Raw genomic sequence first — 114,340 nt, forward strand, 5'->3', positions numbered from 1 at the left:
TCGAGCGGTTGCCCGGGATCAGGCGGACTTGCGCATACCGGTTCCGGCCAGATCGGTGACGAGTTCGCCGATCATGTCCCGGGTGACGCGGGCGCGGGCGAGGGCCGGATCGAGCGGGTTCTCGTCGAGGATGGCGATCAGATCGTTCACCGAGCCGAAGATGGCGACGAGTTGCCGGACCGCGGCGCTCCGTTCGGCCGGTACCAGAGGTAATGTCATGATGCTCACGTGGGGTGTATCGCCGTGGGAAGCCGTATGTTTCACATTTGTCGTAGGTCACTGCGCGCGTGTGCCGCGCCGGTCCGACCGGCGCGGCACACGGTACCGACCGCTCAGTCCGCTACGTGCACAACGAGTTTGCCCAGGTTGGCGCCGACCAGCAGGCCGCGGAACGCCTCGATGGCGCCGTCGAAGCCCTCGACCACGTCCTCGAGGTAGTGCACCTGATCCCGTGCGATCCACTGCGACATCTGCTCGAGGAAGGCGGGCATCTGCTCCCCGGCGAACTCGCTCTGGATGAAACCGCGCACGGTCAGGCTCTTGCGCAGCACCGCCGACATGAGCAGTCCCAGCCGGTCCGGACCCGCGGGCAGGCCGGTGGCGTTGTAGTCGGCGATCAAGCCGCACACCGGAATTCGCGCGAAGGAATTCAGCCGTGGGAATACGGCGTCGAATACCGCGCCGCCGACATTCTCGAAATACACATCGATACCGTCGGGTGTGGCGGCGGCGAGCTGGTCGGCGAAATCCGGTGCGCGGTGGTCCAATGCGGCGTCGAAACCGAAATGGTCGCGCAGCAGGGCGACCTTTCGAGGGCCGCCCGCGATGCCGATTGCCTTCGCGCCCTTGATCTTCGCGATCTGCCCGACCGCCGAGCCGACCGGGCCGGTGGCCGCCGCGACGACCACGGTCTCACCGGGCTGCGGACGGCCGATGGTGAGCAGGCCGGAATACGCTGTGAATCCAGGCATTCCGAGCACGCCGAGTGCGGTGCTGACCGGTGCGGCGGCCGGATCGAGACGGCGCAGATAACGCACCGGCTCCACCGAATGTGTCTGCCAGCCACCGTAACTCAGCACGATGTCGCCGGATTGCACTGCGGTATCATGGGATTCGAGGACACGGGAGACCGTCGCGCCGACCATGGGCTGTCCGAGCTGTACCGGCGGCGCGTAGGACGGCGCGTCGCTCATCCGTCCGCGCATGTAGGGGTCGAGTGAGAGATAGAGCGTTTCGAGTAGCGCCTGGCCGGTGTCGGGTTCGGGCAGTTCGACGGTTTCGATCCGGAAGTTCTCGGGTTCGGGCATCCCGACCGGGCGCGAGACCAGGACGATCCGGGAGCTCTTCATCGATGCTGCCACCTCCGGTGAGTTGGAATCGGTATGCGCACGAGTCTCCCACGCAGCGCGGTGCCGGTTTCCGGGCAACGCCGTCCCGTTCCGCATGCGACACCGTCTCGTCAGCACGGCATGGGTCGGCGCGGACATGGCTCGCTCACTCTGGACACCCTCGGCGAGGCCATTGCCGGATTCGGTGGCGGCGGCCTGCACGGCTGGGATTTGTGGACACCGGTGCCCGTGATCAACGGAGCGGCCGCATCGCACACGCCGCGAAGTGCACGCGCTGTTCGGTCGGGCGCAGGTTGTGCTGCGGATTACCCAGGGGCTCAACCTGTTCCGGGGTGAGCGTGATCTGCTCGGACACCTTCTCCGCCGCCGAATGCGTTTCTCTTTGCGAACCGGATCGCCTCACGATGGTCTCGTTCGATGCCGGTCACCGAATCGGGTGCCACGGTGGCGAACCGCGATCCGGTATGCGTGTGGGACGCCGCGCAGGCGGCACGTCTGCCAAATTTTGCGGATTCAGCAAATTTGCTTGCCGGAATCGGGCGGGATCCGGAGTGTGGGGGCGAGGAGGTGGTCATGGTGACCGAGCAATTGCAGGACGGATACGACGTGGTCGTCGTGGGTGGCGGTGCGGCCGGGCTGAACGGCGCGTTGATGCTGGGACGGTCGCGGCGGTCGGTGGCGGTGATCGATTCGGGTGCCCCGCGCAACGCGCCCGCCGACGGGGTGCACGGGTTGTTGGCTCGCGAGGGCACCCCGCCCGGTGAGCTGCTGGCCCAGGGGCGTGCCGAGGTCGCCGGATACGGTGGGACGGTGGTGACCGGTGAGGTCATCGAAATTAGCAGGGACACAGCCGGATTCGATGTGCGTCTCGGTGACGGCAGGTCGGTGCGGGCGCGGCGGCTGTTGATCACGACCGGTGTGGTCGACGAACTGCCCGCTGTTCCCGGTCTGGGGGAGCAGTGGGGCCGCGACGTGGTGCACTGCCCGTACTGCCACGGTTGGGAGGTGCGCGAGCGGCCCATCGGGGTGCTCGGCACCGGGCCGATGTCGGTCCATCAGGCGCAGATGTTCCGGCAGCTCAGCGACGACGTCGTCTACTTCCGGCATACCGCGCCCGCGTTGTCCACCGAACAGGCGGTGCAACTCGCCGCGCGCGGTATCCGCGTGGTCGAGGGTGAGGTGGCCGCGGTCGAGGTGGATGGTGAGCACATCACCGGTGTGCGTCTGGCCGACGGCACGCTCATCCCGCGAACCGTCGTCGCCGTCGCGTCCCGGTTGGCCGCGCGGGCCGGATTCCTCGCCGGAATCGGGTTGCACACCGCCGAACATCCCAGTGGCGCAGGCGATTACATCCCGTCCGATCCGGTCGGCCGGGCCGAGGTCGAGGGAGTCTGGCTGGCAGGCAACGTCACCGATCCGTTCGCGCAGGTCGGTGCGGCCGCCGCGGCCGGAGCCATGGCAGGCGCGCAGATCAATGCCGATCTGATCCTCGAGGAGACCGCGCTGGCGGTGGCCGCGTACGAGTCGCCGTTCTCGGCGGCGATGGAATCTGCGGTCGCGACCGTGGTGAGTGGCGAGTCGGGGCGCGGACTCTAGCGCGGTGGGAGCGACGCGGACGCGACTGGGTCGATGTGCGCGGATGGGCATCCCATACGCTTGGTCGGGTGAACGAGTGTGCTGCCGATGCGCTGCGGATCGGATACGTGCCGGGCGTGACCGTCGCCAAGTGGGCCCGGATCTGGGCCGAGCGGTTCACCGAGGATTCGCTCGCCGTGGTCGGCATCCCCCAGGCGCAGCAGGAGGACGCGCTGCGGGAGGGGCGGGTGGACATGTGTTTCGTCCGCCTGCCCATCGATCGTGAAGGGCTGCACGCGATTCCGCTGTATCAGGAGCTACCGGTCGTGGTGGTGCCGAAGGAGCATCCGATCGCCCTGTTCGAGGAGGTCGCCAGCATCGATCTCGCCGACGAGCGCATGCAGGACGCCGACGACCCGGACGCGCTGTCCGGCACCGTGGAACTCGTCGCGGCGGTCGGCGGCGCGGCGATCATGCCGCATTCCCTGGCCCGCCTGCACCACCGCAAGGATCTCGTCTACCGCACGGTCACCGATCTCCCCCCGACCGAGATCGCCCTGGCCTGGCCCGTCGACCTGGAGAAACCGGCGATCGAGGATTTCATCGGCGTCGTCCGCGGCCGCACCGCCCGCAGTACCCGCGGCCAGCAGGACACGTCATCGGGCGACAAGACCAAACCTGCGGCGGAGAAGGCGCGCACCTCCGACGGCAAGGGCGCCCAGTCCGGACGAGCACGTTCCGGTGGCAGCTCCGCAGGCGCCAAGACCGGATCGGGTGCCTCGAAATCCGGTGGCGCGAAAGGGAAGAGCACGCGCTCGGCCGCCGGCAGGACCGGTCAGCGGGACAATCGCGGTCGGCGGGGCAGATAGCGGCCCGCTGGTGAAGCGAGTTCTCGTGTGGCGCAACAGCTTCAACGGGTCGTCCAGATGACGCCGAAGACCGGCTGATGCAACGAAAAGCCGCCCGGTGACGAGTTGTCGTCGTGCCCCGCAGGGCTCCGGGCGGCTGAATACCCAGTTCTTACTTGGGCTTGTTCTTGGTGACCGCGTCGCGGATCAGGATGGCGGCGATGACGGCGGCGAAACCGATCAGGTAGATGTAGCCGATCCAGCCGGTGTCGGCGTGCTGCTGGTTCTCGAACAGCATGGCGAGCAGGATGACGATGACCACGACGCCCGCGACCTTGAAGGTCGTCCGGGATTCACCGCTCCAGCCGAACGCGGCGGAGGGAACCTCGGCGGGGTCGACCTTGGTGACGACGCCGCTTGTCTCGGCGTGCTCCATATCCGTGCCGGCCACTGCTCGCTCCCATCGGTTACAGGTAGAACTGTCGGTCATCATCGTGACATACGACTGCCCGTCGTAGCCAGTGGGGTGAGCAGGTGTCGGCGGCGCTGGTGCGGAACAATGAAGTGGTGTCCGACATCGTGAGAGTCCTGCTCCTGGGCAGCACCGGTTCCATTGGTACGCAAGCGCTCGAGGTGATCGCCGAGAACCCGGACCGGTTCCAGGTGGTGGGCCTGGCCGCGCGCGGCGGTAACACCGAGCTACTCGCGCAGCAGATCCGCGACACCGGCACCACCGAGGTCGCCGTCGCCGATCCGGCCGCGGCCGCGAAACTCGGTGTGTCCCTTGCCGGTCCGGACGCGGTCACCGAGCTCGTGCGTCGCACCGAGGCCGATGTCGTACTCAACGCCCTGGTCGGTTCGCTCGGACTCGAACCGACCCTGGCCACCCTGGAATCGGGCCGTCGCCTGGCATTGGCGAACAAGGAATCGCTGGTCGCGGGTGGGTCGTTGGTGACGCGGGCGGCCAAGCCGGGGCAGATCGTCCCGGTGGATTCCGAGCATTCGGCGATGGCGCAGTGCCTGCGAGGCGGTCGCGCGGACGAGGTGGATCGGTTCGTGCTCACCGCGTCGGGCGGCCCGTTCCGCGGCTGGACCGCCGAGATGCTCGAATCGGTGAATCCGGACGAGGCGAAGGCGCATCCGACCTGGTCGATGGGCCTGATGAATACGTTGAACTCGGCCAGTCTGGTCAACAAGGGGCTCGAGTTGATCGAGGCGCACATGTTGTTCGGCATTCCGTACGACCGCATCGACGTCACCGTGCATCCGCAGTCGATCGTGCATTCCATGGTCACCTTCGCCGACGGTTCGACGATCGCCCAGGCCAGTCCGCCGGATATGAAACTGCCGATCGCGTTGGCCCTGGGCTGGCCCGATCGGGTGCCCGGCACCCTGGCGCCGCTCGATTTCACGCAATCGCACAGGTGGGAGTTCGAACCGGTCGACAACGCGGTGTTCCCGGCCGTCGAACTCGCCCGTCACGCAGGTCAGCAGGGTGGAACCGTGACCGCGACCTACAACGCGGCGAACGAGATCGCGGTGCAGGCGTTCCTCGACGGGCGGATCGGCTTCCCCGGGATCGTGCGCACGGTCGCGGCTGTGGTCGAGTCGGCCGACCAGTGGCGCGCGGAACCCAGTACCTTGGACGAGGTGCTCGCGGCGGACGCGTGGGCGAGGTCGCGTGCGCAGATGTACGTGGGTAATTGACACAGGAGGGTTCGACACCGCATGGGGTTCGTGATCGGGTTCGTGCTGTTCGCCCTCGGAATCACGGCGTCGGTGGCGCTGCACGAATGCGGGCATATGTGGGCCGCGCAGGCCACGGGTATGAAGGTGCGCCGCTATTTCATCGGATTCGGCCCGAAGGTGTTCTCCTTCCGGCGTGGTGAGACCGAGTACGGGCTCAAGGCGCTGCCGCTGGGTGGTTTCTGCGATATCGCCGGCATGACCGCGCTGGACGAGATCGATCCGGAGGATCTGGATCGGGCGATGTACCGGCAGAAGACCTGGAAACGCCTGGTCGTGATGTGCGGCGGCATCGCGATGAACTTCGTGCTGGGATTCATCCTGATCGTGATCCTGGCCGTCGGCTGGGGGTTGCCGCGGCTGGATTCGCCGCCGGCCAATCAGATCGCGGTCGCGTGCGTGGGCGCGGACAAGCCCGACGGCACCCATCAGAGTTGCACCGGCGAGGGCCCGGCCCAGCTGGCGGGTATGCGTCGCGGCGACAAGATCGTGGCCGTGGGCGGTACCGCGGTGTCGAACATCAAGGAGATCGCGAACGCGACCAAGGATCTCACCGGTCCGATCGACTACACGATCGAGCGGGACGGCAAGACACTGCACGTCACGGTCGATCCGGTGCGGGTGCAGACCTACCCGGTCGATCCGAAGACGAACAAGCCCGCCACGACCGCGGTGACGGCCTCCAAAATCGGTGTCCTCCAGGACTATTACGACACCACGCACTACAACGTCCTCACCGCGATCCCGGGCTCGATCGGTTTCACCGGCGAAATGTTCGGCAAGACCTTCGAATCGCTCGCGCAGATGCCGACCAAGGTCGTGAACCTGTGGCATGCGGTGACCGGCGGCGTGCGCGACGCCGACACCCCGGTCAGCGTGTACGGCGCCAGCAAGATCGGCGGTGAGACCGCCGAGCGCGGCCTCTGGAACGTGTTCATCCTGGTGCTGGCCAGCCTGAATTTCTTCCTCGGAGCGTTCAACATCCTGCCCCTGCTGCCGCTGGACGGCGGGCACATCGCGGTGGTGCTCTACGAGAAGGTCCGCAACATGCTCCGCAGCCGACGGGGTCTGGAAGCAGGCGGCCCCGTCGACTACATGAAGCTGCTACCCGCCACCTACGTCGTCGTGGTGATCGGCGGGGCATACATGATCCTGGTGCTGGTCGCGGACATCGTGAACCCGATCAAATTGTTCTGAGCGGCAGGGTACAGAAAACCCCGGAGCGATCCCTACCGGCCATTTCGATGGTCAGGCAAATCGCCGGGGTTTCGTTATTTCTCGGGGGAGTTGATGACGGAGAGTAGGTGATGACGGGCTGGTGGTGGGTGGGGATCTGGGGGACCATGGTGGGGGCGGTGTTCGTGCCGTGCGTTCTGAGTGTGTTGTGTGATCTTGTCCGCTGCGCAGGAGGGATGGCGAATCATGGTGAGTGTCGGGAAGTTTCGGGGTGGGGCTCGGCTGGTGATCGTCGCGGGGGTTGTGGGGGCGGCTGTGATGGTGGGGGCGGGGACGGCGTTTGCGGCCGACGGGATCGATGTGACGGGTGTGGGGCCGAGCAATGTCAAGGTGGTGTACAGCTGTGATGCGTCGGCGGGGGTGGCGGCGATCGGGGTGATGGCCGGGGATCCGCAGGCCGATCGGCCGGCCGCGACCGGTCGGCAGACCGATGTCACCTGTGATGGTGCTCAGCACACGACGGTGGTCGTGTTGCAGGGGACGCCGTTGTCGGGTGGGCGGCAGGTGCAGGTGCGGGCCGCGCTGGTGGATCGCAACGACACGGTTGTCAAGGGGATCGCCAAGCTGTTCACCCTGGGGTGAGCCGAGTAGCTCCTCAGGCGGTGAGTCGGTCGTCCTCGTCGATGAACCAGGTCGCCACGACGCTCACAACAGCGGTTGCGGCGAGATATCCGCAGGCCAGCCACGGTGAACCGGGCGTCGCCGCGATAAGTGCGGTGACGATCATGGGTGTGACGCCCGAGGCGTAGATCCCGGAGAACTGGTAGACGAACGACAGTCCGGTGTATCGCACCTGCGGCGGATACAGCCCGGCGTAGAGCGTGCCCTGCGCGCCGTAGAACAGTGCGTGCACGATGCCGAACACCGCGACGATCCCCACCGCGAACAGCACGATGTTCTTCGCCTCGAACAGCGCGAACACCGGATACACCAGCAGCCCGAACGCCGCGATCCCCACCATGTAGACCCGGCGCGGCCCGAACCGGTCGCTGAGCAGGCCCGACAGCGGGATCAGCGCGGCCATCACCACGGCCGCGATGGTGACCGAGACCAGCACGGGGACCTGCCGCAAGCCCAGATGCCCGGTGGCGAAGCTGATCGCGAACACACCCCAGGTGTTGAACGCCGCGCCCTCACCCCAGCGCGAGAGCAGGCCCAGGAACGTATTGCGGCGGTTGCGCGCGTTGCGGAACAGTTCGACCACGGGCACCTTGGAGATCCGGTTGAGCCGGTCGATCTCCCGGAACGCGGGCGTCTCGTCGATCCGCAACCGCACGATCAGCCCGATCGCGACCAGCACCACACTCGCGCCGAACGCGATCCGCCACCCGTATCCCAGGAACGCGGCCTCACTCAATGTCGACCGCAGCAGCGCGAAAACGCCTGTGCCCAAAGCCAATCCGAGCGCGAGACCGACCTGCGGATAACTGCCGAAGATCCCCACCTTGCGCCGCGGACTGTATTCCACCGCCAGCAGCACCGCCCCGGCCCATTCCCCGCCGAGCGCGAACCCTTGCAGAATTCGCAGGAGCAGCAACAGGATCGGCGCGGCGATCCCGATCGCGCTCGCGGTCGGCAGCACCCCCATCAACGCCGTCGACACCCCCATCAGCGCCATCGTCAACGCCAACGTCCGCTTGCGCCCGATCCGATCCCCGATATGCCCGAACACCAGCCCGCCGACGGGCCGCATCACGAACCCCACCGCGAACGTCGCGAACGACAACATCGTCCCGACGAAACTGCTCGTATGCGGAAAGAACAACTTCCCGAACACGATTCCCGCCGCAGTCGAGTACAGAAAGAAGTCGTACCACTCGACCGTCGTCCCGATCAGGCTGGCCGCGATAGCAGCCCGCGTATCGGTAACCGACAGCCCCGGCTCCTCCCGCACCCCGTCTGCACGCACCGACGCGGATTCCAGTAACGACATGGGCGATCCTCTTCTACTCCAGCGTCGACTCGACGAGTCAGGGTAGGGGGAGGAAGGGGTGCCCAGAAGGGTTGCGATCAGCGAGATTCCAGGCGTGGGGCGTTGGCGTGCGCGGGGTTTGGCAATTCCGGTCGTAGCTGCGGGCAGCGCCGGTGGCCGGTTCGGTTATTCGCTTTCGTCGACGAATGGTGGGCAGATGCGGAATGTGGTGCCGTCCAGTAGGCCCGCGTAGCCGAGTTCGGTGACGAGTTCGTCGCTGAGGTAGATTGCGCCGTGTGGGTCCATGGGGTGGCGGAAGGTGCCGAGGGTGCGGATTTCCCGAGGGTGGTGGGGGCTCAGGTACAGCATTTGTCCTTCGCTGAACTCGTTGAGCTTCTCGTAGTCGGGGTCGCCCCAGCTGATCAGTCCGAAGGGGTGGAAGACGGCGAGATCGGTTCTGCCGGACTCGGTTCGGGCAGGGAGGAATTCTCCGTAGGGTTGCAGGATCGGGGTGGCGGTGGTGATGGCTTCGTCTCCGTCGAACAGCAGGGTGCCCAGGTCCAGGTAGGGCATTTTGGACGGCAGCAGTTGTCTGCCGTTTTCGGCGGTTTCGATGGGGTCGATGGTGATGGGGGTCCAGGTATCGGCGCATGGGTCGAATCCCCAGTTCGCGATTGCCTGGCCGTCGTCGTAGGCGTGTAGCTTGGCCCACCGGTGGTGTGCGGAGTTCGCGTCGCGCACCGGTCGGTAGGCGAAAATCGACTGCACCAGGGATGGAGCTGGCATTGGATTCCTAGTCTCTCGGGTGGCCTTCGGTCTGTTCGATTACTGCGCGATTGCGGCCTTGCGAAATTCGATGCTGTCGAATAACTGGTTCTCGGCCGCCCGGTCGACGAACCATTGTGAGAAAAACAATCCCATGGCGCTCGATGTCAATGAGAATATCCCGAGTTCCTCGGCATCGCGATGGAAAATGATCGGTTCTGAACGTCGGAGTCTTCTGAATATTTCATCCTCTTCTCGAGGTTCGACAGCGACATCGGCATGATGTGTTGCGTGAAACAGTAACAGCGGTTCGCCCTGTGAGACTGCTGGTAGGAACTCACCCCACGGAAGGAGGTATTCCTCCACCTCTTCTCTGTCTTTGGGGTAGATGGCAAGGCATGACAGGGAAGGCCGAAGTACTTTGGCTGGACGCAGCGGTCTCCTCCATTCGTCCAGTGTGCTTATTTCTATTTCTGGCGGTGTCCATCTGGAAGGTGAATCCGGACCCATGTCACGTATGCGTTCCGAGTCGTCCAGTTCCATGAAACCTGAATAGGGGTGTGTCGACTCTGGAGTTGCTTGATAGAAGTCCATGTCTACTCCTGTGGCATTGTTACTAATTGAAAAGCTTTCCCGCGTTGAAGCTGGCTGCGGCATCTCGAAGCGTCTCTATTGCTCCCTGCCTGCTTGTCGCTCGCTCTAACTGCGTGGCTATCGCTGTGAAATTAGCCTTGGTGTGTATACCATCGCCGTGGTGCGCTCTGCGTATATCTCCTATGGCTCTGGTTGTTTTACTATTGGGTAGCCACACGCCATTCTCGGCGTCGTTGATGCTGATCCCCCATTTTTTCAGTACTTTTCTGGCGGCCGGTGCGCCTTCACGCATCGATTCTCCGGGGACGATGTGGTGTGCCTGATCAGTCCCTGTCTTGTGCTTGCCGGCCGCTTCGAGGTTTTTGCCGAGCTTGGAGGAGTCCGCCTTTTCATTGTTGAAGTTCTCCGAGCAGTCGGCGGGCATCAGGCCCAGGGGGTCGCTGATGACGAGCGGGTTGTGGGGGTAGGTGGTGGGGTTGGGGGAGGGGGCCAGGCCGAGGGGGTCCTGGGTGAGGAATCGGCCGGTGGTGGGGTCGTAGACGCGTTGGTAGTTGTAGTGGAGGCCGGTTTCGGGGTCGTGGAGTTGGCCGGGGAAGCGCAGGGGGGTGGTGCGGGGGCCGCGCCAGGTGGTTCGGCCCCAGATGTCGCTGCTGGCGGATGCTACAACAGTGCCGGTGGTGGGGTCGACGAGGTCGGTGGGGGAGCCGACGAGGTCGGTGACTATGGCGAAGAATTCGCGGTCGGTGGCGGCTCGGTCGGTGGTCTGGGTCAGGGGAGTGAAGGTGCCGGGTTCGTAGGTCCAGCGGGTGGTCGAATGGTTGCCGGTCTGTTCGATCAGGTGGGTGTCGTCCCAGACGTAGTCGAGGCGTTCGAGGACATAGCCGTCGTCGCGGACCCGCTGTTTGGTGGTGCGGCGGCCGAAAGCGTCGTATGTGTATGTCCACCAATGGTTTTCGGGTGTGTTCACCGCGGTCAGCTGATCGAACGCGTTGTAGTGGAAATTCCACACGTCGGGTTTGCGCGACAGCCGGGTGGTGACCTTGCGGGTCAGACGACCCGCGGCGTCGTAGTGGTAGCGGGTGCGGCCGTTCCGGACGAGCAGGTTGTCGCGGTATTCCCGCTGGCCTTCGGGTAGCGAATCAGGTTCTGTGACAGGGGTACTGGAGTCGGGCGCCCGGTCGCTCGGGAGCGTCATCGTGGGGGCCGAGGGCGGTACGGTGCCGGTGACATTGGCCAGCGCGTCGTAACGGTAGTACTCGCTCCTGCGGCCACCCGTGGACACCGCCGTGATCCGGCCCGCGAGATCGAGGGTGAAGTCCCGACGCTGCGGAGCCGCACCCGGTCGCGTGATGGTCTGTGCGGTGACGTAACCGTCTGGCCGCCAAGTGTAATCGTCGCGCCGGACGAGTTGTGCGCCGCCGGGCGTGCGAGCGGAGAGTTGCCGGAACCTGACGTTGCCGCCGGGCGAGTGTCCCTGTTCGAAGACGAGATCGTCCATCCGCCAACCGATTCGGCGACCGCGAACATCGTGATCGAAGCCGATCCGCCGACCCTCGATGGTCAAGGCGGTGACCAGGTCGGTCGGATCGTAATCCCAACTGGTGATCGCGCCGGTGGGGCTGCGCCGCGCGTTGCGCCGTCCGTGCGCGTCGTAGGCGAATTGCAACGGCGGACGGTCGTCGACCCGCTGGGTGAGGCACCGACCGGCGGCGTCGTAGGCGAATTCGATGGTGTGCGTACGGTCCCTGCCGACACCCGAGGTCGCGGTCAGCAGGCGGCCGGCGGGATCGTAGGCGAAGTGGAGGAATTCTCCTGTGTGAGCACGGGTTTCGGTGAGTTGTCCGAGGCTGTCGTACCGGTGGTGGTGCACGGCGCCCGTCGCGCTTCTGGCGACATTGACCCGTCCGGTGACGTCGTTGACGAATGTCGTAGTCGTACCGCTGTAATCGGTTTGGGTCGCGAGGTTTCCCGCGTTGTCGTAGCCGAACTGCCAGGTCTGGCCGAGCGGGTTGGTGACCGCGGTGAGCCGTCGTTCGGTATCCCAGGCATACCGGGTGGTCACGTGATCGGGATCGGTCTGCGAGAGCGGGAGATCGAACGGACCGTGTTCGAAGCGGGTCAGGCCGCCCGCGCGATCGACGAAGGTGAGTAGGTTGCCCTCGCCGTCCCAGGTCCAGGTCTCGCCGATACCGTCGGTTCCGGTGCGCGCGAGGAGCTTTCCCTCGGTGGACCAGTGGTAGGCGGTCTGCTCGCCGAGTGGGTCGGTGGCGACTGCGATGCGGCCCAGATGGTCGCGCTCCACGTGGGTTCGCGCGCCTGTGGAATCGGTTTTGGCCACCGGGAGTCCAGCGCCGTCGGTATCGAAAGTGGTTACCGCACCGGTGGATTCGATGATCTCTCGCAGTGCTCCGGATGGTGTGTGCCGATATTCGGTGCGGACTCCGGCGGCGTCGATGTCGGCCGTCGGGTTGCCGTGCGCATCCCACTCGCGACGCAGCACCGAGCCGTCGGCATCGATCACAGTGATCGGCCGATTGTGGGCGGCGTATTCGATCACGATCGAATTTCCGTCCGGCCGAGTTATTTTCGCGAGATCGCCCTCGGGAGTGTAGTCGTAGGTGGTGGTGTTGCCGTGGGGGTCGGTGGTGCGTGCCGGTTGGCGGTCCGGGCGGTACGAGGTGGTGGTGCGGCCGCCGAGGGGGTCGACCAGGCCGGTTAGTCGGAGGTCGGGGTCGAACTCGTAAATTGTTGCGGCGCTGAATGAATCGGTGACCGTGGTGCGGTAGCCGGATCCGTCGGGGTGGGTGAAGTAGTCGAATTCGGCGTTCAGGATGCCGTTGGTCCCGTGCTGGCGGATGACGCGTCCGGCGTGGTCGTAGGTGTTGGTGATGGAGGTGTTGTTGGAGTCGGTCCAGGACGTCATCCGGTGTTCGGTGTCGTAGGTGTAGGTGTAGGTTGCGCCGACGCCGTTGGTGACGGTGGTCAGATCCCCTGCCTGGTAACCGAATTCACGAACCCTCGTGACGATCTCATCGCCATCGCCATCGCCATCGCCATCGCCATCGCCGTCGCCGTCGCCGTCGCCATCGGCACGGCCACCGCCATCGGCATCGCTATCGTCACCAGCACCAGCACGGCCACGGCCACGGCCACGGCCACGGGCATCGCCGTCGCCATTGGCATGGGCATCGCTATCGCCGCTGCTATCGCTGTCGCCATCGGCACCGCTATTGCCATTGCTATCCGCATCGGTACTGGAATGCCCGTCGTCGTCCTCGCCGTCGCCGTCGCCACCGTGATCGCCATCGCGATCGGCACCGGCAGCGCTGTCGCGATCGGCATTGGCATTGCGATCGGCATTGGCATTGCTATCGGCGTTGCTATCGCTGTCAGCATCGGTATTGGAATGCTCGTTGCCGTTGCCGTTGCCGTTGCCGTTGCCGTTGCCGTTGCCGTTGCCGTCGGCGTTGGCGTCGGTACTGCGGTCGGTATCGGTGTTGGTGTGCTGGTCGGTGTCGGTGTCGGTGTCGGTGTCGGTGTCGGTGTTGGGTGGGGTGGTTGGTGGGTGGCCGAGGACCGAGAGGGCGGTGATGCGGCCTTCGGTGGTGTCGATGCGGATGTGGTAGCCGCCGGAGTGGGTGATGTGGGTGGGGGTGCCGTCGGGGGTGTAGTGGAATTGGATCCAGTTGTGGTGGCGGTCGCTGATGCCGCTGATGGCGTAGTTGCCGAGTTGGATGTCCAGGCCGGCCAATACGGGTTCGGGTTCGAAGTGCCAGGTGATTTCGTCGGTGGGGTTGTGGATTCGGTAGCCGCCGGTGTCGGTGCGGGTCAGGGTCCAGTCGAGGCCGGGTTTGGTGGGGGTGACCGGGATTCCGGGTTCGGAGTGCGGGTAGGGCAGCAGGATGCCGTCTTCGCCGATGAGGGTGACGGCGTTGGTTTCGGCGACGATGCGCATGTCGAGGGTGGCGGACCAAGATGGTCCGAACCAGCGGCCGTAGCGGTAGTTGGAGCGGTGTCGTCGTTTCAGGATCAGCGGGAGGATGCCGGGGAGTTCGAGGTCGGTTTCCGGGAGTAGGAATTCGCCGGTTGCGGCGTCGACGGGGTCTTTGCAGCTGGTGGTTTGGTCGTCGGTGCGGTTGTTCTCCGAGGTGGGTTTGGTGGCTTCGTCGTTGACGCCCTGGTCCTTGGTGGCGCGGTCGTGGGCGTTGTTGCTACTGGTGTCGTGATTGCTGGTGTCGGTGTCGGTGTCGTGCGAGGAAGTAGAGGTGTCGGTGTCGTGGGACGACGTGGAGGTGTCGGTGTCATGGGAGGACGTGTGCGTGTCGGTGTCATGCGACGAAGTGTGGGTGTCGTGGCTGGTGGAGGCCGGTTTGGTGGAGGTGTGGGTGTCGTGGGTGGTGGTGTGGCCGCGTTCTTTGAGGGCCTTTTTCAGGTCCTGCCAGATCGTTTTCAGCTTCTTCAACAGCGGGGTCAGCTTCTTGAAACTCGCGGCGAGTTTCGCGAACAACTCCGAGATCGTGGTCACCGTTTTGGCGACGTAGGTGGTGGCTTGGGCGGCGACCAGGGGTGTGGCCGCCCCCAGGGTGAATACTTCTTCCGCGGCCCAGGCCGCGAGGTGGCCGATGGCTTGGGCGATGAGGTCGCGGACGGTTTGGCGGACGAACGAGACGATCGCTCCGGCCAACTCGACTGCGGAGGCGGCGGTGGAGGCGGCGTTGGCGGCGGTGGTGATCAGGCCGGTGGTGGTCGCGGCGTGGGTTTTGTATGCCTCGGCGGTGGCGCCGGTCCAGTCGGTGATGTCTTTCTCGACCGCGGATTTGTGTTGTTCGGCGGCTTGGGTGAGTGCGTTGGAGACGTTGGTCCAGGTGGTGGCGTAGGCGGTGATGGCGTCGGGGTCTCCGGCGACCCAGTTCAGTGCTTTGCGGAGGGGTTCGACGTGTTCGATCAGGAAGCTGACCCCGTAGGAGGCCAGGGTGCCGATGGGGTCGATCACCAGTTGCGCGGTGTCCATCGCGGTACTCGCGACGGTGAGCCCGGCCTCGATCCAGGATCCCGACGAAATCGACTGATGTAGTCCGGCAACGTCTTCGGCGATCGCGATGCCGGTGTACCACTGCGTCGAATCCTGCCTCTGCGCCACCAGGGGATTGGTTTCGGTCGCCATCTTGTTCCCCCGTGCTGCTCATCCAAAACCTGGGCCGTCGCAACCGGTTTCGGTGTCCGACGGTCTCCACAGGCAAATATAGCCAATTCCCGCACCATCTTTCGAGCGCGTATCAGCTGTGGGGTTGGTATGCCGTATCCGCATGTCGCAGTGGTCCCCCGACGGAAATCCGCAGGGACATAAGGCATATCACCCACACCTACGCCCGTGAGGGTGTTCTCGACCGAGATGTGGTTGCTGCGGCAGGATCAGTCGAGGAATGTGACGGTTTCCGACAGCGGGGCTCTATAGGCGTAGGGGTGGGGGATGTCGGGGTGAGGGTGGCCTATAGCCATGCCGCAGAACAGGATTCGTCGCGGTGGGGGCGCGATCGTCTCGGCTACTGTGCGGTGGTATTCGGACCACGAGATCTGCGCGCAGGTGTGTAGGCCCTCCTGGCGGAACAGGAGCATGACCGTTTGCAGGTACATGCCCGCGTCGGCCCATTGCGGGGCGGGCATGTCGCGGTCCAGGTAGCAGAACAGGGCGGTGGAGGCACCGAAGCAGTTCCAATTCTCGGCTCGGACGCGGGCTCGGCCGGCGGTGTCGTCGCGGGCGATGCCGACCGCTTCGTAACGGCGTGCGCCCATGTCGTGCAGGCGTTCTCGATACGGGGTGGCCAGATCGGGTGGGTACCAGGCGAATTCGGGTTCGTCGCCGTGATCGCCCGACGCGATCCGCTCGCCGACGCGTTTCTTCAACTCCGCCAGCGGACCACCGGTGAGCACATAGATGTGCCAGGGTTGCAGATTGCCGCCGGATGGTGCGCGAGTGGCCGCGCCGAGGACCCGTTCCAGGACCTCCCGGGCCACGGGCTCCGCGGTGAAGGCCCGAATCGACTGTCTGGTCCGCACCGCGTCGTAGACGTCCATCCCGTCATCCTACGGACACCCGATGCCGGGCGATTCATCTTGCGAGGCAACGACTTTCGATGTGCTCGGAATTACATCCCGCCGGGCCGATGAATTCGCCCGCGCACCGGAGTCTGCCATTTCGACGCCCCGCACGGGTGGGGCGAGAAGTGGAGCATCCGCGCATCATGCAGAACAGACGGAGGCCGGAATGAGGAATCCGATTCGGCTCTATATGTCGATGTCGCTCGACGGCTACATCGCGGGCCCGGACGATCGGCCGGGTCAGGAGCTCGGGCGCGCCGGTGGACGACTGTTCAACTGGCTCGACGACCGGGAATCCGACGGACCCAGCGGGCAGGTCTACCGCGAGGCCCTGGCGACCGGCGCGTTGATCTCCGGCCGCCGGACCTTCGAACTCGCCGGGCGCTGGCAGGGCGATCACCACGACGGCGTGCCGATTCTCGTCCTCACCCATCACGCGGACGACGGCGATGTACCGCCCGGTCACGCGCGATTCGTCACCGATGTCGAGGAGTGCGTCCGGCAGGCGCGCGCGGCGGCCGGGGACCGTGCTGTGATGGTGCACGGAGCGGGTGCGGCTCAGGCGCTCCTGCGTGCGGGTCATATCGATGAGATGGAGATCCACCTGGTCCCGGTGCTGCTCGGGGACGGTCGGCGGCTGTTCGAGCACCTCGGTGGTGAGCACATCGAACTTGATCTGGTCCGGCGGCTCGAGGACCGGGACGTCACGCATCTGCGTTACCGGGTGCGTCGAGCCGAGGAGGTTGTGTGAAAACGCTGTTCGTTTCCTACCGTGTCACCGATCTGGACCGTTCGCTGCCCTTCTACGCCGCGTTGGGCTACGTCGAACTGGGGCGGGTCGAGCCCGGCGACGGGAGTCGACTCGTGATCCTCTCGTTCCCCGGCGAGCCCGCGGTCTCGCTGGAGCTGGTCCACCGGCCGGGCAGCGAAAGTGTCTATGTGGGAACCGGTTTCGATCACCTTGCGATCCAAGCGGACACCCTCGCCGACACCCTGGAACGACTGACCGACGCCGGTCTGGAACCGGGCCCTGTCCAGTATCCGGGCGGCCCGCACGGTCCGAAGACGTCGTGGCTCACCGACCCGGACGGCTACCGGATCGAGTTGGTGGAATGGCCGCCCGACCGGCCCGACGGGATCACGGCCGCCGATTTCTCCTGAACGGTTCGGCAGGCTCAGCGCTGGCGGTCGTAGCGGCGCTGGGCGGCGACGACCTCGGGCGTGTGCTGCCGCATCCAGTTCAGGAAGTGCTGCATCGACTCGGTGAGGCCCTGGCCGAGTGCGGTCAGCTCGTAGCTGACGCGCGGGGGTGTGGTGGGTTCGACTGTGCGGGAGACGATTCCGTCGCGGACCAGGGTGCGCAGGGTCTGGGAGAGCATCTTCTCGCTGATGCCGCCGATCGTGGCGTGCAGCTCGGAGAAGCGGCGCGGGCCCGCGCCCAGCGCGGCCATGATCAGGATGCCCCAGCGGCCGGTGATGTGCTCGAGCAACTCGCGGGCGGGGCATTGAGTGTTGAATGCGTCACTGATGCCCTGCCACTCGGCACTCGCTGCCTGCGTGCCTACCTCCATATTCGGAGCTTACCTCGAGGTAGGTACTTTCTCTGAGTTAGCTCCGAATCTACGCTTCGGGCATGGTCACAGTCATTTTCGGAGCCAGAGGTAATGTCGGCCGCCATGTTGCGGTGGGCCTGAGCGCGCTCGGCGAGCCGATCCGCCTGACGAGCCGGAACCCAGGTTCGCTCGGTACCACGCACGGGGTGTCGGAGGTCGTCGCGGCCGATCTCGAACGTCCTGAAACCCTGCCCGCCGCGCTCCACGGCGCGCGACGCGTATTCCTCTACACCAAGTCGACGGGTATCGACGGTTTCGTGGCGGCGGCCGAATCCGCCGGTGTGCGGCACGTGGTACTGCTGTCCTCCGGTTCGGTCGTACAGCCCGGAGCCGAGGACAACCCGATCGCGCAGGAACACCTCGCCGTCGAGTCCGCGATCGAAAAGTCCGGTCTCGCTTGGACATTCATCCGTCCCGGCGGTTTCGCCACCAACTCGCTGTGGTGGTGGCGCGACTCGATCCGCGATGAAGGTGTCGTCCGATTGCCGTACCCCGACGCGCAGACCGCCCCCGTACACGAGAAGGACATGGCCGCCCTGGCGGTAACCGCCCTGTCCGAGCCGAGTCACGAGGGCCGCAGCTACCTCATCTACGGCCCCGAATCGCTGACCCTGCGCCGACAGGTCGAACACATCGGCACGGCCATCGATCGTGAGATCGCGATCGAGAAGATCCCGCTCGAGCAGGCCCGCATCGAATTGGCCAGGACCATGCCACTTTTCGGCGTCGACGTGGTCCTGGCGGGATGGCGAGCGGGAACGACCAGCCCGGCGGCGATCTCGACGACCGTCCGCGATGTCACCGGCCGCCCCGCCCACACATTCGCCGAATGGGCCGAGGAACATCGGGCAGACTTCCTCTGAACACTGTTGCGGCCGTGGGGATCTTGCTTACAGACCAGGAAATCCCTGCGTCGACGGAAGCTCTCCGCTGCCGCAATACAGTATCCGGCCCGACCGGCGTGCGATGGGATCCATTGTGGCGCAAGGTCAATCGGGGGATCCTGTCCAGTGCCCATCGCGCCCGTCGGCAGAAGTGTGAGGTCACGTCGTCAGCGATCGGTTCGATCAGATGGCGTACGCCGGTCGCCTTCATCTGCACGAGGGCTTTTATCGCGAATTCGGTGTGGAACCCATCGATATAACTGATGGCCAGTTCGCGCGCCTCGGGAGTCTCGACCTTGCCGAGGTATTCGATCAGCCAGAGGAAGTGCGGTCCCGGTGGGGCTTCTTTCAGGAGTGCGACGATCTGCTGGAAGTTCTTCGTGGTTGCGATCTTTCGCAGGGCTTGGCTGGCCCAGTCGAGGGTGGGTTGAGGCAGTCGCGGTTCGTGACGCAACTGCTGGTCCAGCAGATCGATCGCTTGTTGATTGCCGCGTGCGGCAACGTCGTCGAGACTGCGGATCGTATTGCGCCGCGGCGATGGGTCTCCGGTCCAGGGATTTTGGTTTCCAGGTTGGCCAGCCAATCGTCGCGCAGCGAGCAGGGATGCATCAGCCCGATATCTCACGTTTGGAGTCCGGCGGTGGCACGCCCACCATTGGCATGCTCGAGCGGTTGGCGCATGCGTTGGAGCTGCGGTTCGTTGCGCGGTTCGAGAGGCCTGACACGGCCTGACGTATCGGGCGCCCGGCGTTGGAGCTCGGGAATATATACGCGCGACGGGTTTTCGAGATGGTTGGTGGGTGCGGATTGTCATGTGTTGAGCCAGGTTTCGATGTCGTCGAGGGAGTCGGCGGTGTAGATGGGGGTTTGGTCGAGGGCGTCGAGTAGTTGCCAGGTGTAGGGGGTGGGGGTCAGGCGGACGAGGCGGTAGCCCTGGGTGGTGGCGCGGGCGGCCAGGGCTATTGCTCGGACGAGGTGTGGGGGGAATTCGGGGGTCATGGGCGGTGCCAGGGGCGGTAGGAGTCGGGGGTGATGCGGCCTGCGGCGACGAGGGTGGCGAAGGCGGCGCGTTTGCGGGGCAGGTGTGGTCGCGGTGGAGTTGCATGTCGCGGTGGGCGGTGGTGAGGGAGTACGAGGGTGGGGGAGGGCCGCAGGATGAGAGGGTGGGGTAGTTGTGCGAGCAGGGGGATGCGCAACGGTTCGGTTGTAGTCGGGTACCGCAGCTCTTGGAGTGGGGAGATGTTGGGGGACAGCATGTTCGGGGCGAGGTGTCGTGTGATGGGCGACGGGGTGGGTGGGGTCGGTTCGGGCGGGGTGGCGGCCAGAGGCAGCCGAGGGCGAGCAGGACCACCGCGGAGCCGGTGAGGACGGTGACGATGCTCGACAGTTCGTTCCAGGTGGACATCGGGTTCACGGGGTCTCGTCGGGGTTGTCGAGTTCTCGGGCGAGGCGGGTCAGGCCGTCGAGAATTTCTCGGAAGAGTTGGGGGTCGGGAGGATTCGCGGTGGTGGGGAGGGAGAGGTCGCGGCGGCGGGCGCGGGTTCGGAGGGTGGTCAGGGGCGGGACGATGCGGCCGTGGTGGACGAGGGTGGTGTAGGCGACCCATTTCCAGGCGCAATGATCGAGGCGGCAGTGCCGGTGGAGTTGCATCTGGGTGTGGGCGAGGTCGAGCTCGGCGCGGTCGCACACTTCCGACGGGATGACGATGGTTTCGCCGTTTCGGGTGTAGTACAGCATCTTCCGTTTCTTCTGCTCGGTGATCGGTTGTCGACGCGTGAAAACGCAATGCGGAAAAGTGTTGTGGGATCGGCAAAATGGACGGTTGACCGATGGGATTCGGTGGCCGTCAACGCATGCCAGTAAATCATCGAACGGGTACGGTGGGAGGCCACCGTCGGATTTCGTCCGGAGACGGAATCGCTCCATATGGTTTGGAATACTGGAACGTTCCAATTGGGGTGGAGTGCATTGGAATACGTGCGGAACGGTGGTCCCGTAATTGGAAGGGTGGGTGTTTTCAGTGTCTGATGAACCGCACAACAGCAGTCTGCCGCGTCGGGTGCTCGGGCGTCGGCTGCGGGAGTTCCGGGAGGGGCTCAAGATGAGTCGGATGACCGCGGCTCGGTCGTGCGAGATGGGGTCACAGACGTTGTGGCGGTTGGAGACTGGACGTTCCAGTGAGGTGAAGCGGGTGACCGTGAACCTGCTGTGCAACCTGTATGGGGTCGGCGATGAGGACCGTGAGGTGCTGCTGTGGTTGGCGGGCGAGTCACGCAAGGACGGGTGGTGGCAGTCGTTCGTCGGTGGTCTTGCACCGGACGCCGAGTTGTATGTCGGTCTCGAAGGAACAGCCAGTCAACTCGCAACGTGGCAGATGGCGGTTCTGCCTGGGCTGCTTCAGATTCCGGAATATCGGCGGGCGATCTCGGAAGCGCAGGGCGAACCTGATGATATCGACAGTGAGATCCGGTTGCTTGAGAAGAGGCAAGAGCGACTTGCTGATCCGAACTTCACGCTGGTCGCCCTGCTGAACGAGTCGGTGTTGCACCAGAATATTGGAGGCAAGCACGTAATGGCTCGGCAGATGATTCATCTCCTCAAAGTTGGTGAGCTGCCGAATGTTTCAATTCGGGTCGTTCGATCCGATGCTTCCGTGCATTGGGGGCTGTTTGCCAAGGATTTCGTCTTGATGGAATTTCCGGAGCACCTCAACCCAGTACTCACGGAGCCGCCGGTCGTCTATGTGGAGAGTCTTGCAGGTGTGCTCTACCTGGATAAACCGGCTGAAATCGAACTGTATCGGGCCACTCGCGCCGATATCGAGCGAGTAGCCTTGGGAGAGAACGACACTCGCAGCCTTATCGAGGCGATTGAGAAGGAGTACGGATCATGATCATCGACTTGTCGGGTGCACGGTGGTTCAAGAGCAGTCGCAGCATCGGCGGCAAAGACTGCGTCGAGGTAGCTCATCTGAGCGAGGGCATGGTCGGCGTCCGAGACTCGAAGAACCCAACCGGCCCGGCACTGATCTTCACCCCGTCCGACTGGGACACCTTCACCGACCGCCTCGCAAAGGGCACCTTCGATCAGTAACCCGCCCGATTCCCCTGCCCCACACCATTTTCGACCCACATCCCGCAGCCGAGGCCCGATGGTCGCCACAACCACGGCGACCATCGCTCCCACCCCACCGAGTGCTACGTTGAGCGAGCTTCGTTCCGAATGATTCGCGGGGGTTCTTCCATATGCGCACTCTGATAGCACTGGCTGGCCTGTGTGTAGTCCTGGCCACGGCCGGATGCAACAAGACTCAGTCAGGATCGCCATCCTCGTCCTCAACCACGCTCAGCGACTCGGAGCTGTGGGATCCGTGTGCGTTGCCGGACAGTGCTGTCAAAGCAACTGGAGTGGATCCGAGTTCGAAGGATACGAACCCTTTCAGTGGTCCAAGGAGCGGGTGGAAGGGCTGCGCATGGAATAATGACAGCTATTTTTTGAACGTAAATTCGACGTCGCACACCATGGCTGAGGTTCGCGCAAATGCGAGTCTGAAAAATATTCACGACGTGGAGTTAACCGGCCGTCAGGCTGTGAGTTACACGGAGCAAGGTAATGGTTGCGGTGTAGATTTTCCAACCCCGAAAGGGGTGGTAGAGATTATAATTGTGCTAGCGGGTGTGAGTAATCCGTCAGCTGAGAGTGTTTGCCCGGTCGCATTGAAAACTGCAAACTCGCTGAACTCTTCGATTCCCAAGTGAATTCTATCGGCCACGAGGCGTGGTGCGCGTAGATCGTGGTCGAAGTGATCGGAATGCGCACCAGCCGATCACTTTTCGGTCCCGGATGATCAACGCCGAGTTGGAAGCGGTCATCGTCGAAGGCGGTCCGCGGCGTCATCGACCAGACGGGCGTGTCGGTTGCGCGGGTGTCTTCTGCTGTGCGGCATGGCATCTGGCCCGGGAAGTACTGTCCGGTCCGTACGCTCGCAGGCGGTAAGACGCTGGTAGCGGGCGCTGGTCCCGGCTAGTATGACTGAGCAGTCGAGTTGGGGGAGCTGTGTTGCTAAGGTGAGGCGACTTGTTCTCGATGATCGGGGGTTGTATGCGTGCGCTGGCAATAGCGGCTGGCCTGTTCGTAGTGCTGTCGGTGGCTGGATGCAACAAGACGTCGGGATCGGAGACTGCGGCTCCGACCACGCTGGCTGATGCTCAGTTGTGGGACCCATGCAGTCTCTCGGACAGCGCTGTCAAGGCAGCGGGAGTGAATCCGAGCTCGAAGGATACGAACGCGTTCGGTGCACCCCAGGCTGGCTGGAAGGGCTGTGTCTGGAGAAATGATACTTATGTACTGAGTGTTTATTCTACATCGCATACGATAGATGAAGTTCGTTCGAATACGAATTTCAAGAATATTCACGATGTGGATGTGTCCGGTCGTCAAGCGCTGAGTTATACCGAACAAGGGGAGGACTGTGGTGTAGATTTCCCTACATCGAAAGGTGTAGTGGAAATTATAGCTCGCAAGTTGGGCACCGCTGCCACACCTGTCGATGAATGTGCTGTAGCGCTTAGTTCGGCGAACTCTCTGAATTCATCAATTCCAAAGTGAATTCCGCTGACCAGAACGCATGGATGGGATAGAGCATGGCCGATGATAGTAAGATAGACATGAAGCAGATGTTCACCAACTTGACAAGTGGTGCAGCATCGGGACAGCTCATAATCGAAGACGGTGTAGCGAACAAGTGCATTATGATTTGTCAAGAATTTCTGGTGGATCTAGTGCAATTTCAGTACCGCTGCTCTGGATTGACGCACGTCGATGCGTTTGGTTCGCTAAATTCTGCGAAGGCGCTCGGACAGTCATTCAGTGATCTGGGTGATGGTGGCAGTGGAAAGGTTTCAGGATCGCTCAAGGAAGCCATTCAGGCTCGAATTGACGCGATTCAGGAGCTTGAAAAAATGCTTACCACAGCTCGGGATAAATTCATTGCCTCGGACGAGGCTGCAAAAGATAAAATTCGTCAAGCCATGAAAAACATCAACGGCTGACCAGTTCGAAGGGGGATATAGAGCGATGGGTTTCGGCGATTGGTTCAATACTCTTACCGGCCACCAGTTCGACTCTAGCGTCAAACCTACGCAGAGCGAGAAGGACGCTGCGACGAAAGGTGATGCCGGTCGGTCGGCGGCGAACTCGGTCAGTAATACTCTCGGCCAGAATTATCACGGTGAGTACCTACCTCAAACCGTCGCGCAGTTGATGGAAAATTTCGACGGCATGTCGCATGACGAGATAATAAAATATCAGAACAGTATCAATGTTCAGAGTCTCAATACGAGTGTTGACGGTTGGACCAACATCGCCAAGGACCTGGGTTCGAAGTGCGATCTGTTCAAAAATGCGATCGAAGGCCAGCTGAACAACGGCTGGTCCGGCGCAACCGCCGAAGCCGCGAAAACCACTGTCCGCAACTTCGCCGAAGACATGAGCTCGCTGACGAACGCCGCGAACATGGTCGCCAGCAAGATCAACGACGCCACCGTCACTCTCACCCAGGTCAAGAACCAGATTCCCGGTAAGCAGTCGAGCACCAACTCGTCGCTGCTTGGCATTGTGACCAATGTGCTGTCCCCGGGCAGCGTTGTCGCCCACGTCATGACCGATCACGGTCGGTCGAGCAACGCTCAGAATGCTGCCCGCGACGTCATGAACCACGTCTACAAGCAGTACGTCCCGGAAGCCAATACCCAGGTTCCGAAGATGCCGGGCGTATCCCAAACCGACAAGAACGCTGGCGCCACCGGCCCGAGCGGCCCCTCCCAAAGTTCCACCGGCCCGAACACCTACAACTCCACCGGCCACAGCTACGGTTCGGGAACCAGCACGGGCACGAGTACCAGCAACGGCACGAGCACCAACCCGACCAGCACCGGAACCAGCTACAACTCGTACAACAGCACCGGCACTTCGACCAGCCCGTCGAGCCTGAATCTCCCGGACGCGACCTCCGGCCTGAGTTCCAGCTACTCGCCGACCTCGACCGCGGGCTACAGCCCATCGGGTTCCGGCACCGCGGGGACCACCGGCGGGGGCGGGTACAACTCGTCCGGCGGCGGGTTGGGTTCCAGCATTCCGGGCACGACCGCGGGCACCAACACCGCGACGGCCGCCAATGCCTCTGCCGCCAAGAACAATTCGCTCAATGGTCTGGGTGGTATGCCGCATGGCGGTAAGAAGGACGGCGAGGGTGACAGCGAGCACAAGACGCCCGACTACCTCCGAGGGGTATACGAGGAGTTGACCGGTCCCGACCCGAAGCTGCTGCCGGGCGGCGTGATCGGCGGGGACTACACCGAGTGATCGGACCGATCGGAAGATGTTGTGCGGCAACTTGATACAATCACCCGGCTCGCCGATGGGTTCGGCGGGCCGGTAGGCGCGTGACGGGGCGGACGATGAACACTATGGCGAATGCGTGGAAGCTCACCCAGCTCGAGTTTCTCCTCGCGTGGCAGGCGCTGGGGCGCGATCGGATGCCGTACCCGATCGAATACCGTTCCGATGTCGAGGTCCGTGCGGATCTGGATCCCGACTATGCCGCTGCCGCACGGAAACTCGCGGATCTGTCCCAGGACAACGACGATCTGTACCGCGCCCTCGAGACGCTCGCGCAGCCTCGGGCGCACGTGATGGTGTTCGGTGTGCGGCGGGACGGGCGCGATCGCCTGGTCCGCATGCACGCCGGCATCGCCGACGGCCGCAGCTCGCTGCTGGTGCAGGAGCCGGGCGACGAATTCGACACCGTCGGGGATATCCGGGTCTACTCGCACGCGGGCAACGGCGCGATCGGGCGGCTGGTGTCGCTGATGCCGCCGGTGCGGCCGGGTACGGGGCACGGCGTGTCGATCAACCGGCTGGATCTGGACCCGCCCGAGACGTGGAGTGCCGCCGATCGCAACAGCCCGCGCGAGCAGGTGGTGCGTTTCCTGCGGCGGCCGTATCAGACCCGGGTCGAGATCAAGGTGGATCAGGGTCCGGCGCTGGATGGCTGGCAGGAGTCGGGGACCTATTTGCAGGTCGTGGATTTCGTGGACGACGGTCGTTATCTCCTCACTGTCGGTAACCGGCTCGAGGCGAGCCCGTTGACCGCGGACAAGTTGCAGGCGTCGGTGCAGCAGTTGGTCGACCGAATTCTCCAGGAGCAGCGTTCGGCCATGTGGTGATCCGCCGCACTGTGTGTTCGGTCACAGCAGCGTCGGCCGCCGAATCCCGCGCGGCACTGGTCCCGGGGTGAAACCTGTTGCACAGAACCAAGCGTCGCAGGGCGCCGAATACCTGGGTGTACGGCTCAATTCCCTACCGTGGGTCCGATCGGACCGCACTGCATCGAGGCTCACACAGCGCCCGCCAATCCGGCAGCACTAGACTCGGCAACAGATCCGGTGGAGCAGATATGGAAAGTAGGCAGCCGAACGTGACCAGTGCCATCGCATTGGGTATGCCCGCCGCACCAGCGGCGGTCCTGTCACCGCGACGCAAAACGCGCCAGCTGATGGTCGGCACCGTGGGAGTGGGTAGCGATCACCCCATCTCGGTGCAGTCCATGACCACCACCAAAACCCACGACATCAACGCCACCCTGCAGCAGATCGCGCAGCTCACCGCTTCGGGCTGTGACATCGTGCGCGTGGCATGCCCCCGGCAGGAAGATGCCGACGCGCTGGCCACCATCGCCAGCAAATCCAAGATCCCGGTGATCGCCGACATCCACTTCCAGCCGCGCTACATCTTCGCCGCCATCGACGCGGGATGTGCTGCGGTGCGGGTGAATCCGGGCAACATCAAGGAATTCGACGGGCGCGTCGGGGAGGTCGCCAAGGCCGCCGCCGCCGCCGGAATCCCGATCCGCATCGGCGTCAACGCCGGCTCGCTCGACAAGCGGATGCTCGAGAAGTACGGCAAGGCCACCCCCGAGGCGCTGGTCGAATCGGCGCTGTGGGAAGCCTCGCTGTTCGAGGAACACGGGTTCGGCGATATCAAGATCTCGGTCAAGCACAACGATCCGGTGGTCATGGTCGAGGCGTACCGGCAGCTGGCCGCGCAGAGCGACTATCCGCTGCATCTGGGCGTCACCGAGGCCGGTCCGGCGTTCCAGGGCACGATCAAGTCGGCCGTCGCTTTCGGTGCGCTGCTGAGTCAGGGGATCGGTGACACCATCCGTGTCTCGCTGTCCGCGCCGCCCGCCGAGGAGGTCAAGGTCGGGGATCAGATTCTGCAATCGCTGAATCTGCGTCCGCGCAAACTCGAGATCGTGTCCTGCCCGTCGTGCGGGCGCGCGCAGGTCGACGTCTACACCCTCGCCAACGAGGTCAGCGCCGGGCTCGACGGGCTCGAGGTGCCGCTGCGGGTGGCCGTGATGGGTTGCGTCGTCAACGGTCCCGGCGAGGCGCGCGAAGCCGATCTGGGCGTCGCCTCGGGTAACGGCAAGGGCCAGATCTTCGTGAAGGGGCAGGTCATCAAGACCGTTCCGGAACATCAGATCGTGGAAACCCTGATCGAGGAGGCCATGCGGATCGCCGAGGAGATGGGCGAGGATGCCGGTGCGGGTGATCCGGTCGTCACCGTCAGCTGACGGTGACCCGGGCCCACACGCGGTAACGACCTGGGACAAATCTCCGCATCGTCCGGCTGTTCATGGCAGGCTGTGATCGTGCGGAGCGTGCTGGAACCCACTCGACGGAATCGGTTGTCCGGTGCGCGTCAACTTGCCAATCGGGATCTTTCGCGGGTGTTGCAGGTGCTCGATGCCGATCCGGTGGCCTCGTGCATGGTCGTGGCGCGGTTGCAGGAGTACGGCATCGAGACCCGGACCGGGCTCGGCGAGGTCTGGAGTCGGGGTGGGCCCGGTAAGTCGCTGTGCTTCTCCGGGGCGAATCTGATTCCGTTGTGCGGTGGTCGCGGTGATCTGGAGGCGTTCGCCGAACGGGCCGTGCGCTGGCCCCGGGTGTGCTCGTCGCTGGTGGGGCGGCAGGAACTGGCGTTGCCGATGTGGGAGCTGCTGAGCCGGCACTGGGGGCCGCCGCGCGAGGTGCGGTCCGAACAGCCGCTGCTGGCGTTGGACGGGCCGTCGGCGGTGGTCGCGGACGCGAAGGTGCGACGGGTGCGGACCGATGAGCTCGATCGCTATCTGGTCGCGGCGGTCGCGATGTTCACTGAGGAGATCGGCGTGGATCCGCGGGCCGGGGACGGTGGGCGCAGTTATCGGCGGCGGGTGGCGAGTCTGATCCAGTCCGGCCGGGCCTGGGCGCGTTTCGAGGACGGGCAGGTCGTGTACAAGGCCGAGGTCGGGGCGATGTCGCGGCGCACCGGGCAGATCCAGGGGGTGTGGGTGCATCCCGATCGGCGCGGGCAGGGATTCGGCACGCTGGGGACTGCCGCGGTGGCCAATTCGGTGGTGGCGTCGGGGCGGACCGCGAGTCTGTACGTGAACAGCTACAACGAGGTCGCCCGGCGCGCGTACGCGACCATCGGATTCCGGCAGATCGGCACATTCGCCACAATTCTGGTGGACTGACCGGCTCGGAGCGTTCCGGGCTGCCGTGTGTCGCCCCATGGGCGGGGTGCGGGCTGGATACCATTTCACGCGATGGTGACACTGCGAATTCCGCTGTCTCAGGGCAACTGTCGGCTTCCGCGTCGTCGGGCGGCGGCGGTGTTGGCCGCCGTGCTGGTCGCGGCGTCGGCGACCGCGTGCGGGGCCGGATCGCAGGGACCGGTGGCCGCGGCGGCCGATTTCGTCGGCGACTTCGCCCGGCACGATGTGCACGCCGCGGCGGGGCTCACCAATCAGCCGGACAGGGCGGCCACCGCGCTCGCCTCGGCGTGGGACAACCTTGGCGCACAGACGATGTCGGCGCACACCGGTTCCGCGCGGGTCGACGGTGACACCGCCACCGTCGACTACACCTACGAATGGCATCTGGCGAAGAACCGGGTCTGGAGTTATACCGGGCAGTTGCAGATGGGGCGGGTCGACGGGGGTTGGCAGGTGCGGTGGACCGCGTCGGATATCCATCCGCAGCTCGGGGACACCCAGACGATGGCGTTGCGGGAGACGCCCGCGCCGCGCGCCCGGGTCAACGAACGTTCGGGTAGCGATGTGCTGATTCCCGGTGTGGTGCACCGGATTACGTTCACGCTCGCGCAGGCCACCGACGCGGGATACACCACCAATACGCTCGGTTCGGCGCTGCACCGGTTCGACGACACCATCACCGCGAACAGCATCATGGCCGCCGCGCGCGGTGCCGGGGGCGCGTACACCGTCGCGTTGCTGAGCGATGCGGAGTTCACCCAGGTCAGCGGGGATCTGCTCGGACTTCCCGGGGTCACCACCAGCCGGGAGTGGGATATGGTGCCCACCGATCGCGGCTTCGCGCCCGATCTGATCACCCAGGTGCGCAAGACCGTCATCGACGAGGTGGACGGTAAGGACGGCTGGGACGTGGTCACCGTGAACGCCAACGGGGTGGATACCGATGTGTTGAAAGAGGTTGCGCCGCAGCCTGTTCCGTCGTTCGCGTTGAGTCTGGACCGGACCGTGCAGAATGCGGCGCAGCGGGCGGTGGACGGGCGGACCGACAAGACGGTGATGGTGGTCGTGCAGCCGTCCACGGGCGCGATTCTCGCTGTGGCACAGAACGAGTCGGCCGATGCGGACGGTCCGGTCGCGATGTCGGGGTTGTATCCGCCGGGATCGACGTTCAAGACGGTGACCGCGGCGGCGGCGATGGGAGCGGGGGTGGTCACTCCCGATACGGTGCTGCCGTGTCCGGGGCAGATTGTCATCGGGGAGCGGACGATTCCGAACTACGACGGGTTCAGTCTCGGTGATGTGCCGATGTCACAGGCGTACGCGCGGTCCTGCAACACCTCGTTCGCGAAGCTCGGAAGTTCGCTCGCCAGTGACGCGCTCACCACGGCGGCCGCGAAATTCGGTGTGGGACCGGATTATTCGATACCCGGGTTGACCACGGTCTCGGGTTCGGTGCCGCCGACCAACGACCTGACCCAGCGCACCGAGAACAGCATCGGGCAGGGGCGGGTGCTGGTGAGTCCGTTCGGGATGGCGTTGGTCGCCGCCACGGTGGCGCACGGGTCGGCACCCGTGCCGTATCTGTTGTCCGGCCATCCGACCAAGGTGTCCGCCGCTCGTCCCGCCCCCTCGCCGAAGATCATCGCGGGTCTGCGGTTGATGATGCGTCAGGTGGTTCTCGATGGCACCGCCACCCGCATTGCCGATCAGGGGGAGGTCTACGGCAAGACCGGTGAGGCCGAAGTCGACGGTGGTTCGCACTCCTGGTTCATCGGCTACCGGGGCGATATGGCGTGGGCGACGTTGATCGTCAAGGGCGGCAGCTCCGACAACGCGGTCGCCGTCACGCGGGACATGCTCGCCGCGCTGCCCGCCGGCGCGGCCTGAGTTCGTCGCGGTCGGGCTGATCGCCGTGACGTGAACGCGTTGCCGCGAAGGGATCGTCTTGCGGATGGGGCGGGGTGAATTACCTCGAGGGGATTCGGGGGAATTCAGCGTTGGGTCAAGGGTTTCAGGTCGGCGTGGGCTACGGCGGGGGCGGTGTTCTGGTCGGGGGTGGTGGAGCTGACCGAATAGTCGCCGAGGAGTTCGACCGCGCCGGTGCCTGCCAGGATCATGCCCGCCGTGATGACGGCTAGAGTCGACCGCTTCATGGGCCTCTCCCTTATCGATGAGGGGTTCTCCCGTGTGGGCGAAATAAGAGTGAAAGGTTCGAAATTCGTGATCGCCGGTTGTTAGCTGGTCACGAAACGGTAGAACGGGACACTCGGTGCCGACAACCCCCGAATCGGGGACAGAACTGCCGGATTACGCCTCTTTCGCAGGTCAGCGGGCGGGTCTCGATTCGGTCTCGCTTCGGTACTACTCCGCGCGTCGCAGGCTGGCCGCGAGGTGATGCTGTTCCGGCTGGCCGACCGCGGCCATGCGCAGCGTGTAGTCGATGGTGTCGCCGGACACCCGGAACGTGCGGCCCAGGGCGGTGACCAGCTTCGCCGTACTGGTGCGGCCGATCGAGGTGGAACCCATGTCCAGGTGCAGGCCGTCGTCGTCGACCGCGAGGGTGCCCTCGCAGATCTCGGTGATGCCGGTCGGGTGCGCGAGAATCAGCTCGATCCGGTCGCGGCCCGCGCATCGCAGATAGCCGGTCTCGGCGTGCAGCGAGCGGCCGTCGGCGGCGTGCCGGGTGCGCTGGCGGTAGGTGAGGAACGGTCGGCCCACATGCCCGAACTGAATCTCCTCGTCGTAGTCGAAGGAGTCGATGGTCGGGTATTCGCCGTGGCCGGAGCCCCGCCAGACGCCCAGCAGGGGCGCGAGGTGAGCGATGTCCGGGTGCGGCGCGACGGGGGCGTTGGGTTCGAGCACGGCGGTCAGCATAGTGGGCGGCCGAGTGCCAGGCGCGCAGTCACCGTGCTGATTCGTCACAAGGGCCGTACGGGGGCTTGACAGCGGCACGGGGTTGCACGTGTGCAGCGGCAAGCGCTTGCGAGTCGGTTGCCAGCGCATTGATCAGCGGGCTGCGAGTAGGTGCGAGACGGTGTTGGTCGATGGTCGGGCGCGAGATGGCGTTGGTCGATGGTCGGGCGTGGGTGCGAGATGGTGTTGGTCGATGGTCGGGCGCGAGATGGCGTTGGTCGATGGTCGGGCGTGGGTGCGAGATGGTGTTGGTCGATGGTCGGGCGCGAGATGGCGTTGGTCGACGGTCGGGCGCGGGCGCAGAACTGCGGTGGGCAGTGGTCGTCGCGGGCTGCCCTCGGTGAGGATGTGGAGGTGCGGTGAGGGAGATCGGCGAGCGCGGAGGCAGCGATTGCCGGTGGTTCGTCAGCCTGCGGGGGAATGAGTATGGATGTGGCGGTGTCGGTGCGCAACCGGCTGGTGTGGGGGCGTGATTGTCGATCGGGTGGGGCCGCACGCGGGCGGCGATGGGGACGGTCGGACGCAGGCGCGGATGCGGCCGGTTGGGGCGGGTACGAATGCGGCTGGGCGGGGGGTGACGTGCCGGATCGGAACACTCGGTTCGTGGCGGCGCTCGGTGCCGGTGAGCAGTGCTTTCGAAGCCCCTCGGATCAAGGGCAGGGGCGTCCGGAGCCGAGTGATGTGCTCGCGGGCGTTGGCTGGTGGCGGTGGGCTGGCGCGGGTCAGTGGGGCCGGGCTGTGGTGGCGCGTTCGGTGGGGGTGAGGGGTGCGTCCGAGCCGGTGAGGTAGCGGACCAGGGTGGCGCGGTCGTCGAGTACGAGCCAGGTGATGTCCGGGGAGAGGGTGGGGCGGGCGGCTTTCGTGGTGACGCCGAGGTGGGCGCGGCCGCGGGTGTCGGTGCAGACCGCGGGGGTCGCGGTCGCGCCGACCTTGGCGATGGCCCAGCGGGTGACCGCGCGTTCGAGGGAGGGGAGACCGGCCGTGACGATCCAGCTGCCCGGGCCCGCACCCTCCTCGACGAGCATCCGGGCCAGGCGGTTGGACCAGCGGTCCAGCTCACGCGGGTCGGGCGCGTCGGGGCCCGTGACGGCCGGGCGGCGACGTGGCGCGGTGGGGTGGGTGTGCTGGGCCCGGGCGGGAACACGGGTATCGCAGGACGGCATGATCGGCTTCGACATCGTCATCTCCTTCAGGGCTGAGCACCCCCGCATTCGCGGTACCTCAACTCTGTCCTCCCACAACACAATTCGGCAGCGACCCCAGTGCTGCGTGTGCGCCCCGCAGGGTGCGGGGATCTCCACCCTGGGTGAGGGCGTCGAGGCGGTGTGAGACCGACATGTCGTGATCCGGGGTGTGGGAGTTCGCAGGATCGGGGCTGGCGAGCGGGTGGTTGTGGGAGTTCGCGGGATCGGGGCGGGCGAGCGGGTGGTTGTGGGAGTTCGCGGGATCGGGGCGGGTGAGCGGGTCGTTGTGGCTGCTCTGGTGATTGCGGTGGATGGGGGCCGATGGTGGTGTGGGGTGAGTCGCGTCGGTGGGGCCTGACGTGGGAATGCGTGCGTGTCGTCGTGGATGTCGGGCGGGGGTGAACCGGCGGTGGGGTGAGGACGTGGTTCGGGGGTGGTGCGGTGGCGGGAATGCGGGGTCGGCGGGGTGTTCGGCGCGAAAGTGGCTGGTACGGGGGTTTTCTCTGGTGTGATGGGGGGATCGTCCGGGTGGTTCGAGTCGGAACGAGGTGCGGTGTGATGCAGGCTTATGTCGCGGTTGTGGGGGGCGGCGAGGTGGTGGTTGCGCCGTCCACGGTTCGGCAGTGGTGGGTGCTGACGCTGCGGATGGTGCGTGCCTCGGTGCGTAACGGGGAGTTGGTGACGGCGTTGCTGGCGCCGAGCGTGTTCACGCTGGGGTTCTATGTGCCGCTGAATCGGGTGATGTCGCTGGGGCACGGGGTCGGGAGTTACTCGCAGTTCCTGCTGCCGATGATCGTGATGCAGGCGGTGTCGTTCTGCGCGGGGGCGGCGGCGTTGCGGGCGGCGACCGACGCGCGGGACGGGCTGGACGAGCGGTTCGCCTCGATGCCGATGTCCGTGGTCACGCCGCTGGTCGCGCGGACGACGGCCACGCTGTACCGCATCCTCGTCGCGGTATCGGCGGCGATCGTGTGCGGATATGTGATCGGCGCTCGGTTCCGCGGAACCGTCTGGCACACAATCGGATTCGTGATATTCGCGGCGCTGGTCGGACTGCTGCTGGGCCTGCTGGGCGATCTGCTGGGCGCGCTGTCGCGCAGTCCGGAGGCGACCACGCAGGCGCTGGTGCTGCCGCAGCTGATCCTGGGCATGGTGTCCACCGGATTCGCCCCGGCCGAACAGTTTCCGGACTGGATCCGGGGATTCGCGCGGGATCAACCGGTGTCCGGATTCGTGAATGTGATGCGGGCGTTGAGCGGGGATCCGGGGCCGGTGAGCTGGGCGATACTCGGGCCCGGATTGCTGTGGCTGCTGGCGGGGCTGGTGCTGTTCGGCGTCGCCTCGGCCGTGGTCGCGGGACGGCGGCACCGATGACGACCGCCGCCGAACTACCCCTGGTCACCGGCCATACCGAGCGCTGGGCGAATCTCCTGCCGCAGACGCTGGTGCAAACGCGTCGGCTGCTGGTGCGATGGCGTCGGGATCCGGTGACGATGGTGCAGTCGCTGGGCTTCCCGGCGCTGCTGCTGATCATGCTCAATACCGTGCTGGGACACCAGATCACGGCGTTCTCCAACGCGAACGCACTCTACGGTTCGGTGCCGATGGTGACGTTGGTGGGCGTGATGTCCGGTTCGCTCGCGGGTGCGATCACGCTGGGCCGGGAGCGTGATGTGGGTCTGCTGGCCCGGTTGTGGGTGTTGCCGGTGCATCGCGCCTCGGGTCTGCTGGCGCGCATCCTGGCCGAGGCGGTGCGGATCGTGGTCTGCACGCTCGTGCTGTTCGCGGTGGGTGTCGCGCTGGGATTCCGTTTCCACCAAGGGATTCCGGCGGCGATCGCACTGGTCGGCGTGCCCGTGCTGTACGGGCTGGGGTTCGCGACGCTGGTCACCACCGCGGCCGTGTTCACCGTCAGATCCGGTCTGGTGGAGGCGATTTCGCTCGGCTCCTCGCTGCTGATGTTCTTCTCCACCGGATTCGTGCCACTGGCGGCCTATCCGGCGTGGGCCGCACCCGTGGTGGCACATCAGCCGATGTCGTACGCCATCGAGGCGATGCGCGGGTTGTCACTGGGAGGTCCGGTCCGGGGGCCGCTACTGGCGACCGTGGCGTGGTCGGTGGGCGCGATCGTGGTGTTCGCGATACCGGCCGTCATCGGTTACAACCGGGCCAGCAGGAACTGAAACTCGATGCCGCTCAACGTAATTGAGCGGCAGCCTCGGCAACCAGCGCGGCCGAGTCCCGCGGGCTCAACGCCATCGCGCGCAACTGGTCGAACATCACCCCGAAGCGGCGAATCTCGTTGTGCCCCTCCACGATATCGTCACCGGCGATCCCCTCGACATAGACCAGTTCCGGATCGCCGGGCTCGGGGAAGTCCAGCACCACGAACGAGCCGACCATGGCCGGATGCGCACCGGCGTCGAAGGGCAGCACCTGCAGGATCACATTGCGCTTACTGGTGTATTCGCTGAGCCGTTCCAGCTGTTCGCGCATCACGTCCCGCCCGCCGACGACGCGCCGGATCGCGGCCTCGTCCAGCACCACCCACAGCTCGAGCGGATTGCCCTCCCGCGCAAGCACCTTGCCGCGTTCGACCCGGGCGCGCAGCCGCTGTTCGATCACCGACGCCTCGACCTTGGGCATCGCGGTGTCCAGGATCGCCCAGGCGTATCGCTCGGTCTGCAACAGGCCCGGAATGAACGAGGTCTGGAACAGTCGCGCCGAGAGCGCCTCGGTCTCGAAGTTGATGTAGGCGGCGTACACCTCGGACACCGCCGCCTCGAACGGGCGCGACATGCCGGGTTTGAGGGCCTCCGACAGCAGTTGCAGCGCGTCGTCGTGACGTTCCTCCGCGACGCCGTACAGCTTCAGCATCGTCATCAGCGTGCGTTTCTGCGGCCTGGCCTGCGCGGTTTCGATCCGGTACAGCGTGGTGACGTTGATGCCGGTCTCCTTGCTGACCTCCTCCTTGCTGATCCCGGCTTCCTCCCGCATCTGTTGCAGCAGTACCGCCAGCCGCCTGAGCTGGACCGTCAGCACAGTGCGCTTACCTGCCATCGCGCCCTCTCCCGTGTGCGCTCGACGGAATGCGGTCGTGCGTTCCGTGCGTGGATGTGTTTGTGCCAGAGCCTATTCGCCCGGTGTGCGGTTCGGGGCCGAACCCCGTGCATCGGCGGGTTCGCGCGGCTGGGCGACGCCGCGGACACGCCGACCGTGACCGGGAATTCGGCCGTCCGACCGCAGTGATCGTCCGGCAATTTCCGACGTCTTTTCAGCATACTTTCGGCGAATCCGGGGCGGGGTGCGGATTATTTCGGGCGGAATCGAGTCCGGACGGTGATCGGATACCGGCGTCGCGTGATCCGTACCGGACGGTCTCGGGATGACGTGTCCAGTAAACGATCGGAAACCGGGCGGCCGGTGTGCTTCCGTGCCGGAAAGCCGGTGTGGCTCAGTGGATCCTTGCCCAGGTAGAAGGTAACGGAGGTTGACCGAACCGATGCGGATGCAATCTTGCGTTCTTGCATTTGTGCGTGCATGATTCGGGTTAGCCTAGAGCTGTTCCACCGATCCGATGACGGGTACAACTCAATCCGGAGACCAATTATGTTGGTGCAAATATTGGTGCAGTCCCGAGCTTTCGGGGTGTGGCAATGACAATGTCGATAGCTGGTGTGCTGCCGACCGCGCCGCAATTGTTATGCGCGTTCCAGGGGCGACGGTACGACGACCAGGTGCTCCTGCGTTCGGCGCGGGCGCTGGCCGAGATGCACGCGCGTCGCGCCCGGTTGCACGACCCCGTCGTGGCGGCCGAGATCGACTGTCGGCGCGGCGAACTCGTGGGGGATATCAACGGCTGGGTCGAGCGCGCGATGCCGCAGCACCGCAACGGCGCCTCCCTGCACACCGAGAGCCTGGGCGCGGTGATCGACCGCATGGCCCGCAGCTGGGTCGACGCCAATCAGGCCATCGACCGCGAGGGCGCCCGCAGCGATACGACCCACAAACACTGGTATCACCTGGCCGAACTCGTGGACGGGTACACCGATCTGGTCGTCGATGTCGCGGGTGGGCGTCGCCGGTTACCTGAGCAGTAGCCCTCGCTCGACGCGGTGACGAGAGCAGTTCAACGCAACGCCGCGCGACCGCGCACCCGCCCCAGAATCAGCAGGACCACGAGCGTCACCGCCACCAGCAGTGTGGTTCCCGCCGCCGCGTCGAACACGTGGCCGCGATCCGTATCGGCGAAGATGCTGATCGGCAACGTCTTCCAGGTGGCCGGATACACCATCACGGTCGCCCCCAGCTCGCCCATGGACAGTGCGATCGCCAGACCGGCGGCCGCGCCCAGCGCGGGCAGCAGCAGTGGCAGGGTGATCCGGGTCAGCACGCGCACCGGACTCGCGCCGAGCGATTCGGCGGCCTGCCGGAAACTCGGATCCAGCCGATCCAGCGCCGCGGACACCGCGCTGAACGCGTAGGCCAGCACGAGTACCGAATGTGCCACGATCACAATCCATTTCGTACCGCCCAGCAGGATCGGCCGCTGGTTGAACGCGATCAGCACGCCGAGCCCGATCGCCACCGAGGGCACCGCGACCGGCAGATGGAACACCGCGTCGGTCAGCCGCCGCCACCAGGCCGGCGACTCGCGCGCGGCCAGCGCGGCCCAGGTGCCCAGCACCAGCGAGATCGCGCCCGCCAGCAGGGCGGTCTGCAAACTCACCGACAGGCTCGCGGCCTGCTCGCCGGACAGTTCGTGCCGGAAATTGCCGAATCCGAGCTCCGAGGGCAGCGCGCCGGTCCAGCGTCCCGCCAGCGCCGCGGCCACCACCGTGGCGATGGGTGCGGCGAACACGATCAGCACCACCACCGCGAAGGCCGTGAGCACCAGCGCGCGGCCGCGTCGGGTCCACACCAGCATGATCAGCCCTCCTGGGTCGTGCGGGAGACGGTGAACCGCGCGAAGATCAGGCGGTAGGCGATGTACAGCGCCAGGGACAGGGCTACCTGCACCGTGGCCAGCACCGCCGCGCCGGGCAGGTCGAAGGTGACGATGCCGCGGGTGTAGATCAGCGCGGGCAGGGTGATCACGCCCTTGGCCCCGGTGAACAGCACGATGCCGAATTCGTTGAGCGTCAACAGGAGTACGAGACTGCCGCCCGCGGCCAGCGCGGGCCACGCCTCGGGGAGGACGACGCGGCGCAGCACCCGCCACGGTGAGGCGCCCAGGCTCGCGGCCACGTCCAACTGCTCGCGCGGGAGTTGCGCGAACGCGGCCAGCAGCGGCCGGACCACGAACGGCGTGAAGTAGGTGATCTCGGCCAGTACGACGCCGGTCGGCGTGGCCAGGAAATTCAGTGCGGGGGAGTGGTTTCCGGTGAACCGGGCGATCAGCGCGTCGAGCGCGCCCGCGGTGCCGTACAGGAACGTGAACGCCAGCGTGATCAGGAACGACGGCAACGTCAGCACCGTATCGATGAGCCGCCCCACCGCCCCCGACCCGGGAAACGGCACGAACGCGAGCACCACCGCGACGAACGAGCCCAGCACCAGACACCCGGCCGTCGAACAGACCGCGATGGACACCGTGCGCCACAACGCATTCCGGAACGACTCGGACCCCAGCACCTGGGACCACGCCCCGGATTTCGCGGTCGACTCGGTCAACACCCGCACCACCGGATACACCGCGAACAACAACACCACCAGCAACGGCGGCGCGGACCACGCGATCGGCCGCCAGTTCCGCTGCGTCGCAGCCGATCCGGAAGCCTCCGGCGCGACCGCGGGCTCCACCACCAACGAGGAACTCATCCCCTCCACTCCCTTCCGTCGCATGTCGTACGGCTGTGTGCCCGGTCCCCCTCACGGACCGGGCACACGACCGCCGCCCCTGCCGATGAATGTCTTTGCATCCGGACACTCCAGTGGCGTGAGTGTGGCCCGTACCGGCGCTCGAATCTCGATCCGGGCGTAGCCGAAAGATGCTGTCGTGTCACCGCCACTCTCGTAAGCGCAGCCGATGGTCCGGTCGAGTTATGCTGTGTTGCAATAACTTCAGGAATGATGGTCCGCACCTGCGGCGACCGTGTCCCGAGCGCTCGCTCAGGGGGACATGGGGGCATGCTGAGCGACTGTGTCGCAGGTCGTCCGGTGGCGTGTCCGATCGCATTCGAGTGCAGGTCGTGCGGTGCGCTGTGATTCGCGCCGGTTTCGTTGCGGCGGAGGGGCTCCCGGCGGCTCATGCGGGTGTGCCCGGGGTGGAGCCGACGGCGGTGGGGATGAGGACGCCGGAGGGGTCGGGGAGGCGGACGCCGATGATTGCGCCGTCGGCGATGTCCAGGGGGCCGGGGACGTCGGCGGTGAGGTCGAGGGGGAGGCCGTTGACGTCGAGTTGGAGTCTGGTGGTCGCGCCGCGCCAGACTCTGGAGACGATGGTGGCCAGGACGGCGTCGCGCTCGTTGGTGGAGCAGGTCTGGACGGTGTGCGGGCGCACGCACAGCAGGCCCTCGTCGTCCGGTTTCCAATCCAGTTGGCCGACACCGGGTTTCGGGGCCTGGGCGCGCAGGGTGCGGTCGCCGCACTGGACCAGGGCGGTGTCGCCCGCGATATGTTTCACGGTGCAGGGCAACAGATTCGCGCCGCCCAGGAAGGCCGCGGTGAAACTGCTCGGCGGGCGGCGCCAGAGATTCTCGGCGGTGTCCACGTCGACCAGCCGGGCCTCGCGCATCACCGCGATCCGGTCGGCGAGCGCCAGCGCCTCGGACTGATCGTGCGTGACATACAGCATCGCGGTGTCCGGCAGGGCTTTTCGCAACTGCTGGAGTTCGGCGAGCATGGTCTGGCGCAACTGCGCGTCCAGGGCCGCGAGCGGCTCGTCCAGCAGCAGCACCGCGGGGCGGATCGCGAGGGCGCGGGCGATCGCGACCCGCTGCTGCTGCCCGCCGGACAGCTCGCGCGGCAGCCGCTGGGCGTAGTCGGCCATGCCGACCATCTCCAGCGCCTCCCGGACCCGATCGCCGATCTCCTTGCGCGGCACGCGATGTGAGCGCAGCCCGAAGGCGACGTTCTCGAAGACCCTCATGTGCGGGAACAGCGCGTAGGACTGGACGACGACGCCGATACCGCGTTTGGCGGGCGACAGATCGGTCACATCGCGCCCGGCCAGCCGGACCGAGCCCGAGGTGGGCCGCACGAATCCGGCCAGCGCCTTGAGCGCGGTGGATTTGCCGGACCCGCTGGGCCCCAGGAGCGCGACCGTCTCACCGGCGGCCACCCGCAGGGTGAATTCGGCCAGGGCGGTCGTGGCCCGGCGGCCGCGACCGTAACTGACCCCGACCCGATCGAAGACGATCGCGGGCTCGGTGGAGATTCCGGTGGCGGCGTCGGTGCCGGTGGTCGCCGGTGCGAACATGCTGCGCTCCTGGGGGTTTCGGGCTAGCTGCCGGTGGCCTTCTGATACGCGGCGACATCACTGTCGAGATCGTCCAGGACCTTGTTCCAGTCCGGCGTCACCACGGTGACATCCTTCAGATACGAAGCGGGAGAAGGCGTTCCCGAGGGGGCGTCCTTCAGGTCGGTGCGCGCCGAGACGGCCATCGCGTCGGGGCCGAGGGTCTTCTGCACGTCGGCCGAGAGCAGGAAGGTCATCAGCTTCGCGGCCGCGTCGTGATGCGGTGCGCTCTTGGCCATGCCCATGACGTACGGCAGGGCGACCGTGCTGCGCTTACCGTCGGCGGTGGCGGGATAGAACAGGTTGAACTTGGCGCCGCTGTTCTTGATCTCGGCGAGGTTCATCTGGATATCGCCGTTGGCGACCAGCAGTTCGCCCTTGTCGACCTTGGTCTGCAACTTGCCGGTCGAGGAGGACGGACCCACGTTGTTGGCCTGCAACTTGCCCAGGTAGTCCAGTGCGCCCTGTTTGCCGTAGAGCTGTTGCAGCAGAACGAGAACCGCGGTGCCGTCACCGGCCTGGCCCGGCGTCGAGTACTGCAATTTGCCCTTGTATTCGGGCTTGCGCAGATCGTCCCAGGTGAGGCCGTCGGTGTGCACGGACGGGTTGGCGATGAAGGTCAGGTAGTTGCCCGCCAGGGTGACGTACTTACCGCCGGGATCCTTGTCGGCGGCGGCGATCGCGCTGGTGTCGACGCCGCTGGCCTGCAACAGATTCTGCTTGGCGGCCTTCTGGATGAACGGCGGCAGCGTCACCACGAGATCGGCCTGCGGGTTGGACTGCTCCTTGTCGACGCGGTTCACCACCTCACCGGATCCGGCCTCCACGTAGTTCACCGAAATGCCGGTCTGCTTGGTGAATTCGGCGAATTCGGGCTTGTACCAATCGGCCATGCCGTCGGCGGAGTACACGGTGACGGTCTTGCCGTCGGTCGTACTCGTACCGGTGCCGCCGCAGGCCGCGACGGACAGGACCAGGGTCGCGGCGGATCCCGCGATCAACGCGGCGCGTGCGAGGCGGGAGATCGAAATACGCACGGTGACTGCAACTTTCGTTCAGAGCGGAAGGTCGGTTAGAGGGTCAGGAGTGTTCGGCCAACAGCAGGTCGGTGAATTCGACCACCGAGGGCACGATGTGGGTGGCTCCGGCTTCGCGCAGCCGGTCTTCGGGGTGCGCGCCGGTGAGGGCGCCCGCCACGACGCGGGCGCCCGCGGCCAGGCCGGTCTCGATATCGCTGGCCGTATCACCCAGTACCGCAACGCGATCCACCGCGTCCGCGCCCAGGCGCAACAGGGCGGTGAGCACCATGTCCGGGTAGGGGCGGCCGCGTCCGGCCTCGGCCGGGCACAGGGTCAGGTCGGCGATCTCGTGCCAGCCCAGCGCGTCGAGCAGGCGATCCTGGGTGCCGCGACTGAAACCGGTGGTCAGCGCGACCTTGATCCCGGCCGCACGCAGTCGCGTGATCGCCTGTGCCGCACCGGGAATCGGCGTCGCCTCGGCGGCGAACTCGTCATAGGCGGCCTCGAAGGCGCGATTGGCCCGCTGGGCGCGGTCCTCGTCGTGCAGGAGTGCGCGGAACACGGTGATCTTGGACTGGCCCATGGTGCGCACCACGTAATCTGTGGCCGCGTCGCGTTCGGGGCCCTGCGCGGGGATGCCCGCGGCGCTGGCCGCGACGTCGAAGGCGCGCAGCACCAGGCCGCCGTCGGCGACGGTGGTGCCGGCCATGTCCAGGACGGCCAGTTCGATTCGTTTGTCGGACAAGGTATTTCCTTTCCTGTATGCGAGACCGTGGTGACCGTCAGAGGTTCAGCAGGTCGGCGGTTTCCTCGCCGATGGCCGGGCCCAGGGTCATGCCGCGCCCGCCCGGACCGGTGACGACCCAGACGTTGTCGGCGGCCTGGGCGCGGGTGACGATGGCGTTCGGGTCGATGCTCTGGCTGTAGACACCGGCCCAGCGCCGCACGATCGGGGGCAGGCGGCGGCCGAGTAGTTCCTCGGTCACCGCGGTGAGGTGTTCGTAGGGGGCCTCGTCGACGTCGAAGCCGAACGGCTCGTCGTATTCGTGGGTGTCGCCGATGGTCAGGCCGCCGTGCAGGCGCTGCACGCACAGCAGTTGCATGCGGTGCTGCGCGGCCGTGAAGGTCTGGGCCTCTTCGAGTTTCAGCCGTTCCAGGGCGTCGCCCGCGAAACCGGGGTAGTAGCGGAAGCTGTCGCCGTCGGCGATGGCGGTGGTGAGCGGTTCGCCCAGCGGCGCGGTCTGCATCATCTGGAGGCGGACGCGTCGAACGGGTATGTCGCCCACCAGTTCTCGGGTCAGGCCCGCATGCGCCGCACCTGGGCAGACCAGGACGAGATCGGCCTCGAAGCGGCGACCGTGATCGTCCACCACGACGCCGCCGCCGATCGCGCGGGCCTCGGCGCCGGCGTGGAAGGCGTAGCGGTCGGTGCGCTGCATGAACGCGCGCAGGGCGGGCATGGCCTGGCGCGACTCCACCGCCGCGTCGGTCGAACAGTGCAGTCCGGCAAGGAATTTGCCGCGCAGCGCCGGATTGACCTCGCGCACGCGGCCCGGATCGAGCAGTTCGAATCCGCGCTCGTCGGCGCTCGGCCCGGCCGCGGCGGCCTCGGCGACGGCCAGTTCGGCGGCGGTGCGCACCAGCGTGATCGAGCCCGCGGGGCGGAAGCCGACCCCGGCCACCCGGCCGCCGATCTCCTCCCAGAGCTGGCGCGAACGCAGCGTCAACGCCAATTCGCCTGCGCTGCGGCCCGATACCCAGACCAGGCCGAAGTTGCGGACCGTCGCGCCGCGCGCCTCGGCCTCGCGTTCGAGCTGGACGACCGTATGTCCGCGCCCGATCGCGGTCAGGGCATGCGCGGTGCCGAGGATGCCGCCGCCGATGATGACCAATCGCATGCTCAAATGATGCGCAATGGTCTAGACCGTAGGGTGTTTCCTGTGCCAACACTGGGTTAACAATTGGTATAGACCAATTGCGGTATGCTGTAGGGGTGAATGCGAGTGATTGCGCCGCACGCAGGGGCGGTGTGCGCGGTGAGAACCGGATTACCGAGAATTGTGCCGTGACCGATCTCGCGAGTGACGCACGGGCGCTGCCCGTCGCGCGGACCGCAGCATCGACGACCCCGGAAATCCCCGGCGCCCGCGCCGATTTCGTGCCCATGTCCAAGGCGTACCGGGTGCGGACCGAAATCGAGGCGATCCTGGACCGGCTGGGCGAGGGGGATCCGGTTCCGCCCGAACGGGAACTGGCCGCGCGGTTCGAGGTCGCGCGCGAGACCGTCCGGCAGGCGCTGCGAGAACTACTGGTGCAGGGCAGGATTCGCCGTCAGGGGCGCGGGACGGTAGTGTCCCGCCCGAAGATGGTGCAGCCCCTGTCGCTGCGCTCGTACACCGAGGGCGCGATCGGCCTGGGGCGTCGCCCCGGCCGCCTGCTGGTCGGCTGGGACGATGTGCCCGCCGACCCGGAAACCGCTGCCGCACTGGACATCCCACCTGGCGACACGGTCATGCACCTCGAACGCGTACTGCTGGCCGACGACGAGAAGGTCGGGCTGGAGAGCACCTACCTCACCCCCGCCCGCTTCGGCGGCCTCCGCGCCACCTACGACCCCACCACCTCGCTCTACGCGGCCATCCGAGCTTCGGGTGTCACCTTCGGCTCGGCCGTCGAACGCATCGAGACCGTGCTGGCCTCCCCCCGCGAAGCGGCCCTGCTCGAATGCACCACCGCCCTGCCGATGATCCTGCTGCACCGCCGCACGGTCGACGCCGACGGTGCTCCTATCGAACGCGTCCGCTCGCTCTATCGCGGTGATCGCATGGCCTTCGAAACGCATCTGCGGGAATGACATTCGCTCAGCGGACCTGTGGGGCCACCTTCTCGCCGAGTAGGTCGATGGTGTGCAGGACCTTGTCGTGGGGCAGGGTGCCGACGCTCGGGTGCAGCATGAAGCGGCTCAGGCCGAGGGTGTCTCGAACTTCGGCGATCTTCTCCGCGACGCGGTCGGGGGTGCCGACGAAGAGTGATCCGGCGGGGGAGCGCAGGGCTTCGAACTGGTCGGGAGTCATTGCGCCCCAGCCCCGTTCGCGGCCCAGTCCGCTTATCGCCGCGGCGTAGGGGGCGTAGAAGTCGGCCACGGCCTGTTCGTCGGTGTCGGCGAGGTAGCCGTGGGCGTGCACCGCGATCGGTTGGGGATCGTGGCCGCCCTGTTCGAGGGCACGGTGGTACAGGTCGACCAGGGGGCGGAAGCGGGCGGGCTGGCCGCCGATGATGGCGATGGCCAGGGGGAGGCCGAGCAGACCGGCGCGCGCCACCGATTCGGGGCTGCCGCCGACCGCGATCCAGACCGGGAGCGGGCGGTCGGTGCGGGGGTGGACCACGGTGTCGTGCAGCGCCGGGCGGAAACGTCCGGACCAGGTCACCGGGTCGTCGGCGCGCAGGCGCAGCAGCAGGCCGAGCTTCTCGTCGAAGAGGTCGTCGTAGTCGGAGAGGTCCAAGCCGAAGAGTGGGAAGGACTCGGTGAAGGAGCCGCGCCCGGCCATCAGTTCGGCGCGGCCGTCCGAGAGCAGGTCGAGGGTGGCGAATTCCTGGTACAGGCGTACCGGATCGGCCGAGCTCAGCACGCTCACCGCGCTGGTCAGCTGGATCCGTTCGGTGCGTCCGGCGATGGTCGCCAGCACGACCGCGGGTGCGGACGCCGCGAAGTCCGCGCGGTGGTGTTCGCCGACGCCGTACACGTCCAGACCGGCGCGTTCGGCGGCGACGGCCTCCTCGACGACGTGGCGCAACCGTTCGCCCGCGCTCGGTGCGGGGCGATCGCCGACCGCGTGCCGTTCGGCGAAGGTCGTCAGTCCCAGTTCCATTGTTCTTCCTCCCGTACTGCCGATGTCGACAGCCTAAACGGACCGTGGTCCGGATAAATTCCGCCGGGGTCGGGGTGGTGGAGTAGCGAGATTCCTGTCGGTGGGTGCGGATACTCTTGTCGCATGGCAGTCCGCACTCGCAAGCCGCTCGTTCCCGGCGTTCAGTCCCCGATCCGTGAGGTCCCGAAGTCGATCGCGCGTCCGGAGTACGCGTGGAAGAAGACGGTCAACGAGGGCAGCGAGCCCTGGGTGCAGACGCCCGAGACGATCGAGAAGATGCGTCTCGCCAGCAAGATCGCCGCGCAGGCGTTGCAGGAGGCGGGCAAGGCCGTCGCCCCCGGCGTGCTCACCGACGATCTGGACCGCATCGCGCACGAGTACATGTGCGATCACGGCGCGTACCCGTCCACGCTGGGCTACAAGGGATTTCCGAAATCCTGCTGCACCTCGCTGAACGAGGTGATCTGCCACGGCATTCCGGACTCCACGCTCATCGAGGACGGCGACATCGTCAACATCGATGTCACGGCCTACATCGACGGCGTGCACGGCGACACCAACGCGACCTTCCTCGCCGGTGACGTCGACGAGGAGGTGCGGCTGCTGGTCGAGCGCACCCACGAGGCGACCATGCGGGCGATCAAGGCGGTGCGGCCGGGCCGGGCGCTGAACGTCATCGGGCGCGTCATCGAGTCCTACGCCAACCGTTTCGGCTACGGCGTCGTGCGCGATTTCACCGGCCACGGCGTCGGCCCCACCTTCCACAGCGGCCTGGTCATCCTGCACTACGACCAGCCCGCCATCGAATCGGTCATCGAACCCGGCATGACCTTCACCATCGAGCCCATGATCAACCTCGGCGGCATCGACTACGAGATCTGGAACGACGGCTGGACCGTCGTCACCAAGGACCGCAAGTGGACCGCCCAGTTCGAACACACCCTCGTCGTCACCGACACCGGCGCGGAAATCCTCACCCTCCCGTGAACGCGAGTGCCTCTCGCGGCTCGCTGTGCTGGGGCGACGGATGAGCGCGGTGTGCTGCGACTCTTCGGCCGTTCACGAGTGTGACTGTGCCATACGGATGTTCAGCGCGGGGCAGATGCGGGTTGCCGCAGCGATCGGCCGCGGGTGGCAGTGTTGCGTGGGTGCGGGCGGATGGCCGACTGAAGTGGCGGTCTCGGGGCATGTGAGTGTGCGTTTGCGGGAGATACCCGCGGTTCGCGGTGCGATACCACGGTTGGCGGTCGGTCAGAGCATGCGGTCGGCGGATGTGCCGGGACGCTCTCGTCGAGGTTCGGTGGTGGGGTGAACGGGGCGTTGCTGGTCGCCGGGACAACCTCGGACGCAGGGAAAAGTGTTGTGGTGGCAGGGATGTGTCGGATGTTGGCGCGGCGGGGGGTGCGGGTGGCGCCGTTCAAGGCGCAGAACATGTCGAACAATTCGGTGGTGGCGCTCGATGGCGGGGAGATCGGGCGGGCGCAGGCGTTGCAGGCGCGGGCGTGCGGGTTGGAGCCGAGTGTGCGGTTCAATCCGGTGCTGCTGAAGCCGGGGAGTGACCGGCGGTCGCAACTGGTGGTGCGGGGGCGGGCGGTGGACACCGTGGGGGCGCGGGACTATTTCCGGCGCCGGCGCGAACTGCGCGCGGTGGTGGCCGACGAATTGGCCGCGCTGCGGGCCGAATTCGATGTGGTGATCTGCGAGGGGGCCGGATCGCCCGCCGAAATCAATCTGCGGGCAACGGATCTGGCGAATATGGGGTTGGCGCGGGCGGCGGAACTGCCGGTCGTCCTGGTCGGCGATATCGATCGCGGGGGTGTGCTCGCGCATCTGTTCGGGACCGTCGCGATTCTGGAACCCGAAGATCAGCAACTGATCTGCGGATTCATCGTCAACAAGTTCCGCGGCGATGTCCAGTTGCTGCGGCCGGGCCTGGACACGCTCACCGAACTCACCGGACGTCCCACGCTCGGCGTGCTGCCCTTCGCCGAAGATCTCTGGATCGATGCGGAGGATTCCCTCGGCACCGTCGCCGACGCCCCGGTCGGCCGCCCGCGCCCACCGCTCGGGACCGAATGGCTCACCGTCGCGGCGATCCGGCTGCCGCGCATCTCCAACTCCACCGACGTCGAGGCGCTGGCCTGCGAACCCGGCGTCTCGGTGCGCTGGGCGGGCGACCCGTCCCGGCTGGCCGACGCCGACCTGGTGGTGCTGCCGGGCAGCAAATCCACCGTGAGCGATCTGGAATGGTTGCGCCGCACCGGAATCGCCGACGCCCTGTGCGCGCGGGCCGCCGCCGGACGGCCGATCCTGGGCATCTGCGGCGGCTATCAGATGCTGGCCCGCCGCATCCTGGACGATGTCGAATCGAGCGCGGGCGAGGTCGCCGGGCTGGGCCTGCTGGATCTGGACATCGAATTCACCGAGCCGAAGGTGTTGCGCCACACCACCGGTCGCGCCGCCGACACCCGAATCCCGTTGCGCGGTTACGAAATCCACTACGGCCGCGCCCGCCGCACCGGCGACCCGGCCTGGCTCGAACTCGACGACGGCCGTACCGAAGGCAGCGCGCGCGGCGCGATCCGCGGCACCCACCTGCACGGCCTGATGGAATCCGACGAGTTCCGCCGATCGTGGTTGCGCGAGGTCGCCGCACAGGCCGGACGATCAGGATTCGTTGTCGCCGAAGATGTTTCGGCCGTCGCCGAACGCGAAGCCCAACTCGACCTGCTCGCCGACCTGATCGAAGAACATCTCGACACCGGTGAGTTGGAACGTCTGATGACAACCGGCGCCCCCACCGGTCTGCCCATACTCACCGCTACGCGAAGTCGGGATAGCTGACCGCGCCGTGTGAGAACCGCCTCCTGACCGGCCGGGAGTGGTCCACGCAACGTTCGGGTGACAGTGCGTGGCCGAGCTCGCGACGGCCTCGGTGACGTGGCCAGTGACACCGGGTTTCCCGGTGTTCGGCCGTGTAGCGTGGGGCGGCATGGAAACACGGCGGATCGCGGTCGGTGACCGTGCCTGGACCGTTCGAATCGATGGCTCACAGTTCCGGCACGCGGTTGTGCTGCTGCCCGACGCGGGCGCACCGGCCGACGTCTACGACGCGGTGTGCGCCAGGCTGAACACCTCGGATCTGCGCACGATCGTGCTGGAATCGATCGAGGGACTCGACACCGCGACGATCTACGCGATCCTGGACGACCTCGGCGTCCCGTGGGCCAACCTCGCCGGATACGGCGCGGGCGCGGATCTGGCCTGGCAGCTCGCCGCGCGCGGTTTCGGCCGGTTCATGGGTCTGGTCGCCGCGGGGCGTGGACATCCGGCCGCCCCCGGCGCGGACGATACCGTCGCCGACGCCGGATGCCCGGCCGTGGAGATTCCCACCACCGTCGTCGCGACCAAGGAACTGCCGCGTGCGATCGCCGAATCCGCGGCCCGCCACGTCTACGGGGAATTCCGCGTCACCCAGGTCGACGTGACCGATCCGCCCGTCGAAGCCGCTCAGGAATTCGCGACCGAGATCGTGCTGCGCAGCGGCCAGTGGTGAGTGACAGACCGTAACTACTCAGGCGCGCTGGTCCGCCAGCCAGCGCAGCCAGGAATCCAATTCGATGAACGCCCGCTGCCGCACCGCCTCGGCGGACAGGAAAACGTCGTGGCGGGCACCCTCGATCGGCACGATATTGGTGCGTTCGCCCAGGCAGCCGGACCAGCGCTGGATCTGGCGCACATCCAGCACGGTGTCCGCGACATCGGCCGCGGGTCCGTACTCGCGCATGAACTTGGTCATCTTCGACCGCAGAATCAATGCCGGAACGCCGACGTCCAGACCGCGCTGCAACTGGGCATGCCCCCGCCGGATCGCCCGCAACCAGCCGAAATGCACCGGATATCCGCTCAGCGGCTTCCAGTCCAGGTCGTAATCCCATTCCCCGGCCGCGCTGTGATGCAGGCTGTCGCCGTAGGTGGTGACCTTCTGCCCGGGCAGTGTGGCCATCGCGCGCAGGCGGCCCAGCCCGCCGATCACGGTGTCGCCGATGATGGTCCGGTAGTAGGCCGGACCCTGGAGGTCGAACCAGGGGCTGTTCAACACCAGCCCGCTGATCCCTTGTGCGGCAACACCTTCCGAGCGCTGGAGACGATCCAGCCACAGCGGCGTCACCAGCCCGCCGGTGGAGTGACCCATCACCAGCACCGGCAGATCCGTCTCGGTGCGCACGATGCGCAGCGACTCGTTCAACTCCGCGTCGTACAGCGCCAGATCGGTCACGTAGTGCGGCGTCTGCCCCGGACGTTGCGACCGCCCGCACTTGCGCAGATCCAGCGCGAAGAACCGATATCCCTGCGCGGCCATGTGCTCGGCCAGATGCCGCTGGAAGAAATAGTCCGTGAAGCCGTGCACGTACAGCACCGCGGCGGTGGTCTCGACCGCCGCGGTCGTCGGCAGATAACGGACCAGGGTCGCCTCGACGGTGCCCTCGCCGTCCGGGTCGGTGCCCAGCGGGATCCGGTGCTGTTCGTATCCCTCGCCCAGGATGTCGGGCTGCCAGGAGTCCGTCAGCGGCCGGGTCAGCGGCGTTTCGTTCGTCACAGCCCCTACGATATTCGACCCGCTCAGCGACGTCGCGGCGCAGGTGCGCCGCTCGCGGCGGGTGTGGCGGTTTCGGAAACGGGCATGCCGAGGGGCAGAATCAGGTTGAAGTGAACGACGGGTAACCTCGAACCCGCCGTATTCGCCGGAATTCCGGTGACGCACAACACAATGCCCAGGTTGGTCCGCCCGGGGCGCGACCGCGCACAAGGACAAGGAAGTCGAAGTACCCGTGCCGAACGCAGCGATGACTGAAAAGACCGATGTAGTCCTCATCGGTGCCGGCATCATGAGTGCCACCCTGGGCGCACTGCTCCGCCAGTTGCAGCCCGACTGGTCGATCACGATGTTCGAGCGCCTGGATGCCGCAGCCCCCGAGAGCAGCGATCCCTGGAACAACGCCGGTACCGGGCATTCCGCGTTGTGCGAGCTCAACTACACCCCCCGCACCGCCGACGGCGTCGACGTGTCCAAGGCCGTCGACATCAACGAGCGGTTCCAGGTCTCGCGGCAGTTCTGGTCCTACGCGGTGGAGAACGGTGTGCTGGACACGCCGTCCGAATTCATCAACCCGATTCCGCACGTCAGCTTCACGCACGGCGCGGACGGCGTGGAGTACCTGCGCAAGCGTTACGAGGCGCTGGCCCGGCACCCGCTGTTCGAGGGGATGGAGTTCATCGACTCGTCCGACGAGTTCGCGCGGCGGCTGCCGCTGATGGCCAAGGGCCGCGATTTCTCCGATTCGGTGGCATTGAACTGGAGTGCCAAGGGCACCGACATCAACTTCGGCGCACTCACCAAGCAGCTGCTGGCCTACCTGGGGCGTTCGGGTGTGGACACCGCGTTCGGCACCGAGGTGCGGAACCTGTCCAAGCAGTCCGACGGCAGCTGGGATGTCAAGGTGCGCAACACCCGTACCGGTTCGACCCGGACGGTGAACGCGAAATTCGTCTTCGTCGGCGCGGGCGGTTACGCGCTGCCGCTGTTGCAGAAGGCCGGTATCCGCGAGATCGCGGGCTTCGCCGGATTCCCGGTCAGCGGTCAGTTCCTGCGCTGCACCGATCCCGAGCTGGTGACCCGGCACGAGGCCAAGGTATACGGCATGGCCGCGGTCGGTGCGCCGCCGATGTCGGTGCCGCACTTGGACACTCGCGTCATCGACGGTAAGCGCGGACTGCTGTTCGGCCCGTACGCGGGCTGGACGCCGAAGTTCCTGAAGGACGGCAAGTACGTCGACCTGTTCAAGTCGATCCGCCCCGGCAACCTGACGCCGATGCTGGGCGTCGGCGTGACCGAGCTGGGTCTGGTGAAGTACCTGGTCAGCGAGCTGCTCAAGTCGCCCGCGGGCAAGGTCAACGCGATGGAGGAGTTCATCCCGCGCGCCGACGGGCACGACTGGGAGTTGATCACCGCCGGTCAGCGTGTGCAGATCATTCGCCGCAAGGGTGTGGGCGGGGTGCTCGAGCTGGGTACCGCGGTCATCAACGCCGAGGACGGGTCCATCGCGGGTCTGCTCGGCGCCTCGCCGGGTGCGTCGACCTGTGTGAGCGCGATGCTGGACGTGTTGCAGCGCTGCTTCCCGCGCGAGTACGCGGACTGGACGCCGCAGCTCAAGGCCATGGTTCCGTCGCTGGGCGTGAAGCTCTCGGAGAACCAGGCGCTGTACCATGAGGTGTGGGACTGGTCGAACAAGGCGCTCGGCCTGACCGCGAACACTCCGGAGGTAGAACTCGCGCAGCGCTGAGCGATGTGATAGCAAGGCGCGATGATGTCAACGGTTTCTCTCAAAAGGTCATGGGCCGCGGATCTGGACACCGCGACCCTGTACAAGCTGTTGAAGCTCCGCGTCCAAGTCTTCGTCGTCGAACAGAAATGCGCCTATCCGGAACTGGACGGATTGGATCTGCTGCCCGAGACCCGGCACCTGTGGCTCGACGACGAGGGTGAGGCGATCAGCACGCTGCGTCTGCTCGAGGAGCACGAGAACGGGGTGAAGTCGTTCCGCATCGGTCGGCTGTGCACCACGCCGGCGGCTCGTGGGCACGGGTACACCACCCGGTTGTTGCAAGCCGCGCTCGCCGAAACCGGTTCGGCCACAGTGCGTCTCAACGCGCAGACCTATCTGATCGATATGTACACCAAGCACGGTTTCGTCACCGACGGCGAGGAGTGCATCGAGGACGGTATTCCGCACATTCCGATGCGGCGCGGTTAGGTCGCGGGTCCCGCAGCCCGGAAGTGGTTGCGGGACCGCCTGTTTCGGATGTGCTAGGCGATCGGCTCGTGGCGCACCGCGCGGGTGAGCAGGGTCGCTCCCGCCACCGCGCCCGGCATCAGCAGGATCGCGACGAACGGCACCAGGAACACCACCGCGAGCGGAATTCCGAAGCCCCACACCAGCATTCGGCGTGAGCGCAGCAACTTCAACTGCTCGCGCAGGGCGATACCGCGACGTTGCATGGCGACACCGGTGAGTTCCTGGACCAGGAAGAATCCGGTGACGCCGATACCCACCACGGGCACCACCGTCTGCCCCACGACGGGGATGAATCCGGCCGCGAACAGCACCACCGCCCACACCAGGGCCCGCAGCACCAACGCGATGCCGTCCTTGATCGACTGCCACGTCGACAACTCCGGCCCCGGCGGCATCTCACCCGGGGACTGATCGCGATCCACGTGTTCGGCCAGCGCCTCGTAGAACGGCTGGCCCAGCGCCAATGTCAGCGCGGTGAACGTGATCACGGCCAGGAACAGGCACAGGACCAGCAGCAACACGTCCAGGAAGCCGCGCAGCACCCCAGGCCACGGCGAGGCCCAATGGTCCGCGAACGGCGTCGCCCATGCGACCACGTCCCCCACGAACCACGCCACCACGACGATCGCGACCACATACAACACCAACGCGATCACCCCCGGCACCAGCGCATACCCGAACCGCCGCCGATGCGTGGCCACCCACCGCTGCCCACGCAACAAATACCCGAACCCCACCGCCAGATCCCGCACGCGCGCAGTCTATTCGGTCGGGTGTGAAAACGCTTGCGGGGTGAGTGGTTTCGTGGCCGGTGGGACTGTCGCGCCGCACCTGAGCCTGCAGGATCGGCGGCCGTACCGAGACCACCGAACGTGCCCCGGAGCCGAAATCGCGCTCACTCAGGCACGCTGCCACCCCGCACCCGAGAACTACTCGCACGACGCAAAGCCCCCGGCAACCGCCGCATGGAGGCATTACGAGTACTCGAGCGCCGAATCTCGGACGCCGTCTTCCACGCCATGGCCAACGACCACCTGGCCTCGACAGCTCGACAGAGGAGCGAGCGACCCTCCCGAGTACTCGTTTTCGTGGCCGGTCCGGACGTTCGGGCGGCGATCGACGTGCGGTGTCGCCGTGTTCCGGAGGTGTGGGGCGGGGGCGTCCTGGTCGGTGATCTCGTCGGCGGTGCGGTTGTCGGCGATCGGCAGACCTGTGCGCCGCCGGTCTGTGCGAGCAGGCGTTCGTGCAGGGCGAGCAGGACGGCGTCGGACGGGGTTTCGCCGGTTGTGGCTGCGAGTTGGTGTGCGAGGCGGTCCGTTACTCGGGAACCGATCGTGAGCGCGATGTCTGGAGCGAAGCGGGAGAGTTCGTGCCTGGATGCGGTGGTTGCGAAGAGTTGTGTGGGTGGGGGTGGTCACAGCGAGGGCGGGGGTCGGCGGGTTGGGGGTGCGCAATAGAGTTGGGGCGTGTCCGAGTCCGTTGTCGATGTCGCCGTCAGTTCCGTGTCCGCCTCGGGGGAGGCCGGGTTTCCGTTTTCGGCGGTGGTGGGGCAGGAGCGGTTGCAGCTGGCGTTGATTCTCTGTGCGGTGCATCCCGGGATCGGGGGTGTGCTGGTGCGCGGGGAGAAGGGGACGGCGAAGTCGACCGTGGTGCGGGCGTTGGCGCAGCTGTTGCCGCCGGTGGCCGACGAGCGGGGCGGGGAGCGGGCGGCGCGGCTGGTGGAGTTGCCGGTGGGGGCGACCGAGGACCGGGTGGTCGGGTCGCTGGATCTGCAACGGGTGCTGCGGGACGGGGAGCAGGCGTTTCGGCCCGGGTTGCTGGCGGCGGCGCATCACGGCGTGCTCTATGTGGACGAGGTCAATCTGCTGCACGACCATCTGGTCGATGTGCTGCTGGACGCGGCGGCCATGGGGCGGGTGCATATCGAGCGGGACGGGGTGTCGCATTCGCATCCGGCACGGTTCGTGCTGGTCGGGACGATGAATCCGGAGGAGGGGGAGTTGCGGCCGCAGTTGCTGGACCGGTTCGGGTTGACCGTCGACGTGGCCGCCTCCCGCGATGTGGATGTGCGGATGGCCGTCGTGCGTCGCCGGTTGGATTACGAGGCCGATCCGAACGCGTTCGCCGACCGGTACGCCGAGGCGGATCGTGAGATCGCCGACCGGATTCTCATCGCTCGCGAACTGGTCGGCGAGGTCGAGTTGGACGATGTGGAGCTGCGGCGGATCGCCGCGCTGTGCGCCAGTTTCGATGTGGACGGTATGCGGGCGGATCTGGTCGTCGCGCGCACCGCGACGGCGCATGCGGCGTGGCGTGGAAGTCGTTGCGTGACAGCTGATGACGTGCGGATCGCCGCGGAACTCGCACTGCCGCACCGGCGTCGGCGCGATCCGTTCGACGAGCCCGGTATCAGCGAGGAGCAGCTCGAGGAGGCGATGCGGCAGGCTGCCGAGGAGGCCGGGCGGGCCGAATCGAACTCGGACGAATCCTCCGGTCCCGCAGGCGAATCGGAGGACTCGCAACCCGATGATCCGACACCCGGGCAGGACGGTTCGGAGCATCCCGACGACGATCCGGACGGCGGACCCGGCGGCGGCGCCCCCGAGGGACGGACCGGTACTCCGGCGAATTCTGTTGCGCGACCGCCTCGTTGGGAGGTGCAGGGGGTCGGTGAGGGTGCGCCGGGACGACGTTCCCGGGCCAGCACCCGGCACGGGCGCGTCGTGCGGGCCGTGCCCGATGCCGCCGCCGGACTGCATCTGCTCGGTACGGTCTTCGCCGCCGCGCCACACCAGCGGGCTCGCGGCCGGTTCACCGGACCGCTCGCGCTCGCGGCGGAGGATCTGCGCGGCGCGTATCGCGAAGGGCGCGAAGGCAATCTGGTGATCTTCGTGGTCGACACCTCGGGTTCGATGGCCGCGCGCGATCGGCTCTCGGCGGTGACCGGCGCGATCGTGGCGCTGCTGCGCGATGCCTATCAGCGGCGGGACAAGGTCGCGGTGATCACCATGCGCGGTAGCGAGGCCGAGTTGGTGCTGCCGCCGACGTCCTCGGTGGATATCGCGGTGCGGCGGCTGGCGGGGTTGCGCACCGGGGGTAAGACGCCGCTGGCGCACGGTCTGGTCGAGGCGCGTGCGGTGATTCGGCGTGAGCGCGTTCGGGATCCACAGCGGCGTGCGATGGTCGTGCTGCTCACCGACGGCCGTGCCACCGGCGGCACGGATCCGGTCCCGCGTGCGCGCGCTGCCGCCCGTGTGCTGGCCGGTGACGGCGTGACCGGTGTCGTGGTCGATTGCGAGCACGGCAAGATCCGCTTGGGCCTGGCCGCCGAACTCGCCCGTGACCTGCGTGCCACCTACATTCGCCTGGCCGAGATCACCGGCGATTCCGTTGCGGGCGTTGTGCGTTCGCAGGTTTCGGGCGTTCGCGCGGCGTAGATCGGGACACGGCTACCGCCTTCACTCCGGCATGCGCCGGATATCGCGGAGAAGGCCCGGGGATAACGCGGAGAAGACTCGGGCGTCGTGGAGTAGGCCTGGGCGTCGCGAGAAGGTCCGGGCGTCGTGGAGTAGGCCTGGGCGTCGTGGAGTAGGCCCGGGCGTCGTGGAGAAGGCCCGGGCGTCGTGGAGAAGGCCCGGGCGTCGTGGAGAAGGCTTGGATGTCGCGGACAAGACGGGTGATACCGGGGGCTTACTGTGTGGCGGTGAAGTGGTCCGCCAGCGCGGTGAGGAGTTCCGAGCAGCCCGCGTCGACGGTGAGATCGGCGAGGTCGTCGCCTCGGGTGCGGCCGCGGTTCACGATGACGACCGGGTGCGAGGTCTTGGCCGCGTGCCGCACGAAGCGCAGGCCCGACATGACGGTGAGCGAGGAACCCGCGGCCAGTAACACCTCGGAGTCGTCGACCAGTGCGTACGCCTCTGCCACGCGGTCCTTGGGCACGTTCTCGCCGAAGTAGACGATGTCGGGTTTGAGCATTCCGCCGCAGTGGGCGCAGTCGATCATGCGGAAGTGCGCGGTATCGGTGACGACCGCGTCGGCGTCGGGCGCGACCTCGAGTCCGTCGGTGAGCGATTCGGCGAAGCCGGGATTGGCGTCCTCGAGCCGCTCGGCCAGTGTCATCCGGGAGATCAGGGACTCGCAGTTCAGGCAGCGGACCCGCGCGTAGGTGCCGTGCAGGTCGATCACGCGGCGACTGCCCGCCTTGGTGTGCAGCAGATCCACGTTCTGGGTGATCACGCCGTTGACGATGCCTGCTCGCTCGAGCCTGGCCAGCGCGCGATGTCCGGGATTGGGCCGCGCGGCATCCATCCGCCGCCACCCGACGTGATTACGAGCCCAATACCGCTGCCGGAACACCGGATCCCCGACGAACTGCTGATATGTCATCGGATTGCGCGGCGGCGAACTCGGCCCCCGATAATCCGGAATCCCACTGTCGGTCGACAACCCCGCCCCGGTCAACACCGTCAACCGCCGCCCCGCCACCACCTCGAGCACCCGATCGACAGGACTCACGGTCAGAACCTCCGGCATGAATCCAGGGTACGACCCGATCGCGGACACAGCGGTTACAGGCCGGTCGTGGTGTTAGGCGGAAAGCCCGGCCCAGCAGCATCGGACTGATTCGCCGCCCTGCCGGTGCACCCGTTCGTCGGGCAGGCCTCGAGGCAGGCCGGTGGTGCCGAGGAAGTTTCTGGGGAGATGCCGGTCGTCCGAGACAAGTCCGGTGCGATCGTACGAGTACCTGGTACGCCCGATGCGGCGGAGAAGCTCTTGCTGGTCGGGCCGTCGTCGTGCGGGCCGGGGTGGGGTTCGGGGCGCGGATGGGGTGTGGCAACGTGGGCGGCAGTTGATGTGTGGAAGGAGCGGTGTCGATGCCCAAGGGTGTTCCCGAGACGGTGCCCGAGGACGGGTTGACCACTCGGCAGCGGCGGAACCAGCCGGTGTTGGCAGTGCACACCGGGGCCGGGAAGGGGAAGTCGACCGCGGCGTTCGGGATGGCGTTGCGGGCCTGGAATCAGGGGTTCGACATCGCGGTGTTCCAGTTCGTGAAGAGTGCGAAGTGGAAGGTGGGGGAGGAGGCCGCGTTCCGGACGCTCGGACGGCTGCACGAGGAGACGGGGACCGGCGGTCCGGTCGAGTGGCACAAGATGGGTGAGGGCTGGTCCTGGACGCGTAAGCAGGGCAGCGAGGAGGATCACGCGGCCGCCGCGCTGGCCGGTTGGCAGGAGATCGCGCGTCGCCTGGCCGCCGAACAGCATCGGTTCTACGTGCTCGACGAGTTCACCTACCCGCTCAAATGGGGGTGGGTCGACGTGGACGAGGTCGTCGAGACGCTGCGCACCCGCCCCGGCAATCAGCACGTGGTGATCACCGGACGCGATGCCCCGCAGGCCCTGATCGAGGCCGCCGACCTGGTCACCGAGATGACCAAGACCAAACACCCCATGGATGCGGGCCGCAAGGGCCAGCGCGGTATCGAATGGTGAGCACGCCCGCGGTGGTCATCGCCGCACCGGCCTCCGGCAGCGGGAAGACCACTCTCGCAACGGGTTTGATCGGTGCGCTGCGTCGCGCGGGGCATACCGTCGCACCCTTCAAGGTCGGCCCGGACTACATCGATCCGGGATATCACGGACTCGCCGCCGGACGTCCCGGCCGGAACCTGGACCCGGTCCTGGTCGGTGCGGAACGGGTGCGGCCGCTGTATCGGCACGGCACGCGCGGCTGCGATATCGCGGTCGTCGAGGGCGTGATGGGGCTGTTCGACGGCCGCATCGACGAAAACCAGGCACAGTCCGTCGCGGAAGGATCCACCGCCCAGATCGCCGCGCTGCTGGGCGCACCGGTGGTGCTGGTCGTGGACGCGCGCGGACACAGCCAGAGCCTCGCCGCGCTGCTGCACGGATTCGCCACCTACGACAGCGAAATCCGGCTCGGCGGAGTGATTCTCAACCGCGTCGGCAGTGAGCGTCACGAACAGGTGTTGCGCGCCGCCTGCGAGCGGGTCGGTCTGCCGGTGCTCGGGGCGTTGCCGCGGATGGCCGAATTAGCTGTTCCCTCACGGCATCTCGGGCTCATTCCGGCCATCGAGCACGGCGGCGCGGCGCGGTCGGCTGTCGATGCGATGACCGAACTCGTTGCGGCGCATGTGGATCTGGGTGCGATCGCTCGGCTGGCCGCGTCGCGGGTGTCGGGGCCGAGCTGGGATCCGACTGCGGAATTGCATGCGTTGAGAGATGATGTGCCGGGCGCGACGGATTCGGCTGGCGGAATGTCGGAATCGGTAGTGTGGCTGAGGGATTCGGGTTCCGCGACGTATTCGGACACCGATACGCCGGATGCTCCCGGACGGCGAGATGGCCTGCCGACAGCAACCCGATCGGAGGTCGGTACGCGGGACGAAGTCGACGACGTGCGGCTCGCTCCCGGTCGGCTCGTTTCGGACGACGGTCCGGTGATCGCGATCGCGGGCGGGGCGGCGTTCACCTTCGGTTACGCGGAACATCGTGAGCTGCTCGCGGCGGCGGGTGCGCGGGTGGCGGTCTTCGATCCGCTGCGCGACGACTTGCCTACCGGGACAGCGGGTGTCGTTCTTCCGGGGGGATTTCCGGAGGAACACGCGGCGGAGTTGTCGGCGAACGAGCCGCTGCTCGACGGGTTGCGTGCCGCGGCCGACGCGGGCATTCCGGTACACGCCGAATGTGCCGGACTGCTCTATCTGACGCGCAGCCTGGACGGGCATCGGATGGCCGGGGTCGTGGACGCGGTGGCCGAATTCGGGCCTCGGCTGACGCTGGGGTATCGGGATGCGGTGGCGCTGACCGACTCCTTCCTCTGGACGGCCGGACAACGGGTGCGCGGTCACGAATTCCACCGCACGCGACTGGTTTCCGCAGCAGCTGCCGATTCCGCGTGGGCCTGGCGTGCACCCGACGGTGAAACGGTGCGCGAAGGTGCGGTTATTCGTCGGGTGCACGCGTCCTATCTGCACACCCACCCCGCCGGAAATCCCGCGACGATTACCGGATTCGTCGCTGCCGCAGCTGATTACACCGCCACACGTGTCGATGTGTGAATCTCATCCGGACGGCTACGGAGTCGTCGGCGTGGGATGTCGACCGGCGACTACTGCGGCAGAAATTCTGTCGGCGGTGCGGGAAGTGTTGGGGGACAATAAGATACGTTGCATTGCGACGATCGACCGTCGAGCCAGCGAACCGGGAATGTGCACCGCCGCAGCCGAATTGGATGTTCCCGTCGTAACCTTTACCGCAGCAGAGCTGGCCGAGGTGCGTGTCCCGAACCCTGTGGACCGAACCCTGGCCGCCCTCGCCACTCCCAGCGTTGCCGAGGCCGCCGCACTACTTGCCTGTGAGAAGTGTTGTGGTACATCATATCTCGTAATATCCAAAACCGTTCGAGGTCCGGTGACGGTTGCGATGGCCGAATCCCGTTAGTGGCCGGAACTCACCCCCGCCAGCTCTCGAGCACCCGATCCAGCGTCGGACGGATCGTCGCACGAGCCTGCTTACGCGGCACGCCCTCCATCAACAACCGGTCGTAATCGGTATCCAGATGCCGAATCGAGGCGATTACGGCCAACGTAACAGCCTCGGCGGCAAGAACTTTCGCGGCAGCACTGCGCCCGACCCGCCCACTCCCGCGCACCGCCGCGTGATCGGCGATCTCGGTGGCACGCTCGGGCGGACAGTGCGGAAACAACCGCTGGATCTCCACCGCCATCTTCGCCTGGAACTCGACATCCTGTGCCGCGCGCCGCACGGTATCGCGCTCGCGGCGGCGGGCCCGCGCGTCCTCGTCGGCCAGGCACTGTTCCTCCGCGCGGGCCAGCGCCCGCTCCTCGACCAGAATGCCCACGCGCTCATGACGTTTGCGCCGGGCATTGAACCGCACCACGATCGCCGACAGGGTGCTCTCCTTCTTGGCGCGGCGGCTCAGCGCGGCGTCCCCGGCGGGCAGGAACTCCAGGTGATCCAGGTCCGCGCAGGTCAGGCAGAGCGACCCGGCATCGGACATGATCCGGTACGGCCCGGTGTCCGCGCACTCCGCGCAGGTCCAGTCCCCGGTCGCGGCCACGACCTGCAGATCGGGAGCCTTGTTCTGCCGCTGCACCATCTGCTCGCGGCGGGCCGGGCTCAGGTCGGGGGAGAGCCAGTGCGTGCGGAAAATCGTCTCGTCACCGTTGCCGACGAACAGCAGCGGCGTGCGGTCGCGGCTGCCGGACAGGTACGCGGTGTCGCTCGGGGTGAGTCCGCCCGCGCGGGCCCACTCGCCCAGCAGATCCGCGGCATCGCGCAGCCGCGCCCCGTCCACCGCGGCCAGCCGCACCAGTGTGGCCGATCGTCCCTGCCGCCACTGCTCGACATGCGCCGAGGTCAACCAGCCCAAACCCACCAGCACATCGACCACGGAGACGTACTTGTGCTGGGCCAGTGCGGCTTCCGCGGCCGCGACCACCCGACGCTGGAGCTTGGACATGAAATGAACCATAGAACACGGCTACGACACCTCCCGCGCCCGATTCGGCGTCTCAGGGTGCCACGGACGTCCAATCGGCGAATCCGGTCGGATCGTGCCGCCCCAGACTCGCGTGCTCGAACAACCCCCACCCCTCGGCATCCCCGCAGCGGGCCCGCGCGACATGATCGATCACGCCCCACGGAATACGCCCTGCCACAGCGGGATCGGTCAGATCGTAGGTGACCGAGGAGGACCAGTCCGGCCCCTTCCACATCCCGTGCTGCCACTCCGGATCGCCGCCGTAACCGCAGCCGATGTGCAAGGCCATGAAAGTCTGCGGCTCGACGTGCACCTCCACCGGCTTACCGTCCGACGCCGTCATCTCCAACCGCGCGCCGACGGGAATCCTTGTGCCGGAACGATACTCGATGTGCACGCGCGGCCAGCCCAGCTGCTCGACCCGCCCGTCGGCCCAGATCCGGGTGGCGTCGTTGAGGGTGCGATATCCGTCCGGGTTCTCCTGCACGATGACCACGATCGCGAAGTCGTCGAACCGCAGCGGCACGTACAGCCACCAGAAACCGCCTGGTCCGGAGGCCGCGGCGCGTCCGGCGGGTTCGGTCTCCCCGACCGGGCGGATACCCCACGACCGGTCCCGGCTGCCGCTCCATACCTCCGGATCCACGGCGATATCGGTCCCGTCCAGATGTAGTGTGCCTTCCCACGAACCGAGCTGCGCGAACCGGGACGCATCGATGATCGGGCGATTACCGGCCAGGATGAGATGCGGCTGTTCCAGCACCGCCCGGAAGGTCCCGGTCCAGGTCAGGTCGAAGCCGAGATCCTCGTGTTCGCAGATCACGCGGATCCGGTTCAGTGGCTCGAGGACCTCCACGCGGTAGCCGCCGACCCGCTGCTCCAGGCCGCGATCGGTGAGTTCGGTCGAAAAGCGCACGGCCCGTTGGGTTTCGCCCCTCCGCACGGCAGCATACGCATCGATGACGCCCAGATTCGGATAGACGCCCAGACCGGTCACCAGGAAGGTGCCGCCGTCCCGGTCGTGACCGTTGAAGTAGCTGCGGTCGTAGAAGTTTCGATCGCTGGTGCCGACCCGAGCCAGCGACAGCGGGGTCTGGTGGATCGGGTATTCGTCCAGCGGTGCGGGCACCGGGCCCAGGCCACGGCCGTCGGATTCGGTCATCGGTGTCAGTCCCATTCGTAGGTGCCGTCGAGCAGGGCCTCGAGGCTCTTGCGGTGCATGACGTAGTCGTCGCGGTCGGGAGTGTCGGTGTCTTCGCCGAAATGGATCATCCGGCGTTTGATCCGGGCCATCACCACCCCGTGCCGCAGCGCGGAGTAGACCAGGTAGAAGTCCAGGTCACGCAGTTGATGTCCGGCCGCTTGCTGGTAGCGGTCGACCACATCCGCGCGGCGCAGGAAGTCCGGCAGTCCCGGTTGGCCGAACTGCGTGGCCAGATCCTGGAAGAACCGGTGGATGAAGATCACCCACGCCACGTCGAGTTCGCGCGGGCCCAGCGCGGCCATCTCCCAGTCCAGCACCGCGACCGGATCGAATTCGCGGTAGATGATGTTGCCCGGCCGGGAATCGCCCCAGCTGAGCACGTCGGGCCCGGGATCCTGCGGCCAGTGCTGTTCGAGCCAGTCGAATGCGCGCTCCAGCAAGGGAATCGGGTATCCGTCGTCCGCCAGCGCCCAGCGGTACCAGGCTCGGGTGGCATCGACGTGCGCCCGCAGCGAGTCACCGGATACGGCCAGCGCCGGGAACTTCGCCGTCGGATCGGGGATGGCGTGGATCGCGGCCATGACGTCGATGGTGTTGCGGGTCAACAGCATTCGCTGTTCGGCGGTGGAGTCGAACAGCCAGCCGATGAATACGTACGGCGGATTGTCCTCGGGGATACGGCCGTCCACCCGGCGCATCACGAAAAATGGTGCGCCGAGCACGGATTCGTCGTCCTCGAACCAGCACAGCGGCGGGACGGGCACCGAACTGTGCTCGGCCACACCGGCCATCACCGCGTATTGCCTTGCCAGATCATAGGTTTCGAAGACGGGGAAGGAATCGTCCTCGGGCGCCATCCGGGCGACGTAGGAGTCGCTGATCGTCCGGCCGTCCACCTGCCAGGACGCGTCGAACAGCACCGACGAACTGGACATCCCACCGGCCTGCGGGCGGCGCAGGTCGGTGAGCACCGGCGTGCCGTCGCAGCCGACCCGATCGCCGAGCCATCGGGTCAGGCGTTCGGCGAGGTCGTCGAGATCCCGGGCACTGGTGGTGAGCTGTCGCCGCTGTTCGGGATCTGGATCTTCCGACATGATCGGGTCCTCCTGGCTACTGGAAATGCCTGCGTGCCGTGCTGCGGATCCGGTTCGGTCACGTGCGGCGGCACGATGGAGGGAATGTAACGCGTTCCAGTCGTCGTCCGTGGTGAAATTCGGCAGAGCTGCTCGCCGGTTCCGGTGATCGGGATGGGCGGTTGCGCACGTGCGGAATCCGGCGAGCGTATTTGTCGGTGGCGCGGTGTATGAAGGAACGCAGGGAGATCACGGGGCGGATTCGGTAGCCATCTGTTCCGGATCGTGGGCACGAGTGGGAGGGGTAGCGATGAGCACGGTCGTCACGGAGCAGGATCCGCCGGAGGTGCGGCCGCAGGAGCCGGGCGCGAATGCGTGGAATCCGTTCACCCGCATAGCTTTCCGGTTCTTCTTCGTCTATCTGGGATTGTTCTGCCTGTCGGTTTCGCAGCTCACGCTCGTATTCACCGGCTGGTTCATGATCTCCGTACCGCGCGGTGTGCAGGGGTGGCTCGAACGGCTGCTCGAGCCGGTGCTGAGCTGGGTCGGGCGCACCGTCTTCGGCGTGCACGATGTGCGGCTGTCTCTGAGCGGCAGCGGTGATCAGCGGATCGACTGGGTGCTGGCGTGCTGCGTTCTGGTCGTCGCGCTGGTCGCGACGCTGGTGTGGTCGCTGCTGGATCGGCGTCGTCGCGACTATCGCCGGCTCGCGGGCTGGTCGCTGGTGGTGCTGCGGCTGGTACTGGGTGCGCAGTTGCTGTTCTACGGATCGGTCAAACTGATTCCGACGCAGATGCCCACGCCGTCACTGTCCACGTTGCTCGAGCCCTACGGGAACTTCAGGCCGATGGGAGTGCTGTGGAGTCAGGTGGGGTCGTCCCACCCGTACGAGATGCTGCTCGGACTGGCCGAGATACTGGCCGGGCTGCTGCTGTTCGTCCCGCGTACCGCGCTCCTGGGCGCGATGCTGGCCCTGATTGATATGGCCCTGGTCTTCCTGCTGAACATGACCTTCGACGTGCCGGTGAAGATCCTGTCCGGTCATCTGCTGCTGATGAGTCTGGTGCTGCTCGCCCCGGAGGCCCGGCGGCTGGTCACCGTCTTGCTGCTCGACCGCACCGCCGGTCCCTCGACCAGCCCGTATCCGTTCCACACGCCCCGGGCCCGGCGGATCACGGCACTGGTTCAGGTGCTGTTGGCGATCTGGGTGTTGCTCGGCTTCGGCCATATGCAGTGGCGGGTCTGGCACGAGTCCGGCGGTGGCCGACCCAAGCCCGCGCTGTACGGGATCTGGACCGTCACCCGGTTCGTTCGGGACGGCCAGGATGTGCCGCCGCTGGTCACCGATCGGGAGCGCTGGTACCGGGTGGTGTTCGACTACGTCGGCGCGCTCGAATTCCAGCACATGGACGGCACTTTGGACGGCGTGCTCGCAACAACCGATCCGGCGACGCACCGAATCACGTTGCAACCGAAGTCGAAGACCTCCAGCCTCACCGGCGTGCTCACGTATCGACAACCCGCACCCGGCCGGGCGGTACTGGTCGGTGAGTTGAACGGCCATCAGGTGAGCATCGACCTGCAACACTTCGACGCGGATCGATTACCGTTGCGCAGCACTGGATTTCACTGGGTTCAGAACCTACCGGAGCCCGGATGAGTCGACAGGTCCGGAACCGCCTGCGCGCTCGGTGGTCTGCTGCGGGAATTCCGTTGCCGTGCGGCAGGTTCGCACTCGGTATGACAGCCGAGTTCTCCGAAAATCTGAAGAAGCTCCTGGACGACACCGCGGTCTTCGCCACCCTGGCGACCGTCGGGCGTGACGGGCAGCCGCATCTGACCGTGATCTGGCTCGAACGCGACGGCGAGGAGTTGGTGTACTCCACCACCGTCGATCGGCAGCAGTACAAGAACATCGTGCGGGACCCGCGAGTGACGGTGATGATCGTGCCGCCGGGCGATCCGTACGTATACGCCGAGGTCCGCGGCACGGTCGCGGTGACCCCCGACACCGCGCGGGAGCTGCCGGATCGGTTGTCGCACAAGTACACCGGCAAGCCCTACGCGGAGTTCAACCCGTCCTCGGTGAACGACGGTGAGCGGGTGATCGTGCGGGTCACCCCGACGGCGGTGCGCGGGCGTCTCTGACACACCCGCCGCGCGGGTCGTGGGTGGTTGCCGGGGTCGCGGGCGCGGGCCGTAGGCTCGAAACTTGTGCCGAACACGCAGGACGATCAGCAAACAGGTGACCCGAACTATGTCGTCGGGCTGGATCTCGCGGGCCGCCGCGTCGTCGTCGTGGGCGGCGGCTCGGTGGCGCAGCGGCGGCTGGGGCTGCTGATCGCCTCCGGCGCCGATGTGCGGGTGATCAGCCGGACCGTGACCCCGGCCGTCGAGGGGATGGCCACCTCGGGGCAGATCAGCGTCGAATTGCGCGATTACGCCGCCGGTGACCTCGAGGGCGCGTGGTACGCGGTGGCCTGCACCGACGAGCCCGAAACCAATGCCGCGATCGTCGCCGAGGCGACCGAGCGACGCATCTTCTGCGTCCGCGCCGACAACGCGCGGCTGGGTACCGCCGTGACGCCGGCGACCGCCCGCTACGACGGTATGACTCTCGGCGTGCTGGCCGGGGGACGTCATCGTCGCTCGGCCGCGGTGCGCAACGCACTGCTCGAGGCGCTGCAATCCGGTGTGGTGACCGGTGATTCGGAACCGGCCGCACCCGGGGTCGCCCTCGTCGGCGGCGGGCCCGGCGATCCGGACCTGATCACCGTGCGTGGCCGCAGGCTGCTGGCGCGAGCGAATCTCGTTGTCGCGGACCGGCTCGCGCCCCCGGAACTGCTCGCCGAACTCGCCCCCGACGTCGAGGTGATCGACGCGGCGAAGATCCCGTACGGCCGGGCCATGGCGCAGGAGGCCATCAACGCCGCGCTCATCGAGGGCGCCAAGGCCGGGAAATTCGTCGTGCGGCTCAAGGGCGGCGACCCGTACGTGTTCGGGCGCGGCTACGAGGAACTCGAAGCCTGCGTGGACGCGGGTGTGCCGGTGACGGTCGTGCCTGGCGTCACCAGCGCCATCTCGGTGCCCGCACTGGCCGGGATCCCGGTCACCCATCGCGGCGTCACCCATGAATTCGTCGTGGTCAGCGGGCATATCGCGCCCGATCATCCGGACTCGCTGGTGGATTGGTCCGCGCTGGCCCGGCTGCGCGGAACGCTGGTGCTGTTGATGGCGGTCGAGCGGATCGAGAAGTTCGCTGCGGTATTGCTGGAGGGGGGGCGTCCGGGCGATACGCCCGCCACCGTCGTCCAGGAGGGCAGTCTGCGCACCGAGCGGGTGTTGCGCGCGGAGCTGTCGACCGTCGCCGAACGTGTTCGCGCCGAAGGTATTCGGCCGCCCGCGATCATCGTCATCGGCCCGACGGCCGGTTTCGAAGCCGCGCCGTCGGAGTCCGCCGAGTCCCGGTAGGTTCGCGCGGCGCTTCGTGCGAAATCCGCTGCCGCCGTACATTTGTGGCCGTATCGACGCGGTGCCGCGAGGTCGGTGACCGGGTGCTGCGGGGTGCGATGCGTCGGTTCGGGTCGTGCGGGCGGCGGTGCGCGGACCGTCACCGCGCAGCGCCGGTAGCTGCGGCGCCGATGCGTCGCGAGTCGATCGCCGAGTCTTGCGGCAGGCCAGCGGATTTCACGTGTCACCAGCGGTTTTGCTCGTATCGCCGGGAGTCTCGATGAGTGGTTCCCGGTGATTGCGCAACCGTAATTTTGTGTGACATGGATCACAATGTTGAGTTCACCAGACTCCCCACAATTCCAGGTAACCGAGTTACTGTGTGTTCGGTAGTTTTCCCCGTAGGGCGATGCGGCGCTACGGTCACCAGCCCTGACCTGCCGCACGTTCTCCGGTGCGATCCCGGCGTAGCGAGTGGCCGTCACCCTCGGGTGGAGGCGAATCGAGCCCGCCGGTCGTCGTGACGGCGGGGCGTGCCCCGTAGTGGCCCGGCCGTAGGACCTGCCGCGATCTTCACGTTCGAGAAGCGGGATGGAAATATGGCTGTACGATCTGTCGATCCCATTGACCGAGGTGTCTGGGAGGTTGCCCGCTGGCGGGCTCATGTACGTAAGCATCCGCTGCGCTATCACCTGGTCGTCATCGCGCCGACCGCCGCGGAGGTGGTCCGGTGCGCGGGCGGGTGGGTGTTCGACCGCACGTGCGCGGGGTGGCAGGTGACCGCCCTGATCGCCGAATGCTCGAACGTCCGTCCGCTCGGAATTCTCGGCGCGACGGTGCTGGATCTGGAACAGGCGCTGACCGTTCTCGAGCGCGACATGCACCCGAACGCGATCGCGGTGGCCTCGCAGACGTATCTGTCCGACGATCGGGTGCGCGCCGGCGTGCACGAATACCTCGACAGCCGGCCCGTCGAGGTCGCGCTCTGGGGTGACGGACTGCCCAGCGAACTGGACGACCGGGTCGAGCCGGTGAGTCATCGGATGAGCAATGCCGCGCGGGTGTTCAAGAACTGCGCGTTGGCCGCGGCGGGTTTCCCGGAGGAATCGGCCGCGGAGATCGAGGCGTTCCGCACGCGCGAGCTGCCGCCGCCGAGCTGTCGATACGACGGAGATCTCGTCTCCGCCAGGTGAATTCGCGGTTCGATCCCGCAAAAACGTTGTGCCCGTTCATGGATGACGTTCACATTCCTGGAGAGCGGGCTCGGGATCGGTCGCGTGACCGTGCGCCCCGGCACTGTTGTGCCGGGGCTGTCGGCATATGTAATCCATTGGCGCCGAAAGGCATTCGCGTACACATCTGAGTCCGTCGGGCCGTCTTCCCGGATGCGGTGAGAGCATCGGCGAGCGGTCGGGCACGCTGACACATGTCACTGAGAAATGATATTCTCGCGTCCGAGAATCAAACTTCCATTCTGCAAGAGTGAGGTACTGCGATGGCGTTGCAGTCGGTATTGGACGATCTACGCAAGCTGCCCGGCACGGGTGAGGTCATCCCGGTCATCGATCCGGTGACCGAGGAGCCGATCACCGAATTCACCGACTGCGGGCCCGAGGCCGTCGACGCGGCGGTGGCTCGGGCGCGCGCGTCGTTCGAATCGGGCGTCTGGCACGGCATACCCGGACGCGAACGCGCGAAGGTCATGTGGCGCATTGCCGACCTGATGGACCACTACGCCGAGGATCTGGCTCAGCTGGATTCACTCAACACCGGCATGCCGCTGGCCCAGGCGCAGATGATCGTGCCCACCTGCGCGGAATTCTTCCGCTACTACGCGGGCTGGTGCACCAAGGTCAACGGCACCGCGCACGAGGTGCAGATGACCGGCGGCATTTCCGGCGCGTACGCCGATATGCACGCCTACACGCTCAAGGAGCCCTACGGCGTGGTCGGGCTGATCTTCCCGTGGAACGGCCCGGTGTTCAACGCGTGCGCCAAGATCGCCCCGGCGCTGGCCGCGGGATGCAGCAGCATCGTCAAACCTGCCGAGGAGACGCCGCTGTCGGCGCTGCTGCTGGACCGCATCATCGCCGAGGCCGGGGTGCCCGAGGGCGTGGTCAACCTGCTCAACGGTTACGGCGCCACCGCGGGCGCGGCGCTGACCGCGCACCCGGACGTAGAGAAGATCGCCTTCACCGGGTCGACCGAGGTCGGCAAGGAGATCGTGCGCGCGTCGGCCGGCAACCTCAAGAAGGTCATGCTCGAACTCGGCGGCAAATCGCCCGTGCTGATCTACGACGACGCCGATCTGGACATGGCGATCATGATGGCCTCGATGGGCATCTTCATCCACTCCGGTCAGGGGTGCGTGTGCGGCTCCCGGATCTTCGTGCAGCGCGGGGTCTACGAGCGTGTCGTCGAAGGCGTCGCGACGGTCGCGAAGAACCTCAAGCTGGGCGGGCCCAAGGAGGAGGGGGCCATGATCAGCCCGCTCATCAGCGCCAAACAGCTCACCCGTGTGCTGGGCTACCTCGAGGAGGGCAAGCGGGACGGTGTCGAGATCGTCACCGGCGGCGAGCGGCTCGATCGGCGCGGATACTTCGTGCAGCCGACCGTGCTGACCAACGTCGACCCCGCCACCAGCCGCCTCTACAAGGAGGAGATCTTCGGACCGGTGGTGACGATCCTGCCGTTCGACGACGATGACGAGGCCGTCGCCCTGGCCAACGACACCACCTACGGCCTGGCCGCGACCGCCTGGACGACCAACCTGGCCCGCGCCCACCGCATCGCCAAGCGGCTCCAGGCGGGCACGGTCACGCTGAACTGTCAGCTGGTCTTCGACCACGCCGTGCCGTTCGGCGGATACAAGCAGTCCGGTTGGGGTCACGAATTCGGTCGCGAGGGTATCGAGGCGTACATGCAGACCAAGTCGGTCTGGGCGCAGCTGTAGTGAATCGTTCCGGCGGCCCGTCCCCGAGTGGTGCTTCGGGGCGGGCCGTCGGTGCGCTCGGGAGTTGCGGTGCGGGTGCGACCGGTGCGATGGTGCCGGGATGCTGGAGGAACGTGGTCCGTACGGCCCGAACTGGTTCGTTTTTGACCCGGCCGGTATCGGTTACAGTGGCTCACTGTGCCAGATAACCCCGCTGCGACGATGGACCATCCGATGACCCAGCGGGCCTTCGGGTTGCCGATTCTGGTGCTCAGCGGGTTGAACCTGATGGTGATCCTGGACGGGACCATCGTGATCCTGGCCCTGCCGCGCCTGCAGGAGCAGATGGGGCTGTCGAGTTCGGGCAGTGCCTGGACGGTGACCGCCTACGGATTGACCTTCGCCGGGTTGATGCTGCTGGGCGGCCGGATCGGCGACCTGTTCGGGCGCAAGCGCGTGCTGATGGTCGGCGTCGCGGTGTTCACCCTGTCCTCGCTGGTGTGCGGTCTGGCGCAGGACGAGATCATGCTCATCCTCGCGCGCGGTGTGCAGGGGATCGGCGGCGCGATCGCGGCGCCGTCGGCGATGGCGCTGGTGGTCAGCACGTATTCGGCCGGTCCGGTGCGCACGCGGGCCATCGCGATCTTCGGTTCCATGCAGGCCATCGGTTCGGTCGGTGGATTGGTGATCGGCGGTGCGCTCACCCAGTTGAACTGGCGGCTCGTCTTCCTGATCAACGTGCCGATCGGCATCGTGATCGTGCTCGGCGCGATCTTCGTGTTGCGTGATACCGCCCATCATCGGGCGGCGCTGGATGTGCCCGGTTCCGTGCTCGGCACGGCGGCCTGTGCTGCGGTCGTGCTCGGCGCCACCGAGGGACCCAACTGGGGATGGACGAGTCCGGTGATCCTCGGATCGTTGATCGCCGGGGCGATACTGCTGGTGGCGTTCATCATCGTGGAGCGGTCCGCGCAGAATCCGGTGTTGCCGCTGTCGCTGTTCAAGAACCGCGACCGGTCGGTGACTTTCGTTGCGCTGCTGCTCGGTTCGGGCGTGCTGGGCGGGATGACCTACTTCGTCGCGCAGTTCCTGCAGAATGTGGTGGGCTACAGCCCGCTGATCGCGGGTGTGGCCTCGATTCCGTTCACCCTCGGGGCGGGAGTCGGCACGGCTGCGGCGTCCCGGGCCGTGGTCATGGTCAAGCCGCGCTGGTTGCTGGTGCTGGCGGGAGTCTTCCTCGCCGCGGCGGGCGTCTACGGATCCACGCTGGACGGCGGTGTGCAGTACTGGCCGACGCTGCTGATCCTGTTGTTGGCGGCCGGTTTCGGCGTCGGGTTGGTGATCGTCACCGGACCGCTGTGCCTGCTGGTCGGTGTGCCGGTGGCCGAGGTCGGTCCGCTCTCGGCGATCGGTCAGATGATCTTCGCGCTGGGTACGCCGCTCTCGGTGGGTGTCCTGACCCCCATCGCCGCCTCGCGCACCCTGTCCATGGGGGGACGTACCGGGCGTGCGGCGTTGATGACCCCCGCCGAGATCGACGCGCTCAGCAGCGGTTACACCCTGGTCTTGCTGATCTGCGGCGTCTGCGCGTTCGTCGTCGGCCTGATCGGTTTCACACTGCGCTACACACCGCAGCAGCTCGCGCTGGCCCAGGATGCCGAGAAGGAATCGCAGCAGTCCGACGTCTGATCCGTGGTGGTCACACCCGTCGGGCATTGTTCCGGTGGCGTGGGTTGGGGTGGATGTCGCACCCTTTGTCGGTAGGCGCACCCGATACGTGGCGGTGGATCGGGGAAGTTGTCGGGTAAGGGGTGCGGCTGTGGATTGGTGCTGGTCGGGGGCGGTTTGGGATGGTTAGGGTGGGGCTTGTCGGGGGAATCGCCCTCGCGTTGGGGATGGAGGGGAAATGGCTGCGGAGGCTGTGGGCGGGGAGTTTCGGACGGGGTGGTCTTGTGCGCAGGTGAGTGCGGTGGATCCGGCGTACGACTGGGAGTTGGTCGAGGGGGAGGTGGTGGTGCGCGGGCGGATCGGGTATCGGCACCGGCTGGTTCGGGATGCGTTGATGCGGGCGTTGGGTGTCGCGCGGCGTGGGCGGTATGCGGTGCATGCGGATCAGCGCGTGGTGCTCGGTGAGTTCAGTGCGGTGCGGCCGGATGTGGTGGTGGTCGACGAGTCGGCGGTGGAAATGTATGCCGCCGAAGGGATTCCGGCGGCTGCGGCGGTGCTGGTGGTGGAGATCGTCTCGGATGATTCGCGCGGGCACGACTGGTATCGGATGCCGCGGTTGTACGCGGCGGCGGGGATCGCCAATTTCTGGCGGGTCGAGCGCGGGGTGGATGATCGTCCGATCGTCTATCAGTACTGGCTCGATCAGGAGTCGCGCGAATACATTCCGGCGCCGACGCCGATCCACACGGGCACGTTGTCCACCGCGGTGCCGTTCCCGGTGCGGGTCGACCTGTCGGCGATCTACACGCCCAGGCCCGGCGGCCGGGATGCGCGCAGGTCGGGCGGGCGCGGGATGTCGCTGGGGTTCGGGGCCGGATGCGTTGGCGGACAACGGCATTCGGTCGGGTCGGTACCGAGCGGGCGGTGAGCGCGGATGTGGGAGCGATCAGGGAGCGAGCCGGACCACGGCGATCGCGGATTCGGCGAGGCTGCCCAGATACAGGGCGCCGTCGCGTTCGGCCACACCGGTGACCATCGCGTAGGTATCGGCCTCGCGTTGCAGGTCGTGGACGAGTGCGCCGTCGAAGCCGTAACCCTGCACCCAGGTGGTGCGCACGGGTTTGGGTTGCAGCGCGGGCGGTATCGCCCAGACGAGTCGGCGCAGGATGCCGGGCAGCGGAAGGAGCATGTCCAGCAACGGATTTCGCGGCGTGACCAGGGCCACCCAGATCAGTCCGTCGCTGCCCAGCCCCATGTTGTCGGGCATACCGGGCAGATTCTCGACCAGGTGGTCCGAGGTCCCGGCCTTCGAGCCGGACAGGTGACAGCGCGTGATGCGGTAGGCCGCGGTCTCGGCGACCAGGATGTGCGAGCGATCCGGGGCAAGCACGATGCCGTTGGCGAATTGCAGTCCGTCCAGGAGGGTTTCGACCCGGCCATCGGGCGTGCGGCGGAACAGTCGCCCGGTGCCGGAATGCTCGAAGATGTCACCCAGGTAGTCGTCGAACGAGTACCGGCGGGTGGATGCGGAGAAGTAGATCGTCCCGTCCTCGTCGGCGACGACATTGCTGGCGAAGTTGAGCCGCTCCCCGTCCACCTCGTCGACCAGCACCTCCAACTCCCCGTGCGGTGCGGCGAGCCGCAGCAGTCCGCGCTCGGAGTCGCAGATCAGCAGGGAGCCATCGGGATCGGCGTGCAGGCCCAGCGGGCGGCCACCCGTATCGCCGATCTGCTCCACCGCTCCGCTCGCGGGATCGACCGCGAGGATCGCGCCGCCACTGATTCCGGTCACGACGCGGCCGTCCGGGGCGAGCACGACATCCTCGGGGATCGCGCCGGGCAGCGTGAGCAGTCGAGGTTCGGGCATCGGCGGCACGCTGTGGCTTTCGCGAGCGCGTGCCGGTGCCTTCGGCGGCGTCCAGCGTTCGGGGTGAAGCGGCATTGCCGAACCGTACCGCTTCGTGCGGTACGCATCGGCAGGGTATGGGCTCACCGACGATGCGGCAGCGGTCTCGACGGTGTCCGCCGTTCGGTCCTGCGATCCTCGGTGAATCCTGGTCACGAGATGTCAGCGCGGCTCTGCGGCGAGCCCGGACTGGGACGACAGTCAGGCGGTGTGTGCGTCGGCGAGGGTGAGCGCGTCGTCCAGGATCGCCAGTCCCTCCTTCGCCTCGGCCTCGCTGATCGTGCACGGCGGGACGATGTGCAGGCGGTTGGCGTTGACGGCCAGCAGGAGTCCGGCCGATCGGCAGGCGGTGTCCAACTCGCGCAGCACGGTGCCGCCGGAAGGTACGAGCGGTTCGCGGGTCTGCCTGTCGCGGACCAGTTCCAGGGCCCAGAACACGCCGAGGCCGCGAACCTCACCGATGCAGCGGTGTCGTTCGGCCAGTGCGTGCAGGCCGGGGCCGAGTACCTGCTCGCCGATTCGGGCGGCGTTCTCGACGATGCGTTCCTCGGCCATCGCGGTGATGGTGGCGACGGCGGCCGCGGTGGCCAGCGGATGCCCGGAATAGGTCAGCCCGCCGGGGTAGACCCGGTCGTCGAAGGTCGCCGCGATGTGCGGGGCGATCGCGACACCGCCGAGGGGTACGTACCCGGAGTTGACGCCCTTGGCGAAGGTGAGCAGATCGGGGACGACCGCGCGGAATTCCCCAGCGGAGGAAGCGGATTCACTGACCGCGCTCGATCCGGCCGGCGCGGCGGCGTGTTCGATGGCGAACCAGCGCCCGGTGCGCCCGAAGCCGGACATCACCTCGTCGGCGATGTACACGATGCCGAAGCGATCGCACAGCGCGCGGACCCCGGCCAGATACCCGGGCGGCGGCACCATGATCCCCGCCGTGCCCGGGATCGACTCCAGGATGATCGCGGCGATCGTGTCGGATCCCTCCAGCAGGATCGTCTGCTCGAGATGTTCGAGCGCGCGCTCGCATTCCTGCGCCTCGGATTCCGCGTGGAACTGCGAGCGGTACCGGAACGGCCCGTGGAAGTGCACCACCCCGGCCGCGCCGCGATCGTTCGGCCAGCGGCGCGGATCCCCGGTCAGATTCACCGCCAGATCCGTGCCGCCGTGATACGAGCGATAACGGGCCAGCACCTTGGTGCGGCCGGTGTGCAACCGCGCCATCCGCACCGCGTGTTCGACCGCGTCGGCCCCACCGTTGGTGAAGAAGATGCGATCCAGCTCGCCCGGGGTCCGCTCGGCGACCAGCCGGGCCGCCTCCGATCGCGCCGCGTTGACGTGCTGCGGCGCGACCGTGCACAGCTTGGCGGCCTGTTCCTGAACGGCCGCAACCACTTTCGGATGTTGATGGCCGATATTGGTATTCACCAGTTGCGAGGAGAAATCCAGCAGGCGATGGCCCGCACCGTCCCAGACGCAGCAGCCCTGCGCGGCGCTGATCGTCATCGGATCGAGCTGCCGCTGCGCCGACCAGGAGTGGAAGACGTGCCTGCGATCCAGTTCGTAGGCCCGCTGGGCCTCGGCGCGGGCGGCGTCGATGCGCAGGCCGTTGGGCAGCGTGTCGGGGAGCGGTGTGGGGTGCGATGTCATCGTGCGGGATTCTCCTCTCGATGGTCAGTTGTTCTGCGGGAAGCCGAGATTCAGGCCGCCGTGGCTGGGATCGAGCCAGCGGGAGGTGATGGCCTTGGTGCGGGTGTAGAAGTGCACCCCGTCGGTCCCGTGTGCGTGCGAGTCGCCGAACAGCGATGCCTTCCAGCCGCCGAAGCTGTAGTACGCCATCGGCACCGGGATCGGCACGTTGATGCCGACCATGCCGACCTCGACCTCGTTGTGGAAACGCCGCGCCGCGCCGCCGTCGTTGGTGAAGATGGCGGTGCCGTTGCCGTACGGGTTCGCGTTGATCAGCGTCAGCGCCTCCTCGTAGGTCGCGACGCGGACCACCGAGAGCACGGGCCCGAAGATCTCGTCGGTGTAGACGCTCATCCCGGGGGTGACGTTGTCCAGCAGAGTCGGGCCCAGCCAGAATCCGTCCGCATCGCCGTCGGGGCGGACGTCCCGTCCGTCGAGGGCCACCGTCGCGCCCTCGGATTCCCCGGCCGTGATGTAGGCGGCGACCTTGTCCCGGTGTGCACCGGTCACCAGCGGGCCCATATCGCTGTCGCGGGTGCCGTCACCGGTTCGGATCGTCTTGGCGCGCTCGGTGATTCGTCCGATCAGGTCGTCGGCGACCTCGCCGACCGCCACCAGCACGCTGATCGCCATGCAGCGCTCACCGGCCGAACCGAATCCGGCGTTGACCGCGGCGTCGGCGGCCAGATCCAGATCGGCGTCCGGGAGTACCACCATGTGGTTCTTGGCTCCGCCCAGGGCCTGGACGCGCTTGCCCGCGGCGGTGCCGCGCTCGTAGACGTAGCGGGCGATCGGGGTGGAACCGACGAAGGACACCGCCTTGATCGCCGGGTGGTCCAGCAGTTCGTCGACGGCGACCTTGTCGCCCTGGACCACGTTGAACACGCCGTCGGGCAGCCCCGCCTCGGTCCAGAGCCGGGCCAGCCACAGGGAAGCCGAGGGATCCTTCTCGCTCGGCTTGAGCACCACGGTGTTGCCCGCGGCGATGGCGACGGGGAAGAACCACATCGGCACCATGGCCGGGAAGTTGAACGGCGAGATGATCGCCACTGGGCCCAGCGGCTGCTGGATGGAGAAGATGTCGACCTTGGTGGATGCGTTCTCGGTGAAGCCGCCCTTGAGCAGATGCGGTATGCCGCAGGCGAATTCGACCACCTCCAGGCCGCGGCTCACTTCGCCCAGCGCATCGGAGAGCACCTTGCCGTGTTCGGCGGTGATGATCGCGGCCAGATCCTGCTTGCGCTCGTTGAGCAGTTCGCGGAAGCGGAACAGCACCTGCACCCGCCGGGTGAGCGAGGTGGCGCGCCACGCGGGGAATGCCGCCGCGGCCGCCTCGATCGCCACTCGGACATCGGCGGTATCCGCGAGCGCGACCTGCCCGCTGACCTGACCGGTGGCGGGATTGGTCACCGGCGCGGTCGCCTCGCTGGTTCCGGCGAACGGTTTGCCGTCGACCCAATGCGCGATGGTCTGCATATCTCTCCTCGAATCCGGACCGGACTGATGCTTCCACTGTGTCGCGATGCGGCCGGATCGTGGCCCGACGAAATGTCGGCTTCGTGTCCGGATGTATTACGATTCGTCGGTGTTGCCCACTGTCGCGGAAATTCTCGACATGCCCGTGGTGCAGGCCGGGGAGCCGCGGGTGATCGGCGGTGCGCAGGGCCTGGACCGGCCGGTGCGCTGGGTCCATGTGAGCGAGACCGTCGATCTGGCCACGCTGATCTCCGGCGGGGAACTGATCCTGACCACCGGCCAACCGCTCGCCTATGGTGCTCCGGCGACGGGTGCCTACCTGGAATCGCTGGCCGCGGCGGGGGTGGCGGGACTGGTCGTGGAACTGGGCCGGTACGTCGCCGAACTGCCGACCTTCGTCGCGACCGTGGCCGATCGGCTCGGATTGCCGGTGATCGCGCTGCGCCGGATCACCCGATTCGTGGAGGTCACCGAGGCGGTGCATCGGATGATCGTGGCCGATCAGTATGCCGAACTGGAGTTCGCGCATTCGGTGCACGAGACCTTCAGCACCCTCAGCGTGCGTCGCGCCTCCCTCGAAGAGATCGTGAAAACCGCTGCGGCCCTGCTGGATTCGTCGGTGGTGCTGGAGGATCTGGCGCATCGGGTGCTGGCGGTTTCCGCGCGGCACACCTCGGCGGCGGCACTGCTGGAGAACTGGGAGGCCACCTCGCGCATGCTGCCCGACGACGTCGGCAGTGCCGTCCCGGTGGGTCCGCACACCCAGCGCTGGGGGCGGGTGCTGCTGCGCTCGGAGCGCATCCCCTCGGCCCGGGCCCGGATGGTGCTCGAACGCGCCGCGCAGACGCTCACCCTGCACCGCATGATCGAGAAGGACCGGTTCGGGCTGCATCGACAGGCCCAGACCGGGCTCATCGAGGATATGGTCGCCGGCCGGGTGATCGACGAGCAGGAAGCCGTCGCGCGGGCCGCGACGCTGGGGTTGGCCCGCCGGGCCCGCTACGTACCGATCGCGGTCCGGGTGAGCGCGGTGAGCGAGCCGGATCCGGTGGCTCGGCAGCGGCGCGCGGCCACGCTGCTGGACGCGGCCGGTCACGGTGTGGCGCTGAGTCGCGCGACTGCCCTGAGCGCGGCGGACGAACAACAGCTCACGCTCATTCTGGGCCTCGGCCGGGACGGCGAGTTGGACCCGCGCCTGGAACAGGTGTGCACGGCATTGGCGGCGGAGCTGCGCCGCACCGATGGTGTGCAGCGGATCGCGGTCGGGGTGGGCGCGGATTCGGAATCGCTGCTGGACGCCGCGCGCGAACTCGCCCACGCCGCGCACGTGGCGGAAATCGCGCTAGCGCTGGAATCGACTGTGCCACGGTCGTTCTACCGCAGCGGCGATGTCCGGCTGCGCGGCCTGCTCTCGCTGATCCGCAACGAACCTGGCGTCCAGCGTTTCGCCGAGACGGAGTTGAGCGCGCTGCTGCGCCACGACATCCGCCACCACGGCGACCTCACCCCCACACTGCGCCGCTTCCTGGATCTGGCGGGCAACAAGACCGACGTGGCCCGCCGCATGAACATCTCCCGCCCCGCCCTCTACGACCGTCTCTCCCGCATCGAACGCATCCTCGGAGTCGACCTGGACGACGGCGAAATCCGCACCTCCCTACACACCGCCCTGCTGATCCGCGACCTGACGGCGGGCCCCGACGGTCCGTGACGCCCGTTGACTGCCTACCGGTGTCAGGCGCGTCCCCGGCGTCGATTCAGGCGACCGCGGGATCGCCGCCAACCGGCGTGCTCGGTTCGTCGAGCACATCCTTGTTCGCATCGAGCGCATCGTCGGAGCCGATCCGCATGACAGCGAGAGCCATGGGTCCGGCTGCGGCTCTGCCGAGGTCGGTGAATTCCGTTGCCGCCCTGCTGATGTGCGACCGGATCGACTCCGCTGGGGTGTTATAGCGTGGACCGTTGGATCGTAGGAGGCGACATATGAGGCAGCATGGGGTTCATGATCACCGCCGAACGCATGCTGGATGTGGCCGTTGAACAAGCTCGGGTCGGGTTGGCGGAGGGTGGTATCCCGATCGGGGCAGCGCTGTTCGATGCGGAGGGGAATGTGCTCGGGCGTGGGCACAATCGGCGGGTTCAGGATGGAGATCCGAGTGTGCATGCGGAGACCGCCGCGTTTCGGGATGCCGGGCGGCGGCGGGACTATCGCGACACGATCATGGTGACCACGCTCTCGCCGTGCTGGTATTGCAGCGGGCTGGTGCGGCAGTTCGGCATCGGCGCGGTGATCGTCGGGGAGTCGCGGACCTTCACCGGCGGGCACGACTGGCTCGCCGAACACGGGGTATCGATCACGGTGCTCGATGATTCGGGATGCGTCGACATGATGACGCGCTTCATCGACGAGCAGCCGCAGCTGTGGTTCGAGGACATCGGCGTCACGGGGTAGAACTCACCGACCGGAAACGCGAGAACTCCCGGCGGAATTGTCTCCACCGGGAGTTGTTTCGTGCCTGGTCGGGTCAGTTGTAGGCTCGCGCCACGCCGTCGAGCAGATGTTGCAGGGTGTCGTAGCTGGGGGCGTCGACCACGTCGACCACCTGGGGGTTGACCGGGACCTGGTGTTGGCTCGTGACCGAGGTGAACTGGGCCGGATCGTTGGTGCGGAAGCCGTGTTCGGCGGCCAACTGCTGGAGTTCGGGATCGGTGGTCAGCAGCTTGCCCAGGCGGTCGCCGTTGCTGTTCATCGGCACCAGGGTGTGCCGGGACAGGACCGTCGGAGAGGGGTACATCAGCACCATGTCCGGGGTGATCTTGCCCGCCAGTGCCGCCTCCACGTATTGCGCCTCGTAGATCAGCACCATGGGGGTCGGACCCATCCCGCCGGACAGGTACTCGTCGAACGGACCCTTACTCGAGTTGTCCGAATAACCTTGGCCGACAAAGAGTTTGGACACCTTCTGCACCGCGTTGTCCTCGGCGGTGGTGCCGCGCACGATGGTGTTGTCGTTGACCACGTAGCTGGCGATCGACAGGTACATGGCCGCGGAGTTGGAGCTGCGCGGATCGGTGGTGGAGACCAGGATGTTCTTCGGCACCGAGTAGGTGGTGTTGCCGGGCAACTGATTCCACTGTGTGCCGGTGCCGACGAGATCCAGATAGCGCTGCATGTCCAGGGTCGGCACCGGACCGGGCCGCACCACACCGGCCGCGGTGAGCAGATCCACGATGGGCTTGAAGGTCGCGATCGCCATCGGCGAGGAGAACGGCGTGTACTGCGTGGTGATGTTCCGCGCGCGCAGAATCGCTTCCGCCGCAGGGGTACTCGACGGGAAGGCGAAGTCGAACTTGTTCAGGTCCACCGAGGTGTAGATCTGGCGCGACCCGGCCGCTTCGACCTGCACCCGCAGCCCGTGCTCGGCGAGTGCGGCGACGACCTTCGGATCGTTGAAGTAGGAGAGCTTCTCCGAGCCGATCACACCGTGCACGGTCGTCACCGAAGGTGCTGCGGCAGTGGGGGATTGGGGCGATCCACCGCCACCGGTCCCGAAGGTCAGCGCCAGCACGACCACGAGGACGATCGCCGCGGCGACCGGGCCGATCAAGTTGCGGCCACTCCACGGCGGCGGAAGCAGATCCTTTGCCGCGAAACGCGATCGGTTGGCAGCGCCAGGGGGTGGGGTGCTCGACGCACTCGATTCCGTTGCAGCAGTGGCAGATTCGGTTGCCGGACCGGTCGCGGTCTCGGCAGTGGAACCGCTCGCGGATTCGACCGCCGAAACGCTTGCGGCCTCGGCCACGGGAACACTCGCGGGCGCAGCGGTGGAACCGCTCGCAGCCTCGACGGTGGAACCACTCGTCGCCTCGGTGGCAGAACCACTCGCAGCCTCGGCGCTCGTGTTCTCAACGTTCGCGGTCTCGGCGGCGGAACCGCTCGCGGTCTCAGTAGCGGAACCTTCTACCGGCGTGGCCACAGAACCACTCGTGACCTCGGCGGAAGAACCGTTCGCAGCCTCCGCCGCGGAACCGGTCGCAACTGCGGCTTCGGAACCAGTCGCGCCCTCGGCCGCAGTACTACCCGTCGACACTGTGGGCGCGGTAGCGGACCCGACTGTAGCCGCGGAACCGGTGACGGCCGCAACTCTGGCCGTGGGGGTGGTCGCGGCGTTGATCGCAGCCGCCGCAGTGACCTCGGCTTCGGCAGCGGAACCAGTCGAGGGCGCAGCCGTCGAACCGACCGTCGCCGCAGCAGCAGAACCTACCGTGACCGCAGCAGCAGAACCGACCACAGGCGCGCTGACCGACCCGGTCGTAGCCTCGGCCGCCGCACCGACCATGGGCGCGGCACTGGCAACAGCAGCAGACTCACCGATGGGCCCGTGCTCCCCGTCCAACGTCCGCCGGACGACCCGCTCGACCAGGATCGGAATGAAATCGCGAATTGCATGTCCCGCGAAGCGGTTTCGCGCCTCGCCGACCACGGTGCGGACATCCTGCTCGGCATGGGTGGCGGTATAGTCCGCGACCAGCTGATCGGTCAACAACCGCAGGGCTTTGTCTTCGCGTTCGCGTGCGGCCTTGTCTTCACGTAGGGAATGCGTACCCACGCCGAGCTCCTCGACATCACAGGGAATGAATGCGCGGCATTATCCGGTGCGTCCCGGAGACATTACGGCACAAACGCCGTCCTTCCCAAGCGAGACAATGAGTTACGCGGTAGTTGCCGCGAAAATGCCTGCACACCCGGATATTTCGCGAAAATAGTTGCACTTTCCGATATGCGTCGTTCAATTACGCGATACCGGAAATTCATCTCAGGTGAGCACGAGAAGTTCGGAGGAGGAGGCGATTTCGATACGCAGCCCGGCTTTTTCGGCGATCCGGGCCAACCCCGCGATATCGGTGGGCTCGGCGCGGCTCAGTACCAGCGCGCGGGCCAACAGTCCCTTGTGATGCTTGTTGAAGTGACTCACCACGGTGCGACTGCCGTCCGGACGTTCGGTGAGCACGGTCGCGGTGACCGCACCGGGGACGCGGCCCAACTGCTGATAGGTGCCCGAGCGCAGATCCACGACCAGCTCCCCGGCGGCCTCCTCGCGCAGCGCGGGCGTCAACACCGGTTTCCACAGCGAGGCCAACGTCGCCATCCCGGGCAGTTTGGATCCGCCCGAAAGCCGGTAGGCCGGAATCGGATCGCCCGCCCGCACCACGCCGAACAGGGCCGAGCCGATGGCCAGCCGGGCGTGCGCCTTGGCGCGCTGTGCGGGTGTGAACGCCTTGGCGTCGAGCGCGTCGTAGAGCACGCCGGTGTAGCGCTCGAGCGCGGGTCGGGTGGGTGAGGTGCGCAGCGCGGCATTGCGCTCGATCTCGGTGTCGGCGGCCTTGCCCAGCCCCAGCGCGTTGCGGGAAGCGGTGGGATCGGCGGCGAGTTCGACCAGTTCGGTGACCAGTTTGTCGCGCACGGCGGTCAGCTGCGGCAGGGACAGCTCGTCGAGGTCGAGCGGACCGAGTTTTCCACCGTCGGACTTGGTTTCGGAGGGAGGCAGCAGCACCAGCACGAGCCGATACGGTACCGGCGCGAAGTGTGCGGGTGGGGACGCGGTGGCTCGCCGATTCGCGTGGCCGGGGCACGGTCTACTCTGTGCATCCGTGATCACCCGTCTCTCACACCTGTTCCTGCGCACCCTGCGTGACGATCCCGCCGACGCCGAGGTGCCCAGCCACAAGCTTCTCGTCCGCGCCGGATACGTCCGCCGGATCGCGCCGGGCGTCTACTCGTGGCTGCCGCTGGGCCTGCGAGTGCTGCGCAAGGTGGAGCAGGTGGTGCGCGAGGAGATGAACAGCTTCGGCGCGCAGGAGATCTCGCTGCCCGCGCTGTTGCCGCGCGAACCCTACGAGGCCACCAACCGCTGGACCGAATACGGTGACGCGCTGTTCCGGTTGCAGGATCGCAAGAACGCCGATTACCTGCTCGGCCCCACGCACGAGGAATTGTTCGCCCTCACCGTGAAGGGTGAGTACAACTCCTACAAGGATCTGCCCGTCACGCTGTATCAGATCCAGACCAAGTACCGCGACGAGGAACGCCCGCGCGCCGGAATTCTGCGCGGCCGCGAATTCATCATGAAGGATTCGTACTCGTTCGATCTGGACGAGGCGGGTTTGCAGGCCAGCTACGACGCGCACCGTCGGGCATATCAGCGCATCTTCGATCGGCTCGGCGTCAGCTATGTGATCGTCGCGGCGACCTCGGGTGCGATGGGCGGTAGTGCGTCGGAGGAATTCCTGGCCGACAGTCCGGTCGGCGAGGACACCTATGTGGTGTGCCGCGAATCAGGATATGCCGCGAATGTCGAAGCGGTGATCACGCCCGCGCCCGCGGAGATTCCGCTCGACGGCCAGGCTCCCGCACAGGAACACGACACCCCGAGCACGCCCACCATCGCCTCGCTGGTCGAGTGGGCCAACGGGGTCGGGATTGCCGAGCAGTTCGGCCGGCCCGTCACCGCGGCGGACACGTTGAAGAACGTCATGGTCAAGCTGCATCACCCGGACGGTAAGACCGAGGTCCTGGGCATCGGCGTCCCGGGTGACCGCGAGGTGGACGACAAGCGCCTGGGCGCGTCGCTGGAACCCGCCGAGGTCGAACTGCTCACCGAGGAGGACTTCAAGGCCAATCCCTTCCTGGTGAAGGGGTACATCGGCCCGAAGTCGTTGCAGGCCAACGGTGTTCGCTACCTGGTCGACCCGCGCGTGGTCACCGGAACGTCCTGGATCACCGGCGCGGATTCCCCCGGACGCCATGTCGTCGGCCTGGTCGCCGGTCGCGATTTCACCCCTGACGGCACCATCGAGGCCGCCGAGGTCCGCGACGGCGATCCGTCACCGGACGGCAAGGGCGCGCTGGTCGCCGCGCGCGGTATCGAGATCGGGCACATCTTCCAGCTCGGCTACAAGTACACCGACACCTTCGAGGTCGACGTCCTGGGCGAGAACGGCAAGCCGGTCCGCCTGATCATGGGTTCGTACGGCATCGGCGTCTCGCGCATGGTCGCGGTGCTGGCCGAGCAGATGCACGACGAGAAGGGCCTGCGCTGGCCGCGCGAGGTCGCCCCCTTCGACGTGCACGTGGTCATCGCGAACAAGGACGAGGGCGCCCGCGCGGGCGCGGAACAGGTTGTCGTCCAACTGGATTCGGCCGGTCTCGAGGTCCTGTTCGACGACCGCACCGCCTCGCCCGGCGTGAAGTTCAAGGACGCCGAACTCCTCGGCATGCCCCTGGTCCTGGTCGTCGGCCGCGGCTGGGCCGACGGCAAGGTCGAACTCCGCGACCGCTTCGCCGGCACCGGCGACGAAATCCCCGCCGAGAACGCGGTCCAGGCCATCCTGGACAAGGTCCGCGGCTGACCGCAACCCGATCTGTTCCCGGCCTCGCCCAGTGATCGGGCAGGCCGGGACATCCTCGGATCGTGCGGATTCGGGGTGAGTCGTGCGGTCGCAGCGGCGTTGTTCGGTGTGGTGCGCTTGGGCGATCCTATTCCGGCGCACCGCTTTTCGGACGGATTCGAGCTGCCCGAATGCGGTCGTCGTGCGGCGTCAGGCGCGTAATCGAGGCGTGCTGCTCCGTCGTGTCGGCTATCGCCCCGGACTAGCTCTGTGCGGGCCGCCCCGGGAACGCCACCGTCGCCGGGCTCGTGCCCAGGATCTTCTGCCAGGTGGCCAGGCGTATCGAGCAATCGGCCAGGGCCTGTGCGCCGGTGCGGCGGATGGTTGCGGAGTCGGCGCGTTCGACGGCCGAGCGCCAGGCGATCGCGGTGTCGGTTTCGACCGTGACGGCGAATTTAGCGGCCGGGATCGGGTCGTTCACCGGGGAGGGCGGCGGGTAGGCGGCTGCCGGACCAGGGACGGGTGCGCCGAGGGCCTTCAGGGCGTCGATGGTGGCGTCGCGCTGGGCGCGGTGGGCCGCGGTGAAGTCGACGACGATCTTGTTGCGGTCTGCGGCCGCGTAGGCCGAGATGACGCCGTAGGCGTAGACGGCGGCGTATTCGGCGTTGAGCGCATCGGTCAACGCCTGCTGATCGGCGGTGCTCATGCCAGCAGAACCTCCACGTGGGCGGCGCAGGACGCGCTGATCGAGGCCAGCAGTCCGGCGCGGTAGGCGGAATTCACCGGTGCGGCGTCGGCGGCGGACTTCTGCGACGCGGCCAGCCGGGTGCGCAGCGCGTCGACGGTCGGCGGCGGTGCGGGGGCGGCCGGGGGTGTCACCGGCGGGCTCGCCGACTTCGGTTTGGTGCCGTCGCCGTACAGGCCGATGGCCCGATCGATCTCCGCGCGCAGGGCCTCGGCGTGGGCGGTGCGCTGGGTCGCGATGACGTTCAGCGCGGCGGCCCTGTCAGGCGTGGTGGCCGCGGCGGCCTTCGCCCACACCGCGTCGGTGCGCGCCGAAACCTCGTGCGGCAGTAGCGCGTCCGGCTCCAGCGGCTTGTCCTTCGCACAGGCCGCCGCACTCAGGGACATGATCGCGAACGCCCCGCCACCCGCGACGCGCAACAGCGCCCGGCGATCGAGCGCGGCGGTGGGCACCCCCGCGCCGGTGGTGGGCGGCGTGGGGCCGCCCGGTGGATGAACGCGATGACTGATCGGCACGCGTCCATCGTGCCAGTCATCGTCCCGACCGGGGACGGCGGGCGTATCGGGTTCGACCCGGAGACGTTCGCTGCGCGGATTCGCGCCCACCGCACCCCCGAGCGGGCGAACTCCGCCGACCGGAGCCTGCGGCGGCGGCTGTGAGCACGGGAAACCTGTGAATGGCTGCTGGTCCTTTACACTCTTGCAGCGCGTTACGCTAGACCTCCGGTGGAGTATTCCGCCGCCCACGCGCGCCGACCATGTTCGACCAGGACCGATACCGACAACTCCACCCCGTCACAACTGAACCAGGAGCCGCCCCACATGCCGATGCCGACCGAGGAAAGGGTGAGCCAGCTCGTTGCTGAGCTCGTCGAGAGTCGAGGGTTCGATCTCGAGGGCGTTGCCGTGTCGGGCGCGGGCAAGGACCAGGCGCGGGTCGTGGTCACCATCGACAGTGACGCCACCGTCGATCTGGACGCGGTGGCCGAGCTGAGCACCGACGTCTCCGAAATCCTGGACGAGGCGGGTGATTTCGGGGAAACCCCGTACCTGCTCGAAGTCACCACACCGGGGGTGGAACGTCCGCTGACCCTGCCGCGGCACTGGCGTCGCGCCCGCGGCCGCAAGGCGCGGATCACCCTGCGAGCCGACGCGCCCACGCCCGAGGGCGACGGCAGGTTCGAGGCCAGAGTCGGCGAAACCACCGAGACCGAGGTGGCGCTGGTCCTCGGTGGACGACGCAAACCCCACCGCGTGCACGTCCCGCTCGCCGATGTCGAGCGGGCCGTGGTGCAGGTGGAATTCTCCGCGCCGGGCGCGGCGGAGATGGAACTCGCCGGGGGAGTAGCCCCCGGCCGCCCGGCACCCGGGGCGCAGGACGACCAGGGAGCAATCCGATCAGCGGCAGCTTCGACCGAAGGGACCATGGCATGAACATCGAAATCGAAGCCCTGCGCGCGATAGTCGCGGACAAGGGCATCGCGATGGAGACCGTGATCTCCGCGATCGAGTCCGCGCTGCTGACCGCGTACCGGCACACCGACGGCCACGAGCCGAACGCGCGCATCGACATCAACCAGAAGTCCGGTGTGGTGCGGGTGATGGCGCGGGAACTCGACGCGGACGGCAACGTGGTCTCCGAATGGGACGACACCCCCGAGGGCTTCGGCCGCATCGCCGCGACCACCGCGCGCCAGGTCGTGCTGCAACGGCTGCGCGACGCGGAGAACGAGAAGTCCTTCGGCGAATTCTCCACGCACGAGGGCGATATCGTCGGCGGCGTCGTGCAGCGCGACGCCCGGATGAACGCCCGCGGCACCATCGTGGTGCGGATCGGCAGCGAGGCGAACGGCGCCGAGGGCGTCATCCCGCCCGCCGAGCAGGTGCCGGGGGAGAAGTACGAGCACGGCGACCGGATCAAGTGCTACGTGGTGGGCGTCTCGCGCGGTCCACGCGGTCCGCAGATCACGCTCTCGCGCACGCATCCGAATCTGGTGCGGCGGCTGTTCGCGCTGGAGGTGCCCGAGATCGCCGACGGGTCCGTCGAGATCGTCGCGGTCGCCCGCGAGGCCGGGCATCGCTCCAAGATCGCCGTGCGGACCACCGTGTCGGGCGTGAACGCCAAGGGCGCGTGTATCGGCCCGATGGGGCAGCGCGTGCGCAACGTGATGAGCGAACTCGCGGGCGAGAAGATCGACATCATCGACTACGCCGACGATCCCGCCACGTTCGTCGGGAATGCGCTGTCCCCGTCGAAGGTTGTCTCGGTCACGGTCGTCGACGCGGACGGCCGCGCCGCACGTGTCGTCGTCCCGGACTTCCAGCTGTCGCTGGCGATCGGCAAGGAGGGGCAGAACGCCCGTCTGGCCGCGCGTCTGACGGGTTGGCGGATCGATATCCGCAGCGATGCCGCACCGGATCCGGCCGGTCCGGTGCGTTCGGAGGCCCAGCGCGGGTGAGAGATTTCTCGCACGGGATGGCGGGTCGGTGAGTAACCAGAGGGCTGGATGCGAGGTTCCGGACATGGCAGCGGTACAGTGGACGTTGGCTCAGCGCGAGTCTTCGGCTCCATTGCGCACCGGACCCGTCCGGACGTGCATCGGATGTCGAGAACGCGAGCTGGCCGCCGATCTGTTGCGGATCGTGGCGCAATCATCCGGCACGGAGATTGCGATCGTTCCCGATTCGCGGCACAGACTTCCCGGTAGGGGTGCCTGGTTGCACCCCTCATCGGTTTGTCTGAGCACTGCGGAGCGGCGCCGATCGTTCGGCAGAGCACTACGAGTGTCCGGAAAACTGGATATCTCAGCCCTGGAGCACTACGTCGAGAACAGGCACGAGCACTCATGAGCACACCGTGAAGTACCAGCGATGAACGTCCATCGGAGATAACCCGAGGTCGTGCGGGCCACCCGTCCACAGGTGACGGGCCGCCACGCTCGACCTCTCAGTGAGGAGAGCAGTGGCAGGCAAGGCCCGCGTGCACGAGTTGGCCAAAGAACTCGGTGTCACGAGCAAGGAACTACTCGCAACGCTCAAGGAGCAGGGCGAGTTCGTGAAATCGGCGTCGTCGACGGTGGAGGCACCCGTCGCGCGTCGTCTGCGGGAATCGTTCGCATCCAAGTCCGCGCCCGCGAACGGGAGCGCCAAGTCCGGCGGCCCCCGTCCCGGTCCGGGCCAGTCGGCGCGTCCGGGTCCCAAACCGTCGTCCGGCGCGACGCCCGGTCCCCGTCCGGGACCGCGTCCCGCTCCGGCTCCGGCTCCCGCCCCGGCGCAGCAGCCCGCGGCTCCGGCCGCCAAGGCTCCCGCTCCGGCCCCCCGCGCGGAGAGCGCCCCTCGGTCGGAGAGCGCTCCGGCCGTCAAGCCCGGTCCCGCTGTGAAGCCGGGTCCCGCGGCCAAGCCCGCGCCGCAGGAGCACGCGCCGCGTCCGAACAACGACCGCTCCGGTGGTCCGCGTCCGACGCCCGGTGGTCCGCGTCCGGGGCAGCAGCAACAGCAGCGTCCGGCCGCCGCGCAGGGCGGTGGCCCGCGTCCCGGCGGCCCCAAGCCCGGCCCGAAAACCCCTCGGGTGGGCAACAATCCGTTCTCCTCGGCGCCTGAGCGTCCCGCGCCGCGTCCGGCTCCCGGTCCGGGTGGCCCGCGTCCGGGTCCGGCGCAGGGTGGTCCGCGTCCGACGCCCGGTCAGCGTCCCGGCCCCGGTCAGGGTGGCGGTCAGCGTCCGGCCGCGGCGCAGGGCGGTGGCCCGCGTCCGGGTGGTCCGCGTCCCAGCCCCGGCTCGATGCCGCCGCGTCCGAATCCGGGTGCGATGCCGCAGCGTGCGGCCCGTCCGGGTCCGAGCGGCGCCGGTCGTCCGGGTCGTCCGGGCGGTGGTCCCGGTGGCGGTGGCGGTCGTCCCGGTGGCGGCGGTGGCGGTTACCGCGGTGGCGGTGGCGGCGCCGGCACGGGTGGTCCCGGTGGCGGCGCCGGTGCGGGTGCTCCCGCGGCCGGTGGTTTCCGGGGACGTCCCGGTGGCGGCGGCGGTCGTCCCGGTGGTCCGGGTGGTCGTGGCGGTGCCGCGGGTGCGTTCGGACGCCCGGGTGGCGCTCCGCGTCGCGGCCGCAAGTCCAAGCGTCAGAAGCGCCAGGAATACGACTCGATGCAGGCGCCCGCCGTCGGCGGCGTGCGGCTGCCGCGCGGTAACGGCGAGATCATCCGGCTCGCCCGTGGCGCGTCGCTGTCCGACTTCGCCGAGAAGATCAACGCCAACCCGGCCTCGCTGGTCCAGGCGCTGTTCAACCTCGGTGAGATGGTGACCGCGACCCAGTCGGTGAACGACGAGACGCTCGAGCTGCTCGGCGGCGAGATGAACTACGTCGTGCACGTGGTCTCCCCGGAGGACGAGGACCGCGAGCTGCTGGAGAGCTTCGACCTCACCTACGGCGAGGACGAGGGCGGCGAGGACGACCTGCAGGTCCGTCCGCCGGTGGTCACCGTCATGGGCCACGTCGACCACGGTAAGACCCGACTGCTGGACACCATCCGCAAGACCAACGTCCGCGAGGGCGAGGCCGGCGGTATCACCCAGCACATCGGCGCCTACCAGGTGCTGACGAACGTCAACGACGAGGATCGCCTGATCACCTTCATCGACACCCCGGGTCACGAGGCGTTCACCGCCATGCGTGCCCGTGGTGCGAAGTCCACGGACATCGCGGTGCTGGTGGTCGCGGCCGACGACGGCGTCATGCCGCAGACGGTGGAGGCCATCAACCACGCGCAGGCCGCGGACGTGCCGATCGTGGTGGCGGTCAACAAGATCGACAAGGAGGGTGCGAACCCTCAGAAGATCCGTCAGCAGCTGACCGAGTACAACCTGGTGGCCGAGGAATTCGGTGGCGACACCATGTTCGTCGACATCTCCGCCCGGCAGAACATCAACATCCAGGGTCTGCTGGAAGCGGTCGTGCTGACCGCCGACGCGGCGCTGGACCTGCGGGCCAACCCGGACATGGACGCCCAGGGTGTCGCCATCGAGGCGCACCTGGACCGCGGCCGTGGCCCGGTGGCGACCGTGCTCATCCAGCGCGGCACCCTGCACGTCGGCGACTCGATCGTCGCGGGCGATGCCTACGGTCGCGTGCGACGCATGGTCGACGAGCACGGTGAGGACGTCGAGGCGGCGCTGCCGTCGCGGCCGGTCCAGGTCATCGGTTTCACCTCGGTGCCCGGTGCGGGTGACAACCTGCTGGTCGTCGAGGAGGACCGCATCGCGCGGCAGATCGCGGACCGTCGCAATGCGCGCAAGCGCAACGCGCTGGCCGCCCGCAGCCGCAAGCGGATCAGCCTGGAAGATCTGGATGCCGCTCTGAAGGAGACCTCGGAGCTGAACCTGATCCTCAAGGGCGACAACTCGGGTACCGTCGAGGCGCTCGAGGAGGCCCTGCTGGGCATCGAGATCAGCGACGAGGTGCGGTTGCGGGTCATCGACCGCGGTGTCGGTGGCGTCACCGAGACCAACGTCAACCTGGCGTCGGCCTCGAACGCGATCATCATCGGGTTCAACGTGCGCGCGGAGGGCAAGGCCACCGAGCTGGCCAACCGCGAGGGCGTGGACATCCGGTACTACTCGGTGATCTACCAGGCCATCGACGAGATCGAGAAGGCCCTCAAGGGCATGCTCAAGCCGATCTACGAAGAGGTCGAGCTGGGGCGGGCGGAGATCCGGGCGATCTTCCGCTCCTCGAAGATCGGCAACATCGCCGGTTGTATGGTCACCGCAGGGGCGGTCAAGCGCAACGCGAAGGTGCGCCTGCTCCGCGACAATGTCGTGGTCGCCGAGACCACGTTGCAGTCGTTGCGCCGGGAGAAGGACGATGTCATGGAGGCTCGCGAGGGCTTCGAATGTGGTATCACCCTGGGCTACAACGACATCAAGGAAGGCGACGTCATCGAGGCCTTCGAGCTTCGTGAGAAGCCGCGGGACTGAGCGGATCTCGTTCCTGTCACATCATCGCCGTTCGCGTCCGGCCGGTTCTTCCGGCCGGACGCGGCGGGCGGTGGTGTGGCCGGGTCCGGTGCCGCTGAAAAATGAAGAGGTGAGCCTTTGTTCATCGGAGCGCTCGAGTTCGACATTCTGCTCGGCGATGTTCATTCGCTGAAGCAGAAGCGCTCGGTGATCCGTCCGGTCGTGGCCGAGTTACAGCGCTTCGGCGTGAGCGCGGCCGAGGGCGGAGAGCACGACAAACATCGCCGCACACTGCTGGGCGTCGCCCTGGTCAGCTCCGAGATGAGTCATCTCACACAGGTGCTGGACAAATGTGAGCGCCACGTTGCGGCCCGTCCGGAGTTAGAGTTGCTGGCAGTACGCCGCAGAATCTTCGGGCCGGAAGACTGATCGGCGGCATCGTGTCCGCCGCTAGTGGATACTTCAGGAGGAAGCCATGGTGGATCAGGCCAGGGCACGCCGACTCGCGAAGCGGATCGTCACGATCGTGGGTACGGCGATCGAATACGAGATCAAGGATCCGAGACTGAGTTTCGTCACGATCACCGACGCCAAGGTGACCGGTGATCTGCGCGAGGCGACCGTCTACTACACCGTGTTGGGCGAGAATTTGCAGTCCGAACCCGATTACGCGGCCGCGGCCGCGGGTCTGGACAAGGCCAAGGGTGTGCTGCGCTCCAAGGTCGGTGCGGCGACGGGGATCAAGTTCACGCCCTCGCTGGCGTTCGTGCTGGACACCGTGCCGGATGCGGCGCGGGAGATGGAGGAACTGCTGGCTCGGGCCCGCGCGGTCGACGAGCGGGTGGCGCAGGTCGCCGCGAACGCGACCCATGCCGGTGACGCCGACCCCTACAAGACCGAACCGGACGAGGAAGACTGACCGCGTTTTCGTGGTCATCGCGATGGGAAAGCTTCTCGAGTAGGTCGCCCCATCGCCAGAGGAAACGTGGTCGAGACCATGACAGCAGTAACACCGGCGGCCGATCTCGCTGCGGCCGTGCAGGTTCTGGATACGGCGCGGTCGGTGACCGTGCTGTGTCACGTACAGCCCGACGCCGACACCATCGGTAGCGGGCTGGCGCTCGCGCAGGTGCTGCACCGGCGGGGCGTTCCGGTGCGGGTCTCCTTCGCCGCGCCGGCGGATTTGCCGGTCTCGATGCGTTCGCTGCCCGGCACCGAACATCTGGTGCGGCCGGAGCAGGTGCCCACCGAGGTGGACGTGCTGGTCGCGGTGGATTGCGGCAGTGCGGGGCGGCTCGGCGCGTTGGCGGACCGGATCGACGGCGCGACAACGACTCTGGTGCTCGACCATCATCGGTCCAACACCTGTTTCGGCTCGGTGAACGTGGTGGATCCGACCGCGGAGTCGACCACCGCACTGCTCGCGCGGATCCTCGACGCCTGGGGTGAGCCGATCGATTACGACATCGCGTTCTGCCTGTTCGCGGGTCTGGTGACCGATACCGGATCGTTCAAATGGGCTGGGCCCGGGACACATCGGCTCGCGGAGCGGCTGCTCGCGACGGGGATCGACGGCGCGGGGATCACGCGCACGCTGATGGACACCCATCCGTTCGGCTGGCTCGGCATGCTCTCGCGGGTGCTGGACACCGCGCGGATCGAACCGTCGGCGGCCGGTGGTGAGGGGTTGGTCTACGTTTTCGTGCGCCGCGAGGATATGGACGGGGTGCGTTCGGAGGAGGTCGAGAGCGTCATCGACGTCATCCGGACCACGGCTGAGGCGGCGATCGCGGTGGTGTTCAAGGAATCTCGCACGACGGCCGAGCTGTGGACCGTTTCGCTGCGTTCGCGGGCGTCGGGGATCGGTGCGGACGACGGCGTCGACGTGGCGCGCGTCGCGACGGTGCTGGGTGGTGGCGGACATCGCTACGCGGCGGGCTACACGACGACCGGAACGCCCGCGCAGCTCGTCACGTCGCTGCTGGCAGCTCTCGACAGCGCCGCTTAGTTCGGCGTTTTCTGGGCGTGCTGTCCCGGTCGTGCCCGGCGGCGGAAATTGTCGTACCCCTGTGCCATTGTGGTGTCGAATTATCGGGCGATCGGGAAGGGCTGTGGTGGACTCGGTCGGAGGGGTGCGCTCGGGCAGGACACCGCGGCGCGATGATGACGTGAGGGGTGGGTTCGGTGTCGGGTGACGCGGTGCGGGAACAGGCGACGGACGAGGTCGTCGAGACGGTTGCGGCCGGGCCCGGGCGGATTCTGCGGATCGCGATTCCGACGTTGGGGGTGTTGGTGGCCGAGCCGATCTATCTGCTGTTCGATATGGCGGTGGTCGGGCGGCTGGGGGCGTTGGCGTTGGCGGGGCTCGCGGTCGGTGGGTTGATTCTGGGGCTGGTCAGTACGCAGTTGACGTTCCTGAGTTACGGAACGACCGCACGCGCTGCCCGGCGGCACGGTGCCGGGGACACCGCCGGAGCCATCGGGGAGGGGGTGCAGGCGAGTTGGCTGGCGGTCGGGATCGGGGTGGCGATCATCGCGGTGTTGCAGGTGCTCGCGGGCCCGATCACCCATGCGGTCGCCGGGCGGGCCGATATCGCGGACGAGGCCGTGCGGTGGGTGCGCATCGCGTGCTGCGGGGTGCCGTTGATTCTGCTGGCCAATGCCGGGAACGGGTGGATGCGCGGGGTGCAGCGGATTCGTCGGCCGCTGGTGTATGTGATTGCGGGACTGGTGATTTCGGCCGTCCTGTGTCCGACGCTGGTGCACGGTCTGCTGGGTGCGCCGCGGCTGGGGCTGGCCGGGTCGGCGACCGCGAATCTGGCCGGGCAGCTGGTATCGGGCGGGTTCTTCCTGAGTTCGCTGGTGCGGCAACGGGTTCCGCTGGCTCCGCAGCCGGAGATCATGCGTGATCAGTTGCGGCTGGGGCGCGATCTGATCATGCGCAGCTTCGCCTTTCAGGCGTGTTTCGTCTCGGCGGGCGCGGTGGCTTCGAGATTCGGCGCTGCCTCGGTGGCGGCGCATCAGCTGGTGTTGCAGTTGTGGAATTTCCTGAGCCTGACGTTGGATTCGCTCGCGATCGCCGCGCAGACGCTGGTCGGCGCGGCGCTCGGTGCGGGCCAGGCGGCCGGTGCGCAGCGGCTGGCGCGGCGGATCACGGCCTGGTCGACGCTGTTCGCGATCGTGCTCGCGGTGCTCTTCGGCGCGGGCAGTGTGCTGGTGCCGGAACTGTTCACCGGTGACGCCCAGGTGCTGGATCGGGTGCACGTCATCTGGTGGTTCTTCGTGCCGTTGATTCCGGTCGCGGGCGTGGTGTTCGCGCTGGACGGGGTGCTGCTCGGCGCGGGCGACGCGGCCTATCTACGCAACACCACGATGCTCGCCGGGCTGCTCGGATTCCTGCCGATGATCTGGCTGTCGCTGGTCTTCCACTGGGGGATCGCCGGGATCTGGGCGGGGCTGAGCGGATTCATCGTCGCACGCCTGGTCGCGGTCGGTATTCGGGCGGTGTCGGGGCGCTGGGCGCGGGTGGGTGCGGAACTGCCGTCCTAGCGCGGTTGGCTCCCGAACCCGGGAGCATGGGAATGTGGAGACAGTGGCCGCGGTTACGCAGGGGACGCGGGCGAGCAGAGAGGTTGTGCCGGGTGGTTGCGAAGCTGATGGCGGTGAGCGATATCCATGTCGGGCATCAGGGCAACAAGCCCGTGGTGGAGGCGATCCGCGCCGACTCGCCCGAGGACTGGCTGATCGTCGCCGGGGACGTCGGGGAGCGCAGTGACGATATTCGCTGGGCGCTGAGCATTCTGCGCGAGCGGTTCGCCAAGGTGATCTGGGTGCCGGGGAATCACGAGTTGTGGACCACGGCCAAGGATCCGGTGCAGATGCGGGGTGCGGCGCGCTACGACTATCTGGTGTCGCTGTGCCGGGATCTGGATGTCGTCACGCCCGAGGATCCGTTCCCGGTGTGGGAGGGCGAGGGGTCGCAGGAGTTCGGCGGTCCGGTGACGCTCGCGCCGATGTTCGTGCTGTACGACTACTCCTGGATGCCCGAGGGCACCTACACCGCGACCGACGCGTTGCGCGTCGCGCGGGATCGCAATGTGGTGGCCACCGACGAATTCCTGCTGTCGCCGGATCCGTACATCACCCGCGACGCCTGGTGCGAGGCCCGGGTGAAGTACACCCGCCGCCGCCTCGATGATCTCGCGCCCGACACCCCGATCGTGCTGATCAATCATTTCCCGCTGAATCGCGAGCCCACCCGGATGCTGTTCTATCCGGAATTCGCGCTGTGGTGCGGCACCGAACTCACCGCCGATTGGCACACCCGCTACAACGTGGTCTGTTCGGTCTACGGCCACTTGCACATTCCGCGCACCACGTATTACGACGGTGTGCGTTTCGAGGAGGTCTCGCTCGGTTATCCGCGCGAATGGAAGCGTCGCGGTCTGCCCGACAAGCTGCTGCGGCAGATCCTGCCCGCGCCGCACTATGGTCCCGATGATCTGAACCAGTGGGGTGGCCACTTCAAGGTCACACCCGAGATGGCCGAGGCCGCGGAGAAGATGCGACAGATGGCGGAACGTCGTCGCGGAATGGCCTGAGTCGTCCGCCCGGCCGATCCCGGACCGAGAGGTTCGGGCTCTGCGGTGTGCGAAATGGTCGCGCTCGGGGTCTGCGCCCGCTGGTATATGCCGGGACAGCACGTCCCGGGCGCTCGGCTAGGCTCGTGGAGCAGGTAGACAGCGATTCAGGAGGCGGTCATCGAGGAGTCGGCGAGCGAGATGCGCGAGGTGAAGAGCGTGTCCGATCACGGTGGGGCCGGTGAACGTACCGAATCAGGCGGAGCCGCACGGATACTCGGCAGGATTCTGCCCGGCGGTGTGGCGGCGGCCGAGTTGGTGCACTATCCCGAGGGCTTGCGGGTGCATCCGGGGGAGGAGCATCTGATCGCCAAATCGGTGGAGAAGCGGCGGCGGGATTTCATCGGGGCCCGGCACTGTGCGCGGCAGGCGCTGGCGCAGTTGGGTGAGCCGCAGGTGGCGATCGGTAAGGGGGAGCGCGGGATGCCGCTGTTCCCGCGCGGTGTGGTCGGCAGTCTGACCCATTGCGACGGGTATCGGGCCGCGGCGTTGGCGCACCGGCTGCGTTGGCGATCGGTCGGGATCGATGCCGAGCCGCACGGGCCGCTGCCCGAAGGCGTGCTGGAGTCGGTGAGCCTGCCCCCGGAACGCACCTGGCTGGCCGGTGCGCTGCCCGCGACGGGCCTGCATCTGGACCGGCTGCTGTTCTGCGCCAAGGAGGCCACCTACAAGGCGTGGTTCCCATTGACGTTGCGCTGGTTGGGTTTCGAGGACGCGCACATCACCTTCACCATCGATGAGGAAGGTTCGTCGGGTGGTTTCCACAGCGAGCTGCTGATCCCCGGGCAGACCACCGACGGCGGCGCACCGCTGCTGAGTTTCGACGGACGCTGGCTGATCGCCGAGGGGCTGATCCTGACCGCGATCGCGGTCGGCTGATGGGCCGCGAACCCGCGCTGGTGGATGCGCTCGGCGGCCTGCTGGTGGTGGACAAGGCGGGCGGTATGACCAGTCACGATGTGGTGTCCCGCTGTCGAAAGATCCTGCGCACCCGCAAGATCGGTCACGCCGGAACGTTGGATCCGATGGCGACCGGCGTGCTGGTGCTGGGTGTCGAACGCGCCACGAAGATGCTCGGCCTGCTCAGCCTGACCACCAAGTCGTACGCCGCGACGATCCGGCTCGGGCAGTCCACGGTCACCGACGACGCCGAGGGCGAAATCCTCGCCACGACCCCGGCCGCGCACCTAGTCGACGCCGATATCGCTTCCGGCACAGCACAATTGACCGGCGATATTCAGCAGATCCCGGCAACGGTCAGCGCGATCAAAGTGGACGGCGAACGCGCCTACGCCCGCGCCCGCGCCGGGGAGGACGTGCAGCTCGCCGCCCGCCCGGTCACGGTCTCCCGCTTCGATATCCTCGCCCGCCGCGATATCGACACCGGCACAACCACTTTCGTGGAACTGGACGTCGAGGTCGAATGCTCCTCGGGCACCTACATCCGCGCGCTGGCTCGCGATCTGGGCGAAAGTCTCGGCGTCGGAGGCCATCTCACCGCCCTGCGCCGCACCCGGGTGGGCCCCTTCACCCTCGCTCACGCCCGCACCCTGGAATCCCTGGCTGACGACCCGACCCTGAACCTCGACATCGATTCCGCCGCCCGCCTTGCCTTCCCACACCGCACCATCACCGCCGAGCAGTCCGAATCCCTGCGCGACGGCCGCTGGCTCGACCCGATCGGCCAGCCCGGTGTCCACGCCGCCCTCACCGAAGACGGCCGAGCGATAGCCCTCCTGGAAGAAAAGGGCAGACGCTCCTCGCCCGTCCTGGTCGTTCGCCCCCGCGGCCTGTTCGACTGAGCCGCAACCGGTTTCGTACGTGTTGTTCGCCGCACCGCATCGTCACGATGCGGCGAACCACGAGCCGTGGATCAGGGGTCGGCCGTCGCGCTATCGGTTTCGGTTGCCCGTGGTCAGCAAGAACGGTCGAGATAATCTGAGCCGCAAGGATATTCACGCGGAGTCTGATCCATGGTGGCATCCTGATCGGCCCGGAACGCCTCGGGATCCACAGCCGGTGTGGTAGGTGACGTGGCTCCGCAAGGGTCGTGTCTGGCGCCACCACAATGCCGGTCCGCACTCGAGCTCCGCTGAGATGGGCACTGTGACCCGGGTGGTTCACTCGTGCCGCCGCGACTCCGTCGACAACCGAACGGGTGTCAGTAGCCCGATGCATATCGGAGTATGATTCACGATATGAGTGCGACGACACGGATTACCGTGACCTTGCCGGAAGAGCAGGTTACGGAATTGCGAAAGCTGACCGGCAATGTGTCCGCGTATATAGCCGCTGCGGTCGATCGGCGGATTCGGCATGATCTGCTGGCTCAGGATCTGGCCCGCTACGAGCAGGAGCACGGCGAGTTCACCGCCGATGAAATCGCCGCTGCCCAGGCCGAACTGGACAGCGATGGTGCCGGAAGTAATGCTGCGTGAGCACACCTGTCGCGACTGTTGTGCTGGATTGCGAAGGAATTTCACGGTGGATTCGTGAGGACAGGGCGATGCTCGCTCGGCTCCGCGTGTACAACGACATCGATGCCGAACTGGTGATTTCGGCGAACACGATCGTGGAAGTCACGTCGGCGAAGACCAACCTTCCCCGGCTGCGATGGGTGTTGTCCCGGGTGAGGATCGAGCCGGTGACCAAGGCTGCGGCGCAGGCTGCCGCCGAACTGCTGAAGCAAGCGGCATTGCATGGCCACAAGTACGCCATCGACGCGACGGTCGCCGAAGCGGCCCTGCGTCAGCCTGGGCCTGTCGCCATCGTGACCTCGGACTACGACGATATGAGAAAGCTCTGCCGTGACCGCGTTCGAATTGTTGCGATCTAGCCTTGTGCCGCAATGAATTTCAGCTCACGTCCGGCTCGGCATCGGGCTGTTGCAGGGGCCGCAGGCGTTCGACCGCATCGTGCATGTGGTCGATGAGCAGCGTGCGGGCGTGATCGGCCGGCCCGTTGCCGATGGCTTCGCGCAGGTCGATGTGTTCGCGGGCCTGGTCGCGCAGGTCCGGATAGGCCGATTGCAGGGCTCCCAGGCACATGCGGGTCTCGATCAGCAGGGTGCGGGCGGCGCGGGTGAGGCGGGTGCTGGCGGCACTGTCGACGAGGGCCTCGTGGAATGCCTGGTCGGCGGCGGAGACTCCGGCGGCGTCGCCGCGTTCGGCGCAGGCCAGCATCTCGGTGACGCTCGGTTCCAGGGCCTGGTAGGCGATGTCGCGGCGGCCGTCCAGGATCAACTCCAGCGCGCCACCCTCGATGGCGGTGCGGGCCCGGTAGACGTCGACCACGTCCTCGGGGGTGAGTTCGATGACGAAGATGCCGCGATGCCGGATGCTGCGCAGCAGGCCCTCGGATACCAAGCGCTGCATGGCTTCTCGGACCGGTCCGCGCGACACGTCGAACTGGGCGGCGAGATCGGCCTCGACCAGTTGCGCGCCGGGCAGCAGGCTGCCGTGCATGATGGCGTCGCGGAGCCGGTCGGCGATCATCTCGGCGGTGGACTGCCGGTTCACCGGCTCGAATTCAATCACCGACATGAATCAGCCTTTCCGACAATAGCTTCCCCAGCCCCGACGGTTCGAGGACCGAGGCCGGTGCGGCGGCACCGGGCGGCGCTGCGGTGTCGGGAGCATATCCGGCCAGTCGCAGCCCCTCCCAGATGGTCACCTGATTGGCCGTGAGCACCGGTTTACCGAGGGTCGCCTCCAGCTTCGGCAGCACCTCCAGGGTGTGCATGGCGGTGTCGGGAATCAGCAGCGCCTCGGCGTCGGGATGGTCGTTCGCCACGGCCAGTTCCAGGACCTGGTCGGGGGTCAGCGTGCCGACTTCGGCGGCGGTGTCGATCCCCGCGCTGGACATCGACAGTACCCGAATCCCTTCGGCGGCAAGGAAATCCACGAACAGTCGGGCCACCTCGTCGGGATAGCTCGCGCACACCGCGACCCGGGTGACGCCGATCGCTCGCGCCGCGTTCACGAACGCGAAGCTGGTGCTCGACGCGGGCACTCCGGCGGCCTCGGCCAGCCCGCGGACCTGTTCACGTGCCCCGTCGGGCCCGTAGACGAAACTGCCCGAGGTGCACGCCCACACCACTGCGCTAGGTTCGGCCCCGGCCAGCAGCGCCGCACCCTCGCGCAACCGGGCCGGACTGCCCAGATCGAGCAGTTCGGGCACGGCGTGCAGGTCGGTGCCGTAGATGTGCGCGACGCGCAGATCCACACCAAGCATCGTCGCCGCGCGCGGGTAGTCGTCCTCGGCGGCGTGGTCCGGGTAGATGAAACCGATCGTCGGTGGCATGAATCTCCTTGTCTCAGAACACATTTGTCTCAGAAAACGTTCTGGAGCCATTTGCCGGGCCCCATCATCGGCAGTTTCATCCGGCCCAGACACGCCCACATGGTGAGCTGGTTCGCGGTCAGCACGGGTTTGCCCAGGGCCTGTTCGAGCGGTTCGATCAGGTCGTAGGTGGGCAGATTGGTGCAGCTGACGAAGATCGCCTGTGCCTGCGGATCGTCCGCGTTGATGATGCGTTCGGCGATGGTGCGGTAGCTGACCTTCCAGATGCCGCCGCCCAGGCCCAGATGATCCGAGCGGATGACCTCGCATCCGGCCTCGTTGAGGAAATCGTGCAGTTTGTGGGTGAGGATCTCGTCGTACGGGGTGATCACGGAGACACGCCCGATCTCGAGTTGGGTGATCGCCTCGACCAGCGCCCCCGACGTGGTCACCGCGTCGGCGGCCCCGGCGCGGCAGATGGTCTCGACCAGCGACCGCTCGTACTCCAGCCCCTTGATGAAACTGCCCGAGGTGCACAGATAGGCGATCACCTCGGGATCCACGTGCAGCACGTTGCGCGTGGCGGCGGTGAGATGTGTTGCGTCGGAAACCAATTCGGCCATCTCGACCGATACCGGCACAGGTTCGTACGGGGTGCGCGCGAGGTGCAGGCTCACCTCGAGCGGCGCCCAGCGCCATAGTTCCCGCTCGAGCGCGAGATCGAACGGCGCGATGATGCCGATGCCCCGCTGGGCCACGGGCCCGTCGAATTCGGGCAAATTCAGTTCCACGAGGGCCCCTCTCGCGTCCAGCCTGGTAGTCCTCCGCACACGATCGGATTGTTGACAATCATACGATGCGTTTTTAGTCTGTCAATGTGAAAGAGGGCCCCATAGTCACCGTTCTGCACGATGGCACTCGGCCCGATGCGCAGCTGATGCGTCCGGTGCGGGAGCGGGCCGAGGTTCGCTACACGGCTGCGGATGGGTTCGCCGAGGCGTTGCGCGGTGCCGACGCACTGTTCGTCTACGACTTCCAGACCACCGCGCTGCCGGGCGCGTGGCCCGCCGCGGACCGGCTGTCATGGTTGCACGTCGGCGCGACCGGCGTCGACACCGTGCTGTTCGACGAGCTGGTCGCCAGTGATGTCACTGTCACCAATACCCGTGGGGTGTTCGACACGCCCATCGCCGAATACGTTCTCGCGCAGATCCTTTCCTTCGCCAAGGATCTGCCGGAATCGCAGCGGCTGCAACGCGACCATCGCTGGTGTCATCGCGAATCCGAACGCATCGCCGGCGCCTCGGTACTGATCGTCGGCACCGGATCGATCGGCCGGGCGATCGCGCGGCTGCTGCGCGCGGTGGGTATGCGGGTGCGTGGGCTGGGACGTCGCCCGCGCACCGACGATCCCGATTTCGGCACCGTCGGCACCGATCTGCACGCCGAATTGCCCGATGCGGACTATGTGGTCGCGGTCACACCGCTGACCGCGCACACCCGGAACATGTTCGACGCCCGAGCTTTTACGGCTTTCAAACCACATGCTCGTTTCATCAACGTCGGTCGTGGGGAATCAGTAGTGACAGACGATCTCGTCGCGGCATTGCGGGCTGGTGCGCTGGCCGGTGCGGCGCTCGATGTCGTCGATCCCGAGCCGCTGCCACCCGGCCATGCGCTGTGGGATCTGCCGAATGTTCACCTCACGCCCCACAATTCCGGTGATTTCGTCGGATGGCGTCGCGAGATCGTCGCGGCGTTCGCCGACAACTTCCGGAAGTGGATCGATGGCCGACCGCTGGACAACGTGGTCGACAAGAGGCTGGGTTACGTGCCCGCCTGAAGGGAGTCAGCTATGGCCCACCCCGATATCGATATCCCCACCGAGCCCGCCGCGATGACCGCGGTCGAGCTGGTCACGGCATATTCGGCGGGCGCGTTGTCGCCGGTGGAAGCCACCCGCGCGGTGCTGGACGCGATCGCCGCGCGCAACGACTCGGTCAACGCCTACTGCCTGGTCGATCCGGATCGAGCGTTGGTGCAGGCCAAGGAGTCCGAGGCGCGCTGGCATTCCGGACATGTGCAGGGCCTGCTGGACGGGGTGCCGATCTCGATCAAGGACATCTTCCTGACCGAGGGCTGGCCGACGCGGCGGGGTTCGACCTCGATCCAGGCCGATGTGCCGTGGCCGGTGGACAGTCCGGTGGCGGCGCGGCTGCGTGCGGACGGGCTGGTGTTCGTGGGTAAGACCACGACGCCCGAGCTGGCCTGGAAGGCCGTCACCGACAGCCCGTTGACCGGGATCACCCGGAATCCGGTGGATCCGTCCAAGACCTCGGGCGGTTCGTCGGGCGGTAGCGCCGCGGCGGTCGCGGGCGGGATGGGGCCGATCTCGGTGGGTACCGATGGTGGTGGGAGCGTGCGGATTCCGGCGTCGTTCTGCGGCATCGTCGGATTCAAGCCGACGCACGGGCGGATTCCGCTGTATCCGGCGAGCCCGTTCGGGCCGCTCGCACACGCGGGTCCGATGACGCGCACGGTCGAGGATGCCGCGCTGCTGATGGACATCCTGTCGCTGCCCGATCCGCGCGATCCGACCTCGCTCGCGCCGACGGTGACGACGTTCCGGAGTCAGCTGGCTCGCGATGTGCGCGGCTGCACGGTCGCCTATTCGGGCACGCTGGGGTACGTCGACGTCGATTCGGAGGTCGCCGCGGTCGTGGACGCCGCCGTGCGCCGCTTGGACGAGGCGGGGTTGCGAGTGGTGACGGCGGACCCCGGATTCACCGATCCGCTGGAGGCTTTCGAGCTGTTGTGGGCGGCGGGCGCGGCGACGATGCTGTCGAGATTTCCCGAAGGCACGCGCGAACGTGTCGATCCGGGGTTGGGCGAGGTCTGGGATCAGGGGACGACCTACAGTGCCGTCGATTACCTGGACGCTCGCGCCATCGCCGCCGAGATCGGCATCGTGATGGGTGCGTTCCACACCGCCCACGATGTTCTGATCACCCCGACCATGCCGATTCCCGCCTTCGAGGCCGGACACGACGTGCCGCCGGGGAGCGATCTACGGAGTTGGCCGCAGTGGACGGGATTCACCTACCCGTTCAACATGACTCAGCAGCCCGCCATCTCGATCCCCGTCGGCACGACGGCCGAGGGGCTGCCGGTGGGCATGCAGATCATCGGTCCCCGTCACTCCGACGACCTGGTCCTGGCCGTGGCGCGTTTCGCCGAAACGGTCCTGGCCTCCTGACCCGACATCGTGCCTGCCGAATATCGCATTCGGCGGGCGGGCTGTTCGTTCGTCCCGCCCAGGTTTCACGGAACTTGTTGCTGCCCAAGCATTCCGGATCGGGAAAACCCGGCCCGCCGAGATGATCGGCCGGACCGGGCTTCCGGGATTCGCTATTGCGCGCGGGTGAAGGACAGGGTTTCACCCTCGACGCCACGCAGCCACAGGTTGTTGCAGGCGGTGGCAAGATCGGACAGACCCGTCTCGATCGTGGCGAAGACATTGCCGGGGACCCAGCCCTGATCGCCGTTGATCAACAGGTTGTTGCGGCCGTAGAAGAGTGCGAGATCCGTTGCGCCCTGGGCGTGGTGGGCTTCGGAGCCGGGTTCGTAGCCGTAGGCGGGGTTGCCGATTTCCCAGGGTTCGAAGTCGAAGAGGCAGACGTCGCCGGGAATCGGTGTGACGGTGGGGTTTTCGCGGTGCGGGGCGGCGGTGATGCGGGGGACGAGGGTGTAGACCTCGTTGCGGGCGTACTTGGCGTGGAAGGCGTCGCCCTCCTGCGGGAGAGCGTCCCAGACCGCGGCGCAGGTGAGGGGCGCTTCGTCGTCGAGAAGTCGTGCGCGGCAGGAGATTCCGGCCTTGGTCAGGGTGATGGTGAGGTAGCGGGGCATGGGGTCTCCTAGATTTCGTCGAGGACGTCGGACCACAGGGACAGCGCGTCGTCGATCTGGCTTTCGGACACCACCAGCGGCGGAATCATCCGCACGACATTGCTGTACGCGCCGCAGGTCAGTAGCAGTAGCCCCTTCTCGGCGGCGAGGCGCTGGGCGGCGGACGCGGTGGCGGTATCGGGTTCGCCTGCGGCCGTGGTGAATTCGGATCCGACCAGCAGACCCAGGCCGCGCACGTCGCCGACCGCGGCGGTGGCCGTCTTGCGGACGCCCTCGATCAGTTGACGCCCCCGCACCGCCGCGTTGTCCACCAGCCCTTCGGATTCGATGACCTCGAGCGTCGCGACGGCGGCGGCGCAGGCCACGGCGTTGCCGCCGTAGGTGCCGCCCTGCGAACCCGGCCACGCCTTGGTCATCAACTCCTCCGACGCGGCGATACCCGAGAGTGGGAACCCGCTGGCCAGCCCCTTGGCGATGGTGATCACATCGGGGCGCACGCCGAAGTGCTGATGCCCGAAGAACTTTCCGGTGCGCCCGAATCCGGTCTGGATCTCGTCGAACACCAGCAGGATGCCGTGCCGGTCCGCGCGCTCGCGCAAACCCTGGAAGAACGCGGTGTTCCCCGGGATGTAGCCGCCCTCGCCGAGTACCGGCTCCACGAAGAACGCCGCGGTCTCGGCCGGGGCACTCAGCGTCTGGAACAGGTAATCCAGTTCGCGCAGTGCGAATTCCGTGGCCTGTTCCTCGGACCAGCCATATCGATACGCGGTCGGGAACGGTGCGACGTGCACCCCGCCCATCAGCGGGCTGAACCCGCCCGAGAACCGGGTGCCCGAGGTCGTCATGGTGGCCGCGGCGACGGTCCGGCCGTGGAAACCACCATGGAACACAATGACATTCGGCCGCCCCGTGGCTTGCCGGACCAGTCGCAGCGCGGCCTCGATCGCCTCACTGCCTGAGTTTGCGAAGAACAGCGAATTCAATCCCTCGGGTAGCACCGCGCCCAGTTTCGCGGTGAGTTCGAGCAGCGGCCGGTGCATGACCGTCGTGTACTGGCCGTGAATCAGGCTACCGATCTGCGCACGGGCGGCCTCGACCACGCGCGGATGGCAGTGGCCGGTGCTGGTGACCCCGATGCCCGCGGTGAAGTCGAGATAGCGGCGGCCGTCGGTGCCGTAGAGATAGCACCCTTCCCCGTGATCGACCGTGACGGGAGTGGCTTGTTTGAGGACGGGCGAGAGTTCGGACATGGTGAACCGCCTCAGGAAGTCGCGATTGTCTATTGTCGGATTGTTGACAATATGAATATCATGGCGGGCAGGGCCGCAGCAATGGTCTGCGGGGATCGAGGAGTGGGGCAGTGACGCACACCAGCGAGAGCGTGAACGAGACCGAACGCCTGGCCATCGACAGCGTCCCGACGGGGCTGTTCATCGGCGGCGTCTGGCGCGAGACCGCCGCCCGCCTGCCCGTCGAGGACCCCGCGACGGGCAGGGTGCTCTGCGAGGTCGCCGACGCGTCCCCCGCCGACGGTCTCGACGCCCTCACCGCCGCCGCCGACGCGCAGGCCGGTTGGGCGAGCGCCGCGCCGCGCGAACGCAGCGATCTGCTCATGCGCGCCTACCGCCTGCTGCTCGCGGAGACCGAGCGTCTCGCGCTGATCATGACCCTCGAGATGGGCAAGCCGCTGAGCGAGGCGCGCGGCGAAATCGCTTATGCCGCAGAGTTCTTCCGCTGGTTCGCCGAGGAGGCCGTGCGCCTGGACGGCGGCTACATGCCCGCGCCCGCCGGCGGTTCGCGCTTCCTGATCACCCGGCAGCCGGTCGGCCCGAGCCTGCTCATCACCCCGTGGAACTTCCCGCTCGCCATGGGCACCCGCAAGATCGGCCCGGCGCTGGCCGCGGGCTGCACCTGCGTGGTCAAACCCGCCGAGCAGACCCCGCTGTCCATGCTGGCCCTGGCCGAGATCCTGGTCCGCGCCGGACTGCCCGCGGGCGTGGTCAACGTCGTGACCACCTCGGATCCCGCCGCGCTGATGACGCCGATGATCCTGGACGAGCGTTCGCGCAAACTCTCCTTCACCGGCTCCACCGCCGTCGGCAAGATCCTGCTCGAACAGTGCGCCCGCACCGTCATGCGCACCTCGATGGAACTCGGCGGCAACGCGCCGTTCGTCGTGTTCGAGGACGCCGATCTGGACGAGGCGGTGGAGGGGCTGCTCGCGGCGAAGATGCGCAACATCGGCCAGACCTGTACCGCCGCGAATCGAATCCTGGTGCAGCGCAGTGTGATCGACGACTTCGCCCGCCGCCTGACCGAGCGCATGGCCGCGCTGCCGATGGGGCGCGGCACCGAACCGGACGCGGTGGTCGGCCCGCTCATCGATACCGACGCGGTGACGAAGGTGACCGAGTTGGTGGCCGATGCGAAACAGCGCGGCGCGACGGTACTGCTCGGCGGCGAGTCCGCGGATCGGCCCGGAAACTTCTATCCCGCAACGGTTCTCACCGGCGTCCCGGACGAGGCGGCGATGTGTCACACCGAAATCTTCGGTCCGGTGGCCGCGCTGACCGCGTTCGACACCGAGGCCGAGGCCGTCGAACGCGCCAATGACACCCCCTACGGCCTGATCGGTTACGTCTACACCGAGAGCCTGCGGCGCGGACTGCGGGTGAGTGAGGCGCTGGAAACCGGTCTGGTAGGACTGAATCAGGGCGTGATCTCCAACCCCGCGGCGCCGTTCGGCGGGGTGAAGGAGTCCGGCCTGGGCCGCGAGGGCGGCTTCACCGGGATCGACGAATTCCTGGAGACCAAGTACATCGGCGTGAAGATCTGAGCATCGCGTTCGAGACGACGAAGCACACTGTGAGGGAGATCCGTTGAGCACCTACCGAATCGCGACCATCCCTGGTGACGGCATCGGGGTCGACGTGACCACCGAGGCCGTGCGGGTGGTGGACGCGGTCCTGCCCGGTATCGAATGGACCGAATTCGACTGGTCGTGCGAGAACTATCTGCGTACCGGGTCGATGATGCCGCCGGATGGTCCGGTCCGGCTCGCCGGATTCAACGCGATCCTGTTGGGCGCGGTGGGTTTTCCGGGGGTGCCGGACCATATTTCCCTGTGGGGCTTGCTGATTCCGCTGCGCCGCGCGTTCGGTCAGTACGTGAATCTGCGTCCGGTGCGACTGCTGCCCGGCACCGAATCGGCGTTGCGTGATCGCAGCGCCGAGGATCTGGACATTCTGATCGTCCGGGAGAACTCCGAGGGCGAGTACTCCGAGATCGGCGGTATTCACAATCCGGGCCGCCCGGAGGAGTTCGTGCTCCAGGAATCGGTGTTCACCCGCGCGGGCTGCGAGCGCATCATCCGGTACGCCTTCGAGCAGGCCGCCGCGCGGGGTGGACGGCTGTGCTCGGCCACCAAATCCAACGGGCTGATCCACTCGATGCCGTACTGGGACAGCGTCTTCGAGCGTATCTCCACCGAATTCCCGGCCGTGCGGACCCGGCAGATGCACGTCGACGCGCTGGCCGCGGAGATCGTGTTGCATCCCGACCGGCTGGACGTCATCGTCGGCTCGAATCTGTTCGGCGACATCCTGTCCGACCTGGCCGCCGCGGTCACCGGCGGTCTCGGGCTGGCCCCCTCGGGCAATATCAACCCGCAGCGCGACACACCCTCGATGTTCGAGGCCGTGCACGGCAGCGCACCCGATATCGCCGGGCAGGGCATCGCCAACCCGGTCGCCCAGATCCTCGCTGCCGCAATGATGCTCGATCATCTGGGCGAACGCGAGGCCGCGGCCGCGATCGACCGCGCGGTGTGCGAGGTGCTGGCCGAGGGTGTCATCCGCACCCCGGATCTGGGCGGCACCAGCACAACCACCGAAGTCGGCTCCGCGATCGCGGAACGCGCGGTCAGCTTGATTCCCTGAGCTGGTCGCTGATTCGGGCCGCCGAGATCGCCGCGCCCGGACGGTGCGTCCGGGACCAGCGGGAGGGACAGCGCGGAGCAGCTTGTCGGCGGGAGTCGGTGCCGCCGCTCCGACGACCCGCTCAGTCGGTCGCGAAATCGGCCACGAACAGCTTGACCCGGCCACCGACCACGCGCGCGGCCAACGGCAGTCCGGGACCGGCCTCCTCGCGGTCGACGATGCGGGGATTCACGATTCGCCGCCGACGCCCGAGTATCCGCACCTCGGCGGTTCCGGCGGCGAGGACGTTCTTCGCCCAGTCGGTGCGGCCGTGTCCCAGCGCGACGCACAGTTTGCCGTCGAAACGGAACGCGTTGACCGGCGTCGAATACTCCCGGCCGGACTTGCGGCCGCGATGTTCGACGACGGCGAACCCCGGCAGATACGGGGCGAGCGGCCGCACCGCCGGATTCATGTACCGGGTCTGGATGCGGGACAACCATGCGGGAAACACGCTGACTTCACGGTCGGGTGTGGACATGGGGCCAAAATACGGCAGATCCATCCCATCCGCTGCACCGAATACCTGATGGTGTTCGGTGGCTGCCTACGGGCCTGCCGGACACTGTCTCGGATACGACCACCGCCGGTCACCCGAATATGGTTCGGGTGACCGGCGGTGGCGAGCGATACCGCCGATTCACCGGCGGCGCAGCGGATTTCCCGCCTTCGACCGGGTCCCCGCATCCTCGCGGCAAATATTGAGATCGTGAGAACACCACCGTCGCAACACAACTGTCTCGTTATGGTGGGTGAACCGAACCCAACTTCGCGGCGGACTCGGGGTGGACCGAGGGGGGATATGACCATCGGCACGGCGCATCATTCGGGCTTCCGCTCGGTCACCGGATGGCTGCTCGAACAGTTGCTCGCCCGGCCGGATCGTCGCAGCCGGTCCCTGCCGATCGTGGTGGCGCTGGGCCCGCGCGGCACCGGTAAGACCGCGCTGCTGCGCGAGGTGCAGCGCCGGTGTGAACGGATTCCGCACGTCTACCTGGATTTCGAACGAGACGATATCGGCACGCGGGAAGCCCTGGGCCAGTTGGCCTTCGGGCTCAGCAAGGCGGTGCCGCAGTTCGGCCGGATCGCCTTCCCCGACTTGTGGCTGTGCCTGCTGGTGGTCGGCAGTTCGGTGCACATCAACGCCGGTGACCGCCGCCAGGCGCTGGCGCAGTTGCGCGGTATCCTCGCGCGCAATCAGCCGATCGAGCAGAACCGGCAGGCGGTCATCGAACTGGTGGAATTCGCCGGCGAGGTGGCCAGCGGTCAGAGCCTGCCCGGGTGGGCGGCCCCGGCCACGGATTGGCTGCTGCGCGGTATGGGCCGGATCGATCGCTGGCGCATGCTGCGGCCCATCGACAAACTCTCCACCACAAGGGGTAAACCCGAGGACGCGCTGATCGATATCGCGAAGTGGGCGCACGACGGCGACGCGAACGAGCAGGCCGATGCGGACGCCATCTTCTGCGAGGCGTTCCTGGCCGATCTGCGCCGCGCGTACTCGGGGTTCAATCGCAGTCGTCGGACGCTGGATTGCGCTGTGCTGCTGGACAATGTGCACACGCCGGGCGGGCAGCGTTTCCTGTACACGCTGCAACAGATGCGGGCGCGCGCGGCCGATCCCGATCCGCTGCTGGTGTTCGCGACCAGTCGCAGCTGGATCCGGTACTGGGGCGTGAGCTGGCATCGGCCGGGCGGATCCATCGATGACGAGAGCCGTCGGCCCGATACGCATCGCACCGGCGGACTGGACTGGCCGCCGCCGCGTCCGCCGGGTGCGGTCGACGAGGATTGGCGGCACGGCAATTTCGACGAATCCCCGTGGAGCCCTTGGTATCTGCTGGACATCAGCCATCTGCCCACGCCGGACGTGGTCGATCTGGCCGGAGACTTCGGTATCCATCGCCGGACCAAACTGACCGAGTTCGTCAGCAGACTGACCGGCGGACATCCCGGCGCGGTGGTGGACGTACTGGCCGCGGCCGCGCGGGTGGAACCGCCGGACACGCTGCGGCGGATCTTCGATTACCCGGTGCCGCAACAGGTCTGGACGGATCCGAATTCGCTGCCCGACACCGTCGGAATGCACAGCGAGGAACAGGTACTCCAGGACTTCACCGAGCCCACCGATCTGCGGGATCTGATCACCGCCAGCGCGGCCCGCAACATGGATGTGCTCTACCATCCCGAGATCCTCGATTCGGCCGCGCCCAACGGCGAGGCCGTGCTCGAGGCGTTGCGGAACGATCTGTGGATCCGGGAACGTCCCGGCGACGATCCCGACTTCGAACTGCATCCGTGGCTGCGTCGAATCCTGTTGCGCGCCTTGGCTGCCCGCGAGCTGTCCGATCCACGCAACTGGACCCGCACACATACGCTGTGCCGCGAGGTGTATCAGCGCGACGGTCAGGACGCCGCGGCGCTGTATCACGATCTGGCCCTGGGCAATATCGCCGCCACGGTCGCCTACCTGCGGCAGGCGTTCGACACCGACGGGGCCGAATTCGATGTGCTGCTGGCGCGGGAATGGCTCGCGGAACTGGATCTGATCACCTCCGCGCCGAACCGCCTGCCGCCCGACGACGCCCCCATCGATCAGGTGCGCGAACTGGTCGGCGAGCAGGCGGACGAACTGGATGCGAGCCTGGCCTGGCTGGTCGCGGCCCTGTGGGTGACGAACGATCCGCTGGGCGATCCCGAACAGAGCCTGTACGCGTCCATCGACGGCGAGTTCCGGCAGCTGGCCAAGGGACGTGGCCGCGGCGCGATGCTGCTGTACGAGCGGGCGGAGCGATACCGATGAGTACTGTGACACAACCGATTTCGCCGCCACCACCGGCGTGGCGGCGATGGGTGTGGACGAGTGCCGGGGTCGTGGTGGTGGTGCTGGCGTTGGTGGCGGCGTTCGTGCTGGTGCCCGCGGTGGTATCCGCCGCGAAGCGATGTGCCGACGGGGTGCGTCAGGAACCTCCGCGCGGGGAATGCGTTGGCGTGACCGATGGTTCGTTCCTCTTCGATCCGGCGCTGGCCACGGTGGAGACGTTGATCCGGGACGAGAACCGCTCGGTGCTCGCCTCGAACGACGCGTATGTCAGCTTGGTCGTGATGCTGCCGATGACGTTGTCCGCCGACGACGAGGTCACCGTCGCATGGGTGCAACACCAACTCGAGGGCGCGGTGGTCGCGCAGCGCGAGGCGAATCGCGGTTTCTGGCTCGGCAACACTCCGAAAATCCGTGTGCTGCTGGCCAATCCGGGTAGTGGACTGCAACAGTGGCGTCCGGCGGTCCAGGAGATCGAACGCGAGCGGACCGATCAGCGCATCGTCGCGGTGACCGGGATCGGCCTGAGTCTGAACACGGCCGTGGACGCCATCCACGGGCTGATCGACGCGGGTATCCCGGTCTTCGGCTCCACCCTCACCGCCGACGACATCGGCAGTATCCGCGGTTTCGCGCGGGTATCGCCCACGAATTCCGAGCAGGCCCAGGCCGCGGCGCAATATCTGGACCGCCAGGGTAAGCAGCGCGCGGTGCTGGTGGAGGATCAGGAACCCAGCGACCACTATCCGAGCACGCTTGCGAACGCGTTCCGGGATCAGTTCACCGAACTCGGCCACACGGTGATCGGGCCCGAGACCTACCTGTCCCGGACCGCCGGGGCGGACAATCTCCTGTCCCAGATGGGTGCGCAGATCTGCGGGTTCCACCCCGACGTCATCTATTTCGCCGGGCGCGCGAGGGAGGCCAGGGTGCTGATCCAAGCACTGGCCGGGCGACCGTGTCCGGAGCAGAAGTACACGGTGATGACCGGCGACGATCTGTCGTTGCGCGGTGTCGGCGACGATACGATCAAAGGTGCGCTCGGTAACGGGGTCGAGGTCCTGTTCACCGGATTGGCGCACCCGGCGGCCTGGACCGCGATCCCGCAGGCCTTCGATGGGACTGTCGTCGCGGACTTCACCGATCGCGGACCGGATCCCGTGCATCCGTGCGACCGGTGTTTCAAGGATCTGTTCCCGACCGAGAGCCTGGACGACGGCGTGGCGATCATCGGTCACGACGCGGTGGCAGCGGCGGCGGCGGTCGTCCGTAAAGCGTTGGGGCAGAACAGTCTTACGGTGAGTGCCGAGGAGGTCGCGCAATTCCTCAAGCTGATGAACAATCGGTACGCCATCGGCGGAGCGAGCGGCAAGATCTCCTTCGATCCGGAGAACGGCAACCCGAAAGACAAACCGATTCCGATCCTGCGACTACTGCCCGGGCAGTCGCCGAAATTCGTCGAATTGATCTGTCCGTCGGGCACTACGAGTTGTATGAAACTCGACTGATCCCGTGGATCAACTCGGCCCGTAGCGACCGGCTCAGCGCGTGACCCAGATGGCCTCGGCCGCGGGACTACCCAGATCCACCGTCTGATCCCCGATCCGCACCGCGATGGTGCCCGCGAAATCGCGGCGCTCCACCACCTCGATCGGGGTGTCCAGCGCGATGCCGACCGAATCGAAATACCGCAGCATCGCCGGATCGAAGTCGGAAATCCTTGCCACCCGGCCGTTTTCACCTGCTTGGAAGTCGCTGAGCTGCCGCGCGGGTGGGGTCGGGACCGCGCCGTCCACCGACGGGATCGGGTCGCCGTGCGGATCACGGTCGGGGTGGCCGAGTTTGGTGTCGATACGTTCCATCAGCGTTTCGGAGACCGCGTGTTCGAGCACCTCGGCCTCGTCGTGCACCTCGTCCCAGCCGTAACCGAGCTCGTTCACCAGGAACGTCTCGATGAGGCGGTGGCGGCGCACCATGGTGATCGCGGCGCGGCGGCCCGCCTCGGTCAACGTGATCGCCCCGTAGCGGGCATGTTCGACCAGGCCCTGATCGGCGAGTTTGCGTACCGCCTCGGACACCGTGGACGCGGAGACGCCGATGCGTTCGGCGAGCAGTTTGGTCGTCACCTTCTCCTGCGGAGACCATTCCTGCGCGGTCCAGATGACCTTGAGATAGTCCTGTGCGACCGAGGACAGCACCGGCGCGATACTGCCGCCCGCGCCCGCCCCGGAGGTGTGCGCGGAATCGGGGGACACCGGCGTCGCGGCGGGGTCGACGAGCTCACGTCGGGTGGCGATATCTCGTTTTCCGGGCACATATCGAGCTTAGCCGGGCAGGTCGCAACGACCGAGCCGGAGAGCTCCGGGGCGGTGCGGGTGCGTTTGCGGGCGGAGGCGATCCCCGGGCAGATGACGTGAGCGTGACGCCCGCCGGAGCTACGCCCTGCGCGGCTGTGAACATCCACACCGCGGAATGCCCGTCCCGACCGGGCGTGACTAGGCTGCGGTGTGTGCAGAGATGGCGAAGTCTCGAGGAGATGCCCGCTGACTGGGGCCGTTGTGTCCTGACCATCGGGGTGTTCGACGGTGTGCACCGCGGTCATGCCCAGTTGATCGGCCGCGCCGTGAAATCCGCGGCCGTGCGCGGTGTTCCGTCGGTGCTCATGACTTTCGATCCGCACCCGATGGAGGTGGTCCGGCCGGGCTCGCACCCCGCGCAGCTGACCACGCTGACCCGGCGCGCGGATCTGGTCGAGGAACTCGGCGTCGACGTGTTCTGCGTGATGCCCTTCACCCACGAGTTCATGAAGCTCACCCCGTCGCGCTACGTGCACGATCTGCTGGTCGAGAAGTTGCACGTGCGCGAGGTCGTGGTGGGTGACAACTTCACCTTCGGCAAGAAGGCCGCGGGCACCGTGGCGACCATGCAGGAACTCGGCGGGCGTTTCGGTTTCGAGGTCGACGGGGTCAAACTCGTCGGCGAGCACGCGGTCACGTTCTCCTCCACCTACATTCGCGCCTGCGTCGACGCCGGTGACATGGCCGCGGCGGCCGACGCGCTGGGCCGGCCACATCGACTCGAGGGCGTCATCGTGCACGGCGACGGTCGCGGGCGGGACCTCGGTTACCCGACCGCCAACGTGGCCCCGCCCATGCACGCGGCCATCCCCGCCGACGGCGTGTACGCCGGATGGTTCACCGTCCTGACCCCCGGCGCGGTCGTCGGCACCAACCAGCCCGGTAAACGCATGATGGCGGCGATCTCGGTCGGCACCAATCCGACCTTCTCCGGACGCACCCGCACGGTCGAGGCGTTCGTGCTGGACACCGACGCCGATCTGTACGGACAGCACGTCGCGGTCGATTTCGTCGAGCACCTGCGTCCGATGCAGGCGTTCGCCTCGATCGACGAACTCACCGCCGAGATCGCCCGCGACGTCGACCGCACCCGCGAACTGCTCGCCGAACCCGAACGGTAGTCACCGAGCAGGAGCGGTGCCGGATTCACCCGCGTCGACGCCGACGACCGCCGATTTCGGATCGTCGCAGGTGATCCGGTAGGCTGGCTCGTCGGGTTTGCTGTGGTTCGCGGCGGCGCCCGCCCGGGATTCGTCCCGGTCCTTCGAGCGCGGACTGAAACATCAGGAGTGATTCGTGGCTCTGACCACCGAGCAGAAGTCGGCCATCCTCAAGGAGTACGGCCTGCACGAGACGGACACCGGTTCGCCGGAGGCCCAGATCGCGCTGCTGTCCAAGCGGATCTCCGACCTCACCGAGCACCTGAAGGTGCACAAGCACGACCACCACACCCGGCACGGCCTGCTGGCCCTGATCGGTCGTCGTCGTCGCCTGTCGAAGTACTTGCAGGCCAAGGACATCCAGCGTTACCGTTCGCTGATCGAGCGCCTGGGTCTGCGTCGCTGACACCGGATTCCGGTGGCGGGAATCGTCCGGTTTCCGCAGCGACACCGTGAGGCAGTTGACAAGGCAGCCGACGGGGAGGCTTACAATCTCCCCGTCGGCTGGTCGTGTATGCGGACCTTCGGGTTCTCGGCACGGTCGTTGCCACATGCCGTATGCGCCCGTCCGCGTGGCGTCGGTCCTCGGTAGTGGCCTTTCGGCAGGAGACGACTCCGCCGTGGGGCTTCGATCGATGGCCGCCGCGTCGCCGCTTCCAAGGGGGAACCGGTCGGGTGTGCGCGCAGCAACCAGGAGGGTTGCCGCGCGCCCAAACCTGGGTACGGCCGATCCCGCAGCCGGGGATATGGCTGCGGGACCACACAGCCGGATCGCGCTCACGTGCGCTGGATCCGGCGAAGACGAGAGGTTGAGAAGAGAACATGACAGACACAGTGAGCTCGGCCGTCGAGGTCGAACCGGGTGTGTTCGAATCGGTCGCGCTGATCGATAACGGGGCCTTCGGGACCCGCACCGTCCGGTTCGAGACCGGACGCCTCGCCAAGCAGGCCGCCGGTTCGGTCGTGGCCTACCTGGACGACGAGACCATGCTGCTGTCGGCCACCACGGCCGGTAAGCACCCCAAGGACCAGTTCGATTTCTTCCCGCTGACGGTGGACGTCGAGGAGCGCATGTACGCCGCGGGTCGCATCCCCGGCTCGTTCTTCCGTCGCGAGGGCCGCCCCTCCACCGACGCGATCCTGACCTGCCGCCTGATCGACCGGCCGCTGCGTCCGTCCTTCGTGGACGGTCTGCGCAACGAGATCCAGGTCGTGGTGACGGTCATGTCGCTGGATCCCAAGGACCTGTACGACGTGGTCGCGATCAACGCGGCCTCGGCGTCGACGCAGATCTCCGGTCTGCCGTTCTCCGGTCCGGTCGGCGGCGTGCGCGTCGCGCTGATCGAGGGCCAGTGGGTCGCGTTCCCGACCGTCGAGCAGCTCGAGGACGCCGTGTTCGACATGGTCGTCGCGGGCCGGGTCGTCGAGGGTGACGTCGCGATCATGATGGTCGAGGCCGAGGCCACCGAGAAGGTCATCGCGCTGGTCGAGGAGGGGGCGCAGGCTCCCACGGAAACCGTTGTGGCGGAAGGGCTCGAGGCGGCCAAGCCGTTCATCGCCCGGCTGTGCCGCGCGCAGCAGGACCTGGCGACGTTGGCCGCCAAGCCCACCGAGGAGTTCCCGCTGTTCCCGCCGTACGGCGAGGACGTCTACACCGTCGTCGAGAACACCGCCAAGCGTGAG

The 114,340-nt window shown here is 67.0% G+C and carries 110 protein-coding genes (1 of these 110 cut by a window edge); 65 read left to right on the forward strand and 45 right to left on the reverse strand.

The window, feature by feature from the left end; all coding sequences use genetic code 11:
- Positions 1-18 precede the first annotated feature (18 nt).
- From NRB20_RS07965 to NRB20_RS38845, 3 genes are all read right to left on the reverse strand, one after another.
- Positions 19-219 carry a hypothetical protein gene (locus NRB20_RS07965; protein WP_153409086.1) on the reverse strand — a complete coding sequence of 67 codons (201 nt, stop codon included), beginning with the start codon at positions 217-219 and terminating at the stop codon, positions 19-21.
- Between the two features lie 113 nt (positions 220-332).
- A complete protein-coding gene (locus NRB20_RS07970) occupies positions 333-1,349 on the reverse strand; it encodes an NADP-dependent oxidoreductase (protein ID WP_153409088.1) in 1,017 nt (338 codons plus the stop codon).
- Positions 1,350-1,581: 232 nt separating this feature from the next.
- Positions 1,582-1,704, reverse strand: coding sequence for a hypothetical protein (locus NRB20_RS38845; RefSeq protein WP_264766333.1), 123 nt, complete (start codon positions 1,702-1,704; stop codon positions 1,582-1,584).
- Between the two features lie 218 nt (positions 1,705-1,922).
- On the opposite strand from NRB20_RS38845, the gene NRB20_RS07975 reads away from it, so the two are divergent.
- Entirely contained in the window at positions 1,923-2,945 is a 1,023-nt protein-coding gene (locus tag NRB20_RS07975; protein WP_153409090.1) for an NAD(P)/FAD-dependent oxidoreductase, read from the forward strand.
- Positions 2,946-3,013: 68 nt separating this feature from the next.
- The gene (locus tag NRB20_RS07980; RefSeq protein ID WP_319944611.1) at positions 3,014-3,793 is read left to right on the forward strand and encodes a LysR family substrate-binding domain-containing protein; all 780 of its coding nucleotides are present in this window, start codon (positions 3,014-3,016) and stop codon (positions 3,791-3,793) included.
- 151 nt (positions 3,794-3,944) lie between these two features.
- On the opposite strand, the gene NRB20_RS07985 is transcribed toward NRB20_RS07980, so the two are convergent.
- Complete coding sequence (locus NRB20_RS07985) at positions 3,945-4,223, reverse strand: DUF2631 domain-containing protein (RefSeq protein ID WP_319944612.1); 279 nt, start codon at positions 4,221-4,223, stop codon at positions 3,945-3,947.
- 116 nt (positions 4,224-4,339) lie between these two features.
- On the opposite strand from NRB20_RS07985, the gene dxr reads away from it, so the two are divergent.
- The 3 genes from dxr (at position 4,340) to NRB20_RS08000 (ending at position 7,336) form a co-directional block, all read left to right on the forward strand.
- Positions 4,340-5,479, forward strand: a complete 1,140-nt coding sequence (gene dxr / locus NRB20_RS07990; protein WP_319944613.1) for a 1-deoxy-D-xylulose-5-phosphate reductoisomerase — start codon at positions 4,340-4,342, stop codon at positions 5,477-5,479.
- Between the two features lie 21 nt (positions 5,480-5,500).
- Positions 5,501-6,715 carry a M50 family metallopeptidase gene (locus NRB20_RS07995; protein WP_153409094.1) on the forward strand — a complete coding sequence of 405 codons (1,215 nt, stop codon included), beginning with the start codon at positions 5,501-5,503 and terminating at the stop codon, positions 6,713-6,715.
- A 225-nt stretch (positions 6,716-6,940) separates the two neighbouring features.
- Entirely contained in the window at positions 6,941-7,336 is a 396-nt protein-coding gene (locus NRB20_RS08000; protein WP_153409096.1) for a hypothetical protein, read from the forward strand.
- Positions 7,337-7,349: 13 nt separating this feature from the next.
- On the opposite strand, the gene NRB20_RS08005 is transcribed toward NRB20_RS08000, so the two are convergent.
- The 5 genes from NRB20_RS08005 to NRB20_RS08025 form a co-directional block, all read right to left on the reverse strand.
- Positions 7,350-8,687 (reverse strand): MFS transporter, encoded by a 1,338-nt coding sequence (locus NRB20_RS08005; protein WP_153409098.1) that lies wholly within the window; start codon positions 8,685-8,687, stop codon positions 7,350-7,352.
- Between the two features lie 165 nt (positions 8,688-8,852).
- Positions 8,853-9,452, reverse strand: coding sequence for a hypothetical protein (locus tag NRB20_RS08010; RefSeq protein WP_153409100.1), 600 nt, complete (start codon positions 9,450-9,452; stop codon positions 8,853-8,855).
- A 39-nt stretch (positions 9,453-9,491) separates the two neighbouring features.
- The gene (locus NRB20_RS08015; protein WP_153409102.1) at positions 9,492-10,025 is read right to left on the reverse strand and encodes a hypothetical protein; all 534 of its coding nucleotides are present in this window, start codon (positions 10,023-10,025) and stop codon (positions 9,492-9,494) included.
- A gap of 22 nt (positions 10,026-10,047) precedes the next feature.
- Positions 10,048-15,189, reverse strand: coding sequence for a DUF6531 domain-containing protein (locus tag NRB20_RS08020; RefSeq protein ID WP_153409104.1), 5,142 nt, complete (start codon positions 15,187-15,189; stop codon positions 10,048-10,050).
- Between the two features lie 248 nt (positions 15,190-15,437).
- Complete coding sequence (locus tag NRB20_RS08025; protein WP_153409106.1) at positions 15,438-16,100, reverse strand: nitroreductase; 663 nt, start codon at positions 16,098-16,100, stop codon at positions 15,438-15,440.
- 190 nt (positions 16,101-16,290) lie between these two features.
- Between NRB20_RS08025 and NRB20_RS08030 the strand changes: the two genes are divergently transcribed.
- Together NRB20_RS08030 and NRB20_RS08035 are read left to right on the forward strand one after the other, a co-directional pair.
- Positions 16,291-16,875: a dihydrofolate reductase family protein gene (locus NRB20_RS08030; protein WP_153409108.1), complete on the forward strand. Its 585-nt coding sequence runs from the start codon at positions 16,291-16,293 to the stop codon at positions 16,873-16,875.
- Entirely contained in the window at positions 16,872-17,285 is a 414-nt protein-coding gene (locus tag NRB20_RS08035; protein WP_319944614.1) for a VOC family protein, read from the forward strand. Before NRB20_RS08030 ends, NRB20_RS08035 begins: the two co-directional genes overlap by 4 nt.
- Positions 17,286-17,299: 14 nt before the next feature.
- On the opposite strand, the gene NRB20_RS08040 is transcribed toward NRB20_RS08035, so the two are convergent.
- Positions 17,300-17,695: a winged helix-turn-helix transcriptional regulator gene (locus tag NRB20_RS08040; RefSeq protein WP_153409110.1), complete on the reverse strand. Its 396-nt coding sequence runs from the start codon at positions 17,693-17,695 to the stop codon at positions 17,300-17,302.
- Positions 17,696-17,757: 62 nt separating this feature from the next.
- Between NRB20_RS08040 and NRB20_RS08045 the strand changes: the two genes are divergently transcribed.
- Positions 17,758-18,600: an NAD(P)H-binding protein gene (locus NRB20_RS08045; protein ID WP_153409112.1), complete on the forward strand. Its 843-nt coding sequence runs from the start codon at positions 17,758-17,760 to the stop codon at positions 18,598-18,600.
- On the opposite strand, the gene NRB20_RS38850 is transcribed toward NRB20_RS08045, so the two are convergent.
- Positions 18,536-19,246 (reverse strand): hypothetical protein, encoded by a 711-nt coding sequence (locus NRB20_RS38850; RefSeq protein ID WP_264766342.1) that lies wholly within the window; start codon positions 19,244-19,246, stop codon positions 18,536-18,538. The two genes, NRB20_RS08045 and NRB20_RS38850, sit on opposite strands and share 65 nt — an antisense overlap.
- On the opposite strand from NRB20_RS38850, the gene NRB20_RS38855 reads away from it, so the two are divergent.
- The gene (locus NRB20_RS38855) at positions 19,225-19,353 is read left to right on the forward strand and encodes a helix-turn-helix domain-containing protein (protein ID WP_406603794.1); all 129 of its coding nucleotides are present in this window, start codon (positions 19,225-19,227) and stop codon (positions 19,351-19,353) included. The two genes, NRB20_RS38850 and NRB20_RS38855, sit on opposite strands and share 22 nt — an antisense overlap.
- Before the next feature lie 78 nt (positions 19,354-19,431).
- Here NRB20_RS38855 and NRB20_RS08055 read toward each other — a convergent pair whose 3' ends face one another.
- Positions 19,432-19,620 (reverse strand): hypothetical protein, encoded by a 189-nt coding sequence (locus NRB20_RS08055; RefSeq protein WP_153409116.1) that lies wholly within the window; start codon positions 19,618-19,620, stop codon positions 19,432-19,434.
- Between the two features lie 411 nt (positions 19,621-20,031).
- Entirely contained in the window at positions 20,032-20,358 is a 327-nt protein-coding gene (locus NRB20_RS08060) for a hypothetical protein (RefSeq protein WP_153409118.1), read from the reverse strand.
- 322 nt (positions 20,359-20,680) lie between these two features.
- On the opposite strand from NRB20_RS08060, the gene NRB20_RS08065 reads away from it, so the two are divergent.
- From NRB20_RS08065 to NRB20_RS08110, 10 genes are all read left to right on the forward strand, one after another.
- Complete coding sequence (locus NRB20_RS08065) at positions 20,681-21,514, forward strand: helix-turn-helix domain-containing protein (RefSeq protein ID WP_319944699.1); 834 nt, start codon at positions 20,681-20,683, stop codon at positions 21,512-21,514.
- Positions 21,511-21,714 carry a DUF397 domain-containing protein gene (locus NRB20_RS08070; RefSeq protein ID WP_153409122.1) on the forward strand — a complete coding sequence of 68 codons (204 nt, stop codon included), beginning with the start codon at positions 21,511-21,513 and terminating at the stop codon, positions 21,712-21,714. Before NRB20_RS08065 ends, NRB20_RS08070 begins: the two co-directional genes overlap by 4 nt.
- A 152-nt stretch (positions 21,715-21,866) precedes the next feature.
- Positions 21,867-22,379, forward strand: a complete 513-nt coding sequence (locus NRB20_RS39510; RefSeq protein WP_153409124.1) for a DUF3558 family protein — start codon at positions 21,867-21,869, stop codon at positions 22,377-22,379.
- Between the two features lie 343 nt (positions 22,380-22,722).
- Positions 22,723-23,229, forward strand: a complete 507-nt coding sequence (locus NRB20_RS39515) for a DUF3558 domain-containing protein (RefSeq protein WP_194289760.1) — start codon at positions 22,723-22,725, stop codon at positions 23,227-23,229.
- A gap of 35 nt (positions 23,230-23,264) precedes the next feature.
- The gene (locus tag NRB20_RS08085; protein ID WP_153409127.1) at positions 23,265-23,672 is read left to right on the forward strand and encodes a hypothetical protein; all 408 of its coding nucleotides are present in this window, start codon (positions 23,265-23,267) and stop codon (positions 23,670-23,672) included.
- Positions 23,673-23,697: 25 nt separating this feature from the next.
- Positions 23,698-24,984, forward strand: a complete 1,287-nt coding sequence (locus NRB20_RS08090; RefSeq protein ID WP_153409128.1) for a hypothetical protein — start codon at positions 23,698-23,700, stop codon at positions 24,982-24,984.
- Positions 24,985-25,088: 104 nt separating this feature from the next.
- Positions 25,089-25,847 (forward strand): ESX secretion-associated protein EspG, encoded by a 759-nt coding sequence (locus NRB20_RS08095; protein WP_194289761.1) that lies wholly within the window; start codon positions 25,089-25,091, stop codon positions 25,845-25,847.
- Positions 25,848-26,098: 251 nt separating this feature from the next.
- Positions 26,099-27,256, forward strand: a complete 1,158-nt coding sequence (gene ispG / locus NRB20_RS08100) for a flavodoxin-dependent (E)-4-hydroxy-3-methylbut-2-enyl-diphosphate synthase (protein ID WP_319944615.1) — start codon at positions 26,099-26,101, stop codon at positions 27,254-27,256.
- Between the two features lie 78 nt (positions 27,257-27,334).
- A complete protein-coding gene (locus NRB20_RS08105; protein ID WP_319944616.1) occupies positions 27,335-28,198 on the forward strand; it encodes a GNAT family N-acetyltransferase in 864 nt (287 codons plus the stop codon).
- Positions 28,199-28,270: 72 nt separating this feature from the next.
- Positions 28,271-30,106 (forward strand): penicillin-binding transpeptidase domain-containing protein, encoded by a 1,836-nt coding sequence (locus NRB20_RS08110; RefSeq protein ID WP_153409134.1) that lies wholly within the window; start codon positions 28,271-28,273, stop codon positions 30,104-30,106.
- A gap of 104 nt (positions 30,107-30,210) precedes the next feature.
- On the opposite strand, the gene NRB20_RS08115 is transcribed toward NRB20_RS08110, so the two are convergent.
- From NRB20_RS08115 to NRB20_RS08125, 3 genes are all read right to left on the reverse strand, one after another.
- Positions 30,211-30,372, reverse strand: a complete 162-nt coding sequence (locus NRB20_RS08115) for a hypothetical protein (RefSeq protein WP_153409136.1) — start codon at positions 30,370-30,372, stop codon at positions 30,211-30,213.
- Positions 30,373-30,580: 208 nt separating this feature from the next.
- Positions 30,581-31,093, reverse strand: coding sequence for a peroxynitrite isomerase (locus NRB20_RS08120; RefSeq protein WP_153409138.1), 513 nt, complete (start codon positions 31,091-31,093; stop codon positions 30,581-30,583).
- 761 nt (positions 31,094-31,854) lie between these two features.
- Positions 31,855-32,310, reverse strand: a complete 456-nt coding sequence (locus NRB20_RS08125; RefSeq protein WP_153409140.1) for a hypothetical protein — start codon at positions 32,308-32,310, stop codon at positions 31,855-31,857.
- Between the two features lie 564 nt (positions 32,311-32,874).
- Between NRB20_RS08125 and NRB20_RS08130 the strand changes: the two genes are divergently transcribed.
- Positions 32,875-33,690, forward strand: coding sequence for an ABC transporter permease (locus tag NRB20_RS08130; protein ID WP_153409142.1), 816 nt, complete (start codon positions 32,875-32,877; stop codon positions 33,688-33,690).
- Positions 33,687-34,499, forward strand: coding sequence for an ABC transporter permease (locus NRB20_RS08135; protein WP_153409144.1), 813 nt, complete (start codon positions 33,687-33,689; stop codon positions 34,497-34,499). The genes NRB20_RS08130 and NRB20_RS08135 overlap by 4 nt, the downstream gene beginning before the upstream one ends.
- A gap of 13 nt (positions 34,500-34,512) precedes the next feature.
- On the opposite strand, the gene NRB20_RS08140 is transcribed toward NRB20_RS08135, so the two are convergent.
- Positions 34,513-35,376: a helix-turn-helix domain-containing protein gene (locus NRB20_RS08140; RefSeq protein ID WP_153409146.1), complete on the reverse strand. Its 864-nt coding sequence runs from the start codon at positions 35,374-35,376 to the stop codon at positions 34,513-34,515.
- A gap of 596 nt (positions 35,377-35,972) precedes the next feature.
- On the opposite strand from NRB20_RS08140, the gene NRB20_RS08145 reads away from it, so the two are divergent.
- Positions 35,973-36,416, forward strand: coding sequence for a DUF4254 domain-containing protein (locus NRB20_RS08145; RefSeq protein WP_153409148.1), 444 nt, complete (start codon positions 35,973-35,975; stop codon positions 36,414-36,416).
- 29 nt (positions 36,417-36,445) lie between these two features.
- On the opposite strand, the gene NRB20_RS08150 is transcribed toward NRB20_RS08145, so the two are convergent.
- From NRB20_RS08150 to NRB20_RS08175, 6 genes are all read right to left on the reverse strand, one after another.
- Positions 36,446-37,243: an ABC transporter permease gene (locus tag NRB20_RS08150; protein WP_153409150.1), complete on the reverse strand. Its 798-nt coding sequence runs from the start codon at positions 37,241-37,243 to the stop codon at positions 36,446-36,448.
- Positions 37,244-37,245: 2 nt separating this feature from the next.
- Positions 37,246-38,136: a 2-aminoethylphosphonate ABC transporter permease subunit gene (locus NRB20_RS08155; protein ID WP_153409152.1), complete on the reverse strand. Its 891-nt coding sequence runs from the start codon at positions 38,134-38,136 to the stop codon at positions 37,246-37,248.
- A gap of 427 nt (positions 38,137-38,563) precedes the next feature.
- Positions 38,564-39,736, reverse strand: a complete 1,173-nt coding sequence (locus tag NRB20_RS08160) for an ABC transporter ATP-binding protein (protein ID WP_153409154.1) — start codon at positions 39,734-39,736, stop codon at positions 38,564-38,566.
- A gap of 23 nt (positions 39,737-39,759) precedes the next feature.
- Positions 39,760-40,806, reverse strand: coding sequence for a 2-aminoethylphosphonate ABC transporter substrate-binding protein (locus tag NRB20_RS08165; RefSeq protein ID WP_319944700.1), 1,047 nt, complete (start codon positions 40,804-40,806; stop codon positions 39,760-39,762).
- A 49-nt stretch (positions 40,807-40,855) separates the two neighbouring features.
- Entirely contained in the window at positions 40,856-41,539 is a 684-nt protein-coding gene (locus NRB20_RS08170) for a phosphonatase-like hydrolase (RefSeq protein ID WP_153409157.1), read from the reverse strand.
- Between the two features lie 37 nt (positions 41,540-41,576).
- On the reverse strand, positions 41,577-42,692 hold the full coding sequence (locus tag NRB20_RS08175; RefSeq protein ID WP_153409158.1) for a TIGR03364 family FAD-dependent oxidoreductase: 1,116 nt from the start codon (positions 42,690-42,692) through the stop codon (positions 41,577-41,579).
- A gap of 266 nt (positions 42,693-42,958) precedes the next feature.
- Between NRB20_RS08175 and NRB20_RS08180 the strand changes: the two genes are divergently transcribed.
- A complete protein-coding gene (locus NRB20_RS08180; RefSeq protein ID WP_153409799.1) occupies positions 42,959-43,648 on the forward strand; it encodes a GntR family transcriptional regulator in 690 nt (229 codons plus the stop codon).
- Between the two features lie 7 nt (positions 43,649-43,655).
- On the opposite strand, the gene NRB20_RS08185 is transcribed toward NRB20_RS08180, so the two are convergent.
- Positions 43,656-44,663, reverse strand: a complete 1,008-nt coding sequence (locus tag NRB20_RS08185) for an LLM class flavin-dependent oxidoreductase (RefSeq protein ID WP_153409160.1) — start codon at positions 44,661-44,663, stop codon at positions 43,656-43,658.
- 123 nt (positions 44,664-44,786) lie between these two features.
- Here NRB20_RS08185 and map point away from each other — a divergent pair, with 123 nt between their 5' ends.
- The 3 genes from map (at position 44,787) to NRB20_RS08200 (ending at position 48,219) form a co-directional block, all read left to right on the forward strand.
- Positions 44,787-45,650 (forward strand): type I methionyl aminopeptidase, encoded by an 864-nt coding sequence (gene map, locus NRB20_RS08190; RefSeq protein WP_153409162.1) that lies wholly within the window; start codon positions 44,787-44,789, stop codon positions 45,648-45,650.
- A 321-nt stretch (positions 45,651-45,971) separates the two neighbouring features.
- Positions 45,972-47,507, forward strand: coding sequence for a cobyric acid synthase (locus NRB20_RS08195; protein WP_319944617.1), 1,536 nt, complete (start codon positions 45,972-45,974; stop codon positions 47,505-47,507).
- A gap of 148 nt (positions 47,508-47,655) precedes the next feature.
- Positions 47,656-48,219, forward strand: a complete 564-nt coding sequence (locus NRB20_RS08200; protein WP_153409164.1) for an alpha/beta hydrolase — start codon at positions 47,656-47,658, stop codon at positions 48,217-48,219.
- An 18-nt stretch (positions 48,220-48,237) separates the two neighbouring features.
- On the opposite strand, the gene NRB20_RS08205 is transcribed toward NRB20_RS08200, so the two are convergent.
- Positions 48,238-49,263, reverse strand: coding sequence for an alpha/beta hydrolase (locus NRB20_RS08205; protein ID WP_319944618.1), 1,026 nt, complete (start codon positions 49,261-49,263; stop codon positions 48,238-48,240).
- Positions 49,264-49,495: 232 nt separating this feature from the next.
- Between NRB20_RS08205 and mqo the strand changes: the two genes are divergently transcribed.
- Both mqo and NRB20_RS08215 read left to right on the forward strand, forming a co-directional pair.
- Positions 49,496-51,007 (forward strand): malate dehydrogenase (quinone), encoded by a 1,512-nt coding sequence (gene mqo, locus NRB20_RS08210; protein ID WP_319944619.1) that lies wholly within the window; start codon positions 49,496-49,498, stop codon positions 51,005-51,007.
- 21 nt (positions 51,008-51,028) lie between these two features.
- Positions 51,029-51,478: a GNAT family N-acetyltransferase gene (locus NRB20_RS08215; protein WP_153409169.1), complete on the forward strand. Its 450-nt coding sequence runs from the start codon at positions 51,029-51,031 to the stop codon at positions 51,476-51,478.
- Positions 51,479-51,531: 53 nt separating this feature from the next.
- On the opposite strand, the gene NRB20_RS08220 is transcribed toward NRB20_RS08215, so the two are convergent.
- Both NRB20_RS08220 and NRB20_RS39520 read right to left on the reverse strand, forming a co-directional pair.
- Positions 51,532-52,272: an EI24 domain-containing protein gene (locus NRB20_RS08220; protein WP_319944620.1), complete on the reverse strand. Its 741-nt coding sequence runs from the start codon at positions 52,270-52,272 to the stop codon at positions 51,532-51,534.
- A gap of 143 nt (positions 52,273-52,415) precedes the next feature.
- The gene (locus NRB20_RS39520; RefSeq protein WP_406603801.1) at positions 52,416-52,865 is read right to left on the reverse strand and encodes a type II toxin-antitoxin system VapB family antitoxin; all 450 of its coding nucleotides are present in this window, start codon (positions 52,863-52,865) and stop codon (positions 52,416-52,418) included.
- Positions 52,866-52,986: 121 nt separating this feature from the next.
- Between NRB20_RS39520 and NRB20_RS08230 the strand changes: the two genes are divergently transcribed.
- Positions 52,987-54,957, forward strand: a complete 1,971-nt coding sequence (locus NRB20_RS08230) for a magnesium chelatase subunit D family protein (RefSeq protein ID WP_319944621.1) — start codon at positions 52,987-52,989, stop codon at positions 54,955-54,957.
- Positions 54,958-55,210: 253 nt separating this feature from the next.
- Here NRB20_RS08230 and NRB20_RS08235 read toward each other — a convergent pair whose 3' ends face one another.
- Positions 55,211-56,053 (reverse strand): NAD-dependent protein deacetylase, encoded by an 843-nt coding sequence (locus NRB20_RS08235; RefSeq protein WP_153409171.1) that lies wholly within the window; start codon positions 56,051-56,053, stop codon positions 55,211-55,213.
- Positions 56,054-56,394: 341 nt separating this feature from the next.
- Between NRB20_RS08235 and cobO the strand changes: the two genes are divergently transcribed.
- Genes cobO through NRB20_RS08250 form a run of 3 tightly spaced genes read left to right on the forward strand, consistent with a single transcriptional unit; the run spans position 56,395 to position 58,980 of the window.
- Positions 56,395-57,009 carry a cob(I)yrinic acid a,c-diamide adenosyltransferase gene (gene cobO / locus NRB20_RS08240; RefSeq protein WP_153409173.1) on the forward strand — a complete coding sequence of 205 codons (615 nt, stop codon included), beginning with the start codon at positions 56,395-56,397 and terminating at the stop codon, positions 57,007-57,009.
- Positions 57,003-58,598 carry a cobyrinate a,c-diamide synthase gene (locus NRB20_RS08245; protein ID WP_153409174.1) on the forward strand — a complete coding sequence of 532 codons (1,596 nt, stop codon included), beginning with the start codon at positions 57,003-57,005 and terminating at the stop codon, positions 58,596-58,598. Before cobO ends, NRB20_RS08245 begins: the two co-directional genes overlap by 7 nt.
- Positions 58,591-58,980, forward strand: coding sequence for a cobalamin biosynthesis protein (locus NRB20_RS08250; RefSeq protein ID WP_153409803.1), 390 nt, complete (start codon positions 58,591-58,593; stop codon positions 58,978-58,980). Before NRB20_RS08245 ends, NRB20_RS08250 begins: the two co-directional genes overlap by 8 nt.
- 10 nt (positions 58,981-58,990) lie before the next feature.
- On the opposite strand, the gene NRB20_RS08255 is transcribed toward NRB20_RS08250, so the two are convergent.
- Genes NRB20_RS08255 through NRB20_RS08265 form a run of 3 tightly spaced genes read right to left on the reverse strand, consistent with a single transcriptional unit; the run spans position 58,991 to position 62,341 of the window.
- A complete protein-coding gene (locus NRB20_RS08255; RefSeq protein WP_153409176.1) occupies positions 58,991-60,022 on the reverse strand; it encodes a DUF2293 domain-containing protein in 1,032 nt (343 codons plus the stop codon).
- A 52-nt stretch (positions 60,023-60,074) separates the two neighbouring features.
- Positions 60,075-61,205, reverse strand: a complete 1,131-nt coding sequence (locus NRB20_RS08260) for a hypothetical protein (RefSeq protein WP_153409178.1) — start codon at positions 61,203-61,205, stop codon at positions 60,075-60,077.
- 5 nt (positions 61,206-61,210) lie between these two features.
- On the reverse strand, positions 61,211-62,341 hold the full coding sequence (locus tag NRB20_RS08265) for a phosphotransferase family protein (protein ID WP_153409180.1): 1,131 nt from the start codon (positions 62,339-62,341) through the stop codon (positions 61,211-61,213).
- A gap of 289 nt (positions 62,342-62,630) precedes the next feature.
- Here NRB20_RS08265 and NRB20_RS08270 point away from each other — a divergent pair, with 289 nt between their 5' ends.
- From NRB20_RS08270 to NRB20_RS08300, 7 genes are all read left to right on the forward strand, one after another.
- Positions 62,631-63,980 carry a DoxX family protein gene (locus NRB20_RS08270; protein WP_153409182.1) on the forward strand — a complete coding sequence of 450 codons (1,350 nt, stop codon included), beginning with the start codon at positions 62,631-62,633 and terminating at the stop codon, positions 63,978-63,980.
- 80 nt (positions 63,981-64,060) lie between these two features.
- Positions 64,061-64,468, forward strand: a complete 408-nt coding sequence (locus NRB20_RS08275) for a PPOX class F420-dependent oxidoreductase (RefSeq protein ID WP_153409184.1) — start codon at positions 64,061-64,063, stop codon at positions 64,466-64,468.
- A gap of 66 nt (positions 64,469-64,534) precedes the next feature.
- The gene (gene cobA, locus NRB20_RS08280; RefSeq protein ID WP_319944622.1) at positions 64,535-65,791 is read left to right on the forward strand and encodes a uroporphyrinogen-III C-methyltransferase; all 1,257 of its coding nucleotides are present in this window, start codon (positions 64,535-64,537) and stop codon (positions 65,789-65,791) included.
- A 659-nt stretch (positions 65,792-66,450) separates the two neighbouring features.
- On the forward strand, positions 66,451-66,963 hold the full coding sequence (locus NRB20_RS08285; protein WP_406603802.1) for a hypothetical protein: 513 nt from the start codon (positions 66,451-66,453) through the stop codon (positions 66,961-66,963).
- A 302-nt stretch (positions 66,964-67,265) separates the two neighbouring features.
- Entirely contained in the window at positions 67,266-68,723 is a 1,458-nt protein-coding gene (locus NRB20_RS08290) for an aldehyde dehydrogenase family protein (protein WP_153409187.1), read from the forward strand.
- Between the two features lie 201 nt (positions 68,724-68,924).
- A complete protein-coding gene (locus NRB20_RS08295) occupies positions 68,925-70,391 on the forward strand; it encodes an MFS transporter (RefSeq protein WP_153409805.1) in 1,467 nt (488 codons plus the stop codon).
- 271 nt (positions 70,392-70,662) lie between these two features.
- Positions 70,663-71,298 (forward strand): Uma2 family endonuclease, encoded by a 636-nt coding sequence (locus NRB20_RS08300; RefSeq protein WP_194289764.1) that lies wholly within the window; start codon positions 70,663-70,665, stop codon positions 71,296-71,298.
- Between the two features lie 18 nt (positions 71,299-71,316).
- Here the strand turns inward: NRB20_RS08300 and NRB20_RS08305 are convergent, their stop codons facing one another.
- From NRB20_RS08305 to NRB20_RS08315, 3 genes are all read right to left on the reverse strand, one after another.
- Positions 71,317-72,237 (reverse strand): SMP-30/gluconolactonase/LRE family protein, encoded by a 921-nt coding sequence (locus tag NRB20_RS08305; protein ID WP_153409192.1) that lies wholly within the window; start codon positions 72,235-72,237, stop codon positions 71,317-71,319.
- A 240-nt stretch (positions 72,238-72,477) separates the two neighbouring features.
- Entirely contained in the window at positions 72,478-73,923 is a 1,446-nt protein-coding gene (locus tag NRB20_RS08310; protein ID WP_153409194.1) for an aspartate aminotransferase family protein, read from the reverse strand.
- A gap of 24 nt (positions 73,924-73,947) precedes the next feature.
- A complete protein-coding gene (locus NRB20_RS08315) occupies positions 73,948-75,438 on the reverse strand; it encodes a CoA-acylating methylmalonate-semialdehyde dehydrogenase (RefSeq protein WP_153409196.1) in 1,491 nt (496 codons plus the stop codon).
- 109 nt (positions 75,439-75,547) lie between these two features.
- Between NRB20_RS08315 and NRB20_RS08320 the strand changes: the two genes are divergently transcribed.
- Positions 75,548-77,149, forward strand: a complete 1,602-nt coding sequence (locus tag NRB20_RS08320) for a PucR family transcriptional regulator (protein ID WP_319944623.1) — start codon at positions 75,548-75,550, stop codon at positions 77,147-77,149.
- 282 nt (positions 77,150-77,431) lie between these two features.
- The gene (locus tag NRB20_RS08325; protein WP_227833332.1) at positions 77,432-77,890 is read left to right on the forward strand and encodes a nucleoside deaminase; all 459 of its coding nucleotides are present in this window, start codon (positions 77,432-77,434) and stop codon (positions 77,888-77,890) included.
- Positions 77,891-77,963: 73 nt separating this feature from the next.
- Here the strand turns inward: NRB20_RS08325 and NRB20_RS37955 are convergent, their stop codons facing one another.
- Positions 77,964-80,048, reverse strand: coding sequence for a three-helix bundle dimerization domain-containing protein (locus NRB20_RS37955; protein ID WP_227833333.1), 2,085 nt, complete (start codon positions 80,046-80,048; stop codon positions 77,964-77,966).
- Positions 80,049-80,255: 207 nt separating this feature from the next.
- The gene (yaaA, locus tag NRB20_RS08335) at positions 80,256-80,999 is read right to left on the reverse strand and encodes a peroxide stress protein YaaA (protein ID WP_319944624.1); all 744 of its coding nucleotides are present in this window, start codon (positions 80,997-80,999) and stop codon (positions 80,256-80,258) included.
- Between the two features lie 91 nt (positions 81,000-81,090).
- Here yaaA and NRB20_RS08340 point away from each other — a divergent pair, with 91 nt between their 5' ends.
- Positions 81,091-82,848: a proline--tRNA ligase gene (locus tag NRB20_RS08340; RefSeq protein ID WP_319944625.1), complete on the forward strand. Its 1,758-nt coding sequence runs from the start codon at positions 81,091-81,093 to the stop codon at positions 82,846-82,848.
- Positions 82,849-83,089: 241 nt separating this feature from the next.
- Here the strand turns inward: NRB20_RS08340 and NRB20_RS08345 are convergent, their stop codons facing one another.
- Both NRB20_RS08345 and NRB20_RS08350 read right to left on the reverse strand, forming a co-directional pair.
- The gene (locus NRB20_RS08345) at positions 83,090-83,533 is read right to left on the reverse strand and encodes a ferritin-like domain-containing protein (protein WP_153409200.1); all 444 of its coding nucleotides are present in this window, start codon (positions 83,531-83,533) and stop codon (positions 83,090-83,092) included.
- Complete coding sequence (locus NRB20_RS08350) at positions 83,530-84,087, reverse strand: hypothetical protein (protein WP_319944626.1); 558 nt, start codon at positions 84,085-84,087, stop codon at positions 83,530-83,532. Before NRB20_RS08350 ends, NRB20_RS08345 begins: the two co-directional genes overlap by 4 nt.
- Here NRB20_RS08350 and NRB20_RS08355 point away from each other — a divergent pair.
- From NRB20_RS08355 to NRB20_RS08420, 14 genes are all read left to right on the forward strand, one after another.
- On the forward strand, positions 84,073-84,231 hold the full coding sequence (locus tag NRB20_RS08355; protein WP_153409202.1) for a hypothetical protein: 159 nt from the start codon (positions 84,073-84,075) through the stop codon (positions 84,229-84,231). The two genes, NRB20_RS08350 and NRB20_RS08355, sit on opposite strands and share 15 nt — an antisense overlap.
- Before the next feature lie 162 nt (positions 84,232-84,393).
- Positions 84,394-85,005 (forward strand): ribosome maturation factor RimP, encoded by a 612-nt coding sequence (gene rimP, locus NRB20_RS08360; protein ID WP_153409204.1) that lies wholly within the window; start codon positions 84,394-84,396, stop codon positions 85,003-85,005.
- Positions 85,002-86,030, forward strand: coding sequence for a transcription termination factor NusA (gene nusA / locus NRB20_RS08365; protein ID WP_153409206.1), 1,029 nt, complete (start codon positions 85,002-85,004; stop codon positions 86,028-86,030). The genes rimP and nusA overlap by 4 nt, the downstream gene beginning before the upstream one ends.
- A gap of 64 nt (positions 86,031-86,094) precedes the next feature.
- Positions 86,095-86,421, forward strand: coding sequence for a YlxR family protein (locus NRB20_RS08370; protein ID WP_153409208.1), 327 nt, complete (start codon positions 86,095-86,097; stop codon positions 86,419-86,421).
- Between the two features lie 112 nt (positions 86,422-86,533).
- Positions 86,534-89,536, forward strand: coding sequence for a translation initiation factor IF-2 (infB, locus tag NRB20_RS08375; RefSeq protein ID WP_319944627.1), 3,003 nt, complete (start codon positions 86,534-86,536; stop codon positions 89,534-89,536).
- A gap of 117 nt (positions 89,537-89,653) precedes the next feature.
- Positions 89,654-89,944 (forward strand): DUF503 domain-containing protein, encoded by a 291-nt coding sequence (locus tag NRB20_RS08380; protein ID WP_153409210.1) that lies wholly within the window; start codon positions 89,654-89,656, stop codon positions 89,942-89,944.
- A 46-nt stretch (positions 89,945-89,990) separates the two neighbouring features.
- Positions 89,991-90,434 (forward strand): 30S ribosome-binding factor RbfA, encoded by a 444-nt coding sequence (gene rbfA, locus NRB20_RS08385; RefSeq protein ID WP_153409212.1) that lies wholly within the window; start codon positions 89,991-89,993, stop codon positions 90,432-90,434.
- A gap of 78 nt (positions 90,435-90,512) precedes the next feature.
- The gene (locus NRB20_RS08390) at positions 90,513-91,523 is read left to right on the forward strand and encodes a DHH family phosphoesterase (protein ID WP_153409214.1); all 1,011 of its coding nucleotides are present in this window, start codon (positions 90,513-90,515) and stop codon (positions 91,521-91,523) included.
- 248 nt (positions 91,524-91,771) lie between these two features.
- Complete coding sequence (locus NRB20_RS08395) at positions 91,772-93,064, forward strand: MATE family efflux transporter (RefSeq protein WP_319944701.1); 1,293 nt, start codon at positions 91,772-91,774, stop codon at positions 93,062-93,064.
- Between the two features lie 92 nt (positions 93,065-93,156).
- Positions 93,157-94,116, forward strand: coding sequence for a metallophosphoesterase family protein (locus NRB20_RS08400; RefSeq protein WP_319944628.1), 960 nt, complete (start codon positions 93,157-93,159; stop codon positions 94,114-94,116).
- Between the two features lie 252 nt (positions 94,117-94,368).
- Complete coding sequence (npt, locus tag NRB20_RS08405; RefSeq protein WP_319944702.1) at positions 94,369-95,034, forward strand: 4'-phosphopantetheinyl transferase Npt; 666 nt, start codon at positions 94,369-94,371, stop codon at positions 95,032-95,034.
- Positions 95,034-95,957: a tRNA pseudouridine(55) synthase TruB gene (truB, locus tag NRB20_RS08410; protein WP_153409218.1), complete on the forward strand. Its 924-nt coding sequence runs from the start codon at positions 95,034-95,036 to the stop codon at positions 95,955-95,957. Before npt ends, truB begins: the two co-directional genes overlap by 1 nt.
- Before the next feature lie 396 nt (positions 95,958-96,353).
- A complete protein-coding gene (locus NRB20_RS08415) occupies positions 96,354-96,593 on the forward strand; it encodes a hypothetical protein (RefSeq protein ID WP_153409220.1) in 240 nt (79 codons plus the stop codon).
- Complete coding sequence (locus tag NRB20_RS08420) at positions 96,590-96,991, forward strand: PIN domain-containing protein (protein ID WP_227833334.1); 402 nt, start codon at positions 96,590-96,592, stop codon at positions 96,989-96,991. Before NRB20_RS08415 ends, NRB20_RS08420 begins: the two co-directional genes overlap by 4 nt.
- Positions 96,992-97,010: 19 nt before the next feature.
- On the opposite strand, the gene NRB20_RS08425 is transcribed toward NRB20_RS08420, so the two are convergent.
- The 3 genes from NRB20_RS08425 to NRB20_RS08435 are packed head-to-tail and all read right to left on the reverse strand — an operon-like array spanning position 97,011 to position 99,227.
- On the reverse strand, positions 97,011-97,697 hold the full coding sequence (locus NRB20_RS08425) for a GntR family transcriptional regulator (RefSeq protein ID WP_153409222.1): 687 nt from the start codon (positions 97,695-97,697) through the stop codon (positions 97,011-97,013).
- The gene (locus NRB20_RS08430) at positions 97,684-98,457 is read right to left on the reverse strand and encodes a maleate cis-trans isomerase family protein (RefSeq protein ID WP_194289765.1); all 774 of its coding nucleotides are present in this window, start codon (positions 98,455-98,457) and stop codon (positions 97,684-97,686) included. Before NRB20_RS08430 ends, NRB20_RS08425 begins: the two co-directional genes overlap by 14 nt.
- Positions 98,458-98,486: 29 nt before the next feature.
- Complete coding sequence (locus NRB20_RS08435) at positions 98,487-99,227, reverse strand: maleate cis-trans isomerase family protein (protein ID WP_319944629.1); 741 nt, start codon at positions 99,225-99,227, stop codon at positions 98,487-98,489.
- 86 nt (positions 99,228-99,313) lie between these two features.
- Here NRB20_RS08435 and NRB20_RS08440 point away from each other — a divergent pair, with 86 nt between their 5' ends.
- Entirely contained in the window at positions 99,314-100,279 is a 966-nt protein-coding gene (locus NRB20_RS08440; protein WP_319944630.1) for a D-2-hydroxyacid dehydrogenase, read from the forward strand.
- A 27-nt stretch (positions 100,280-100,306) separates the two neighbouring features.
- A complete protein-coding gene (locus NRB20_RS08445; RefSeq protein WP_319944703.1) occupies positions 100,307-101,692 on the forward strand; it encodes an amidase in 1,386 nt (461 codons plus the stop codon).
- Positions 101,693-101,844: 152 nt separating this feature from the next.
- On the opposite strand, the gene NRB20_RS08450 is transcribed toward NRB20_RS08445, so the two are convergent.
- Positions 101,845-102,342, reverse strand: a complete 498-nt coding sequence (locus NRB20_RS08450; protein WP_153409226.1) for a DUF3830 family protein — start codon at positions 102,340-102,342, stop codon at positions 101,845-101,847.
- An 8-nt stretch (positions 102,343-102,350) separates the two neighbouring features.
- Positions 102,351-103,592, reverse strand: a complete 1,242-nt coding sequence (locus tag NRB20_RS08455; protein WP_153409227.1) for an aspartate aminotransferase family protein — start codon at positions 103,590-103,592, stop codon at positions 102,351-102,353.
- 176 nt (positions 103,593-103,768) lie between these two features.
- Between NRB20_RS08455 and NRB20_RS08460 the strand changes: the two genes are divergently transcribed.
- Both NRB20_RS08460 and NRB20_RS08465 read left to right on the forward strand, forming a co-directional pair.
- On the forward strand, positions 103,769-105,178 hold the full coding sequence (locus NRB20_RS08460; protein WP_227833369.1) for an NAD-dependent succinate-semialdehyde dehydrogenase: 1,410 nt from the start codon (positions 103,769-103,771) through the stop codon (positions 105,176-105,178).
- Between the two features lie 43 nt (positions 105,179-105,221).
- Complete coding sequence (locus NRB20_RS08465; RefSeq protein ID WP_153409229.1) at positions 105,222-106,280, forward strand: tartrate dehydrogenase; 1,059 nt, start codon at positions 105,222-105,224, stop codon at positions 106,278-106,280.
- 121 nt (positions 106,281-106,401) lie between these two features.
- Here the strand turns inward: NRB20_RS08465 and NRB20_RS08470 are convergent, their stop codons facing one another.
- On the reverse strand, positions 106,402-106,800 hold the full coding sequence (locus tag NRB20_RS08470) for a nitroreductase family deazaflavin-dependent oxidoreductase (protein WP_153409231.1): 399 nt from the start codon (positions 106,798-106,800) through the stop codon (positions 106,402-106,404).
- Between the two features lie 321 nt (positions 106,801-107,121).
- Between NRB20_RS08470 and NRB20_RS08475 the strand changes: the two genes are divergently transcribed.
- Together NRB20_RS08475 and NRB20_RS08480 are read left to right on the forward strand one after the other, a co-directional pair.
- On the forward strand, positions 107,122-109,122 hold the full coding sequence (locus tag NRB20_RS08475; RefSeq protein WP_153409233.1) for an ATP-binding protein: 2,001 nt from the start codon (positions 107,122-107,124) through the stop codon (positions 109,120-109,122).
- Complete coding sequence (locus NRB20_RS08480; RefSeq protein ID WP_153409235.1) at positions 109,119-110,648, forward strand: ABC transporter substrate-binding protein; 1,530 nt, start codon at positions 109,119-109,121, stop codon at positions 110,646-110,648. The genes NRB20_RS08475 and NRB20_RS08480 overlap by 4 nt, the downstream gene beginning before the upstream one ends.
- 33 nt (positions 110,649-110,681) lie before the next feature.
- Here NRB20_RS08480 and NRB20_RS08485 read toward each other — a convergent pair whose 3' ends face one another.
- Positions 110,682-111,395, reverse strand: a complete 714-nt coding sequence (locus tag NRB20_RS08485) for a metal-dependent transcriptional regulator (protein WP_406603803.1) — start codon at positions 111,393-111,395, stop codon at positions 110,682-110,684.
- 254 nt (positions 111,396-111,649) lie between these two features.
- On the opposite strand from NRB20_RS08485, the gene NRB20_RS08490 reads away from it, so the two are divergent.
- From NRB20_RS08490 to NRB20_RS08500, 3 genes are all read left to right on the forward strand, one after another.
- Positions 111,650-112,618 (forward strand): bifunctional riboflavin kinase/FAD synthetase, encoded by a 969-nt coding sequence (locus tag NRB20_RS08490; protein ID WP_319944631.1) that lies wholly within the window; start codon positions 111,650-111,652, stop codon positions 112,616-112,618.
- A gap of 175 nt (positions 112,619-112,793) precedes the next feature.
- A complete protein-coding gene (gene rpsO / locus NRB20_RS08495; RefSeq protein ID WP_040825746.1) occupies positions 112,794-113,063 on the forward strand; it encodes a 30S ribosomal protein S15 in 270 nt (89 codons plus the stop codon).
- 416 nt (positions 113,064-113,479) lie between these two features.
- Positions 113,480-114,340 carry the 5' portion of a polyribonucleotide nucleotidyltransferase gene (locus tag NRB20_RS08500; protein WP_153409237.1) on the forward strand. 1,410 nt of this gene lie beyond the right edge of the window, so 861 of the gene's 2,271 nt are visible here — the first part of the coding sequence; it begins with the start codon at positions 113,480-113,482; its stop codon lies off the right edge, out of view.

The organism is Nocardia macrotermitis, from assembly GCF_009604405.1.
GTDB lineage: Bacteria > Actinomycetota > Actinomycetes > Mycobacteriales > Mycobacteriaceae > Nocardia > Nocardia macrotermitis.

What these genes read in the sequence shown, in the direction of transcription:
- NRB20_RS07965 (WP_153409086.1), bottom strand. Translation starts at nt 219, where the DNA reads ATGACATTACCTCTGGTACCGGCCGAACGGAGCGCCGCGGTCCGGCAA.
- NRB20_RS07970 (WP_153409088.1), bottom strand. Translation starts at nt 1,349, where the DNA reads ATGAAGAGCTCCCGGATCGTCCTGGTCTCGCGCCCGGTCGGGATGCCC.
- NRB20_RS07975 (WP_153409090.1), top strand. Translation starts at nt 1,923, where the DNA reads ATGGTGACCGAGCAATTGCAGGACGGATACGACGTGGTCGTCGTGGGT.
- NRB20_RS07995 (WP_153409094.1), top strand. Translation starts at nt 5,501, where the DNA reads ATGGGGTTCGTGATCGGGTTCGTGCTGTTCGCCCTCGGAATCACGGCG.
- NRB20_RS08000 (WP_153409096.1), top strand. Translation starts at nt 6,941, where the DNA reads ATGGTGAGTGTCGGGAAGTTTCGGGGTGGGGCTCGGCTGGTGATCGTC.
- NRB20_RS08005 (WP_153409098.1), bottom strand. Translation starts at nt 8,687, where the DNA reads ATGTCGTTACTGGAATCCGCGTCGGTGCGTGCAGACGGGGTGCGGGAG.
- NRB20_RS08010 (WP_153409100.1), bottom strand. Translation starts at nt 9,452, where the DNA reads ATGCCAGCTCCATCCCTGGTGCAGTCGATTTTCGCCTACCGACCGGTG.
- NRB20_RS08015 (WP_153409102.1), bottom strand. Translation starts at nt 10,025, where the DNA reads ATGGACTTCTATCAAGCAACTCCAGAGTCGACACACCCCTATTCAGGT.
- NRB20_RS08020 (WP_153409104.1), bottom strand. Translation starts at nt 15,189, where the DNA reads ATGGCGACCGAAACCAATCCCCTGGTGGCGCAGAGGCAGGATTCGACG.
- NRB20_RS08025 (WP_153409106.1), bottom strand. Translation starts at nt 16,100, where the DNA reads ATGGACGTCTACGACGCGGTGCGGACCAGACAGTCGATTCGGGCCTTC.
- NRB20_RS08030 (WP_153409108.1), top strand. Translation starts at nt 16,291, where the DNA reads ATGAGGAATCCGATTCGGCTCTATATGTCGATGTCGCTCGACGGCTAC.
- NRB20_RS08040 (WP_153409110.1), bottom strand. Translation starts at nt 17,695, where the DNA reads ATGGAGGTAGGCACGCAGGCAGCGAGTGCCGAGTGGCAGGGCATCAGT.
- NRB20_RS08045 (WP_153409112.1), top strand. Translation starts at nt 17,758, where the DNA reads ATGGTCACAGTCATTTTCGGAGCCAGAGGTAATGTCGGCCGCCATGTT.
- NRB20_RS38855 (WP_406603794.1), top strand. Translation starts at nt 19,225, where the DNA reads ATGCATCAGCCCGATATCTCACGTTTGGAGTCCGGCGGTGGCACGCCC.
- NRB20_RS08055 (WP_153409116.1), bottom strand. Translation starts at nt 19,620, where the DNA reads ATGACCCCCGAATTCCCCCCACACCTCGTCCGAGCAATAGCCCTGGCC.
- NRB20_RS08060 (WP_153409118.1), bottom strand. Translation starts at nt 20,358, where the DNA reads ATGCTGTACTACACCCGAAACGGCGAAACCATCGTCATCCCGTCGGAA.
- NRB20_RS08070 (WP_153409122.1), top strand. Translation starts at nt 21,511, where the DNA reads ATGATCATCGACTTGTCGGGTGCACGGTGGTTCAAGAGCAGTCGCAGC.
- NRB20_RS39510 (WP_153409124.1), top strand. Translation starts at nt 21,867, where the DNA reads ATGCGCACTCTGATAGCACTGGCTGGCCTGTGTGTAGTCCTGGCCACG.
- NRB20_RS39515 (WP_194289760.1), top strand. Translation starts at nt 22,723, where the DNA reads ATGCGTGCGCTGGCAATAGCGGCTGGCCTGTTCGTAGTGCTGTCGGTG.
- NRB20_RS08085 (WP_153409127.1), top strand. Translation starts at nt 23,265, where the DNA reads ATGGCCGATGATAGTAAGATAGACATGAAGCAGATGTTCACCAACTTG.
- NRB20_RS08090 (WP_153409128.1), top strand. Translation starts at nt 23,698, where the DNA reads ATGGGTTTCGGCGATTGGTTCAATACTCTTACCGGCCACCAGTTCGAC.
- NRB20_RS08095 (WP_194289761.1), top strand. Translation starts at nt 25,089, where the DNA reads ATGGCGAATGCGTGGAAGCTCACCCAGCTCGAGTTTCTCCTCGCGTGG.
- NRB20_RS08110 (WP_153409134.1), top strand. Translation starts at nt 28,271, where the DNA reads ATGGTGACACTGCGAATTCCGCTGTCTCAGGGCAACTGTCGGCTTCCG.
- NRB20_RS08115 (WP_153409136.1), bottom strand. Translation starts at nt 30,372, where the DNA reads ATGAAGCGGTCGACTCTAGCCGTCATCACGGCGGGCATGATCCTGGCA.
- NRB20_RS08120 (WP_153409138.1), bottom strand. Translation starts at nt 31,093, where the DNA reads ATGCTGACCGCCGTGCTCGAACCCAACGCCCCCGTCGCGCCGCACCCG.
- NRB20_RS08125 (WP_153409140.1), bottom strand. Translation starts at nt 32,310, where the DNA reads ATGTCGAAGCCGATCATGCCGTCCTGCGATACCCGTGTTCCCGCCCGG.
- NRB20_RS08130 (WP_153409142.1), top strand. Translation starts at nt 32,875, where the DNA reads ATGCAGGCTTATGTCGCGGTTGTGGGGGGCGGCGAGGTGGTGGTTGCG.
- NRB20_RS08135 (WP_153409144.1), top strand. Translation starts at nt 33,687, where the DNA reads ATGACGACCGCCGCCGAACTACCCCTGGTCACCGGCCATACCGAGCGC.
- NRB20_RS08140 (WP_153409146.1), bottom strand. Translation starts at nt 35,376, where the DNA reads ATGGCAGGTAAGCGCACTGTGCTGACGGTCCAGCTCAGGCGGCTGGCG.
- NRB20_RS08145 (WP_153409148.1), top strand. Translation starts at nt 35,973, where the DNA reads ATGACAATGTCGATAGCTGGTGTGCTGCCGACCGCGCCGCAATTGTTA.
- NRB20_RS08150 (WP_153409150.1), bottom strand. Translation starts at nt 37,243, where the DNA reads ATGCTGGTGTGGACCCGACGCGGCCGCGCGCTGGTGCTCACGGCCTTC.
- NRB20_RS08155 (WP_153409152.1), bottom strand. Translation starts at nt 38,136, where the DNA reads ATGAGTTCCTCGTTGGTGGTGGAGCCCGCGGTCGCGCCGGAGGCTTCC.
- NRB20_RS08160 (WP_153409154.1), bottom strand. Translation starts at nt 39,736, where the DNA reads ATGTTCGCACCGGCGACCACCGGCACCGACGCCGCCACCGGAATCTCC.
- NRB20_RS08175 (WP_153409158.1), bottom strand. Translation starts at nt 42,692, where the DNA reads ATGCGATTGGTCATCATCGGCGGCGGCATCCTCGGCACCGCGCATGCC.
- NRB20_RS08180 (WP_153409799.1), top strand. Translation starts at nt 42,959, where the DNA reads ATGTCCAAGGCGTACCGGGTGCGGACCGAAATCGAGGCGATCCTGGAC.
- NRB20_RS08185 (WP_153409160.1), bottom strand. Translation starts at nt 44,663, where the DNA reads ATGGAACTGGGACTGACGACCTTCGCCGAACGGCACGCGGTCGGCGAT.
- map (WP_153409162.1), top strand. Translation starts at nt 44,787, where the DNA reads ATGGCAGTCCGCACTCGCAAGCCGCTCGTTCCCGGCGTTCAGTCCCCG.
- NRB20_RS08200 (WP_153409164.1), top strand. Translation starts at nt 47,656, where the DNA reads ATGGAAACACGGCGGATCGCGGTCGGTGACCGTGCCTGGACCGTTCGA.
- NRB20_RS08215 (WP_153409169.1), top strand. Translation starts at nt 51,029, where the DNA reads ATGATGTCAACGGTTTCTCTCAAAAGGTCATGGGCCGCGGATCTGGAC.
- NRB20_RS08235 (WP_153409171.1), bottom strand. Translation starts at nt 56,053, where the DNA reads ATGCCGGAGGTTCTGACCGTGAGTCCTGTCGATCGGGTGCTCGAGGTG.
- cobO (WP_153409173.1), top strand. Translation starts at nt 56,395, where the DNA reads ATGCCCAAGGGTGTTCCCGAGACGGTGCCCGAGGACGGGTTGACCACT.
- NRB20_RS08245 (WP_153409174.1), top strand. Translation starts at nt 57,003, where the DNA reads ATGGTGAGCACGCCCGCGGTGGTCATCGCCGCACCGGCCTCCGGCAGC.
- NRB20_RS08250 (WP_153409803.1), top strand. Translation starts at nt 58,591, where the DNA reads ATGTGTGAATCTCATCCGGACGGCTACGGAGTCGTCGGCGTGGGATGT.
- NRB20_RS08255 (WP_153409176.1), bottom strand. Translation starts at nt 60,022, where the DNA reads ATGTCCAAGCTCCAGCGTCGGGTGGTCGCGGCCGCGGAAGCCGCACTG.
- NRB20_RS08260 (WP_153409178.1), bottom strand. Translation starts at nt 61,205, where the DNA reads ATGACCGAATCCGACGGCCGTGGCCTGGGCCCGGTGCCCGCACCGCTG.
- NRB20_RS08265 (WP_153409180.1), bottom strand. Translation starts at nt 62,341, where the DNA reads ATGTCGGAAGATCCAGATCCCGAACAGCGGCGACAGCTCACCACCAGT.
- NRB20_RS08270 (WP_153409182.1), top strand. Translation starts at nt 62,631, where the DNA reads ATGAGCACGGTCGTCACGGAGCAGGATCCGCCGGAGGTGCGGCCGCAG.
- NRB20_RS08275 (WP_153409184.1), top strand. Translation starts at nt 64,061, where the DNA reads ATGACAGCCGAGTTCTCCGAAAATCTGAAGAAGCTCCTGGACGACACC.
- NRB20_RS08290 (WP_153409187.1), top strand. Translation starts at nt 67,266, where the DNA reads ATGGCGTTGCAGTCGGTATTGGACGATCTACGCAAGCTGCCCGGCACG.
- NRB20_RS08295 (WP_153409805.1), top strand. Translation starts at nt 68,925, where the DNA reads ATGGACCATCCGATGACCCAGCGGGCCTTCGGGTTGCCGATTCTGGTG.
- NRB20_RS08305 (WP_153409192.1), bottom strand. Translation starts at nt 72,237, where the DNA reads ATGCCCGAACCTCGACTGCTCACGCTGCCCGGCGCGATCCCCGAGGAT.
- NRB20_RS08310 (WP_153409194.1), bottom strand. Translation starts at nt 73,923, where the DNA reads ATGACATCGCACCCCACACCGCTCCCCGACACGCTGCCCAACGGCCTG.
- NRB20_RS08315 (WP_153409196.1), bottom strand. Translation starts at nt 75,438, where the DNA reads ATGCAGACCATCGCGCATTGGGTCGACGGCAAACCGTTCGCCGGAACC.
- NRB20_RS08325 (WP_227833332.1), top strand. Translation starts at nt 77,432, where the DNA reads ATGGGGTTCATGATCACCGCCGAACGCATGCTGGATGTGGCCGTTGAA.
- NRB20_RS08345 (WP_153409200.1), bottom strand. Translation starts at nt 83,533, where the DNA reads ATGAGCACCGCCGATCAGCAGGCGTTGACCGATGCGCTCAACGCCGAA.
- NRB20_RS08355 (WP_153409202.1), top strand. Translation starts at nt 84,073, where the DNA reads ATGACTGATCGGCACGCGTCCATCGTGCCAGTCATCGTCCCGACCGGG.
- rimP (WP_153409204.1), top strand. Translation starts at nt 84,394, where the DNA reads ATGCCGATGCCGACCGAGGAAAGGGTGAGCCAGCTCGTTGCTGAGCTC.
- nusA (WP_153409206.1), top strand. Translation starts at nt 85,002, where the DNA reads ATGAACATCGAAATCGAAGCCCTGCGCGCGATAGTCGCGGACAAGGGC.
- NRB20_RS08370 (WP_153409208.1), top strand. Translation starts at nt 86,095, where the DNA reads ATGGCAGCGGTACAGTGGACGTTGGCTCAGCGCGAGTCTTCGGCTCCA.
- rbfA (WP_153409212.1), top strand. Translation starts at nt 89,991, where the DNA reads ATGGTGGATCAGGCCAGGGCACGCCGACTCGCGAAGCGGATCGTCACG.
- NRB20_RS08390 (WP_153409214.1), top strand. Translation starts at nt 90,513, where the DNA reads ATGACAGCAGTAACACCGGCGGCCGATCTCGCTGCGGCCGTGCAGGTT.
- truB (WP_153409218.1), top strand. Translation starts at nt 95,034, where the DNA reads ATGGGCCGCGAACCCGCGCTGGTGGATGCGCTCGGCGGCCTGCTGGTG.
- NRB20_RS08415 (WP_153409220.1), top strand. Translation starts at nt 96,354, where the DNA reads ATGAGTGCGACGACACGGATTACCGTGACCTTGCCGGAAGAGCAGGTT.
- NRB20_RS08425 (WP_153409222.1), bottom strand. Translation starts at nt 97,697, where the DNA reads ATGTCGGTGATTGAATTCGAGCCGGTGAACCGGCAGTCCACCGCCGAG.
- NRB20_RS08430 (WP_194289765.1), bottom strand. Translation starts at nt 98,457, where the DNA reads ATGCCACCGACGATCGGTTTCATCTACCCGGACCACGCCGCCGAGGAC.
- NRB20_RS08450 (WP_153409226.1), bottom strand. Translation starts at nt 102,342, where the DNA reads ATGCCCCGCTACCTCACCATCACCCTGACCAAGGCCGGAATCTCCTGC.
- NRB20_RS08455 (WP_153409227.1), bottom strand. Translation starts at nt 103,592, where the DNA reads ATGTCCGAACTCTCGCCCGTCCTCAAACAAGCCACTCCCGTCACGGTC.
- NRB20_RS08470 (WP_153409231.1), bottom strand. Translation starts at nt 106,800, where the DNA reads ATGTCCACACCCGACCGTGAAGTCAGCGTGTTTCCCGCATGGTTGTCC.
- NRB20_RS08475 (WP_153409233.1), top strand. Translation starts at nt 107,122, where the DNA reads ATGACCATCGGCACGGCGCATCATTCGGGCTTCCGCTCGGTCACCGGA.
- NRB20_RS08480 (WP_153409235.1), top strand. Translation starts at nt 109,119, where the DNA reads ATGAGTACTGTGACACAACCGATTTCGCCGCCACCACCGGCGTGGCGG.